This is a genomic window from Dyadobacter sp. BHUBP1 (assembly GCF_050587785.1).
In the GTDB taxonomy this organism is placed as follows: domain Bacteria; phylum Bacteroidota; class Bacteroidia; order Cytophagales; family Spirosomataceae; genus Dyadobacter.
Genome location: NZ_JBOBIH010000001.1, coordinates 1 through 115,343, shown reverse-complemented (window position 1 = coordinate 115,343; position 115,343 = coordinate 1). Strand labels below are relative to the sequence as shown.

The window sequence follows — 115,343 nt, the reverse complement described above, 5'->3', positions numbered from 1 at the left end:
ATGATCCAGCCTTTATAGTTAATGTCTTTGAGCCACTGGGTTACGCCGAGCAGGTCTACCTTACCTTTACCCATCAATGTAAACTCAGGATTGCCGTCCCAATCTTTGTAATGCACGTGGTTGATCAGCGACTGGTATTCCTTCATTTTCGCTAACGGATCCATCCCGCCGTTGATAATGTGACCTACATCGGGCGTCCAGCCGGTTACCGATGCGTCCAGACCTTCGAGTACGATTTTGTAATCCTCCTCGGTGCGGATAATGGAGGTATGTGGGGAATTCGGGTGGTAACTGCAAGGTACGCCTTTGTCGGCAGCGCGACGCGACACGGTGTTGACGATATCCACGAGGCGTTTTTGACGTTCTTCGATATTGTGTCGGCCAGTTGGGATTTGTACCGTATTGAGCACAGCTCCCGGGAAGCGTTGCAGCACCCGAATGGCGTGGTCTGCTACCTCTCGTTCACGTTCGGTTTCTTCGGCTTCGTTCCAGTCCAGTGCGAGCGCCAATGCAGCGAGTTCGATCCCTTGTTCTTTGAGTTTGGCTTCGAGCAGGTCCGGATCCTGAAGATCGCCCATCCAGGTGAAAATCGGTTGGATTCCGGTAAAACCTGCTTTCGCGATGACTTCAATCATGTGTCCTAACCGGCCCTGGTGTGTTTGGCCGCTGTTGCTCATGAACCAGGTGTATACCTCTGATCCAAAGCGAAATGGAAGTTGCTGAGACATTAAAAGTTTATTTTCAATTATTTAAAAATCACTTCGACTTCTTCTTCACTACCTCGCCCGGCATGATCAGCGAATCCCAGCCTGCCAGATCGGAAGGCTTTACATTTGCCTTATACCCATCGAAATTGAATGTGGTTGGCTTGTAGGGACCGACAAACGCAATGTCGTTGTTCGGTTTAATCGCGCTTTCAAGCCCCAAACCCCAGAACATTGCATTCACGACCATTCTTCTGAAACCCTCATTTAACAGATCTTCGGAAGCACCATGTGTAGTGGTGAACGCGCGGCCCTTTTTGCCGCCTTCCATCTGATAATCACGGATCCAGGCAACCGGCAGTAATTCTTTCGTCGGATCAGCTGGCGAATCGGCCGTCATGCCATTCAATACCTGCCCTTTTGCCAGCACCTTTCCTTTCGGAGCAGCCGTATAGCCGCCCGATTGCACCCACATATCCTTCACACCCCGCATAATCGGGTGGCTTTTCTGCGCCTCGTCGATGATGATTTTCGAAGACTGCTTGTGGTTTGTTCCGTAGTGCGATACCCAGGTTTCCCCCAGGATATATTCCCCAAAACCATCTTTCCAGGCTGTTTTAGGGCCGTTGTAGTTCCAGGTATAATGCTCCCATTTCGGATCATTTTTGATTTCAAATGCGTGGGTCGAAGTCCGGAACGCCACGATGGGCCCGCCGCGCTTGAGGTACTTCTCGAAATGCTGCATTTCCTTGTCTTCAAAATGCGCGAAACGCATGAATAGTACCATCAGATCTGCTTTGTCGAGCACGTCCAGGCCTTTTACGTTCGAACTGCCCGGGAGAATGTAGCCGTTTTCATCGAGCGCGTACACGATCGTACACGTGAACCCGTAGCGTTTGGCCATAATGCGTGCGAGAGCAGGTAGCGATTCTTCACCTCGGTACTCGTGGTCTGTTGCAATAAAAACGATATTTTTACCTACACCAGGGCCTTTATCGCCCTTGTACACGACCCGGTGTTTCGCAGGGTCGTCCTGTGCCTTGGAGGCGAAGGTCACCAGTGCAATGCCGAGCGCCAGCATTGATTTCAAAAGATTTTTCATAAACCCGTACTGAAAAGGTGGTTTAATCAGAGCCCGTGTTTCAGGCCCATTTCGCGGATAAATTTGTAGCCGTTTTCAGCAATATCCCACGGTTCGTTGAACTCCCGCCAAACGCCGATGGCATTGGCAAAACCAGGGTCGTTACGCGAAAATGCCTCGATCGTCAGCCAGCCCTCGTATTTAATAGCCGCCAATGCCGCGAATGCATCGTCCCACTTCACCTGGCCCGTTCCCGGCGTGCCGCGATCATTCTCGCTGATGTGCACGTGCGCGAGCACTGGAGCGATGGTCTGCAATGCGCCCAGGTAGCTTTTCTCTTCAATATTGGAATGGTGCGTGTCAAACATCGCACGCACATTCGGATGATCGGCGGCTTTTACGAGTTTGAGCAGTTGCTCCATCGTATTGCACAGGTAACATTCGAAACGGTTAAGTGCTTCCAGGGCAAACGTAATATTCGCCTGCGCGGCATAATCCGCTGCCGCATTCAATACCTCTCCGGCTAGTGCGTATTCACGGTCCTCTGCCGGGCGGTTCACGAAAACCGTGTGCGCTGAATGGAACGGCCCGCAAATGACCTTCGAATTGAGATCATAAGCACGGTCCACAGCCCATTTGATTTTGTCCAGAGCCCTTCCTCGCACTTCGGCAGAATCGTGTACCGGGTTTTCGTCGGCACCCACTGTCATCACCGCCGTGGTTTCGAGGCCAAGATCTTTCACAAAACTGCCCATTCGCTGATAAGCTGCGGCTTCCTGAGGGCCTAAATAGAACTCGACACCGTCGTATCCAATCGTTTTCAGTCTTTCGATGATCGGAAACAAGTCATCCGAAACTGCCGCCGTCCAGGCCAGCACATTAAATCCAATTTTATTCATTGTTAAGGCTTTACGCTTTAAGCCCCAGGCTATAAGCTTGGCATTAAAGATTTTGTATTAAGCCGACGGCCGACAGCCGACAGCCGATGTTAAATTAATACTGTTTGATGCGCAGGTCTTTGTATTCCACTTTCATAGGCGGACCTACGTGTACCTGTACTCCTAAAAGGCCTTTTTTAGCGCCATTTACCGTGTCGTTGTCGGTAACATCGCTCATCAGGACGCCATTGATGTAGTGCTGCAGGTGATTTCCCTTCACAACGAGGTGGAAAGTGTTCCAGTCTTCACTTTTGATCAATGTCTTCAAAGAATCGGAAGAACCGAGCGAGCCTACCACTTCCAAACCCGTCCAGGCGTTCCTGGATACATTCTTGCGGATGGCTTCCGGTGTTTTTTCGCCGGTATATTCTTTAATAACCGTTTTCTGACCGCGGTAGGCCAATGTAGTGCGCTTGCGTTCTTCGTAATTCTGTCCGGTATAGGCATTTTTACCGTCGATATCAGCCTGGTAGCCCTTCAATGCGAAAGGAACGTCGGTGAGTTGCTCGCTACGGTAGTTGATACCCGAATTACCGGCTGTCGCGATCTTGAAGGAACCTTTCAGCTCAAAATCAGCAGGCTCTCCGCCACGCCAGATGATGAAAGAGTTGGTTTTCAAAAGTGTTTCAGGGGTGATTTCGCCAACGAGCGAACCATTTTCAACGCGCCAGTATTTCGGATCGCCATCCCAGCCTTTAAGTGTTTTTCCGTCGAAGATGGATTTGAAGCCCTTTTCACTTTTTTGGGCAAAAGTATCGACCTGGCTGGTGAGGGTCATCACGGCGGCCATGAGCATTCCGGCCTTGATAAATCTGAAACTCATTTTGATCGCATTTATAGGTTTAGTGACTCCTGAACAACTGGTTTCCCTTATTGTAAGGGCTATTTGGATATTAACTCCCTCTTAAAAAAGCAGAAATTAATATCCAAAAATTCCTAAAAATATCTGATGCACTATCCTGTACTAACCTGCTTGGCGCGGTTGACGCGAAGCTATGGCTTCGTGCCAACCATATTGCAGAGCTCATGCTCTGCTCTGCACGATGATCGCCGTTCCGACCGGCCGGAGGCCTGCGAATAGTGGGTACGAAGCCGGAGCTTCGCACCAGCGTTATGGCAACGGGTCGCCAGGAGTTTTCGCTGCGGGATCATATATTGCCACTCCTACGCGTGAATCGGCGCAGCCGTAGTAGAGCAGCCATTTTTTCTTATGGTACACCATTCCTTCGATGAAAACGGTTCCTGCTACATATTGCCCACTCTTTTCAAACGGCTCCATCGGACGGAAGAAAGGCGTATCGAGGCGCGCCAGGACTTTGGTAGGGTCATTTTTATCAAACAAAACCTGGCCGGCACAATAGCTGTTGGGCGTAAAACGCTTGTCGCCGTCTTCGCCTTTATCATTCTTCCCATTGTAAAGTAATACGATGCCGTTGTCGGTCAGGATCGCCGGAGGGCCGCATTCAGTGAGGTCGCTATCGAAATAGCCCTTTCTAGGCGAAATGAGGTTCACGAGATCCCCCTTGCTGTCCACCACGGGCTCCCAGTTAATGAGATCCGTAGAAGTAGCGACATTCACATTGGCTTCGCCGAAATAGAGCCAGTATTTTCCGTTGATTTTAGCGATCACTTGCTTGTCTCCCACGAGTTTGGTCACAATAGAGCCCGATTTCGTCCAGATATTATTGAATCTGCCATGGTATGCTTCCCTGAACACCGGGCCGTATTTTTCCCATCTGAGCAGATCGCGGGAAGTGGCAACTCCCAGGCGTGCTTTGTCTTTGTTCCATTGTGTGTAGACGACCACATAAAGGCCGTCTTCCGTAACTGCCACACGCGGGTCCTCGCAGCCGCCAGGCCATTCATTGGCTTTCTGGCTGTCTTCCGCGGGAAAAAGCACAGGTTCTTTCCTTCGCTTGAAATGGATTCCATCCTCGCTCTCGGCATAGCCCAGGCGCGAGGTCCGCATGCCGATCGCCTTACCGGCTTTGTCTTCGGCGCGGTACAGCACCACGATCTTACCATTTTTTATGGTCGCTGCAGGGTTGAAGGTATCGTTCGATTCCCAATCGACCCGGCGCTTGTTCATCGGGCAGAAAAACCGGGAAGTACTGTCGGGGGAAATGACCGGGTTCACGCCGGCGGGCCGTTTAAAGCCACCGAACGCCCATTCGGGCAGTTTGTTTTCAGTTTGGGCAAATACCTGTCCGGTAAACATCGATGTGCATATAGCGAGGCCCGCGATGAAATTTTTCATAGATTTTCTATCAGTTATCAAATCACATTTGCCAAATATAGATCAAAAAAAATCCGGTCTGATCGCTCAAACCGGATTTTATATCTTCTAAATATTCGCTGATTATTTGTTCGCCACCAGGTTTACATCGAGTGTAAAATCGTTGTCGATCGCCTTGTCGCCAAGGTTTTCGAAGAAGTTGGTCGAACGGAATTTGATGTCGTATTTAGTGCGGTCGATGCTTACTTTCGCATTGGCGGTCACCTTTTTAGCATCTGCCGTTACGGTAGCAGGGAATTTCACATCCTGGGTAATGCCCTTGATCGTCAGCTTGCCGGTTACGTCATAAGCATTACCTCCTTTTGGTGTTACAGAAGAGATCACGAGTTTCGCCTGCGGGTGTTTCTCAACCGAGAAAAAGTCGTCGCTTTTGAGGTGATTGGTCAGTTTACCATTCATTTCCTTATCGGTTACGTCGGTTACCACCAGCGATTTGATGTCGGCTACAAAACTTCCTCCTTTGAGCTTATCATTATCAATCACGAGTGTACCGCTTTCCAGGGGCACGGTTCCCGCGTGTGTTCCTGTCACTTTCTTAGCGCCCCAGTTGATGGTGCTCGCTTTTGTATCTACCTTCAGCGTTTTGTCGGCAGCACTCTTTCCAGGACCGTTGGCAATAGCCGCAACATTGAAAAGCAAACCAGCTGCTGCGAGTACAAACATTCTTTTCATAATAATTTCAATCGTTTAAAGTGTAGAAGAATTGTTTTGAAATATATAAAGAATAAAAAGCACTTAACAAATCATTAACAGGCTTTAACAAACGCATACGCCGTTTCTCAGGAGCGTGTTGCTTCGCCTTCCAGCAATTTCACGCCATCGAATCGTTCTAACAGCTTCTTGCCGTCAATCCAGTCTTCCAGCCCCGATACGGCATTGATATGGCCCTTTTTACCCACATTCACAAAATCACTCCCCCAATTGGCAGCAAACACTTTCGATCGCCCGATCGTGGCGTAAATATCATTCGTACTCGCTACCACGATCGTTTTGAAAGGGATCGTACGCACTGGTATAGGCGTGAAACCGACCACGAAATTCAATCGTTTGGAAAGCTCCGCATCCGCCGGGGCCACCAGCAATGCGCCTTTGATGAGCTCTGAACCATGCTCCTGCGCCCAATGCGCCACGGTAATGCAACCCAGGCTGTGTGCGATAAGAATCGTAGGTTCGGTCAGTTCACTGATCTGCTTTTGCAGCTGAGCCACCCAATCCTGTTTCACGGGCCAGTCCCAGTTGGCCTGCTGTACACGGTCGAAGCGGTCGGGATATTGCTCTTCCCAGATAGTCTGCCAATGCTGCGGGCCTGAGCTCGCGAGCCCCGGTACGGTCAGAAAGCGCACACTCATGATATCATTGGTTTGGTATTCAAATCACTTTTTGTCCATTACACAACGGAAACCGAGGTTGTTGCTTCCGCTGGTTACTTCTCCTTTGCCGCGGCTGCCTGCCTTGTAGCGAATGCAATAGTCGTCGCTGCAAAGGAACGAGCCACCGCGCTGGACTCGCTTTACTGCCCCCGGCTCGTCGGGATCATAGCTATCCGACGGTCCTTTCGGGTTTACAGCAGGGCTTTTCTGGTAGTAATCAGGGCGGTAAAGATCCTCGCACCATTCCCACACATTTCCGTCCATATCATACAAGCCATAAGGATTGGCAGGGAATGACTTGATGGGCGCTGCAGTGAGGTAGCCATCTTCTTTGGTGTTCTTATCGGGGAAACTGCCCTGGTAAATGTTAGCCACCCACTTGCCGCCCGGTTTCAGCTGGTCGCCCCAGTAATAGGTATGGTTCCCTTTGCCGCCTTGCGCTGCAAACTCCCATTCCGCCTCGGTAGGAAGTCTTTTACCTGCCCATTTCGCATAAGCAGCCGCATCTTCGTACGACACATGCACGACCGGGTAATTTTCACGGCCTTTGATCGAGCTGGAAGGCCCTTCCGGATGGGCCCAATTGGCACCCGGCACGTAGTTCCACCATTGCAACGGGTTATCCAGGCTTACTCGTGTAGGCGTAGGCGTGAATACCGCCGAGCCTGGCACCAGCTTATCGGCCGGGACACCGGGATAATCGGCTGGGTTCAATGGACGTTCGGCAACGGTTTTGTAATTGGTTGCTTTCACAAATGCGGCGAATTCGGCATTCGTTACTTCATGCGCATCGATATAATAGCCATTCACAGTCACCTCGTGCATCGGACGGGAGTCGGGGAACTCGTCGGCGCCCATGAGGAATTTGCCACCGGGTATCCACACCATTCCGGTACTGTCACCGGTTCCTTCGGTTACCAGGCTTGCATTACGGATCGCAGACGCGCGCGAAGGCATGCCATCGGCAATGCATGCCGCAAGACTGTCGGCTTTGCGCTTCTCCTCGGCGGTTTGTTTGCTCCCGCAGCTCCACGATGTTACGGCTAGTACGCCTGCCAACCCGCAAAATCCTATTATTGAAAACTTCATATTCCTTGAAAACTCGATTACGCTTTTTTTAACTCCACTTTAAAAACATCCTTCAACGCCTGCCGCGCCGCGTGGTAGCCGCACATCCCATGTACGCCCCCACCCGGAGGCGTGGACGAGGAACAAATGTAAATGCCCTTTGCGGACGTCCGGTAAGGCGAAATACTCAGCACCGGCCGCGAATAGAGCTGCCACACGTCCTGGATACCGCCGTTGATATCCCCTCCGATATAATTCGGGTTATATTGTTCAAATGCGCTGGCATTGGTAATGTGTTTCGCCTTGATCACATCCCTGAAACCCGGCGCATACCGCTCGATCTGGCTTTCCAGGGCATCGGTCATATCACGGTCGTCGCCATTCGGCACATGGCAATAGGCCCATGCTGTATGCTTGCCTTCGGGCGCCCGGGTTTTATCGAAAAGGCTTTGCTGCGCTACCAATGCAAAAGGCTTTTCTCCCCGCTTTCCATTTCCCACATTCCTTTCATACCGCACGATCTCTTCCAATGTATTCCCCAAATGCACCGTCCCCGCTGCCCGGCATTCTTCACGCTGAAAGGGAATGGGCTCGTCCAGTGCCCAATCGACCTTGAAAATCCCCGGCCCCTGCCGATAGGTTTCCAGTCGCCTTTTGTACGAAGAACTCAGCCTCTCTCCTGCAATGCGCACCAGCTGTTTGGGAGTTACATCCATTAGAATCGCTTTGGCGGAAGGCAGCTCATTCACCGAACCAACCATCCACCCCGTTTGGATCTTCCCTCCCAGCGATTGATAATAGGCGGCCAATGCATCCGCGATACACTGGCTACCGCCTACGGGAATTACCCAGCCTTTGATGTGCGCCGCCGCCATGAGCACAATGCCAAAGGCCGATGTTGCGATATTGCTCAGCGGCTGGATCGAATGCGCGGCCATTCCGGCCCACAATGCGCGGCCTTCCGCTGTTTTGAACTTCCCGGCCGCCCAGGTAGCGGGTAGCAACGCCTGTAACCCGAAACCTGCAAGGCGGAAAGGTTCTGCCGGCCATTGCAGCGGTCCGAGCAAATCCGGCAGCAACTTCGTAACGGATTCCAACAGGCCGCCCATCCACCGGCGGTAAGTATCCCCATCCGCACCCAACTGCCGGGCCGTCGACTCCACCGATCGGTCGAGCACCGCCACGCGACCGCCATCCAGCGGGTGCGCCGCGTCGTGCGTGGGCTGAACGAATTCCAATCCGAAATCAGCCAGCGGCAACCTTTCAAAAAACGGCGACATGAGTGCCATCGGATGTACAGCCGAACAAATGTCGTGGCGGTAACCCGGCAGCGTCAGTTCCGCTGTGCGCATACCGCCGCCGATCGTCTCCTTCCCTTCGATGAGCAATACCGAAAGCCCCGATTCTTGCAAGGTAATAGCAGCCGCAAGCCCGTTAGGACCGGAACCGACCACTATCGCATCGTATTCAGGATTTCGGGTATCTGTCACACTGATCAGGGTTTGGCTGTCGCGAGGATTTTCAATGCCTCGTCGTCCTTGTATTCATTCATCAATGCTTTCAGCTTGATTTTAAGATCGGCCGTCAGCTTTTCGGTTCCTTTTGTTCCGTAAATATTGGAAACCTCTTTCGGGTCTTTCTGCAAATCATACAATTCCCATGAGTCGGCTCCCTGATAAAAATAGACCAGCTTGTAGCGGTTTGTTCTCAACCCGAAATGCGGATACACGTGGTGCGGCTGCGGAAACTCGTAATAGTGGTAGTACGCTTCTTTTCTCCAGGGTGCCTGCGCGGTATGCGTGCCTTTCAGCAATGGTAAGAACGATTTGCCCTGCATATCAGCCGGCGTTTTTACACCCGCGATATTCAATACGGTTGGAGCCCAGTCTATATTTACCACGAGGTCATTCACTTTGGTCCCCGGTTTGATCACGCCCGGATAGCGGATCACAAATGGTGTTTTCAATGACTCTTCATAAATAAAGCGCTTATCGAACCAGCCGTGCTCACCGAGATAAAAGCCCTGATCGGAAGCATAAATCACGACGGTGTTTTTGGATAACCCACTTTTATCCAGATAGTCGAGCAGTTTGCCGATGTTGCGGTCCAGGGAATTAGCAGTCGAGAAGTAATCGCGCAGGTAACGCTGGAACTTCCACTCGACCAAGGCCTTTCCAGTCAGGTTTTTATCGGTTACCTCTTTGGATACCTTGTCATAGTATGCTTTGAAAACCTTTTTCTGCTCCGCATTGAGTCGGTTATAGAGGAAATCCTTCTCATAATCGACACCTACTTTCAAGTCGAATTTCATGCGCATCGTTTTGTCGATGGTCATATCCTGGTCCGCAGCGGCTTTTCGGCCTTTGTAATCGTCATAAAATGTCGACGGCAGCGGGAAAGTCACATTATCATAGGCGCCAAGGTCCTGCAAATCGGGCATCCACTCGCGGTGCGTAGCTTTATGGCCAACGATCAGGAAAAAAGGCTTGCTATCGTCGCGTTTTTCGAGCCAGCCGGTTGCGAATTGGGTAATAAGGTCGGAAACGTAGCCGGTGTATTGGGTCGTGTCATTGGGCTGTCCGATGAACTCCGGGTTATAGTAATGCCCCTGATCGGGCAATACATTCCAATAATCGAAGCCCGCCGGCAAGCTGTTCAAATGCATTTTACCAATCCAGGCCGTCTGGTAGCCATTGTTACGGAGCGTTTCCGACAGCAACGTCTGGCTGGTGTCGAACTTCGTCCGGTCATTGCGTTTATAGCCATTCAGGTGGCTGTATTTGCCGGTGAGCAATGTTGCACGGCTCGGGCCGCATATCGAGTTGGTTACCAGGTTATTGGTCAGTAATGCACCTTCACGGGCGATGCGGTCGATATTGGGGGTTTTAACAATTTTATTGCCATAAGCACCGATTCCCTGATAAGCATGGTCGTCGGAAAAAATGAAAATAATGTTCGGGCGCCCGGCTGTTTGGGCGTGGCTCGTCGTGACTGACAAGACCATTGCAATCAGGCCGAAAAAGGCCTTCAAAGTCAACTTCGCAGGGTGGTTAAGAATAGCAAACATGAAATACTCTATATAATAGGTAGACAAAATAAACTTATACGAAATCAATTCGCAAGCGTTTGACCGGAATTACTTTACGAAGCCGGTTTCCGCCGGGTTTAAAATTACAAATTGATGATTTGTTTTCACTATCCTGTGATTTTAAAAGCAAAAAAGCCCGAGACGAATATTTCGCCCCGGGCTCTTCGACTATTTCGTTCAGGTTACTTGGTTTTTTTATCAATGGCTTCGGCCATTTCCAGATGGTGTCTTAAAGTCGGAAGTTTACCTTCCGCCCAGGCCTTCACATCAGGATCTTTGGCTTCTTTCGCAGCCTCCTCAAACTCGCTGATATCTTCCTTATGGTCGTCTACCATAAAGGAAATATAGGCTTTATCAAATTCCTTACCCTGCTTTTTGGCAAGGTCATCGTACTTTTTCTGTTTGTCGTCACTCAGCATTGCGGGAAGGGTGATGTTTTTCTGAGCGGCGAGTGTTTTCAGTTCTTCGCCTGCCTTCGAATGGTCTTTCATCATCATTTCCCCGAATTTCTTCACATCGGCGCTGGCGGCATTTTTCTGTGCCAGCTCCCCGAGTTGTACCTCCATTAATCCGCCATCGGCGGCTGCCACGGCAAACTCAGAGTCATCTTCCAATGCCGTAGTGTCCAGTTTCGCTTCATTCTGCTCTTCTGCAACTTCTTTGCTATCCTCTGTCTTGGTGTTATTACAATTCGTAAACGCCAGCACAGTCGCTGCCATAAGGATACTCCATGCGATCTTTTTCATGATAGGTTTTCATTTTTTGATGATATGAGCCCTAAAAATTAAAAAACTATGCCATCCCGACCGAAAAACGGATATTTTTGTCGCCATCCGTCGACAAAACAACGTCCTTCGGGTTGTTCTGCCGTTTCCAAACCTACCTCTACCCTAGTTAATGAGCCCTTTTACCCCTTTACGGATTATACTGGCCGACGACGACCATGACGACACCTTTCTTTTTCAGGAAGCGCTGGAACAGATTTCACTGGAAACAGACCTTTCCATTGCTGAAAATGGGGCGGAACTTCTCCAAATATTAAAAGAAGCAGACGACAAGCCCGACATCATATTTCTGGATATGAATATGCCCGTCAAAAACGGACTCGAATGCCTGGAAGAAATCCGCAGTACAGAAGGGTATGAGCAAGTACCGATCGTGGTACTTTCGACTTCGGTCTCCCAACATCTGTGGGAATCGGCTTATCGCAATGGCGCCAGCCTGTATATCCAGAAACCCAATAGCTTCAACAGCCTGATAGACGTCCTCAAGAAGTGCTTGCTCGACAGGACCGGTGCGACGATGCCGGAGCGGGTGGAACAATTTTTGATTACTAATTAATCTTACAAGTTTCAATTTGCATTCAGTATGAGTGAAGCAACTGCTTTCGACACAGAGCAAGAATTATTTTTCAAACGATTAAGACAAGAAACGGCGGAAAGCCACCAGAAACTGGAAGGCAACCCGCTTTCCAAGGCGATACTCTCTCCCTTCGTTTCCGTAAAGGATTATCAGACTTACCTGGCTGCCCTTTTCGGAGTGACCATTGCCTGCGAGGATCAGATATTTCCTATTATTTCACACGTTATCACGGATTTGGCCGACCGTTACAAATCAAGGCTGATCATCGACGACCTCCTCGCGACGGGGCTTTCGGAAGCCGAGATCGATGCGTTGCCGGTATACCGTTTCGAATTTTCGACCGTTGCTGAGGCGCTGGGGATTATGTACGTGCTGGAAGGCTCCACATTGGGCGGAAAAGTCTTATACCGGCATATCCATGAAGTGCTCGGCCTCACGCCCGAAAATGGCGCCTCCTATTTCTGGGGATATGGCCCACACACAGGGAATCTGTGGAAAAGTTTCATCTCGGCACTTACCCAATTTGTCGACGAACTTGATGAACGGGACGGCGTGATCGGCAGCGCAAAAAAAACTTTTACCATCATTGACAACTGGCTCGGGCAAACCGACCGGTCGTAACTGGTCAGCAGAAATGAATATCAAGGACATTGTGAACCGCGACATTGTCAATCTGACAAATTGCGAAAGTGAACCCATACACATACCGGGCAGCATTCAGCCCCACGGTTTTTTACTGGGAATACAAAGAGGGGCTTTCAGAATCGAGTTCTGCAGTGCCAACAGCGCCGATTTTATCGGCATCGGCCCGGAGAAGGTATTGGGCAGGCATATTTCCGATGTTTTCCCGGAAGAACAAGCTTCACATTTCGCATTATACGCCGGCGCGGAAGCCATCGACTCCGCGAAGCCATTTGTTTTTACATTAAACGGGGTCTCGTTCAATACCACCGTTCACGGCAGCGGCAATCATGTGATCCTCGAACTCGAACCTTTTCCGGACGGAACTTTGCAGTTGCCAAACTTGTACACGCAGACCCGCAATTTCGTTTCGATCATGGAGAAATCCAGCGGGTTACTCGACCTCTGCCAGGAAATTGCTGACGAAACCCGCAGCATTACCGGCTATGACCGGGTGATGATCTACCGGTTCGATGAACAATACAATGGAGAGGTAATCGCCGAAAGCCGGCGCGAGGACCTCGTTTCTTTTGCGAACCAGAAATACCCGCATACGGACATACCCGCACAGGCGCGAGAGCTGTACATCCGCAACCCGCTCCGCATGATCGCGGATATCAATTACACGCCCGTTCCGCTGCTGACAATCGACGATTCGCCCGTTAAAAACAATCAATCGCTCGATCTAAGCCTTTCGATTCTGCGGAGCGTCTCACCTATGCATATTGAATATTTAAAAAACATGGGTGTGGGCGCCACACTGACCATTTCGCTGCTCCAAAACCAGAAACTTTGGGGCCTCATTGCCTGCCACCATTACACACCCAAGATATTGCCGCACTATACGCGCCTTTCCGCATTATTGCAAGGACATTTTCTTACGTCCCAAATCGCAGTTCGCGAGGTTGCCGAGGAATACAATATTGGTGAAGAAGTAGATAAAGCGCTCGCGGAGGCGCTCACGCTCCTGCACGAGACCGAAAATTTCATGGAAGCCTGCCATCAGTCACCGTGGTTGCTGAAACTCGCGAATGCCACAGGCGTTGCCATTTATCACGAGGGCTTATTGTATACCAACGGCCTGGTCCCCTCGGATGCCGAACTGATTGAACTGTTTGCGTTTTTGTCCGATGCATATCCCAACCAGACATTCGAAACCGATAACCTTTCCGACGTTTATCCAGCCGCGAAAGACATTTCCAAATATGCCGCCGGGGTGATCTACCATTCGATGGTATCGGGTGATGACGGAATACTGTGGTTGAGACAGGAGAAAATTGAAACGATCAGCTGGGCGGGCAATCCTGATAAGGCTGTTTTGAAGAATGAAGACGGCGTCAGGCTTTCCCCACGCAAGTCGTTCGAACTCTGGATGGAGATCGTGAAAGATAAGAGCACGCCCTGGCGGAAGTCGGAGATCAATGCGGCTTCGAGCTTTTCCTATGCGTTACAAAAGCACATTAACTACCGGGTGATCAGGGCGCAGGAGGATCAGAACAGGAGCCTCAATGAAGAGTTACGTCTGGCCAATAAAGAACTCTCCAACCTCAACTGGATTTCGACCCATGATTTAAAGGAACCGCTACGGAAAATTCAGATTTTCGCCTCCAAAGTCCTCGATCGCGAGGATCCGGACTTGTCCGTTCAGGTGAAAGACTCTGTTGAAAGAATGCGTTTTGCCGCCGAAAAAATGCAAATGCTCATCGAAGACATCCTGGCCTACTCGAAGGCAGGCAGCATGGAAAAGGTCTTCGTAATGACTGACCTGAACGAGATCCTGCGGAAGGTTATTTCGGAGTTACGGGATACTATCGAGGAGAAAGAAGCTAGGCTTCATGCCGGAAGCCTGCCCTCCCTGGATATCATCCCTTTCCAGGTGCATCAGCTTTTTATTAACCTGATTGGTAATGCCCTCAAATTCGTCAAACCCGATACACGCCCCGACATCAGCATTACTGCAAGCATTGTGGAGGCCACAGCCATTCCCTCTGAAAAAACCGCAGCAGGCCGCTACCATGCCATTGCCTTTCGCGACAACGGGATTGGTTTTGAAGCCGAATACGAAAGCAGGATATTCGATATTTTCCAACGCCTTCATCCGGCGCATAAGTACCCGGGAACCGGCATTGGCCTGGCTATTTGCAAGAAGATTATGGAGAACCATCGAGGGTTTATCGGTGCAAAGTCGGTGTTCGGGGAAGGCTCGGTATTCACCCTGTATTTTCCCGCTATGTAACGCCCCTGGGCCGTGAGTATATTGTTCCTCAGCTTAGCCGCTTTCCGGGTAGGGCTGGGGATTTTTTATGGGAATTGAACGGCGTAATGCAGCCAGCTGCGCATTTTAACTGCACGCCAAGGGCTGGTATTAAATTGTTATGACCTGCGGGAAAAACCAATGGTAAACCACATGTCAGCAGCCGCAGCTCTTGAAATAACCACCGACGAACCTGTACTCACAGCCCGGCAATTCAAAAAATTAAGAAAGAACCCTGCATTGACTGCGGAAGCGGCCGGGCTTCATTACGTCCAGTCCGCGAATGCACCGGGTTATACCCGCAAGGGAAAAGCACCCAGATTCTACTACACCGACAGCGACGGCCAGCGCTGCAAGGATCCTCAGGCGATCAAACGCATCAAGTCGCTGGTACTTCCGCCCGCCTGGACCAACGTCTGGATCAGTGCCGACCCCGACGCGCATTTGCAAGCCACAGGCATAGACGCGGCCGGTCGGAAACAATATCGTTATCACCCATTCTGGAATCTCATCCGGAACCAGACCAAATATTACAAATTGCTCATGTTCTCGGAAGCCTTACCCGCATTACGCGAGCAAGTGGAGCATGACCTCCGGAAACGTGATTTCGACCTTTCGAAAGCCATTGCGCTGGTGATCAAGCTGATGGACAAAACCTGCATGCGGGTAGGGAATCAGCGCTACAAAATTCTGCACGGATCGTCAGGTATTACCACGCTCGATGCGCGCTGCGCCACGGTTTCCGGCAGCCGCATCCGGTTTGCATTCAAGGGCAAAAAAGGTATCCGGCAAGACATAACCCTGCGCGATAAGCAACTGGCACGGCTGGTCCAACAATGCAAGGAAATGCCCGGAAAAAGGCTTTTTCAATACATCACCGAAACCGGCGGAAGATGTGCCCTGAATGCCCAGCAGGTAAACGACTACATTCGCCGACATACAGGTGCCAATTTTTCAGCGAAGGATTTCCGGACGTGGATGGGCACGGTAACGGCATTCGAATACCTCAGCCACCAGGAACAGCCCGTTTCCCAACGACAACTGACGCGTATCAAAAATACCTGCCTCGATGCGGTAGCCGCACATTTGGGCAATACCCGGGCCGTTTGTAAGAAATATTATGTACATCCAGCCATTTTCAGAGCTTATGAAAACAACCGCATTCAGCGCTTTCTACAAAAAGAGGTGGAAGAAACCGCCCATTTCTCCGAAACTGAGCAGCGCGTACGTGCATTACTGTCGCGCCCTGGCTAAACAGATAAGTTCTGATCAGATGCAACCATTAGTATACAATCCTTGTCACAAACTATGACATTGATTTTCGAGGACATTATAACGCTTATATAAGAAAAATGGGTGAGACCGGAAGGCTCACCCATTGCTGTTTGGTATCATCGGAAATCATCGCAGGTCCACTACTTCCACGCCCGGATATTGTTTGGCATTGAAAGCGAAGAAGTTGTCGGCCACATTGACGTCGGGCACAAACTGATCTACTTTATAAGTTACTTCCTGCCCATTTTTCTGAAAAATCTTCCAGCTGCTGATCGATTTATCGGCCTTATTCACTTCGATCTGCACCTTATTGACCTGGCTGTTTTTATTCGTCGAGGTCAATTCAACAACTTCGAGTGCCTTGCCAGCTTCCTGCTTTTCTTTTACAAAAGCAGATTTAAAGCCTTTTTTATAGGCTGTATAAATTTTCGTCGGGTCGAGATCGCCGCCGGCAGCGGGGTCGAAATCCTGCAAATTCACTTCATTGGTTTCCTTGATGTAAGTAGCCATCAATTTACCATCATTAAAGATCTCCTGACCTGCCATTTTCAACCGAAACTTCGAACCCTTCACAGTCGCTTCTCCTTTCAGCGGCTTTTCACCCTTGGTAATGTAGGTAAAAAGTGCTTTAAAGGATTTGATCTTCTGGTACTTGCTGCTCATGGCGTTCAGAATCTCCGATGACTTTTTGTCGCCCTGCGCATGAGAAGTGAATGGAGCCAAAATGGAAATCGTCAATACTGCAAGCAAACAAGCACTCTTCTTCAAATTTCTCATATTCAATGATTTAATTCCTACTAAGTTTATACAAACGGGGTTTTAAGTGAAATATTTCAATTTTAGACTTTGCAAAATCACAATGGTTTAACAGCGCCCGGACTAATTTACACCCATTACGCGAAGGTGCTCTTCCAGCATATTAAGGTCATGAAACATCACATCGCGTGCTTTGCTGCCTGTGAACGGACCAACCACTCCGAGCACCTCTAATTGATCCATAATACGACCCGCGCGGTTGTAGCCGAGCTTCATTTTACGCTGGATCAGCGACGTGCTGCCCTGCTGGTGCGTCACGATCAGTCGTGCGGCATCGGGCAGCAAACTATCGAAATCGTCCGGATTGAGTTCGGCTTTACCTTCTGCCGCATCCTCGCCTTCGTATTCAGGCAACGCATAGGCCTCATCGTAACCACGCTGCCCTCCGATGTACTCGCAAATATCCTCGATTTCACGGGTGTCGATGAACGGACATTGCAAGCGGATCACTTCCGAGTTAATCGCCAGCAGCATATCCCCCTGCCCTACGAGCTGTTCGGCACCGCCCATATCCAGAATCGTCCGGGAGTCGATGCTCGATGTTACGCGGAACGACAGACGCGCCGGGAAGTTGGCCTTGATCAAACCCGTGATAACCTTCACCGAAGGCCGTTGCGTGGCTACCACCAGGTGAATACCTACCGCACGTGCCAGCTGCGCCAAACGCGCAATCGGCGTTTCGACCTCCTTACCGGCGGTCATCATCAAATCCGCCAACTCGTCGATCACGAGCACGATATAAGGCAGGAAGCGGTGCCCTTTTTCGGGGTTCAGCCTTCTTGCCGCAAACTTCGCATTGTATTCTTTCAAATTCCGTACCGCGGCCTCTTTCAGCAGGTCGTAGCGCGAATCCATTTCGATACACAGGGAATTCAATGTAAAAATCACCTTTTTGGTATCGGTAATGATCGCCTCTTCCGCATTCGGAAGCTTGGCCAGGAAGTGCCTTTCCAATTTGTTGAAAAGGGTCAATTCCACCTTTTTAGGGTCAACCAGTACGAATTTGAGCTCGGCCGGGTGCTTTTTGTAAATCAGCGAGGCCAGGATCACGTTCAGACCCACTGACTTTCCTTGCCCGGTTGCCCCTGCCATGAGCAAGTGGGGCATTTTCGCCAGGTCGGCGATATGGATATCGTTTGAAATGGTTTTACCCAAAACAATCGGCAAATCGTAGGTTGATTTCTGAAAACGGTCGTTCGCAAGTACCGATCGCGCAAAAACCGTCTCCCGGTTCTTGTTCGGCACCTCAATACCGATCGTACCACGGCCTGGCATGGGCGCAATGATACGAATCCCCAGCGCAGCAAGGCTCAATGCGATATCGCCTTCCAGGTTCTTAATTTTGGATATCCGCACCCCTGCTTCCGGGATGATCTCGTAAAGCGTCACCGTTGGCCCGATCGTCGCCTTAATTTTGGATATATTGATACCATAGCTGCCGAGCGTGTCGACAATCTTGGTTTTATTACTTTCCAGCTCTTCCTGGCTTACTTTTTCATGCTGGTTTTCGAATACTTCGTTCAGCAGGTCGATCGTCGGGAAGTGGTATGACGGCAAATCGAGCATCGGATCGTATTGCCCGAATTCGCGCAAAATCGACGCATTCACATCTTCATCCTCGAATTCCTCCTCCGCAGCAACCTTTGCCTGGGTAGTATCCTCCACTTCCAGTTCGAGCAGCGGCTCGGATGGCACGGCCGATACTTCCATCGGCATGACGGGCAAGTCAATGCTGGTCGATGCAGCCGGTACGGCCGGCGCCTGAGGAGTCACCGGCAATATAACCGCAGGATGCGGCACCACGCGGGGCGCCTCTTCTTCGGTATCCAGATCAGAGTCCGGCTGCTCTTCCGGTGCCAGCACCTCGTCGTCATACGTATCATTCACTACCGACACAAATGTGCTTTCGGGAACAGTTTCTTCCTCGGTTTCGACGGGAGCTAGCGAACCGTCACCAGTTTCTTCGGCCGCAACTTCCGGCTTGGCATGCCTCGCCTGCCACGATTCGTACTTATCCCGCACATCATAAAAGAATACCGCGAACACGAACAATGCGAAAAGAATGGGTAATACACTCCCCCATTTCAGCCAATCGAAAAGCGAAACGTTTACCAGGTAGCCGAAACCTCCCGACAGGAAGCTTAGCGTGTTCTCGGTATTACTCATGAGAATGATATAGCCCATCAGCACGCTTACCCAAAGTGTAAAAAAGATCACTTCTTTGGTAGTTCTGCCCAATGGCAATATTTCCCTCCCAAACGCCATTTTCCATCCTGCCACAAAAGGCACGACCGGCAGCAACAATGCGCCCAACCCAAACCAGCGATACACGAAAATGTGTGAAACCACGGCCCCGAGCACCCCCAGAAAATTGCGGGTCTGCCGTCCGGCATCGCGGATAGACTGATGCCCCAAACCGTCCAACACGCTCTGATCCGAAAGACCGGTGACGATGTAGGAAAAAAAAGATGTTTCCAGGATCAATCCCAGTACGATAAAGAATGTGCCCCAGGCCAGCGTATTCTTCGGGCTGGTGAAAATGTGTTCCCAATCGAGGGATACACGAAAGCGGGGAGCTGTGGCCTCCTCCGGTTTCTGGCGCTGTGTGTTACCTCTTGGCTTGTTGACTGACATTTATTTCAATTCCGGGAATGCGTGAAGTGCTGTGTTTTCTGATTTTACTTCCTGACCAATGCTTTGCAGATCCTGCTGACCACACCGGGTCCTTCGTAAATAAAGCCGGTATAAAGCTGAATCAGGCCGGCGCCTGCATTAATTTTCTCCAAAGCGTTTCCGGGAGTAGCGATACCGCCGACTCCGATAACGGGAAATGCATGATTGGATTGTTCACAAAGGTAACGAATTACTTCCGTCGAGCGATGTGTCAACGGCGCACCGCTCAATCCACCCGCACCTATTTGCGCCACTTCGGCCTGATCGGTTACAAGTCCTTCGCGGCTGATCGTCGTGTTGGTAGCGATCACGCCGGCAATGCCGGTTTCCTTTACAATATCGATAATATCGTCCAGCTGGCTTGTCGTCAAGTCCGGCGCTATTTTCAGGAAAATCGGTTTCGGGTTAGCTTTCTCCCTGTTTTTGGTTTGCAGTTCTTTCAAAATCTCGGTTAGCGGCCCTTTCTCCTGCAAATCACGCAAGCCGGGCGTATTCGGCGAGCTTACATTCACTACAAAATAATCCACCACATCGAACAGCTCGCGAAAGCAGATCAGATAATCGTTCAGCGCCTGCTCGTTCGGGGTGTCTTTATTTTTGCCAATATTCCCTCCTACCAGGATTTTAGATTTCCGTTTCGCCAATTTCGCCGCAGCTACCTGCACGCCTTTGTTATTGAAACCCATACGATTGATCAGTGCCTTATCCCTTTTGAGACGGAACAGGCGCGGCTTGTCATTTCCCGGCTGAGGGCGCGGCGTCACCGTCCCGATCTCGATATACCCGAAACCCAATGCTTCCAACTGATCCACCATTTCAGCATTCTTATCGAAACCTGCGGCCAGTCCTACCGGGTTACGGAACCGCAAACCGGCCACTTCCTGCACCAGGTCAGGGTGCTCGTAGGTGTACATCGCACGCATGATCTGCGGCACGAAAGGGATTTTAAAAGCGAAATGCAGCGCTTCGCACACAAAATGGTGAATGCGCTCAGCGTCAAACAGGAAAAGTATAGGGGAGATCAGAATCTTATACATCCTGCAAAAATAGAATGTTTCGCAGGAAGGGGGAGGGAGGTGGGGGAATTTTATTTTAAGTCTTGCAGTAGTTGTTTCAAATGGCCGTCAGTGATCGATACGGTTTCCGACTTGTCGTAAATGCTCATAAGGAAGACACATTTGTCTACAATTTTGACATGCGTTATCAGCCTGCCGCCTCCACTTTTGCCTGCGCCCTTGCTTTTAATCGCGAAACGGATTTTGTAGCAGTTTTTGAAAACCTCCGTCCCCATCCACGGATTTTCTTGCAGCATGTCGCCCAATTTATCTACGTCTTCCTGCAACGAAGGATATTTTTTCAAAAGTCGTTTAAATTCTTTTCTAAAATGTAGTGTGGTAATGATCTCAAAGCTCATTCAGAAACTCTTTTAAAGTTCATTCAGAAACTCCTTTAGTGTCTTAGGTTTGATCTTTCCTTCCTGAATCAATTTCACTTCTGCAAATCCTCTCTTGATACTCTCCGCAATATCCTCCGCGGTTAGCTTTTTCTCAACGCTCTTTTTCTCCTGCTGAGTTTGCTTCGCTTTCTCCTTTACTGTGATCCGAGGTTCCATTTGACTTCTGTTGTTTTGATGCAAAACAAATATAACCAAAAAAAGCACCCCGCCGTGGCGGAATGCTTTTACCAATGTGCAAACTAACAGCCTCACTTCTTCTCCGGCCACACATACTCGAACTTGCCGTTGATAGGCGCGCCGAAGTAGTTGACCCCCAGGAAATCGAGGCGTTTTTTGTGAACTTCCATGCGTTTGTTGAAATCTTCGAAGTTCTTACCCTCTTTCGAAGTCCAGCCTACTTCGGCCAATGCGGTAGCGCGGGGCCATACCATATATTGTACGTAGGCAGGGGTTTTCATGTATTCGGTCCATACGTTGCCTTGCACGCCGAGAATATGCTTGGCTTCGTCGGCTGAAAGTTCCGCGGGGGTGGGCTCATAGGAATAGGACTCGGCGAGGTCGGTGAAGCCGCCAATCGCTATGGGCTGCGTTTTAGCTTCGGCCTGATAATGGTCGAGGTAGCAGAAGTTGCCGGGCGTCATGATGACGTCGTGGCGTTCTTTCGCAGCGGCAATACCGCCTTCAATGCCGCGCCAGCTCATTACCGTTGCATTTGGTGAAAGCCCGCCTTCGAGGATTTCATCCCAGCCGATCATGCGGCGGCCTTTTGCCGTAATAAATTTATCGATCCGTTTGATTACGTAGCTTTGCAGGCCGTGTTCATCTTTCAAGCCTTCCTTTTGAATGATGCCTTGGGCAAAACGGCTTTCCTTCCACTGCACTTTCGGGCACTCGTCACCGCCGATGTGGATGTATTTGCTTGGGAAAAGGTCGATCACCTCGGTGAGCACGTCTTCCAGGAACTTGAAGGTCTCCTCACGTGGCATGAAAACGTCGTCGTAAACGCCCCATCTGGTGCCTACCTCATAAATTTTGTCAGGATTATTACCCAGTTGCGGATAAGCTGCCAATGCCGCCAACGCGTGGCCCGGCATTTCGATTTCCGGAATCACGTTCACAAAGCGGTCCTCGGCATATTTAATTACTTCTTTGATTTCATCCTGCGTGTAGAAACCCTCATAAGGCTTGCCATCGTACTTCTGATCGCCGTAATGGCCCTTCATGGTCTCCTTGCGTTTCGAGCTGATGGTTTTCAGTTCAGGATATTTCTTGATCTCGATGCGCCAGCCCTGGTCGTCGGTGAGGTGCCAGTGAAACTGGTTCTGCTTGTGCAATGCGATCAGGTCGATGTACTTTTTAACAAACTCGATCGGCATGAAATGACGGCAAACGTCGAGCATCAGCCCGCGGTAAGCGTAGCGCGGCACATCTTTGATTGTCACATAGGGAACTACCCATTTTACCCCAGCAACCGGCGTTTCGCTGAATACTTCGGCCGGCAACAGTTGCAGCAGGGTTTGTACTCCATAGAATGCCCCTTTGGCAGTTTGCGCCTGGATCGTTACCCCTTTGGGTGTCGAAAGCAAGCGATAGCCTTCTTCGCCAAGGCTGGCATCCGCTGATACCGCAAGGGTAATATCACCCTTGCCTTTCGCGGTAGAAACAGCTTGTCCGGTGGCTTTGCCTAGTTGTGCGGCCAGCATCTCTGCCACGTGCGACCATTTGGCATCGGCAGGCGCGCCGATCTTCGTTTTGGCTTTGAGCGTCCATGCACCTTTGGCGGTCAGGACCTGGGTTGGTTTGGGGATCACGTTAATCTGCGCCATTGCCGAGTGTACGAGCACGCAACAGATTAGTCCAAAAAGGAAACGTTTCATGAATTAGGAATTCCGGTATTTATTAAAAATATTTAAAAATACTGCAAGTTATCGTATTCCTATTTTAAAATACTGCGAATCTTAAATTTTTTATAATTTTATGTAATTATCTCAAAAAAGGGTACGTTACCATAAATAGATGTAACTTTGTACTCATTAAAGCTTTACAGCTTGGTTTAGTTACATTTCAAAATGTCCGACCAGCATATTTACCCTGCTTGGCTCCTAATAAAATCTAAATCCTATACCCGTGAAAAGAAGTCTGTTGCTGAACAGCATTGCCCTACTTTTACCTGCACATTTACTTCTCGCAAATCCTGGCACCCGCCCGCTCCCTCTGAATGGTACAAAATCACAGCGTGCCCTCGGTGGTAAGCTTGTGGGCAAAATCGTCGAAGGCCCTAACAATGCCGGGGTCGCATTTGCTACCGTAGCCCTGTTGATGCCCAAAGATTCGTCGCTCGTTAACGGCGCGGTGGCGGACGAGAACGGGGCGTTTGTCATCGCAGAGGTGGCGCCGGGGAATTACCTTCTACGGGTGACGAATATGGGTTACCAAACACTCTACCGCCCGAATGTCAAACTGGCGGCCGAAGCCAGTCTGCTCGATCTGGGGAGCATTACGGTGCTACCCGAAGCGCAAAAGCTCGCCGAAGTGGTGGTGAAAGGCGAAAAGACCATGATCGTCGACGATATCGACAAGAAAATCGTCAATATCGGCAAGGATATGCTTGCGACGAGTAATAACGTGAGCGACCTGCTGGAAAAGGTGCCTGCCGTTTCCCTCGATGAAAATGGCAATCCGCAAGTGCGCGGAAAGGGAAATGTGGTGGTACTCATCGACGGGAAGCCGTCCAACCTATATGGGAGCGATCTCCCGACGATTTTGCAATCTTTCCCCGCGAACCTGATCGAGCGGATCGATGTAATGACGACACCTTCCGCAAAATATGAAGGCGAGGGTGCATCAGGGGTGATCGACATCATTACCAAAAAGACGAAGATCCGGGGCATGAACGGTGGTGCCCGGCTGAGCATCGGAAATAGAAACAACAATGCGGCGTCGGGTAACCTGAGTTATAAAGTAGGCAAATTCGGCTTGAATGCGTCGCTGAGCGGACAAACCCGCGCCATGACCTGGGAGAGGACTTTGAGCCGCGACAACTTCGTCACCGAATCGACTTCGCATCTGCAGCAGGACGGTACCGGCGGCAACAAAGGCAAGAATGCATTCGGGCGCGTCGGGGTCAATTATGATTTCAACGACAGAAACTCCATCGAAGCCGGCGTAAACTACTCGCGCGATAACAACCGCAATAACAGCAATATCCTCAACGAGACAACGCTCGCGTCGGGAGTGGTATCGGAAACTTTCCGCCGCCTGAACAATAGCAAGGGCAATGGCAACAACCTCAACTTCAACTTCGATTATCGCCTGAAATTTGCTGAAAAAGACCATCAGCTCAATTTTAATTCGAGCTACTCGCTCGGCGGCTCCGACGGAGAATCGTATTTCTCGCAGGAAAGCACCGTCGACAGCCTGCTGCGCAATCAGCAAAACCTTCGCAATAACGACCGTCATTCTCTTTTCCTGAATGCCGACTATACCTGGCCCATTACCCCGAAAGCGACTCTGGAAGCCGGGGTACGCTCACGCAGCAGCTCAAATGACAATGTGAACGCATTCTATAACCTCGACCGCGAGACCAACAGCTACGTTTTTGATAACAACATCAGCAATGTATTCGGCTACAAGGATGCTACCTATACCGGGTTCATGACATTCTCGCAAAAAACTGATCTCTGGGGTGTGCGGGCCGGATTGCGGGTGACCGACTACAATCAGGATATCAACCAGATCAGCCGCAACCAGGATTTCAGCGTACATTTCCTGACGCTCGTACCGTCGTTCGCGGTAACGCGCAAATTGGGAGAGTCTTCGCAGATGAAGCTGAATTACAGCCGTCGTGTGCAGCGTCCCGAAGCCGACTGGCTGAACCCTTATACCGACGTTTCGGATCCGCGCAACGTCAAAACCGGTAACCCGAACCTTCGTCCGGAGTTTACACACAAGGCTGAAATGGGTTATTCCAACTATGAAGCCAATGGCGGCTGGGGCCCTTCACTTTTCATGGATTACTCCAACAATGCGATCACACAGATCCGCACGATCGACGAGACTGGCGTTTCGCTCACCAGATACGACAATGTTGGTCGCGAATTCTCATATGGCTTTGAAACCGATTTCTCTCAAAAGCTCTTCGGAGACGTGCTGAAAATCAATGGCAGCGGCCGCGTTTTCCGTAGCGAAGTGGTATCGGCTGTCGCTGGGATCGACAACCGGACCTGGAGCTACTCGGGTAACCTCAATGCATTCATTTCGCTCCCGGCCGACTTCCGCGCATCCGCCTACGTGAACTACGAAGGCCCGCGGGCGATCGCACAAGGCACACGTGATGGCGTTTTCATTGCCAATATGGGTATCCGCAAGGATTTATTGGAAAAGAAAGCGACCATTTCGTTCAATGTGCAGGACATCTTCCTCTCCCGGAATTACAGAAGCCAGCTAAATACCGTTACTTATTCGCAGTCGTCGAACTGGCACCAGACCAACCGCCTGGTGAACGTGACATTTCAATACAGATTCGGCAAAATTTCCGCAAGCGGCGACGATGCCTGATCCAAACGGCAATAATTGTTAATATATGTGAAAAGGAAGGGTCGGTTCGGCCCTTCCTTTTCATTTACAAGCAGTTCGCGATAGGCTCAGAAAGCGCCGCTACAATGATTTCTCCTTGGATTCGGCGCCATGGAACGGTTTTTGCAAATAGCTCGCGCAGGAGTCGATTAATTTTGCTTATTTAAACCCCGAACACGTGAAGTGATCTAAAAATCGGAATCCCTGACATTCGGAATTCCGGAAGATCAAAAACTTTAAACAAAATTTTTACACAGATGAAAAAAATCAAAATGCTGGCCGCGCTGCTATTGATAGCGGCTGGTTCTTACGCACAAAAATTGCCCGCTGACTCCATATTTTCACAATTTTACAAGGCAACGGGCGGCAAAGCCTTATGGGATGGCGTAAAATCCTATAACCTGACAAGAAGCTATTCCGCGGCAGCAGCCACTCCATACAATGCTGTGATTACCGCCTCCATTCCCGAGCAGTCGATTTATAAAAACAAAACCATCATGAAACGCAGTTTTGTATACACCGTGAAGGGAGACCAGGGATGGATCAAGGTGCCGATCGGGCAGAGAGTGGATGTGAAAGACCTCAGCCAGGCCGAACAACAGAACATGCGGATGGAATTGTACGATAACCTCGTACCGTTCATCAATTACAAAAATCGCGGACTAATCGCTACCACCGTCGGTACCGAAACGCTCAACGGTGTGCAGGTAAACAATGTCGAATTGCAGGGTAAAGGTGTAAAATACAACCTCTATTTCGATGCTAAATCAGGCCTGCTCGTTCGTCAGAAAATGAACCAGGCGGGCGTGGAAACGACCAGCGATTTATCCGATTATGCCAAATCTGCCTACGGTATTTTGTACCCTACCAAAATCGTGGAACTTAACAGTTCCGATAAGAAGCCTGTGACGATCAAATCGGCGCTGACAGTGAACGAAAATGTAAACGTCGAACTGTTTAAAAGATAACAAAAGACGCATTATGCTGTCCTAACGACCTGCCAGCCGGATGTCACCGGCATCTGGGCTGGCGGGTTTATTGAAAACCAAGATTCTCAACGCCTCGATATGGCGGAAAACAGCCAGGGATGAAGAAAGCACTGAAAGTATTGGCCATAATAATCCTGACAGTTTTGATTCTGGTTGGCGTGTTGATCTGGGGAATCCAGACACCGTTCGGCCAGAATTTTTTAACGTCCCAGGCAAATTCCTTTTTGCGTAAAAAACTCAAAACCAAGGTCAATATCGAAAAAATCCGCTTCGACATCCCCGACTGGGTATTGCTCGAAGGTGTCTATTTCGAAGATTTACACGGCGACACCCTCGTTGCAGGCAAGCGCCTGTACGTAGACCTTGATATGTACAGCCTCATCAACGGCGACATTGGCATTAACAAAGTGGAACTGGAAGACGTGAATGCCCATATCAATCGCGTTTTGCCTGATACAACATTCAATTTCCAGTTTATTGTCGATGCATTTGCAGGTACTGACACGGAAGTCGACACGACACCGTCGAAACCGCTCAAAATGCGCCTGGATCAGATTTCATTGAAAAAGGTCCGATTCTCTTACCGCGACGCAGTGATCGGCACAGATGCCTCGGGGAACATCGATTCAGCCGTTGTCAAGTTCGATAAATTCAACCCGACGATTTCACAGTATCACCTCACCAACACGGCATTGCATAACAGCCAGGTGAAGCTGAGAATGTACCCTGCTGTGAAAGTGGCTGCCGCCGGCCCCGAGCCGAAGCCGAACCCGGCCGATTCGCTGGATATTAAAGCGGGCGATATCGATATCCGGCAGTTCAAATGGGAGTTTGACGATGAAACATCCGGATTGAAAAACGGTATGACCATCGGGAAACTGGCGGGGCATGTGAACAGCGTTTATATGGGTAGCCAGCGTGTGGACGTAAAGAATGTTTCGCTGCAAAACATGTCGCTTTTTGCAGAATTTGCCAAAAAGCCGAAAACAAAAGAGGAAAAGAAGGACACGGCCTCAATTAACACAGAAACTCCCGGTTGGTATGTAAAAGTGGGAGAAATCAAACTGGCGGACAATGATATCCGGTACGACGATTTCAATTCCCCCGCCGTGCCCAAAGGTCTCGACTACGCACACCTCAACATCAGAGACCTGAATGTAGATTTGCGGGATTTCCTTTTCTCGCCGGAAAACATCGCAGGTGCATTAAAATCCGCCTCATTCAAAGAAAAAAGCGGCTTTCGCCTTGATGCGTTCCGTACCGACTTTGCTTATGGCGACCAGGAAACCTACCTCCGCAACCTGTATCTCAAAACTCCTAATACCCTTTTGCGCGACGAGCTGAGCCTGCGTTACAAAAGCCTCGACCAGCTCACTAACGACATTGGCAAGGTAAAACTCAAACTACGTCTCACCGACAGCCGCATTGCATTCGCGGACATTCTGCTTTTGGTGCCGGATCTGGCCAAAACCCCGCCATTCGACAAGGAACCGAACGGCATTGTAAAAGGTACTGGCCAGATCACCGGATCGGTAGACGACATGCTTATCTCCAAGGCGAGATTTACTATGCTCGACGGCACCGTGCTGAGTACGGATGGCCGGCTGAGGGGCCTCCCCGACGCAGAAAAGCTCGCGATGGATTTGAATATTAACGAAATATCCTCTACCAGGGCCGATTTGCTCAAAATGCTGCCCGACAGCACAGTCCCCGCTTCGATCGAACTGCCCGACGCGATTAAGATCTCCGGGAAAGTGCATGGATCAATGGAAAACCTCACCCTGGCAACGACCATAAACTCTTCATTTGGCACGGGAACTTTCTCGGGTAATCTCAAAAACATCACCGATAGCCTTCGGGCGCAATATAACGGCACACTCACGCTCGCGGAATTTGACCTGGGCAAGCTCACTAAGCAACCACCGGCTGAAATGGGCAAACTTACGCTACGTGCCGATGTGGATGGGACAGGGTATGCGCCGAAAACGATGAAGGCAAAGCTGGACGGCAATATTGAAAGCGCAGATATTAAAGGTTATGTCTACCAAAACCTGAAATTGAAAGGTGATATCGACCATGGCCTGGCCAATATTTCGGCGAATATCGACGATCGTAATATTGACCTCGACCTGAATGCACAGGCTGACTTATCCAAAGAATATCCCTCGGTGAAAGCCGATCTCGAAGTGGCGAACCTGGACCTTACAGCCCTGAATCTGTACGCAGATTCATTACAGGTAAAAGGAAGCATTAAGGTAGATATGCCTTCAACTAATCCCGAAAACCCGCTGGGGAGCGTGGATCTCGACAGCCTGACATTGGTGCATCACCGCAAGCCGATCAACATTTCTAATATCCATGTGCAGTTGACCGATTCCAGCGGCGGCAAACAGGCTTATATCGAATCGCCGATTCTGAAAGCCAAAATGACCGGCCAGTATTCTTACACAGAAATTGGCGACGCGATCCTGACCGAGGTAGGAAAGCATTTTAAATCACCCGACCTGACTTATAAGGAAATTACCAAGCCGGTGAATTTCGCACTGGATGCTACGCTGACCAACCACCCGGCCATTCAGATTTTCGTGCCCGAAATACGGGGAATGAAGGCGATCCAGCTGCATGCGCAAATGGATAACCAGAAGGACTCCTCCCTCGTAGCCCGTCTGAATATACCGATGATCAATTATGACAGCACCATCGTAGAGCGAGTGGCGGTGAATTTCAGCACCACGGAAGCCAATGCGGCTTTGAATGCGAATGTAGGCCAGGTCAATACCGGCGGTTTCAGAATGCAGAATGCTTCGCTGGCTAGCCAGATCGTCAACAATGATGTCAAATTCGATTTCGTCGTCCGCGACTCTGTGAATACCGAACGGCACGCTGTAAAAGGCGATCTGGCCGTCAACAACAACCAATATCGCCTCAACCTGCGCGACGACCTGCTCCTGAATTACGACAAATGGGAGGCAGACACAGCGGGCTACGTGCAATACGCGTCCGACAGCGTGTACGTGAAGAACCTGGCCATCACTAACAAAGGGCAGTCGTTGAAGATCAACTCTACTTCCGAAGCACCTAACAGCCCGCTCGACATCGAAATGTCTAACATCTCCATCGGCCCGCTGATCGAGATCGCTACGCTCGATTCGACGCTCGCGACCGGTACATTGAATGGAAAGGTGCTACTCAGCAACTACATGAGCGCGCCGGTGTACACGGGTGAATTGACGATCAATAACCTGGCGGTAACTAAAATACCGGTGGGCGACCTGGCGCTGAAATCGACGAATGAGACCGAAAACCTGATCCGTGTGGCGATGTCGCTCGTGAGCGACCAGAACGACGTAAGCCTCCGGGGAAGCTATAACCTGAAATCCGAAAGTCCGATGGATTTCAAAATGGATTTGAAAAAACTCAGTGCCAAAACGATCGAGGCATTCAGTTTGGGTGAATTAAAACGTGCAGAAGGCAATCTGACCGGCGATATTGCTATTACCGGCGCAACCGACAGCCCCAGGCTCGACGGCGCCGTGAACTTTGACAATGTGGCGTTCAACGCAACACAGTTGGGATCGCGGTATTCGCTCGCGGGGCAGAAGATTCAGTTCAAGGGGCAGAATATCAATTTTAACAACTTCACTGTAACCGACTCGCTGAACCAGGCGATGAAGATTAACGGAAACGTGAACATTGCGAAGCTGCCGGATGTGGGGTATAATCTCAATATTTCTGCTAAAAATTTCAACGTCCTGAATTCGACCCAGAAAGAGAATGAACTGTTTTTCGGGAAAGCCAATATTGACGCTAACCTGACCGTAAAAGGCCAGGGTTCGAATTCCGTGATCGACGGTAACGTGAAAGTAGACCCGGGAAGCAATATCACCGTAGTAATGCCCAGCGACGCTACCGAAGCCGGTGACGCTACCAAAGGTGTGATCGAGTTTGTAGACATGAGCAATGGTGTCGAGGCCGTTAAAAAGGATTCTGTGGAAGCGGCGCAAAACGTGACGGTGGATTTCGCTTCGCAGATTTCGCTGGATATCGATGTAGACGATAAATCGGAATTTAAAGTCGTGATCGATGAGCTGAATGGCGACAACATCCGGCTGAAAGGGAATGCACAGCTGAATACGGGTGTGGCGCCGAACGGGCAGCTCTTCCTTCTCGGCTCTTATGACCTGACGGAAGGCTCCTACGACCTGACGCTGCAAATCCTGAAACGGCAGTTTAAGATCAAAAAGGGAAGTACACTCCTCTGGACCGGTGACCCGATGAGAGCCGATTTAAACATTACCGCTTCGTATCCAGTCATGGTCGATCCGGGCTCCATTGACGCCAAATTCCAGGGCGCGAGCAAGATACCAATAGAAGTGCAAATCGTAATCACGGGAAACCTCACAACGCCCAATATCGCATTCCATATCGCCATACCTGAAAATTCTGTCGACAAGTCGGTTGAAGACGGCATCGCCGCACAGACATTCTGGAAAGATATGCAGAACAATCCGTCCGAGGCGAACAAACAGGCTTTCGCATTGCTTATCACCAACAAATTCATCACCGACCAATCGACGGCCGGCTTCAATATCGGTTCCAGCGCGGAGGCGGTGGCCCGCCAAAGCGTAAGCCAGCTGCTCACCGACCAGCTCAATAACCTGGCCTCCGACCTCGTCAAGGGTGTTGATCTCAACATCGGCCTGAATTCCACGGCCGACCAGAGCACCGGTGCCCGCACCGACCTGAACGTAGGCCTCAGTAAGGCATTCCTGAACAACCGGTTGAAAATTTCGGTAGGCAAGAACTTCGAGCTCGAAAGCAAAGGCAATTCGGGTAATTCAACCGAAGTATTCGACAACATCGCCCTTGACTACTCTATCAGTAAAGACGGCAGGTATATGTTCCGGGGCTATCGCAAAAACCAGTACCAGTCGATTCTGGAAGGTTTCATTATTGAAACCGGGGTGAGTTTTATCATTACTGCGGATTATGACCTGTTCCGCGAAATTTTCCAAAAGCAGCACAATGAAAAATAACATAGGATATATACTGGCGATCTGTATTTTCCTGGGTGGCTGCTCGGTCAACAGATATGTACCCGAGGGCCAGAGCATTTATGTTGGCAACAAGGTCAATGTGCAGCCTGACAGTATTTCCAAACCCAATGTGTCGGGGATAGCCGATCAGTTGGAAGAGCTGATCAAGCCGCCGGTAAACAAAACCATTTTCGGCTTTCCATGGAAGGTATGGTTTTACTACTGGATCGGCGAACCGAAAGATGAAGGCGGGCTGCGGAGCTGGTTCCGGAAAAAGCTAGGAGAACCACCGCGTTATGCGACACAGCGCATTGTAGATATCAATGCAGCCAATATGGTTGCGTTTCTGGACAATGAAGGCTACTACCGTTCCAATGTCAAAGGCAAGGTTATACCTAACAAAAACAAAAGAAAACGCACAGCGATCACGGAATTCGATGCCTATGTGATGCCGCGTTATGTGATCAACGAGGTTAATTACGTCGTGCCCGACAGTTCGCTCTTCAACCGCGACCTGGTTTTGGCCAAACAAAAAACCTTACTGAAAAAAGGCGACCCGATCCGCCTGGAAGTGATCACAACCGAACGTACGCGCATCGACCAGGAGTTGAAAGGCAAGGGATATTACTATTTCAACCCCGATTATCTGATCGTAAAAGTCGACTCCACTATTGGCCGCGCCGATTCCACGTTGGGGCCGCAACAGGTTAACCTTTTTCTCGAAGTTAAGAAGGAAACGGCCCAGACTTCTCTGAAACAATATTATATCAACCGCATTTACGTCAATACCGGTACCGAGGAAAACAAGCAAGCCGACTCCACGGGCCTCGCTGCGCGCGGGCCATTACGCCGGGGCATTACCGTCACGGATCCCGGGCACCGTTACAAACGCAGGATATTCTACGATGCCATTGGTTTCAGGAGGGGAAATTTGTATACCAGCACCATGCACGACGTATCGCTGCAAAGGCTGATCAACCTGCAAAACTTCCGGTTCGTTAAAAACCGTTTCGACCTCGTTCCCCGCTCCGATTCCGCATTGCTGGATGTATACTACGACCTTTCGCCGATGAAGAAAAAGTCGCTGCAGACTATTCTTTCCGCGAGTACCAAATCCAACAACCTGGGCGGATCACAGCTGGACGTGACATGGCGTAACCGTAATTTCTTCCGTGGCGCGGAAATGCTGGCAGTCAACGCGTATTTTGGATTTGACGTACAACTCGGTGGAAGCCGCACCACTTCCAACAATATCGGAAACGAATACATCCGGTATGGTGCCAAAGCCGATTTGTCGTTCCCCAGGTTTATCATCCCGTTCGTAAGAATAAGACCTGAAAAGAGCCAGGCTTTGCCCAAAACCATTCTCTCACTGGCCTATGAAAACCGGATACAGCGCAACTTTTATACCACCCGCTCCATCCGGGGGGACTGGTCGTATATATGGCGCCGCAATTCAGAGGTGGAGCATACACTCACGCCGATATCCATCAACTTTGTAGAACCGAGGAATATCAATACGGAGCTGCTCGGGGAAATCGCAACGGATCCGAATACCAACCCAACGGACATCGACCGCCTTTTCAGGCTTGTGGATACCAAGTTCTTTATCATGGGGTCGAACTACTCGGTATCCTACCGCCCCACCCCAAGGCCATTCAGTAAAAACCAGGTCGCGATGCTTGGTGGCGTCGAATGGGGAGGGAATGTTTTAACTATGCTGACGAAGAAAAACCCGGAAGGCTACCCGAGAGAATTTCTCAAAGTACCCATCCTGCAATATGTGAAGGTAGATGGCGATGTAAGGTACTACCGCACGATCACCCCTTCGATTAAATGGGCGAACCGCATTCTCGTGGGAGCAGCCAAACCCTATGGCAACTCGAAAACGATGCCTATGCCGCAATTCAAACAGTATTTTGCAGGCGGTAGTACGGGGATCAGGGCATTTCGTCCTCGGTCACTGGGACCCGGCGCCGTTGCCCCAGATACATTATCCATTCGCTTGATCGGCTACCAGTCTTTTGCTGATATCCGCATGGAATTTAATTCGGAAGTACGGATGAAACTCACCGATATTATTAACGGCGCCATTTTTGTAGATGCCGGAAATATCTGGTCGTTCGGCGATAGTACCCGCGCCGCCTACCCGGGTACGGCATTAATCAGCAATAAATTTTTGAAACAAGTGGCTGTCGGCGGCGGCATTGGCCTGCGTCTGGATTTCTCTTACCTGATTTTCCGCCTCGACCTCGCAACACCTTTCCGCAAGCCATGGTATGTGAACGAGGTTAAAAATGTGAGCGATGAAGGCGTTGTGGAATACAAAAATCCATGGGTATTCAACGAAATCAATTTCGGAAGCCGGGCTTGGAGGAAGGAGAATCTGATATTAAATATTGCTGTAGGGTTACCATTCTAGACGGATCAGGTATCACCTGATCTCCTGGCAAAGTTCTATCAGAACGCCGTTCGCGCTTTTAGGATGCACGAAGCAAACCAGCTTATTGTCGGCCCCGCGTTTCGGGATTTCGTTCAACAATACAAATCCGGCGTTGCGAAGGCGTTCCATTTCCGCGGCGATGTTTTCCACTTCGAACGCAATGTGATGAATTCCCTCGCCTTTCTTCTCAATGAAGCGGGCGATGGCACTGTCGGGACCGGAAGCTTCCAGTAATTCTATTTTGGTTTGGTTTACCTTAAAAAACGAAGTGGTAACCTGCTCCGATTCGACTGCCTCGCGTTTGTAAGGAACTGTATTGAGCAATGCAGAATACAATGACTCTGCCGCTGAGAGGTCGCCGACAGCAATACCAATATGCTCTACATTCTTCATAGCAGGAAACATTATTCAACTCTTAAACTCTAAACTCAAAACCTATTTCCGGTTGTCGTCCCCTGCCATGATACTCAGGTAACTCTCAAAACGGCTCAGTGCAATCTTCCCTTCCGAGACAGCCTCTTTTACCGCGCACCCAGGTTCATTAATATGCTGGCAATTGTTGAAGCGGCATTGATTAAGCAGATCACGCATTTCAGGGAAGTAGTGGCTGATCTCCTCCTTTTCCATATCGGCCAGCCCAAGTTCTTTGATACCCGGCGAATCGATGATGAATGTATCCTTTTCGAGTTCAAACATTTCAGCAAAAGTGGTGGTATGCACCCCTTTGTTCGCGAATGTGGAAACTTCCTGTGTTTTGATATCCAGATCTGGCGCGATCGCATTCACGAGCGTCGACTTACCTACGCCTGAGTGCCCTGAAAGCAACGAGACTCTTCCCTTGAGCAGGGCCTTGAACTCACTGAGACCAACTTCATGCAATGCCGTTGTGGTCAGGCACCGATAACCCAGGCTTGAGTATAACTGCATAAGCTCGGCCTGAAAAGCCTTCATTTCGTTGTTCAGCAAGTCCTGTTTGTTGAAAACCAGCACACCCGGAATACGGAACGACTCGATCGCTACCAGGAAACGATCGATAAATCCAAGCGAGGTCCGCGGGAATACCAATGTACAGATCAGGATGGCCTGATCCACATTCGCCGCGATAAGGTGTGCGTGGGCCGTTTTGTGAACCGAGCGACGGATCACATAGTTTTCGCGCGGAACAATCTCATGGATGATCCCGAAGTTTTCACCCTCATTCTCCACCTCAAACTTCACATAGTCTCCTACTGCAATCGGGTTGGTCACTTTCAAGCCCAACGCTTTGAATTTACCCTTCAACCGACACTGCCAGATGTGCCCATTCCTGCTATCCCTGACGTCGTACCACGAGCCCGTCGAACGAAGCACCAAACCCCTTATTAAACTCATTTGTCTTTCTTTTGGAATCAGCGAATTTAAAAGGACTTTACCAGAAGTCACTAAAAATTAGCCGGGAAGTCAAAACAAGCCCTAAAACAAGTAGTTTTTCGACCTCTCTGATTTTTTACTTGCATTGCATATAACGATCTCCTTCAAGCTGAAAAAATCCTCGTGTTGTGACTGCTGTATTATTAGGAAACGTTTGGCCTATCGCCCGATTTGCTGAATATTTCACAACAAATAATAATATTTTTTAAAATCACACCCGTTTTTTCTGATTATTTCCTACATTAGTACACCAATAGTTAAAGAAAATTAAAAATATCATCCTATAATTTTTTTCGCTCCGCATAATGGACTTAGTGGCAGAAGAACCGAGTTCGGTTATTGATATTCGTAAAAATCGCATTAGAAGCAGCCTTTTGCTGCATCTATATCAGTCCGGCGACACTTCCATTAACAAAATGGCCAAGTTGTTCCATGCGAGTATACCGTCTGCAACCGGAATTGTGAACGATCTGATGCGGGAGGGTTGGATCACCGAGACAGGCACAGGCCCTGCCAGGGCTGGACGCCCGCCGGTACTTTACGGCTTGAATGCCAAGAAGTACCTTACGCTGATCATGGATATTAACCGCCATGACACCCAACTTTGCATATTCGATTTACACAACCAACTGATCCTTAAAAGAAAAGTTGATATACGCCTCGACGACTCGTCGAATTTCCTGGAAGAGCTTTTTACATCGACCGACGACTTCCTGAAATCCAACAATATCACACGCAGCAAGCTGTGGGGTATCGGTGTTTCAATGCCTGGGTTGATCAACTCTTCACAGGGGATTAACTTAACTTACCTCAACCTGACCCCTCCGGGTGTGCCGCTGGTAACGTACCTCAAAGAGCATTTCGACCTTCCAGTATGCCTTTTCAACGATACGAAGGCTACAACGATCGGCGAGCACCGCTTCGGGTATGCCGTCGATAAGTCCCAGGTGCTGACAATCAATATCGACTGGGGCGTTGGTCTCGGCATTATCATCAATGGAGAGGTTTTCAACGGGGCGTCAGGCTTTGCGGGCGAGTTGGGGCATATTCAGGTGAAACCGGACGGAATGCTTTGCCACTGCGGTAAAGTAGGCTGCCTGGATACGATCACTTCGGCCATTGCATTGATCCGCCAGGCAAAGGACGGCATCAACAGCGGCCGGGCAACGATCCTGAAACAGATCGTCCATGGCAATCTCGATTTACTCGAAACTTCGCATATCATTGAAGCGGTACATGCGGGCGATGAATTTTCGATCGACCTCCTGAGCACCGTGGGTACCGAGTTGGGTAAGGGATTGGCTACGGCCGTTCATTTGTTCAATCCGGAAGTAATTATCGTGGGTGGTTTGCTGGCAGAGGCCGGGCCGTTCATTTCCAACCCAATTGAGCAGGCGATCAACAAATACTGTCTGTCGGATTTCAAAAACCCGCTTTCGATCCACATTTCCAAGCTGGGTTCAAAGGCGCGTTTGCTGGGTACTCAGGCCTACCTGTTCGACAATCTGATTACAAAAGAATTCTCCTGATATTGAGCAGCTGATGGTGCATTCATCTGTACCATCAGCCCATTGCTTCCCTCACCTTCAGCATGATCAGGTCGGTAGCGCCTGTACCTGACTTCACGTATTCAGCACTTACATTACCTGCATTTCTCGCTTCTGCAGGATTACTCGCCCATATTGTGATAATCTCCAAAAGCTGACTCTCATCTGCAACGGCGAATGCACCGCCTTTCTCAATCAAATCCACTGCTTCCTGGAACCGGTGATAACTTTTATTGCCAAACACAACAGGCAAGCCAAATGTCGCGGCTTCGAGGATGTTATGCAGCCCAGCGCCGAAGGAGCCGCCGATATAGGCCATATCACCATACCGGTAAAGCGAGGAGAGCATTCCGATATTGTTGATAATGAGATAGTCAAACCCTTCCGGATCCTGCCCGGCAGCCACGTCAGAATACAAAATGGAACGACCGTTCAATTTGGAACGCCAGCCGGCAATTTCCTCAGCTTTGATCTCGTGCGGGGCGATAATCGCTTTTAATTTGCCGTTTAGCGCATTCAGCGAGGGAATGAGTACCTGCATATCCGCATCCCACACGGAGCCAGCGATCAGGCACTGCTTCGCCCCCTTGAAACGCCCGATCTCAGGGAGCTCTCGTGCGTTCGATGCGATCGCCCGCACACGATCAAAACGCGTGTCACCTGCGACACTTGCGGAGGTAATACCAATGCTGGCCAAAAGCGAAACCGATGCCTGATTCTGGACAAAGAAATGGTCGAAGTAGCCTAGTTTTTTACGAAAAAAGCTTCCGTAGAATTTGAAAAAGATCTGCCCCGGACGAAAGATCGACGAAAACGAAAGGATATAACTTCCGTTTTTCCGCAATTCCCGCAAGTAGTTGAACCAGAATTCATATTTGATAAAAAACGCAATGCGCGGATTGATAACTTCTACAAACTCCCGTGCATTACCGGGTGTGTCGATCGGCAGATAACAAATAAAATCGGCCCCGGCATAATCCTTCCGGATTTCATAACCCGAGGGCGAGAAAAAAGTAAGCAATATAAAATGGCCGGGATACGCATTCCGATACGCTTCCATGACCGGCCTCCCCTGCTCGAATTCGCCCAGCGACGCAGCATGGAACCACGCTACGGGACGGCCTGCCGCCTGTGCCTTAAACGACGCTCGCAGACGGTCGAGAAGGCCTTTTCGTCCCTCCACGCCGAGCTTTAATTTATGATTGAAAGGTGCAACGAACCGGAATAGAAATGCGAAAACCTGAATGGCGACCTGATAAATAATTTCCACCAAAGGAGTCTGATTAAAAGGACATTAGAAAAGCAATAAGACGCCGTCACTTTGATGCGGCAGAGACCGCCGGCGGGCTTTTTTGTTTCTTTTTTTGTTTAAAGAACATAAATGTACAAAAAACCGTTAAAGTGGTGTCGATATACAGCAGCATACGCTATTATTTTGTACTTTCACTGTTCATACGACACATACTCAGTCACAGAGAATTTATACTAAATAATATGATGCGTGTAAAACTTTTACTTTCAGTAGCTATTCTGTTGGCACTATCGACAGAAATATACGCTCAGCGCAGGTCTGTGAAGAATAACGAGGACGCCGAGGAGACCTATAAATCATTTACCTCTGTGGGCATCACTACCAATACCAACTCCGGGATTCTCGGCGGTGCGGTATTTCGCCAATCGTCGGCGACGGGCACAAAAATGTTCGGAAAGAATGCATACCGCTACCTGGCGCTCGAACTGGTGAACGTAAAACATCCTAAAGAACTTTCCACGCAGGACTTTGTGACAGGCGCACGGCTGGTGTATGGCAAACAAAACTACCTGTTTGTACTGCGCCCGGAGTATGGTCGTGAAATAGCGCTGTTCAGCCGGCAGGACGATGAAGGCATTTCGATCAGCGGTATCCTGGCAGCAGGCCCTTCCCTGGGTTTTGAAAAGCCCTACATGGTTCAGTACCAGGGTTCCGACGGCCGCGTAACCACTGCGCCCTTCGATCCGAACCGGGCGGGCGATATAATCGGCGCAGGCAGTTTTTTCCAGGGATTCGGAAAATCCAAAGTGGTGCCGGGGCTTCACATCAAGACTGCTATGAGCTTCGAACTGAGCGCCTTCCGGGATAATGTAACAGGCGTCGAGGTCGGTTTCATAGCCGAAGCCTTTTCAAGAAAAATTACGATCATGGCGGATGCGCAGAATAAGGCCTTTTTTACATCCGGATACCTGACCCTTTATTTTGGAAGTAAGAAAAGATAATTACCATTACAGATTAATATGATTGAATTGCCAGTAATACCATCGGAACGCAGAAAACGTCCCGATTGGCTCCGGGTTAAACTCCCCGCAGGCCCTGAATTCAGGAAAGTAAGACAGCTGGTCGATAATTATAAACTCCATACCATTTGCGAAAGCGGAAGTTGCCCGAATATGGGAGAATGCTGGGGCGCCGGAACGGCGACCTTCATGATCCTCGGAAATGTGTGTACCAGAAGTTGCAGTTTTTGTGCGGTAGCAACCGGCCGGCCTAATGAATACGATACCGATGAACCACGGCGGGTAGCGGAGGCAATCAAGCTGATGCAGGTAAAGCACGCGGTGATTACGTCCGTGAACCGCGATGAATTGAAAGACAAAGGTGCGGAAATCTGGTATCAGACGGTTCGTCAGGTAAAGGAAAACACCCCTGAAACAACCATCGAAACGTTGATCCCTGATGTTAAAAGCAACTGGGATGCGCTCATACACATGATTGAAGCGGGCCAGGAGGTGGTATCCCATAATATGGAGACTGTGGAACGTTTATACCGCGCGGTACGCCCGCAGGCAAAATATGCCCGCAGCCTGGAACAGATCAAGCGTACGAAGGAATTCGGCCAGCGTACCAAATCGGGCATTATGCTCGGCCTTGGTGAAACGCAGGATGAAGTGTACAAAGCAATGGACGACCTGGCCGAAAATGGCCTCGACATCCTTACCTTGGGCCAATACCTTCAACCGACCAAAATGCACCATGAAGTAATCGAATGGATTACGCCTGAAATGTTTGACAATTACCGGGAAGAAGGGTTGAAGCGCGGCTTGAAATACGTCGAGTCGGGGCCACTTGTACGTTCCAGCTATCACGCGGAACGCCATGTGAATGTGCCGATCTGAAGCCGGAAACGCTATTGGCAATAAACAGAAAAAGCCGGTGTACCAAGCTACGTCGGCTTTTTCTCGTTTACCTCTTAATTATTCTTTGCCGCCGTTTGCGAAGAGGTATTTGATTCAGTGGTAGAAATACGTAGGTTTATATTATACTATACCACTCACAATCAATGAATTCTCTAACAAAATTCGTCAGACAGACGATCAAGGATGTGAGCCGTCATGTAAATTTCACACGGTCTGTCACATTCAACAACAAACGCTTTAAAGTCCCGGTAATTCAAAACATCGGTCTAGCCAATTTCGCCATCGACGGTGACGACTGGTTTTTCCAGCTTGTCAAATCCATCCAAATGCCCACAGGAAGCAGTTTTATCGACGTCGGCGTGAATGTCGGACAATCGCTGATAGCCTTCCGAAGTTATCGCGACAATCCTTATTACGGTTTCGAACCCAGTCCGCATTGTGCTTTCTATCTCAACAAGCTTATTAAAATGAACAACCTCCGGGATGTCCATTTGCTCCCGGTAGGTCTTTCTTCCACCGCTGAAATCCTCAAATTCTATTGCAAAACCGGTGCAGATTCTTCCGCTACGATGATCAGCGACCTCCGGCCCGACCATTATCGCCCCGAGGATGTCAGCTACGTACCTGTATTTCCGTTCGACGATCTCGACCTGAACAAGATCGGCGATATCTTCTTTATTAAAATCGACGTAGAAGGCGCCGAGCTGGAAGTGTTGACCGGTTTGCAAAAAACACTCAGAACACACAATCCCGTAATCACCTGCGAAGTACTCGACTGCCACAATGCCGACGCTAATCTCCATGTATTGCAAGAGCGGGCCGGCAAGGTCATAGAACTGGTTAAAAGCCTGAACTACACCATTTACAGGATCAGGACGGAAAGGGGATTGAATTTTGACAAAATCGAGGAAATTATTCTTAAACAATACGATTCACAAAGTCAATATCTAAATGATTACTTATTTTTGCCGTCTAATAGGAAAATAGAAGAGCTTCTTATGAGGTAATTTTATCACACATTTAAACTTTTCTTTAACTTTTATTTCGTTTCCAATGCCATACTTATTCACCTCGGAGTCCGTATCTGAAGGACATCCTGACAAGGTAGCCGATCAAATATCAGATGCACTGATTGACAATTTCTTAGCATGGGATACCGATAGTAAGGTGGCCTGCGAAACACTGGTAACGACCGGACAAGTAGTTTTGGCCGGCGAGGTAAAAACCAATACTTATCTGGACGTTCAGAAGATCACCCGCGAAGTGATCAGACGTATTGGTTACACGAAGAGTGAATACATGTTTGAAGCCAATTCCTGCGGTATCCTCTCGGCGATCCACGACCAGAGTGCGGATATCAATCAGGGTGTAGACCGTGCAGCAGCAGCCGAAGATTTCGAATCTAAAGCAAATGCACAGGGGGCTGGTGACCAGGGTATGATGTTCGGGTATGCTACACGTGAGACAGCGAACTATATGCCGCTTGCACTCGACCTGGCGCATAAGATCCTGCAAGAGATGTCATACATCCGCAACAACGAGCCTTCACTGATCCCTTACCTGCGTCCTGATGCGAAATCACAGGTAACGATCGAATATAGCGACGACAATGTGCCACTGCGTATCGATACCATCGTGGTTTCGACCCAGCACGACGACTTCGACACCGAAGAAGCGATGCTTGCGAAAATCAAAAGCGATATTATCAATATTGTAATCCCTCGCGTGAAGGCAAAATTGACGCCTGAGCTGCAAAAGCTGTTCACAGGCGACATTACGCACCACATCAACCCAACCGGTAAATTTGTGATCGGTGGGCCTCACGGAGACACAGGTCTTACAGGCCGCAAAATCATCGTAGATACTTACGGTGGAAAAGGCGCACACGGTGGTGGTGCATTCTCCGGTAAAGATCCTTCTAAAGTGGACCGTTCCGCGGCATATGCGACACGCCACATAGCGAAAAACATGGTAGCTTCCGGCTTGTGCGACGAAGTACTCGTTCAGGTTTCTTACGCGATTGGTGTTGCTGAACCTTGCGGTTTGTACGTAAATACCTACGGTACTGCGAAAGTTGCTGACAACGACGGTGCTATTGCCGCGAAAATTGGCGAAATCTTCGACATGCGTCCTTACGCAGTGGAGCAACGCCTGAAACTGCGCAACCCGATCTATTCCGAAACAGCGGCATATGGCCACATGGGACGCAAGAACGAAATCGTTAAGAAATCTTTCAAAGGCGCCAACGGCGAAGAAAAAGAAGTCGAAGTGGAACTTTTCACCTGGGAAAAACTTGATTTCGTAGATGCCATCAAAGCGAAATTCGCACTTTAAGCACTTCACTCATAGAAAACGAAAGAGGTCGGCAGCGATGCCGGCCTCTTTTCGTCTTTACAGGGATATTTTTGCCGTAATGCATCCCCGTTTTTCCAAACATGAAATTTAAAGGCACATTTCCTAATAATTACCTCTGATAAGCCGTTCTCAACAGGCCGCCCCACTCATTTAACCCGCGCATTCCGCGCGTCTCAATGCAATCTCACAAAATCAAATTCACGAATCCGGAAAAAAGTACCTTTTTCCCCACCCTCAGACATCGTATCGATCAACATTTCTCTGCCAATGATCTTTGTAAATCGGGCGGAGCGGGTATTATCTACAAAGCCATATTCATGCTAAGCCTCTATCTGGTACCGTATGCATTCATTCTTTCCAATCAATTCAACCTGCTGGTCATGGCAGGTTTGGCGATGGTCATGGGTTTGGGCGTCGCCGGGGTCGGCATGTCGGTCATGCACGATGCTATCCACGGCTCCCTTTCAACCGCCAACCGGCTGAACAAGATTTTTGGTGCTTCTATTTACCTGCTAGGCGGGAACGCCTACAACTGGGAAGTACAGCACAACCGGCTGCATCACACTTATACCAATATCCATGAAGTAGACGAAGACATTACCGGCAAGTTTTTGCTGCGACTTTCATTTCAGGAGAAGCAGAAGTTCATCCACCGTTTTCAGCATATTTACGCATTTGTTCTGTACAGCCTCATGACGCTCTCATTTCTATGGAAAGACTTCAAGGAGATCGGCATCTTCAACCAAATGGCTAAATCGGGGATGACCAAGCCATTTCCAAGAAAAGAATTGATACGACTGGTGGCAACCAAATTGGCTTACATTGCCTTCATTTTCATCATTCCGCTCTGCTTTACCTCACTTTCATTCGGAGAATGGCTCGCAGGCTTTTTGATCATGCATGGCACGGCCGGTATGATATTAAGTACGATATTTCAAATGGCACACGTCGTAGAAGGTGCGGAACAACCTGAGCCGGATTCTTCGGGCTGTATCGAGAATGCCTGGGCTGTTCATCAGCTACAAACCACGTCTAATTTTGCCGGAAAAAACCGTATTCTTTCGTGGTTCATCGGCGGTCTCGATTACCAGATCGAACACCACCTTTTCCCTTCCATTTCGCACATTCATTACCACGCATTATCTCCGATTGTAAAAGCTACCGCATTGGAATTCGGATTGATTTACAATGCAAAACCCAATTTCCGCAACGCATTAAGCTCGCACGTGAGGATGTTAAAAAATATGGGAACGCGGTAGATCCGCGTTCCCATAGGATATAATTCTTCCAAATCCGCCCCTCAGAAATGCGCCGGCTCTTCCAGCTCGCTATCCCTTGCCACACGTTCGATCATTTTCATTTTCTCGAAGTTTTTAGGCCGTGAGAAGAATGTGTAAATGGCGGGGATGACGTAAAGCGTCAGTACGAGCGAGAATAGCAGCCCTCCCATAATCACAATCCCCATGGACATCCGGCTTCGACCGGCCGAACCGAGCGCCATCGCGATGGGTAATGCGCCGAGGACTGTCGCCAAACTGGTCATCAGAATGGGCCTGAAACGCATTGTAGCGGCTTCCAGCGCAGCTTCCTGGATGCTCCGCCCCTGCTCGCGGAGCTGGTTGGCGAATTCGACGATCAGGATACCGTTCTTCGTTACGAGACCAATGAGCATGATCATGCCGATCTGGCTGAAAATGTTAAGCGTTTGGTCGAAAAACCACAGCGAAAATACCGCCCCGCCGATTGCCAGAGGTACGGTGAACATAATGATAAAAGGATCCACGAAACTCTCGAACTGCGCTGCCAGAATGAAATAGATCAATATCAAAGCGAGGAAGAACGAAAACATCGTATTTGATGAACTTTCGGCATAGTCACGGGAAGAACCACTCAATGCGGTCTGGATCGTCTCGTCATTCAATTTATCACGGATACGGTCCATCGCTGCGATACCGTCGCCGATGGTTTTGCCCGGCGCAAGTGCCGCCTGTACCGTGGCACTCATGTATCGATTAAAATGGAAAAGCTGCGGCGGGCTGCTTTCCTCTTCCGCTTTCACAATGTTATCGAGCTGCACGAGCTGGCCTGTATTTGTCTTGACAAACATGCTCTTCAAATCCAGCGGCTCGTCACGATTGGCGCGGTCGTACTGACCGATTACCTGGTACTGGCGGCCATTCATGGTGAAATAGCCAAAGCGCTGCCCGGCAAATGCCAGCTGCATCGTCTGCGCTACGTCCTGCACGGAAACACCGAGCGATTTTGCTTTCTCACGATCGATCCTGATCTGGATTTCAGGCTTGCTGAATTTCAGGTTGACATCCGTAATCGCGAAAGTGGGGTCCTCCGACACCTCTTCCATGAACTTGGGAAGGTACTCCCGCAATTTTTCAAAATCCGGCGCCTGGATTACGTACTGAATCGGCAAACCGCCCCTCGAATCCACCGAAATCGTCTGTTGCTGCACGACAAACGACTTGGCATCGGGCATTTGTTTGAGTTTCTTATTAATATAGTCCGCGATCTCCTGCTGCGATTCCTTCCTCAATTTCTTATCAACCAGTGCAATACGGCCGCTACCGGTATTGGCAGCACCCAGACCCGAGTTTCCGGGCGACGTGATCAGCATCAGCCCTTTTTTGCCCGGCATCGAATCCATCAGCATATTGCCTACTTCCTGCACATAACGGTCCGTAAACTCGAACGAAGAACCTTCCGGCGCCGTCATGTTGATACGGAACCAGTTCCGATCATCCAGCGGGGCCAATTCGGATTGAAGGTCCTTTCCAAAAAACCAGATCATCCCCAGCGTGATCGCTACCAGTGGTACGGCCACCCAGCGCATTTTCAGGAACCTCGCCAATGCATTACCGTAGTCGTTGGTGATCTTTTCGAAAAACGGCTCGGTCTTTTCGTAAAACCAGCTTTTCTTGTGCGTTTTGCGAACAAGGTACGCATTCAGCATTGGCGTGAGCGTCAGTGAAACGAATGCTGAGATCAATACAGCAGCGGAAATAACGATACCGAACTCCCGGAACAGTTTTCCTACAAAACCCTCCATAAAAATCACCGGCAAAAACACGGACGCCAGTGTAATAGAGGTGGATAATACCGCAAATATGATTTCATTCGAGCCTTTAATGGCCGCCTCAATCGGGCTCATTCCTTGCTCTATCTTCTTGAAAATATTCTCCGTAACCACAATCCCGTCATCAACTACGAGCCCGGTCGCGAGTACGATCGCGAGCAGCGTGAGCACATTCACCGAAAAGCCCATAATGTACATAATGAAGAATGTACCAACGAGCGAAACAGGTATGTCAATGAGCGGACGGAAGGCAATAAGCCAGTCGCGGAAGAAGAGGTAAATGATAATTACCACAAGGACGATGGCTATCAGCAACGTTTCGCCAACTTCTTCAATCGAACGCTCCACGAAAATGGTGTTGTCGATCAGCGTATCGAGCTTGTAATCTTTCGGAAGCTCCTTTTTGATGGACTCCATCCGCTTGTTAACTTCCTTGGCGATATTGAGGTAGTTAGCACCCGGCATCGGCGAAATCGCCAGACCGATCATTGGCACATTATCCAGGCGCAGGATCGTTTCCTCATTCTCAGGCCCCAGCGTCGCCGAACCGATATCTTTCAGGTGGATTGTCTGCGTAGCCGAGTTTTTAATGATCATTTCATTAAAATCCTCTTCAGTACGAAAACGGCCGATCGTCTTCACGGTCAGCTCGGTATTATCACCGGCCAGCTTTCCACTCGGCAACTCCACATTTTCCTTATCGAGCGCGGTTTTCACATCCTGGGTGGTAATGCCCAGCGAAGCCATTTTGACCGGATCCATCCATATGCGCATCGCATATCTCTTCTGTCCGAAAATACGGATTTCACTCACGCCTTCAATCGTCTGCAGGCGTTGAGCGATTACGTTTTCGGCATAGTCACTCACCTCCAGGTGCGAGCGCGTATTGCTGGTGAAAGTCAGCACAATAATAGGCTCCGAGTTGGCATCGGCCTTGCTGACCACCGGCGGACCATCGATATCGAGCGGTAATGTCCGGGACGCGGAACCGACCTTGTCGCGCACGTCGTTCGCGGCGCGTTCCATGTCCACACCAATGTCGAATTCAACCGTGATCTGGCTCGTACCCTGGCTGCTGGTAGAGCTGATCGACTTGATGCCCTCGATGCTGTTCAACTGCTTTTCGAGCGGCTCGGTGATCTGCGATTCGATAATATCGGCATTCGCACCGGTGTAACTCGTGCGAATGGAAACCACCGGCGGGTCGATCGACGGAAATTCCCGCATCCCGAGGAACTTGTATCCCAGGAATCCGAACAAAATAATGAGCAGGTTCATCACAATCGCGAGAACCGGCCTTTTGATGGAAAGGGTTGATATGCTCATAGGTTGACCTTCACGGCGGTGTTAGGTTTGATCGCGATGATTCCCGAAGTAATCAGCGAATCACCGGGCTGCAAGCCGTCTATGATCTGGATTTTTTTGTCGGTGCGCAGGCCTGTCGTCACCATCGCCTCCTGGGCTTTGCCGTCTTTTACAACAAACACTTTTTTACCCTTCAAAACCGGCACAATGGCTTCCGTTGGGATCATCATGGCAGAGCGGTTGGCATCGAGGTCGGCCAACACCTTCACGAACATACCCGGTACGAACCGGCCTTCGGGATTGTTCGCGAGCGCACGAACACGCAACGTACGAAGGTTTTCGTCCACTTTCGGGTCGATGGCCAAAATTCTGGCAGTGTAAGTCGACGGGTCGCCGTCGAGGTTGAATTTGACCGGACTCCCCACCCGGATGCTCGGACTGTACTTTTCAGGAACCGTGAAATCGATTTTAACGGGATTGCTCTGGACAATCGTTACGATGGGCGTACCCGGCGCCAGGTATGCGCCTTCGCTAATGAATTTCAATCCGATACGACCGCTGAACGGTGCGCGAACCTCCGTTTTTTCCAGCTGTGCTTCTATTACTTCCTTTTCTGCTTCCAGGACCCGGATATTATTGGAGGTAACATCGTATTCTTCCAGATTAATCGCCTCTACGTTCAGCAACTTCTTCTGCCGTGCTTCTATCTTTTTACTCAGATCCTGGTTATAAGCAACCTTCTGTAATTGCGCCTGTAACTCACGGTCATTAATTTTCGCGATCAGCTGTCCTTTGGTGACGTATGAACCTTCCTTGATGTCGAGTTTCACCAACCTGCCCGATATCTCCGCCATCAGGTTGACCTCCTCGTTGGGCAGCACGGTACCGGAGGCAAAAATCTGGTTTTCAATGGATTCTCTACCCACAATAAAAACATTCACCGGCACGGCCCCGCCGGCGGACTTTGCATTCTTCCCCTCACCCCCTTTTTTCGCATCGGAGCCTTTGCCTTCACCGGGTTTCGAAAAAATAAACAATTTCCCCAAAACCAGTGCGACGATGATTCCCGCCACCAACATGATCGTACGCATAGAGTTTACCTAAAAATAAAATTCGTTCAAGAAGAGCAGTATTAAGTTATATTTCGCAGAAGCACTATTTAAAGATACTTCATATTGCAAAAAGAGGCAATGTAGATATTTTATACTTCTGCAAGGCAAGCCTTTCCCCGGTTGTTTGCTGAATGACGTTTTCCGGCTGCTCAATGCCGCTTTTGGCGCCGCGACGTTTTACTATCTTTATCCTATTCATCACAAACCCAATGATTCGCAAGATGAAAATAGCGTACACCTCCGGTTACTATCTGATCATCACCATTATTATATCATTAACTATGCACACTTACGGACAAGACCCGGTTAAGAATTACAATGCAGAATGGAAAAAGGCCGATGAGCTCATGGGTAAGGGGCTTGATAAGGATGCGCTCCAACAAGTGAAGAAAATATACGGCCTCGCGAAGCAGGAAAAGCAGGACGCACAAGTCATTAAAGCGGCTGTGTATATGACCCAATTGCAGACTGAAAACCGAGAAAACAATTCCATCGCGTCTGTTAAAGAACTGGAACGGGAAATGGCGGCAAGTACCGGTCCCACCCGCTCGATTCTAACAAGTCTCGTCGCATCGGAATATTACACATATTACCAGACTTTCCGCTGGCAATTGTACAACCGGACCACCACCGTGGCCTTCGATAAAAAAGACATTGCCACCTGGGGAACCGAGGATTTTCACCAAAAAATAGGCGCATTGTTTCTTGAATCCATACGGGAAGAAGCGATTTTAAAGAAAACAAGGCTGGACATTTACGACGCGATCATTACCAAAGGCAATATGCGCCAGCTACGCCCGACGTTGTTTGATCTACTCGCATTCCGGGCATTGGCGTACTTCTCTTCAGATGAACGAAACGTCAAAAAGCCGGCATATGCATTTGAAATCAATACGGCGTCCGCATTCGATCCGGCGGCGGATTTTATACACAGGAAATTTGAAACTAAGGACTCCGCTTCGCTGGAACATTACGCATTGCTGCTCTATCAGAAGCTGATTGCATTTCACATCGAAGACAAAGATCCGGGTGCGTTGATCGATGTGGATCTGGCGAGGTTGCAGTATGTCAGACAAAAATCGGTGCATCCCGATAAAGACGACCTCTATTTTATGGCCGTAGGACATATAGCAGATCAGTACCAAACGACACCGGCCGCTGCACAAGCCTGGTATCTCAAAGCGGCCTGGCTCAATGAAAAAGCGGATCAATACAAGCCGGGCAGGGATTCGGCCGGGCAATTCGAGCGGGTAAAGGCATTGGAAATCTGCCGGCAGGTAATGCGCGACAATCCCGATACGGAAGGCGGTGTGAATGCATTCAATCTTTCCAAAACGATTACCCGCCAAAACCTTGCATTGTCGGTAGAAATGGTCAACAGCATTGCCAAGCCATTCCGGGTGCTGGTCAAATACCGGAACTTCAACAAACTGTATTTCCGGGTGATCAAACTCAATGAGTTCTTGCGGAAAAAACTCGAAGATGATCAGCAGAACACAAAATGGGCGACATTAGCCACCGCAAAGTCTGAGAAGTCGTGGGAGCAGCCTCTTTTGGATAAACAAGATTACCAAGAGCATTCTGTGGAAGCGAAGGTCGACGGCCTGCCATCCGGCGAATACATTTTGCTAACCAGTACCGCGCCGGATTTCCGACAGACCAACGCATTAACCGGAGCAGCTATATTTTATGTTTCCGACATCAGTTTCATTCAAAAAGGGGATGATTTCTTTCTTTTGAACCGCGAAACCGGAGAGCCATTGCCCGGCGCCAAAGTGCAGCTCTGGCAGAAGCGTTATGACTACAATACAAGGAGTTATACCAAAAACAAAGGCACCCTTCTTACCGCCGACAAGGACGCTCACTTCAAACGGCACATCCGGCAAGTGAACTACGGGGAGCAGCACATGCTGGATATCACCTATGGAAACGATCGTTTGTTCGTGCAGGAAAATACGAACCGGTATTATTACAATGAAGATGTCGAACCGGCAAGCGACGAAGATAAAGAGCGTATTTACCTGTTCACCGACCGGAGCCTGTACCGCCCGGGCCAAACGGTGTATTACAAAGGCATTGTCGCAGAGGGCGACGATGTACTCCGCAGCCAGCAGGAGGAATTTACGGCAGTACTCTACAATGCAAATGCTGAACACGTTGCCGAAGCGAAACATCACGTGAACGCCTTTGGAAGTTTCTCGGGTTCGTTTGTCATCCCCGGCAATGGGTTGACAGGAAACTTCTACATTCAGGTAAGGGACAATTTTCGCGTTGATTTTCATGTGGAAGAATACAAACGTCCCCGTTTTGCAGTCGAATTCGATACGCTGAAAGCCACCTATAAGGTAAATGACACCATTAAAGTGAGCGGCAAGGCGATCGCTTATGCCGGAAACCCCATCGACGCAGCGGTAGTGAAATATCGGATCGTGCGCGCGCCGCGCTTCCCTTATGCGTGGGCGCGGAAACGCTGGTGGGTATCCGAAGAGCCGATGGAGATCGCGCATGGTGAAGCAGTTACCGACGCGTCGGGGCAGTTCCAAATAGATTTCGAGGCCATTCCGGACCGTAAAGTCGATCCAAAAACAGATCCGCTATTTGAATACACCATTCACGCGGACGTGACGGACAGCAATGGTGAAACACGGAGTGCAGAAACAGTGGTGCCAGTCGGCTATAAATCATACGTACTGAAAGCCGAAATCCCCTCCGTAATGGAAACCGGCCAATTCAAAACGTTGGCCATTCGCACTGAAAACCTTGCAGGCGCATTTGCCCCCGCCGAAGTTACTATCCGGATCTCGCGAATCACGCCTGAAAACCGGCTCATCCGGAACCGCTATTGGGAGCGGCCTGACCTTTTTGTAATGTCCAAGAGTGAATTCATTGCCAGCTTCCCGCACGACGAATACGATCGCGAAACGGAAATGGAGAATTGGGAAAAAGCAGGCTCGCCAGTGGCAAAAACTGTACAATTACAGTCCGGCAGCCCAGTGCCGGTTTCCGAGTTTAATCTTCTGGCAGGTTTCTATCAAATAGAAATCAGTAGCACGAATGCTGCTGGTGAAAAACTAACCGAGGTGAAATACACCGAACTCAAAGATTTCGGAGCGAAGAAACCTGCATACCCTCAGTACGTGGCTGCAACGGCGGCCACCGTCGCCGAGCCGGGCGAAAAAGCGTCTTATGCATTCGGCACTTCTGCTGACAAAGCATTCGTAATCAGCACCAACAGCCGCAAATCGGGCCCCGCTGGTTTTTCATTCCTTACATTCAATCAAGAGCTTAAGACATTCGACTACACGCCAAGGGAAGAAGATCGCGGCGGCTATCAAATAGATTACGCATTTATAAAACACAACCGCATTCATACCCATACAGAAAGCATCGTGGTTCCCTGGACAAACAAGGATCTGAAAATGGAATATGTGACATTCCGCGACAAGACGCTGCCTGGCAGCAAGGAAACGTGGAAAGTTAAAATCAGTGGTTATAAAAAAGAACAAGTTGCCGCCGAAATGCTCGCAAGCATGTACGACGCCTCGCTCGACCAGTTTTACCCCCATCAATGGCGGAAGCCGTACATCTGGCCCGTACACATGGGCCTCGGCAGCTGGACCGGCAGCGGAAATTTCGACGATACGAATGCCGAGGTTATTTATGGCCATACTGAGAACTATAAGTACTTCGAAAAACGGTATGACGAACTGATTTTTAATCCTTACAAAAGAAGACTTTCAAGGAACCGAATGGCTGTAAGAGGTGCAGTTGAATTCAAAAAATCCGAAGCGACGGGCGGTGCCGCAATGCCGCAGGCCGCTCCAATAATCGCAGAAGAAATGGCCGATTCGAGTGTAATGCTCGGCGAACCTGATGCAAATGAAGTGGGGAAAGTCGGGTATGGCTTCAACAAGGGCGGGCAGCAAGCGGCCTCGGAGAAACAGTATTCCCCCGCCATCCGCACCAACTTCAACGAGACCGCATTCTTCCTGCCTGACCTAAAAACCGACAGCGAGGGCAACATTTCCTTCTCGTTCACCATGCCAGAAGCGCTCACGCGGTGGAAGTTCCAGGCGCTCGCGCATACGCAGGAACTGGCATTGGGTTACAGCAGCAAGGAGATCATCACGCAGAAAGACCTGATGGTACAGCCGAATGCACCGCGGTTCTTCCGCGAAGGTGACCGGTTCAGCTTCCCGGTGAAAGTGGTGAACCTGAGCAGCGCAATCGCAAATGGAGAAGTTTCGCTTTTGTTGTTTGACTCTGAAACGAATGAGTCGCTGGATCAGCTGTTCCACAACAACAGGTCATCGAGCCCGTTTTCAGTTGCCGCAGGGCAAAGCAGCACCACATTTTTTACACTCGAAATACCGAAAGGTTTTACCAAAATGGTCACCTGGCGGGCAGTGGCGAAAGCCGGGAACCTGTCGGATGGGGAAGAAAACACGTTGCCCGTCCTGCCAAACCGAATGCTGGTGACGGAGAGCATACCGCTATCGATGAAAGGCAGCGGCGCAAAACACTTTACGTTTGAAAAACTGCTTGCATCATCCAAATCCAAAACGCTTGCGCACCAATCTGTCACTGTCGAATACAGCAGCAACCCGGCCTGGTACGCGGTGCAGTCCCTGCCTTATTTGATGGAATATCCCTACGAATGCGCCGAGCAAACGTGGAACCGCTATTATGCCAACTCGTTGGCTTCACATATTGTAAATGCTTCACCTCGGATTGCAGAGGTATTCAAATCCTGGAAGGGTACTGATGCGCTGCAAAGTAATCTGACTAAAAACCAGGAACTGAAATCGTTATTGATCCAGGAAACTCCTTGGGTATTGGTTTCTAAAAACGAGGAAGAACAAAGACGAAATATCGCATTGTTGTTCGACCTGGCTAAAATGGAGAACGAGCTGAATGCGGCCGTCCGTAAATTACAGGAAATGCAAAGCCCTAACGGCGGTTTTGTGTGGTTCAAAGGTGGGCCCGACGATCGCTATATGACGCAGTATATTGTTACCGGCATCGGCCATTTGCAGAGAATCAATGCATTGCCTGCTTCGCAATCGGAAAACATTCAAGCAATCCTCGAAAAGGCCCTACCTTACCTAGACAAGCGCATTGAGGAGGATTATCACAGACTCGTCAAGTCCAAATCGAACCTGAAACAATATACGCCCGGCCCGGTTGAAATACAATACCTCTACGCGCGGAGCTTTTTCGCAAAACCCATTCCGGCCACGACACAAAAGGCGTACCAATACTATCGCGAACGGGCAAGGCTTACCTGGGTTTCGCAACCCAAGCTGCTGCAAGGCATGATCGCATTGCTATGCCATCGGACGAACGACAATAAAACGGCCGGCCAGATCCTGGAATCGTTGCGGCAAACGGCTGTTAGAAATGACGAACTAGGCATGTATTGGAAGACCAATCAGCGCGGCTGGTGGTGGCATGAGGCGCCTATCGAGCGCCAGGCATTGCTTGTTGAAGCATTTCAGGAAATCAGTAATGACCAACAGACCGTTGGGGAACTGAAAACCTGGCTCCTCAAAAACAAGCAGACAAGCAGCTGGGAAAGTACCAAAGCCACAGCAGAGGCTTGTTATGCATTGCTTTTGAATGGAAGCGATTGGCTCGCTGAATCCCCGCAGGCTACGGTCCGTGTTGGGAATATCGAGGTTAGCTCTAAAGACCAAAAGACAGAGCTTGGTACCGGTTATATGAAACAAACGATCGACACCGGTATCACCCCACAGATGGGCAATATCGACGTGGTGGTCAATGGCAGTTCCGGATCCTCTCTACCCAGTTGGGGCGCCGTTTACTGGCAATATTTCGAAGATCTCGACAAGATCACATTTGCAGAGACGCCGCTAAAACTCTCCAAACAGCTATTTGTAGAAGCCAATACCGACTCTGGCCCCGTCCTCACGCCTGTACGCGAAGGCGACGCGGTGAAGGTGGGTGATAAGATTAAAGTCCGTATTGAATTGCGTGTCGACAGGGATATGGAATATGTGCATATGAAGGATATGCGGGCTTCGGGGCTGGAGCCGGTGAATGTGCTGAGCGGCTACCGCTGGCAGGGTAGCCTCGGGTACTACGAAAGCACGCGCGACGCCAGCACGAATTTCTTCTTCAATGCTTTGCGAAAAGGAACTTATGTGTTCGAATATCCGCTTTTTATTACACACGAGGGCGATTTCAGCAACGGTATCACGACGATCCAATGCATGTACGCGCCGGAGTTCACAGCCCACAGCGAGGGCGTCAGATTAAAAGTATTACCCAACAAGTAACATGCCGATACAACTTATTCAAGCGACCATCAACGATCTGGAAACCGTCAGACAAATTGGAATAGACACTTTTTATGAATCGTTCGCATCGGTCAACACCGAGGAAAACATGGCACATTACCTGAAAACAGGATTCAGTGTCGAAAAGGTCGCCTCCGAGCTGGGCAATGCGGATTCGGAATTCCATCTGGCCTACGATGACGACCAGCTGATCGGCTACCTCAAAGTAAACCACGGCCCCGCCCAAAGTGAACTGAAAGATGATACCGCGTTGGAAATCGAACGGATATATGTGCTTCGGGCATGGCAGGGGTTGAAAGTCGGGCAGTTATTGTATAACAAAGCCATCGACATCGCCCGCGAGCGTGGTTACGCGTATGTGTGGCTGGGCGTGTGGGAAGAGAATGAAAATGCGATCGGCTTTTACAAACGGAATGGCTTCACGGCGTTCGATAAACACCTTTTCACGCTCGGGGACGATATTCAGACCGACATTATGATGCGGAAGGAGCTATAAGCACATGGCACAGAAGGCATTCGAGTTATTTGACTGCCTCCTGAATTTTCAGAATTGCGCTCGCAAACGCTTCCATATCCTCCTTCTCTCCCAACATCGCATGTTGGAGAATCCATACCGCGTCGGTATCACAAGCCTGCTCTGCGACGGGGCAAAAGGTATGGCTGTAATCCGCGCTGTCCGGAATGGCGTAGCATAGGAAGGTTTTGTTCTGAAAAAGAGACTGCTTGTACAGCGGATGCGGGTAACCCTTGAAACTAGGCACACCTTCGGCCGCCAGCATCGCCGCAAATTCGCTTTTAGGCAGCCCTCCGAATTTCGTCGCATCGTATTTGAATATGTAAATATGATAGCCGTGCAGGCTGATGGTATCGTTGCGTTTCAGAGGCGAAATCCCTTCAATTTTTTCCAACAAGTCATTCAAATATAAACCATTGGCATTCCTTCGCCGGGTCTGTTCTTCCAGACGTTTGAGTTGTTCTGTCAGCAGCACAGCCTGCATTTGGGTAATGCGGTAATTGCAGCCCGGATTGTAATGCTCGTACCACTGCCCGCCCTCGATCCGGCCTACGTTGCGCAGCGAATGCATCATTGCATACAATTCATCGTCGTCGGTGATGACAATGCCCCCCTCGCCCGAAGTCAGATTCTTGGACGACTGGAAACTGAAACTCCCCACGTGTCCGATCGAGCCCAGTTTTTTTCCTTTGTACTCAGCCCCATGCCCATGCGCGGCGTCTTCGATCACTTTGAGATTATGCCGTTGCGCTATGTCCATGATTGCATCCATATCGCAAGCTAACCCGCCGAAATGCACGGGAATGATCGCTTTCGTGCGCGGCGTTATCGCTGCCTCGATGGCTGCCGGGCTGATGTTGTAGGTTTCGGGATCGATATCCACAAAAACAGGCACACAGTTGCATTCGATTACCGAGGAGGCGGTGGTGATGAACGTGTAAGGCGGCACGATCACTTCGTCGCCAGGCCTCACGCCGCACGCCATCAGCGCCAGCCGGAGCGATACCGAACCATTGACGCACGTAATCGCATATTTGCTTCCGCAATAATCCGCGAATGCCCGTTCAAAGCGCTCCACCTCGTCCCCGCAGTCGGGGTTACCCCATTTGCCTCCCGCGACAATTGCCGCGACTGCATTCACCTCATTTTCATTATAAATGGGCCAGGGAAATGTCTTGTCGATCGTTTTGGGGCCGCCGTTGATCGCGAGCTGATCTCTTTTGCTGCTCATGGGTCTTATGTTCCGGAAATGTCCTGTCCGTTTTTAGGGAGAATACTATTCCAAAAGCGAATCGGGCTATTTCCTCCTCAAATGGGGTATCATTATAGTCTTTTTAGGCGGCAATCCAGTATTTATCCCACAAACCCTTAGTCGCATTCCGTTCATGAATAACAGACAATTACTTTATGCCCTGCTCGTTGCAGGCATCTCATTAGGCACCGCCTGGGCCATACGCGGCCAGTTTGGACACGAGCAAGGCGCCGCATGGGCCGGCGGCATTGGCGGATTAAGCATCGTTCTCATCGCCAAGCGTAAAGACTGGTACGCTAAGGCATTTCAGCTCGCATTGGCTTCGGCCGCCGGCTGGGGCATCGGGGGCATTATCAGCTACGGAATCGTCGTCGGCTATGCACGTGGGCTCGAATTCGGGAATGTTTATTATGGGTTTCTGATGCTAGGTATTATCGGCGGGCTATTCGGGCTGATAGGCGGCGGGTTATTCGGGCTTACACTCGCTTCCTCGCGTGAAAAGCCGGTACAATGGCCGCAATTGATCATCGAAATGACCGTAGGCGCCATCCTGTTTTACTACCTGCTGATCGAACAGCTCGGCTGGCTCATGACCCCTCCGCGGTCGGAAGCCTGGGCTGCCTGTTTCGGTATGACCATCGCGCTGTTCTGGTATATGATCCGTCACAAGCAGCATTCTGCCGTGAGGCTGGCCGTTTTCGCCGGGCTCGGTGGCGGTTTCGGGTTCGCGTTCGGTAACTTCCTGCAAGTGATGGGTAACGTTTCCGGCATTCATTTCAATTTCTGGAATGTGATGGAATATTCGATCGGCTTTTTCGGCGGCGCAGGAATGGCCTACGGCACATTTACTTCGGAGTGGGAAACCACCGAAACGCAGGCATCCCGCTCGCGGCTGCTCGCACCTATTGTCATCCTGACGCTCATCATTCCGTTCATTGTATGGGATCAATCATTTAAAACACAAAGGCTGGTTGAAACAATCCAGAGTTTTAATCCGCTTGCCGATGCTACCGGTATTACCACTTACGTGCAGTGGGTGGCGTTGCTGCTGGTGCTTGCTTTTGCAGGTTATACCCTATCTAAATATTACGTTCGGGTAAAAACACCGTTTTGGGAGCTCCAATACGAGGATATCCAACGGTTCTTCTTCCTTAACCTCGGTCTATATACGATTTACAGCATCCTCATTACCTGCGCGTTCATGAGCCTGTACCGCATCGAACAATACCTTTACATTCTGAACATGGCCGTTCTGAGCCTTCTCGTCAAAAAAACACAAGCATCGTTCACAGATCGCGGGCTGAATATCAGCCGCTGGGCCGTCAACTTGATATTCATCGTCGCCATTTTCGCCATCCTTACCGTCGTCGCTATCACCACACACGGCGAGTTGAATGGGGCTAACAGGCGGTTTGAATAGCTCCAAAACTCCCTGCCCGGCAGTTGGCTTCATTTTTGTAAAAAAGAGTTAGATTAGTAGGCAAAAAACAAAATGGACGCGCTGCCAGACATCATACAGATATTGAAAGAGCTAAAACCGGAACTTGCGATCAAATACCACGTAAGCTCCATAGGTTTGTTTGGATCGGTTGTGCGCGATGACTTCAGCACAAACAGCGATGTAGACATTATTGTCGATTTCAGTGAGCCTGTTGGTATCGAATTTATTGATTTGGCAAACTTGATTGAAGATAGGATTGGGAAACCCGTAGATTTGGTCTCCAAGAACGGGATAAAACCACGATACTACTCGGAAATCGCCCCTGAAATCGTCTATGTCTAACCGTAAACGTCGTTGCTTATCCAGGACATCCTTGATAGCGGGAACAAAATTCTTTTGTACACGCAGGATCAGTCCTACAATGAATTTATAAATGACGATAAAACGGTTGACGCCGTAATCAGAAACTTCGAGATTATTGGCGAAGCTGCAAGTCGGTTACCTGAGGAATTTAGAGATCACCATTCTACCATCGACTGGCACAAAATTCGAGGGTTCAGAAACCGGATTGTACACGACTATTTTGGAATTGATTACGCAATTGTCTGGGAAATTAAAACTCATTATTTGCCCCAGCTTTTAATGAACTTAAATAGTCTTGATTTGTAGATATCTAATCAAAAAGCCATTTCGCTAACTCCGAAATGGCTTTTTGATTTCTATCTGTGCATTCCTAACTCCCGCAACTCGCGGATCACCTTTTCCGGCTCGTCCGTCTGAATAATGTTAGCACCTTCCTTCGTCAGATTTTTCAGCGCTTCCCTTGCATTACCTTTTCTGATTTCCGCATCCGGCTTGCCTAATGCATTGATCCAAACCCTCGCGCCTTTCTTCCTGATCAGACTGGTAACCTCAGCAGTATAGAAATCCTCATCGATGTGGATCACTTCCGGCTTGAAGCGCGTTAATGCCGAATCTGCCATCGCCAGCGAATGAGCCCGCGGCATAAGCATGAACTTTTTCGAAGCAGCGTCTACTTTGGCGAGGATTTCATAATCGCTGTCGAAGAAGAATACAAAATCCTCTCCGCCTACTTTTTTCACCACCTCAATCACCTTTTCGATTTGGTCGGTTTTAAGGTCCAGATCGACCAAAATGCGGCCTTTTGCAATTTGCAGGGCTTCTTCCAATGTCGGGATCGTCTCTTCCGTGACTTTGCCATTGGAAACAAGGCGTAGCTTCCGGAGCGCTTCGAATGTTTGCGTTTCCAGATCGCCCTTACCGGTGGTGGTACGATCCACTTTGCCGTCGTGCATGAGCATTGGAATACCGTCCTTACTCACTTTCACATCAATTTCTATAATATCAACACCCAGTCTGATCGCCTCTCTGATCGCGGGCAGCGAATTTTCCGGCAGTTCATGATGCACGGCCCGGTGCGATGCTACCAGCACATTTTTAGAGGTTGGACTCAAAAACTCTTTCCTGATGGGACCGACTTGCGCTTGGGTTTTAAAAACAACAGACAATAATAGAATAGCGGGTAGTAAAATGCGGGTCATTATAATTGAAATTGTTGGATACTATTTTGTAATCGTCAGCTCGTCTTTTAACTCGCCCTCGGGATTGTAACATTTATAATGCAGCGTGTTGCCCTTGATCGACACATGCTGGTAAAGCGGGCCGTCTTTGTATCTCACCACAGCATAATCCTCTTTCGGCCAGCGCTTCTGCTTTCCGGGAATGCTGATAGACATCAGGTAAATGGTACCCTTCGCCGGGCTGTCCACTTCCTGGTCATTGAACATCGGTTTCGTACGCAGGTAGTAATGCATGTGCCCACTCATGACCATATCCACATGGTATTTATCGAAAAGCGTGCACCACTCTCGCTTGATCTCGTCATAAGGCTCTTCAAAGTTGTAAGGTGGAAAATGGAACATCGCAAATTTCCATTTGGCTTTCGAATTCCTGAGCTGATTTTCAACCCAGGCGGTCTGCTGCGGCACCGAAAGCGTGGCGTCGATCATCAGAAACAATGCGTCCTGATAATGGAATGCGTAGGTCATTTCGGAGGGCTGGCCAGCAGGGCCATTTTCCGGCAGACTGAACATTTCCTTATACATCCATGCACCAAGACCATCCTGACTATCGTGATTACCAGGCACCGGCATCAATGGCCGCGTGCTGAACGTGGAACCTGCGTGTGCCCATAGCTGATCCCAATCATCGCGGTGCAAACCGGTGGTTACCAGGTCACCGGCTATGGAAAAGAATGCGGTTTCAGGATGCCGCTTGATCGACTTTTGAGCCATATCACCCCAAATAGGCGAATAATGCGTGTCACCGAACCAGATGAACGAGAAGTCTTTCACACGGTCAGAGGCGGTCTGGAAAGACGACGTCGCCGACCATCGCGCTTGCCCGGTACCAATAATCGAATAATGGTACAACGAGCCGGGACTCAGCCCTTTCAGCTGTGCGGTAAACCGGTTTACGAACCGGTCGTTCTGCAAAAGCCTGTCTTCCATGTTAAATGCAGAAGCATCCGTAAAAAGTGTGTCGGATGTTCCCGGCTTCCAGTACTTCACTTTACTTCTCAGCACCTTCGGACTGGTACGCCACTGGATGTTCGCGGTGGTGGCCGGATCGCCGCTCCATGTCATTACTACCTGATCGGGTTTTTCCGACGAAGGTGTGGAGGTTCTCCGGAATGCATTCACTAAGTGCGCTTCACGTGCGCGCCCCCGTACGGTTGTGAAGAGCGTCTGGCCTTTCAGTTCTTCCGGGACTTCGGTTAATACGAGGCTGTCCCAATCATGATAAGTAAATGCTCCTTTCTCTATCGTACTTAATGCATATTGAGCAGGCACCACATTCGAAACCGAGAGCTTTTCGGCCTTATTCAGTGGCGCCACGCTGATGAAATACACCGGCCTGTCTTTATCAAAACCATTGATACCAAGCCCTACGTGTCCTTTTTCGAAATCCTTTTGCCAGACTTCATAGGTATATTCTTCGTTCTTAACGAACATCTGTGTTTTCTTAAAACCGCTCTTTTGAAGCCAGAAAGGCGGCACGGCCTGGCCGGTATGCCGCATCAGCGACACCCTCACAGGAACATTCACTTCGAAAGTCCAGAAACGCGTTGCCAGTGTTTCCTTGTCGCGGTCGCTGAGTACGCTCAGGATATAGTTATCCGAAATCGTGTCCAGCTGCGTCGGTGTGAGGGTTTCATAAAACCGCGTCACGGCGCGGTCAATTACCTCTTTCACCGTTCTCTCGGGCTGTTCTCCGTCTGGCGCGAAAGACATCCAGACCAGGCATAGCAATGCCCACCGGCGCAATCTTTTGTTTTTGATCATGGCTATTCCAAGTTTCCCGTCAGTATAGATACATCTATTTCAGGGATTTACAGAACCGACTTATTATTCGTTAAAAACACCCTGGTACTCTCCGTGTACACACTACCCTGGGGCGTTTTGTATTTCAAATCCACATAAAATGCCCGGAAGCCGCTGGCCGGTAACTCAGCGGTTACCTTCACATTGGATTTCTGGCTAATTTTCAAACTCCGGGCTGTCCAGGTATCATTCCGCAAATCCTGGTCCGGCGAATTGGCCGACCACAGGATCACGTCCACCAAGGCATCCGGCGTGGTCTTAATATCCAGATTTACCTTCCGGTTGGCTACCGACTGGCTCCATTTGCATTCGGTATAAGGCCGTTTGTTAATCGTTGCGCCGAAGAATGCGCTCAGTGCTTCCATCGCCTGCTTGCCGTCGCCGAGGTCGTGGCCTGCATTGGGCACGTAATGCAGCATGTTTTTCCCCGGAATCTTGTCGAGGTAATTTTTGATATTGTCTACCACCCAATATTCATCGTTCGTTCCCATAAAGATCATCTTCGGCATCGTCAGTTTGGCACGGTATGAGTAGGGGTCGATCATGGCCGTAATGGCCTGGCCGTCGGGCGAGCCAGTCGATTGCGGAATACCCAGTTTTACGTAATCCTCGATCTGGACACTGTAATCGCCCCATGATTTGATCTGATAGTCCAGACTTACCGGCATATTCAGCACATCGATCACCATCGGTGCGATCGCCTCCACGCGCTGGTCGCTCGCGCCTGTGAGCCAGGTTGTCCATCCCCGCTTTGAAGCGCCTGTTACTACGAAGCTATTCACGGTGTGCTTCAATTCCTTTTGAGAAAACTGCTGCACCGCATCCATCGCCTTCACCGCACTTTTGACCATCGGAAAGAGCAGCGGCCAGGTATAGTCCTTATCTTTTTTAAAGTTGTGCAGCGTGTAGGAAATCAATGCGTCCTCGGTCAAATCGCCGAAGAACGGCTGGTTGGGCGTCTGTTTCAGCAATGCCACGATGGCCTGGTTGGTTGTAGCCAACGCTCCTAGCGATCCGTACATTTTTTCATCCTTTTTGCTGTTCCAATTGGGCTGTTCGTTGGTATTGGAACCGCCCGTGATAAAGAGCAGCGCGTCGTCGTGCCGGTTTTCTCTCGGTACGATCAACGTCAGCTGATGCGTCCAGGTGAACTCCCGCCATTTCTGAGAGGTGAGCAGGATCTGGTAAAATGTCAGGTCGTCGCGTTTGAATGTCTCTTTCAACTCCCATTTAAAGGTCTTGTCGCCATTGTTGAGGTAACTCTCCAGGGCGTTTTCCGGCGTCACTTTCTGCGCGTTCGCAAAAACGATCGCTACGAGGGTCAGCAACACGGACTTAACGGCTATTTTCAAAAACATGATCACTCGTATTAGGGTTAAAGATCGATTTACTTGCCCGCCGCGGCGGCGGTCTGCACAGACGCAGCGGGGCTGTCTTTTATTAATTTCAATGCCTGTTCCATATAAATTTCACCGGTCATTTCGCCCAGGCTTGTCCGGCTCACGTACTCATACCGTTTAAAACTGTTGAAATCGACTTTGGTGAGCATATAGCCAAAGGCATCGTTTGTCAGTCCAAAGAGAAACGGCTGTTTGGTATTCATATGCCTTTTAACATAGTAGCCGATATTGGGCAATGCCTCTCCCGGGACCGTCAGCACCTGGGCGGTGCCGATATTGAGCAGGTTAAGCTGCGTCGCAATGCGGTTATCGCCGGCCATTTCATTTTTAATGGGTGATTTTTGAAGGATAAAACGCATAATCTCCGAATCCACCGGAAACTCAATCCTTCGGGAAACGCAATAAATGTCAGGGTTTTCCTGCACTGCCGCGTCCTTCACGATCCGCATCGCCTCGTCGGCCAGCAGTTCGCCAATCCTTTTGCATTCATTCCAATCATTGGCTTCCTTCCCGTTTTCGAGGCGGTTGTCGGCGGTTACCATGCCGCCCTGCGCACCGTTCATAAAAATGGCGGTCCCTCCACCTTGCGATTCAATGCGATCGTATAACGGCCCGCAAAGGTCCGGGCTCAGAATTCCCCTTCCCGACCCGATCACTTCGGGATGAATGGCGTAATTCACGAGCGTGGCAATGGGTTTCCCTTTGTTCGCCCCCGCACTGGCAACCGCCTGGATCACGCCGCAACGGGGATCGTAAAGCTGGTCTGCATAATAGTTGTACGCGATCTTGCCTTTCGCATCGGCTACTGCTATTTTCAATGAGGCATCTTCCAGTTTCTCAACGGCCTCGTTTACGGCGTCGGCAATTTGCTGAACACAACGGTCGAGGTAGGCCATATCGGCAAACGACTCCCCTTTCTCATTGGGAAAGCCATAAGCATCAGGCCCGCTATGCGTATGCGTGGCGCCTATGAGCACGTTGTCGGGCGCGATGCCCTTGATCAGTTTCCGCGATTTGTTGCCCAATGCAGCCGGCCAGCCCAGGTTATCCACATTCACAACAGCAATCCTTACCGCCCCTTTCTCCATGACAAATGCCCTCGCATATAACTCCCCGTTCTTTTGCGTGGCTTTTTTAGGAGTACCAATCCCCCCGGAGACCGGCAAAAGCGGATCGGGCGTGATCACCCGCACAGCTGCCGCAGCCCTGAAATGCTGTCCGAATGCGACCTTGCTCAGGCACAGACATAAAAAGCAAATGAGAATGTTCCTCGCTTTCATTTTTGGGAGTGGTTTACCTGTTAAAACTAAACCGGAACTGAGGGATAGCCCCGACAGCCCCGGTTTTAAATACTCACCTTAAAACAAATATGACTACCACGGCTTGCCGGTTCCTTGCAAAAGCCATTGTTTAGACCATGCGCTGTTGCCGTTGTCGGCCTGCGAATAGTTGGTCACTTCCAGCTTGCTTACGGCAGCTTCCGCATTCGTTTTGTTGATACGCAGTTCATCCTGCATGTAATAGAAGCGTACCGGCAACACTTCGCGCTTAGCCGCAGGGCCGGCTTTCAAAGCAGGCAGGCCGGTCCGACGGAAATCGAACCACGCTTCGGTGGCAGCCGTCCAGCTGGCGATCCATTTCTGTTCGAGCACTTGTTTCAATGTATTGTCGAAAGCCACACCCGGTGTCGCAATGTAAGCGGCATACTTATCGCCTACTGTCCAGGTTGTCATCGAAGCCTTTATTCCGGCTTCGTAACGGTCTTTCGCTACACCGGCGGCCCAGCCTTTCAATGCGGCTTCGGCGAGAATGAAGTTCACTTCCGCAGCCGATATCAGCCGTGCGCGGAGCAACGGGCCTTTTGCTGCTTTGTAAATGTTATTCAGAAACGATACGTGCGGATTGAAGGATGTCTGGCCCGGCGTCGGGTTCAGGTTATAAGCTGACGGCAATGCTGAGAAACTCGGCGGCAAGCCAACGTATTCCGGATCCGTATCAACCAGTGTATTCTTCACTTTGTCCGGCGAAAGAATCCGCTTGCCATCCACGATTTTATCGGTTCCGGCTGGCTGTGTCGGATCTACTACCAATGGAATTTCAACCTTGTTGGCCCAGATTCCCAGGCGCGGGTCTTTCAATGTCTGCAATCTTTCTACCAGTGTGGCGCACATTTTAATGCGGCGGTAGTTGCTTCCGCTGGCGTCGGTAACGGTGTTTGCAGGCCACGAATCCGCTTCACTGTTTCCCGGGAAGCCCATGGTAGCATCATCAGCATTAGAAGTGATGATAGGATAATTTGCTGCATTGGCTACGATTTTCTCGATACCTGCCTTGGCAATATCAGGCTGCTTGGCCGAAATCCGCATGTAGTAGCGAAGCAAAAGCGAATTGGCCATCTTACGCCATTTGGCAGGATCTCCGCCATAGTAAACGTCCACATTGTCGACAATACCCTCATACTCGGCTTTTGATTTGGAAAGCAATCCGTTGGCCTTTTCCAGGTCGGCGATAATTCCCGCGTAAATCTTATCCTGGCTATCGAACGACGGTAGAATGTCGGCTGTCGAACCTGCTTCGCCTTTCAGCGCACTTGTGTAAGGTGCGTCGCCCCAGAGATCGGTAATCAGGCCGAACATGAACGATTTCATCACCAATGTAACCCCCTGATGAAACTCGTAATTCGCTGCCACTGACCGTTGATACACGAGATCATTGTTGCGCAGTACATCGTAATAGGCATTCCAGCTCTGGTCCCCGCCCCAGTCGTAGTCGTTATGCCCGCTCGACCATGCGTCTTTCTGCGTATGCTGCACTACGCCCGCGATGTCCTGGTACCCCAGGTTGACGTACAACTTCGCAGCCTCCGTCAAAACGGTCGGCAACACCAGGTTAGGATTTACCGTTTCCGGGGCTACCCCATTCGGGTTTTCATTGAGCTCCGTCAGGTCTTTACAGGAAAAGACCATGCATGCCAGCAGCAGCGGTATGATGACGAATTTGTTATGAAGCTTTTTCATGAGTTTATTTATATTAAATAGACTATATGATTCTATATCAGAAAGTTAAACCAAGCTTAAAACCAACAGGTATCACCCACGGAGTTACGTTGTAACGCTCGATGCCCTGCTTGAACTGGGTACCAGCCTGCGCGCCCGACTCTTGCTGGAATGCCTGCTCGGGGTCAATACCGATTTTAGCTTTGGTCCAAAGAATGATGTTGCGGCTGTAAACGGCGATGTTGGCATTTTGCAAGCCCAGGCGTTTTACAAAAGTGGAGGGCAGGTCATATCCGAGCGACACCTCCCGCAATTTCACAAACGAAGCATCGAATGTAGCGGCACGGGTGAAATCCCAGGGGTAGTTGTCGCCGTAAGGAATGTATTTCGTACCAGGTCCGCCCAGGTTTTCAGTATACCCCGTGATTTCGCCGGCTTCGTTGTACTGCGCGATCACACCCGGGTTGAACACCGCGTAGTCGTAGGTATTGCCTCCGTATTCAAACGGGAAACCGCCATACTCTTTGGTAGGACCACCCACGATATTGAATTTGTTTCCGGTAACTACCACCTTGTTATTGTCCACGAGGTAGTTGCGCAGCTGATCGCCGGTCATGCCGTTCGGGTTGATCAGGTTATCCAGGAAGCGTTGGGATTTCAGGTCGGATTCACCGTAACGGTAAGTTTGCGACACGAAATTCCCGCCCTGACGCCAGTCGAACGACATGTTCAGTGTGAAACCTTTGTAGGACAGGGATGTTTGCAAACCCAACAAGAAGTCCGGATTGAAATTACCGATCTTGTTCCTGGTTTTAGAAGCGGAAATCGACTGCCAGGAACCGTTTTCGTCCAGAATAGGGTAGCCATAATAAGGCGAGCTTTTATCTTTCACAGTAACGAGCTCGGCATCGTAAATATCCCCGATCTGCTCGCCTACGTATGTCCATGCGCCACCTTTGGCATCGGTCCAGAGCGTGTAGAATTCAAGTCCGTCCGACAACGACTTGATCGTCGTGCGGTTTCTCGACCAGTTGGCATTGATATCCCAGCGCCAGCCATTTTTGTCGATCGGTGTGCCTCCTAACGTCAATTCAAGTCCTTTGCTCACGAGCAAACCTGCATTGATGTTTTTGGAACTGAAACCGCTGGATCCCGGAAGCTTGGTCGGGATAATCTGGTTGCGGTTCTCCACCTGGTAGTAAGTGGCAGTCAGCCGGACGCGGTTATGGTAGAGATTCAGGTCGAGCCCGTATTCATACGAAGTCGCGATCTCGGGTTTCAGATCGGGAAGCAATATCGATCCCGATTTCGACAAACGCGTAATGCCGTCCCAGGCACCTGAGTTCCCCAAAGTCGCCAGCAAGTTGTACGGCTGCGTATCGTTACCTACCTGCGCCCAGCTACCTCTTGCTTTGAGCAAGCTGATCTGATTAGGCATCCTGAACATCTCATTCAGCAACACGCTCAACGAAGCCGACGGATAGAAGTACGAACGGTTCGCTTTCGGCAACGTACTCGACCAGTCATTACGCGCGGTCAGATCGAGGTAAATCATGTCTTTAAAACCGATATTCGCCAAGCCGTAGGCGCTGAAAACAGCCCTTTTCGAGAGGTAGCTCGAATATGTGAGGTTCTGCGGTGCGATGTTCGACAGCGTATAAAGCCCCGGGATAACCAGCCCGGTACGATTTCCACTCGCCGTACTCAGATCCATGTTTTTCTGGTAACGTGTATTACCACCACCTGACACCGAGAAGCTGAAATTGTTAATATCGCGCTTGTAGCTCAGGAGGAAGTCTGCGTTGCGCTCAAATCTCGAAAGGTTGATTATCCCGTAACCGCCTCGACTGTCGTTGGTATAGCTATTGCCTATCTTCGTCTCACGCTGTTCTCGATAGGTATCGAGCGCGTAGCGACCCATCAGGCTCAAATGCGGTGTAATCTGCCAGTCAGCCTTAACATTCCCGAAAACACGGTCACGGACGAAGCTGTTGTTGACTTCGTAAGCCAGGAACCATGGGTTATTATAATCGCCCGGGCCTTGCGACAGCTGCTGCAAGCCTTCCTGCCCCGGCACCCAGTAGTTGCGCAGATCGCGGATATCAATGTGAGGAGACACGGCATACGCCCATTGCAGCGGGTTCGTACCGCGGTTGGTCGCCGGGCGGTTGTTGGAGTTGTTGCGGCTGATATCGACATTCGTGCTGAGCGTCAGTTTTTTGGCCAGCTTCACCGCCGAATTGATATTCAACGAATTACGGAACAAATCCGAATTTGGGATAATACCGCGGTTGGTCATATTCGAATAGGATAGGCGGTAAGTCACCAAATCATTACTGTTTGAGATTGCTACGCCGTTGGTAGTGGTAATACCGGTGCGTACAAAGTTCTTCACATTATCCGGGTGTGAAACCAGTTCCGTCGGGATCGGTTTGCCATTTGCATCCTTCGGACTGTTCCACTGAATAGCCTTGTAGCCTTTGTCGAGTTCCGGCCCTACCCCGCCGGCAGACCCTTCGTCGATCATCAGCACACCACCTGGATACGGGTTGTTGTCCGGTGTAAAGGGAAGAATACCCGTTGCAAACTTGTGGTGCATGTTCAGGTATTTGTAAGGCTTGTCGAAGACAGTATTAGAGTTCACGGAAACTGTCATTTTTTTCGACTTACTACCGTTTTTAGTAGTAATGAGCACCACCCCGCGGCCTGCGCGCGAACCGTAAAGAGCCGCAGCATTCGGACCTTTCAGAATGGATACGTTTTCGATATCATCGGGGTTAAGGCTTGAAATGGCATTGCCATAGTCAACCCGGTTGTCGTTACCTACCTGGCTCACGTTGTTCAACGTATTGGCAATGGGCACGCCGTCGACTACGAAAAGCGGCTGGTTATCGCTGCTGAGCGACGTAGCTCCGCGGATGATCATACTTACTGACGAACCTGTGCCACCCGTGGAGCTAATTGTAACGCCCGGAACCCTGCCGGCCAGCGAGTTCAGCACATTTTCCTGTGCCACCCGGCTGATGTCTTTGCCATTCACCTCGGCCACCGAATATCCCAGTGAGCGTTTTTCTCGCGAAAGGCCTAAGGCCGTTACCACGGTTTCGTTGAGCGTTTCAACACCTTCCGCCAGCACCACGTCGATCACCGACTGATTTCCTACGATTACCTCCTGGGTTTCATGCCCGATGTAGGAAAATACAAGAACCGGCTTGGAAGCCTCGTTGACATTGATTGAATAATTACCGCCTGCGTCGGTGGAAGTACCAAGCTGGCTCCCCTTCACGACAATGCTGACGCCGGGCAGCGCCGCACCGTCTATTTTGGAAGTAACTTTTCCCTTGATGGTCTTGTCGAGATTTCTCGCCGCGAATGCCGGGCCGACGAGCAAAACAGCCACGAAAATGCATAAGAGCAGCTTTCGCAGGCTAGCAGTAAAATTTGGATCCATAGTTTTTGTGTTTAAGGTGATGGGCACTGTTCATGATACTGATAAATAGAGCTTTATGTTAAAAAAATAGAAAACGCAACAGACTTATATAATCCGTGTAAGCGGTATTAATAACATGGTATCAGGTGAGTAGCGGATCGCCTTCCGCGAGGTTTGCTCACGGGAAAAAACTTCTTGAAATCCTGCTCACATTACTAGAGATGGTGTCGTTTGGGCTATTCTAACGGATTTGACTTTTTATTTCTGAACAAACTATTGATAGAGGAGAGTGAGTAATTGTAAAATCTGTAATCTGCTATAATTCCTTCGGCCCGGCCTCACCGTTCGGCCGGTTTTCCTTCAATAAACGGTTGAAATAAATTTCGAGGGCGTCGGAGTAAGTTTTACCTCCTTCATCATCAGAAATCCCCGCGAGCAACTCCGCCAGTTCCTCCTCGGATATCTTATTGCTGATAAGCTTGTTAATCAAAATTTCAGCCCGGGAGAATGACATGGTGTTAGTTAGTTTTGGTATGTGACAAGGATACTCGCAAAGCTTGCGAACAGACTACTACCATGCGCGGATTTTTTTCCTCACGCTGCTTCTTTTTTGCGAGGCCCGCAGCCTCCAAATTTTCCTGCTTTTCGCCATGTGTTAACGCACCCTGTTCTGCCCTAAACTCAAACTGGCAAAATAGTGTAAGCTAATCCGCGGCTGAATAAGGAAGCTGGTCTTGGTCATGAAGCAGTAGAAGTTGGCAAAATGCCCGACTTCCACGCTTATTAGTCGCTTGTAGCTTATACCTGCATTCATTCCCAGGAAATCACTGCGGTAGCCTTTATTGACGATGCTCGCGTTAAGACCCAAAAAAGGTCGCACCTTTCCAGGGCCGAAGTAGCGTCCCAATCCCATTTCAAGCGTTCTCAACGTCTTTTTGGACAAAGTCCCGGACGGAAATCCCACGGGGAGGCCGGGCGTAAACAAAACACTGGCTTTCACATACCTGTTACGAAACTTGCGTGGAAAGTCCATCCGCAACCCAAAGCCATAGGTAGCCTTGTTGTGAATAACCATCTCCTCTCGCCAGTTCTCAATACCTCCGATGAGCTCCAAGTTGAAAATTAGCCTGTGGTTTTCTGCCAGGTATCGGATACTGTCTTTGGTAAAAAACGCATTGTACGACTTTATATACGCTTTCAAATACTTTTCCTGATATGGCGGCAGGGGTTCGCGGAACCGCTCTGCATCCGCACATAGCATTGCGAGCTGCTTTTTATATTCGTCGTAAACAACCAGGTAGTTCCGATCGTTGACCGATTTGTAGAACGGATAGTAGAACAGTTCTTTCAGCTGATGCTGCTTTTCAATAAAAAAACGGGAATGCTGCGTCTGATCCAGGAACTCAAACAATGTTGCCACGCCGCCACTCACCACTTCCTGCAAAAACACCGTCGTTGAGTCCCTGGCCTCCAATGACGGTGCAAGCATATACGATTGCATGAGGCTAATATTCAATATCCCGATTTTCCTGCTCTTATAAATTTCCTTTGCCGCAACAAGTCCAAAACCAGCAATACGCTCCGCCGCGCAAGTCGATACCTCGCCATTCAGATTTTTAAACGCAATACGCTCCGGACTCGTCGCCCAACTCTCATCCCGGACAAGTCCCCATATAGTGTCTTTTTCATTAGTAATGATGTACCCATCGACAAACTTGCCCTGAGCGAAGGCTTGTGACAGTGTGATTAATTGAATTATGACGAGGTAAGTGATTATATAATGGAAGTAGTGTGTATAGTTCTTCATAATGTATGTTGAATGTGTTTTTAATAGCTACATGCGCACAGCGCGCGGCACGAGTATGAAAGTGTCTCCCGTTCCGCACTAGTTAAGCTCCGGAGTTCAACTAGTGCTATGCCGGCAAACATATACTGCTGCCGCTTGCTTGAAACTATATAATTATCAAGCAGCCCTTTTCGACCACCAAACGGCCTGATGTTCGGCGGGAACCCCTATTTTTGCTAAAATTTTATCATATTAACAGAAAGTATCGTTTCTATACCGAAACTCGGAACCGTGAAGAATGAACCCTAAGAAGTGCTGTCAGGAGATTTACTTTCTGCTTTTTATCCTGTTTTTTTCCCCTTTCGCCTCCGGCCAGACGGTCGTTGCCGACAGTGCCGGCAATGTGATCGTAGGCGACATTACGGTGGAAGGGAACCATCGTACTCGTACAGGCATCATCATGCGCGAAATGGCGATCCAGCGGGGCGATTCACTTACGACCGAAACGCTCCGGGAAAAGCTCGAAATTGACCGCAGGAAGGTGATTAATACCAACCTGTTCGTCACCGTTGACCTCCTGACCAAACCGAATCCAGACTCGGTTCATACCGACATACGCATTGTGGTGAAGGAACGCTGGTATTTTATTATGCTCCCGGTTTTCCAGCTCGCCGACCGAAATTTCAACGAGTGGTGGTACGAACGCAAGCGGGATCTTTCCCGAACCACTTACGGCGTATACCTTAGTTACGGTAATGTGACAGGACGGGCCGACAAGCTCCGTTTCCTGGCTGAATTCGGCTTCATTCCCAAGTTCGAACTAGCGTATACGTTGCCATACATCGACAAAGCACAGAAGACGGGAATTACCGTCGGAACGTCGTATTCAATTAATAAAAATACCGCGTTCAGAACCTGGCGCGACAAGCTGCAATACCTCAGCAGCGAGGAAATCAACCGGGAACGGTTCTACACCTACGTGAGTCTGACGCGACGTAACAAGTATTATACATTCCATTCGGTGGACCTCCGGTGGAGTTACCTTACTATCTCCGACACGGTAGCAAAGCTCAACCCCAATTACCTTTTGAATGGGGATAAACGGCAACGCTATTTCCAATTGACCTACACGTACAGCTACGACAAGCGTGACAATGCGCAGTATGCATTGCAGGGCCAGACTGCCGGGTTACAAATTTCCAAAACCGGACTCCTGCCTTCCGACGACGTCAACACGCTGTACCTCTACGGATCCTATCGTAAATTCATTCCGCTTGGCAAGAAATGGTTTTTCAACACCAATGTCCGGGGACGAGTATCGTTTCCAAAGCGCCAGCCTTACACCCAAACCGTGGGCCTGGGCTATCGCAACGATCTCGTCCGCGGGTATGAGCTCTATGTGATCGACGGGCAGGACTATGCATTGATCAAGAATGAATTGAAATACAGGCTTTTCTCGATCCAAAAGCATTTTTCATTCATACCTGTGAGACAATTCAACACCATTCCGCTGGCGGCCTATATCAACACTTTTGCGGATGCAGGTTATGTCAAAAACAGCTATCCGGAATTCAGCAATACCAAATTGGGCAACTCGACATTGTATGGTGCCGGGGCGGGCCTGGACGTGGTGACATTCTATAATATCGTCGCACGCTTCAATGTTACCCTGAACGGCTTGGGCGAACGCCGGTTCTTTTTTAACCTCGCAAGAGAGTTTTAACCGGAGTTCCGGAAGTGTTAAATATGTATAAATTGCAATTGACCCACAATCGAACTAGTTACAAGGCACGATAATTTCTCAACTTTAATTAACCGCATGACACAACCTCTACGATTATGAATACGCTGAAAAACGGAATCGCATTGCTGGCGATGGCATTACTCGCTTCGGCTTGCGACACTAAAACAAACGAAAAAACCGAGGCGGCGGCAGACTCGGTAGTCCTGCACGAAGCTGCTCCTGCTGACCTGAACAGCGACCAGTCGGCACTGTTGAAAACGATCCTCGGGCCAGCCGAGCAGAATCCGGCTGGTGTAGTCCTGAGAGGAATTGCATTTGGTGATGCAGTTGCCAAAGTGAAGGCCACCGAAACCTTCGAGATGTTTGAAGAAACACCCGACCATCTGGGATACACTTCGGAAACGGCGCAACTGGAAACCATCGACGTGCAGTATTTTCTGACACCCGAAAAGAAGGTGAACAAGATCACGATCGACGTTTACCTGAACAGTCCGGATGCTACGAAACAGCTCTGGAATGCCAGCAAACAGTATTTTAGTGAGATCTATGCTTCCCCGAAAGAAGAAACCAAAAAGATCACCTGGAACAGCAAGACGATCAGGATGGACATGGAGGATGTTTCGGAAGGGAAAGATTATGGACTGAAATTTCAATTCTTCCCGGCCGACAAAAACGTTCTGGCCGCCAAATAACACCTATGAAGACCAAAAGATCAATTATCCTGGGCGCGTTGTGCCTTATTGCACTGAATGTTTGTGCGCAAAAATCTTCCAAAAAAGACGAGGTGATCACCATCGCTACCGACAAGGGCACGATGCGCTTCATTCTTTTCGACGAAACGCCGAAGCACAAGGCCAATTTCATAAAACTCGCCAAGGACAAATTCTATAACGGGCTCCTTTTCCACCGCGTCATCGACGACTTCATGATCCAGGGCGGCGACCCCAATTCCCGTAATGCAAAGCCCGACGAAATGCTGGGCCGCGGCGACAACGGCTATAAGATACCTGCCGAATTCAATGGAAAACTATTCCATCAAAAGGGTGCATTGGCTGCTGCGCGCGATAACAACCCTCAAAAAGAGTCCAGCGGATGCCAGTTTTATATTGTGGAAGGCCGCAAATGGAGCAAGGCCGACCTCGAAAAGCAATCTGCTCGCGCAGCACGCAAGCTGACGGACGCTCAGAAGAAAGTGTACGAGACCATCGGCGGCACACCGCACCTGGATGGTGCATATACCGTTTTCGGCCAGTTGATTGACGGTATGGACGTAATTGACAAGATCGCCTCAGTGGAGAAAGACGAGCGCGACCGCCCCGAAAAGGACATTTTGATGAAAGTGTCTGTCAAGAAGATGAAAAAGAAAAAGATTACCCGCAAATACGGCTGGAAATACGAAGCTTAAATTGGAAAAGAAAAAAATCCTGATCACTGGCTCCAACGGGTTACTGGGGCAAAAACTGGTGGAACTGCTGGTTTCAAAAGCACACATTGAAACAGTTGCCACGGCCAGGGGCGGAAACAGGTTGCCATTCAGCAAGGGATATCGCTATGTCGAAATGGACATCACCGACCCGGATGCGGTTGATCGGATACTTGACGCAGAGCGCCCCAATGTGCTGATCCACACCGCCGCAATGACGAATGTGGACCAATGCGAAGCGGAAAAAGACGCCTGCTGGAAGCTGAATGTCACCGCAACCGAGACGCTGGTAGCAGCCTGTGCGAAATACCAGATCTTTCTGGAACATGTCTCTACCGACTTCATTTTCGACGGCACTTCGGGGCCTTACCGGGAAGAAGACATTCCGAATCCTATTAGTTTTTACGGATGGAGCAAGTACGCAGCCGAAAAGGCCGTCAAATCTTCGGACATTGAGTGGGCCATTGCCCGCACAGTCCTCGTGTACGGGATCGCGCACGACATGAGCCGGAGCAACATCATCCTTTGGGTAAAAAAATCATTGGAGGAAGGCAAGGCTATCAAAGTGGTAACCGACCAATTCCGCACGCCTACGCTAGCCGAAGACCTGGCCATGGGCTGCTTCCTGATCGCGGACCAGGAGGCGAAAGGCATTTACCACATTTCCGGCAAGGATTTCCTGACTCCCTACGAAATGGCGCTCGCTACTGCCGATTACTTTGGACTCGATGCTTCTTTGATTTCCCCTACGGATGCATCGGCATTCACGCAGCCTGCCCGCAGGCCGCCTAGAACCGGTTTTAATCTAACCAAATCGAGGAATGTGCTGGGGTACGAGCCGCATTCGTTTCGGGAAGGGATCGAGATTTTGGCGGGACAGATTTAAAGTTTTAATGCCACGAAGGCACGAAGAAACACGAATACGCTTCGTGTTTCTTCGTGCCTTCGTGGCATTTTTATTTTTCTATTTCAGCCAGATTCAATACAAAGCCAGGAAAAAGCGGTTCTCCTGAAAGTTGGATTTCAAGACTTGAATATTCGACAATGGCACGTCCAGGTTCGTAAACATACACCTTCTTTCCATACCGGTCGATCAACCAGGCGAGTCGGCAGCCATTGGCCAGATATTCCTGCATTTTGTTTTGCAGATAAATAAGACTATCAGATTTTGAACGGATTTCAATTGCGAAATCGGGGCACATTGGAGAAAATCGCTCTTTATCATTTCTAGATAAAGCATCCCATTTTTCACGGCTCACCCAGGCAACATCCGGGGAACGGACTGCCCCGTTCGGAAGCGTGAAGCCTGCCGATGGGCCGAATGCCTTTCCGGATATCTTATTCTCACGCAACCATGAGCTAAAAAGGCCGAGAATGTCGGCATTGAAACTATCTGAAAAACATCCAGCAGGTGACATAAAGATAATGTTGCCTTCGCTGTCCCGTTCAAAACTGAGCGTATCGTTCATCTGGCAAAAACGGAAGAATTCGTCCTCGCTCATGATATCTCCCACAATGAATGTAACAGGCGTGTCCATAACTTAACGATGTCTTTGGAAGTCTTTCAATAATGCTATTTCAAATATAACGATTTGCTGCCAAGGCTACACGGCGGCCAACAATCAATTTTCACCGGATAGATTCATCGGGATTAACTGCCGGCCGCCACTTTCCTGCGGACTAAAATTTAACTATACAGCAATTCATAATACTCCCGCGCCATTCTGTCGGAATTGAACGGTCCGGAAACGTCGTTCATACTGTTCAAAATCATCCTTTGCCACTTCTTAGGTGCATTGTAGTAAGTCGGGATCACCGTGCTTTGCAGGGTTTTCATCAGATTATCACAATCCTGCTTATTGATATCCTCTCCCTGGGCAACCGGTAGCAGAAATGCGTTGTGCCCGTCCCTTGCGAACTCGCAAATCCAACCATCGAATGTGGACAGGTTCAATGCAGCGTTCATTGCCGCCGTCATACCGCTGGTACCGGAGGCCTCCCGCGTCACGACAGGCGTGTTGAGCCAGATATCGGCACCGTCTTTGAGCAGCTTGGACAATGCCAGTTCGTAGCCGGTCAGCACAGCCATATTGGGAAACAAATGGCTCAAATAGAAGAGATGGTTAAACGTCGCAATCGCTCCTTCATCTTTCGGATATGGTTTACCGGCCCATATCACCTGCACCGGCTGTTTCGCATTCTCCATAATCTTTTTAAACCTTTCGAGGTCCCAGACGAGCATATCCGGCCGCTTGTAGGCTGCAAACCGTCGCGCCCACACGATCGTGAGCACATCCGGGTCGAACAGCTTTCCGCTCTGATCGGCAACGGTCTTGAACAATGTCCTTTTCAACTCCTTTTTACGTGCAACGATCGCGTCGATATCCTTTCCAAGCCTGGCCTTTTCCAAGACGGGGTCAACCCAGTAGGCATTGTTCTGCGCATTGGTAATGTGGCCGATCGGCGCAATTTTGGGATGCGATTTCCACATTTTCCGGGAGACCTCCCCATGCAGTTTCGAAACGCCGTTCGCTTTGCGGCTCAGGCGCAATGCGGCCAATGAGTGGTTGAACACGCTATCCCCTATTCCGCTGATCTTCCCCACCGTTTCGAGGTCGATACCGGAGAAAAAGCCCAGCTGCTCCAGAAAGTGAATGTCATGTTTTTCGTTACCAGCCTCTTCCGGCGTATGCGTCGTAAAAACAACCCGCTTCTGTACCTCGGCGACTTTTTTATATTTCTTATACAAATGGAAAAGGGCTGAAACGGCGTGTGCCTCGTTCAAATGGTATACTTCCGGCTCGTATTGCAGCGCTTCGAGCAGCCGTGCACCACCGATACCGAGCACCATGCATTGCGCCACTTTATAGGTTACGTCGGAATCATACAGCGAATAGCTGATCGCCCGCGTCGACTCGTCGTTGCCGTCGGTATCGGTTGTAAGCAGAAATATTGGCGCCGAACCGAACGTTTCCGGGTCGAGGTAATAGGCGGCCACCCAAACGTTTTTGCCCATGATGGGTATCTGAAAGCGGATCCGGGTATCGACCAGGTAGGAATACATTTTCTCCCGGAACTCCGGCTCCATACTGCCGTCTTTCTTACGGCCCTGGTCGTAGTAGCCATATTTCCACAGCATTCCGATACCGATCAGGTTCTGTTTGAGCGCGTACACGCTGCGCATATGTGAGCCCGCGAGGAAGCCCAAACCGCCCGAGTAAATTTTTAAAGCCTGATCGACAGCAAATTCCATCGAAAAGTAGGCCACCGATTTTTTGTATTGATCATCCGTCGCAAACGGATGACGGTAGGGAAGAGCGAAAGCTTGCTGTGACATTAGAAGCGATTTTGATAGAATAGAAGCATTGCATAAAAAACCCGGCCTATCGAAAAGGGCCGGGTCCAATCATCTTTTAAGGGCCTATTTGCCGAAGAGCCGCGCCCAGAATCCCTTCGCCTTGGTTTTCGTCTCGACGACCTTCTCCGAGGCTTCCTCCTTCAACTCCGCTATTTCCTCCGCTGCCTTCGCTTTCAGTTCAGCAGCCTTGGCCTGCGCTTCGGCCAGCTTCTCGGAAGCGGCCTCTTTTGCATCTTCAAATGCTTCGGCCGCATCCTCCCTGATATCCTCATACTTGTCTGCTGCGGCCACTTTAATATCCTCGAACTTCTCCGAGGCAACTTCCTTAATATCTTCAAACTTATCCGCGGCGGCCTCTTTCAAGTCCCCGAATTTCTCTGCTGCTGCATCTGTCAGTCCCGCGAGTTTCGCTGCGAAACCGGATTGCACCTCCTCGGCTTTTTCCACAACTTCCTCTTTTACAGCATCTACCTTAGCCGCAGCCTCTTCTTTCACGTCCTCTACTGCTTCCCCTGCAGCCGCTGCCTTGGTCTCGGCCTGCGCTTTCAGGTCGTCGATCGTTTCGTAAACTTCGGTCTTAATGCCATCGGCGGCTTCCTCGGCTTTCGTCTCTACTGCAGCCACTTCTTCTTTCACTGCTTCGGTAGCTTCATTCTTCACTTCCTGCGCCTCTTCCACAATTGCATCTTTGGCATCGGCAGCAGTGGTTTTGAGTTCTTCAACTTTATTTTCCAGCGATTCTTTTGCATCTTCTGGTGTAGGTTCGGTATTCTCGGCCATGGGAAATGAGGTTTTAAGGTAAGAACAGTTGATACGATGAATGCGTAAGCTACAAAGGAGTTACCAAGGTTGCAAGCAATACCCGCAGCTTTGTACTAGGTTAACCTTCTAACCATCAAATTTTTAACCAATCCATAAAATGGCTCCGGCTGCAATGTGCGCCAGTTATTGAGGTGCAGCGTACCACCGAAATTGATATAATAATCGAGCCGGTACTTCTTCCACTGCTCTTCCACATGCTCGCGGAAATTAATCGCGACAATCCAGCCGTCCTCCACGTCGTCAAACCATTCTGCATAATAGTCGTCCTCATTGCCTCCGTGAAAATCGAGCACATTTTCGCCCAGTAATATAAACTGGTTAATGCCCTGGTTCGTTAGCGGGTCAATGACCTGCCTTTTGAAAAACATGATGTCGTTATGCAGCGCGTCGTTCCATTCCCCGAACATTTCGATGATCACAAAGTGCTTATTGTAATCTGCAAACAGGATTTTCACATACAGCGTTTCCGACCCGATATCATCCCACAACGGGTGGATGTAGTAGCCGTAGATCGCATTTTCGTAATAATCCAGGTTATAGGTACGGCCATAGAAGGGCGAACGCTCGTCGTGGCTGGCCACATAATGCTTTTCCCAATTATAATAGGGTTCTATCTCCTGCATGGCAACGGTTTTGGGGTGACATTGAAAGCGAATATAAATGAAAACAGAAAAGACCTAATCTATGTTTCCAATCATTTAGGCTTAAAACTAATATGCCGGCATTATGTGCCAGTGACCAGATTTTAATTACGCTGGTGGGTCATAAATTAAAACGGGCTGCCTCTAATTTGAAGCAGCCCGTTTCGGCATTCTATGTCTTTCGAATCCTACAACTCGCGGATCCAGATATTGCGGAAGCTGGTCGTGTTGTTGTGGTCCTGCAACTTGATAGGGCCTTTTCCGTGCGGCTCGATCGTCGGTTGGCCGATGTAAGGAGTAGTCCCCTGGATTGCGGTGTGGTTTTGAACCAATACACCGTTATGGATAACGGTAATGTATGGCGGATGTGTCATCTGGCCGTCTTTGTTGAAATGCGGCTGGGTATAGATCACATCATAGGTCTGCCATTCACCCGGGCCCACCGATGCATTTACAAGCGGCATTGTTTGCTTGTAGATCGAGCCAGCCTGACCGTTGGAATAGGTCGGGTTGTTGTAGCTGTCAAGCACTTGCAGTTCGTAGATTCCCTGCATGAAAATACCACTGTTACCACGGCCTTGTCCGTTTCCATCCACTTTTGCAGGGGTCCTCCATTCGATGTGCAGTTGGTAGTCACCGAATGTTTGCTTGGTTTGGATGTCGCCTGATTTAGGGGCTACGGTCATGGCGCCGTCGGCCACGGTCCAGGGAGCGGCCGATTTACCGTCTTTTCCTGAAACCCACTGGTCGAGGTTCTTACCATCGAACAGGACGATCGCATCGGAAGGGGCTGTGAAGCCTGAAACCGCCGAAGAACCTTTACCGGGCGTCACCACGCGGGGAACAGGATTCCACAATTCGCTGGACTCAGGAGTTTGCTTCGCAGGCTGCAATTGCGCGTGTGCGGCAAAGGCAGCAGCCATGCTGAACGCGGTAAGCATCAATTTTTTCATTTGAAAGGTAACCGTTTTAGTCTAAAAACTCTTTGAAATAGTATCAAAACACAACATTAAGGAAAAAGCAACAACAAAAAGGATTCTCATCTATATAAATGTAATTTTCCCGATTCTTATCACGTAATTTGCAGGGCTAAAGGCATTCGTAGCCTGGATTGCTAATCTAAAACCGACTAAGCTTACTGCAAGTATGTCTAAAACCAACCGTTCACTTTTTCAATTAATCGCCTCTGGGGTAGCGGCTTTTGCCATGCACACCGCCTACGCCCAGCAGCCTATTCCCCTCAACGACCTCAGTGCTTTTACGACCAAGTCCAGTGACTGGAAAATCGTCGGCAATGCATCGGCCGATCTCACCAAGGAAAACGCGCTGCTAACCAGCCCAGGTAAAGGTGTGCTGGCCTGCCTCCACGAAAAAGGCAAGTATGGCAGCGACTATGAACTGATTTCCAACTTCAAACACGGCGATCTCGACCTTGAACTGGATTTCATGATGAGCAAAGGTTCCAACTCGGGAATCTATCTGCAAGGCAACTACGAAGTACAGCTTTTCGACAGCTGGGGTAAAAAAGGCGCTAAATACAACGACTGCGGTGGTATTTACGAGCGCTGGAACGACTCCAAGCCGGAAGGCGAAAAAGGCTACGAAGGATATGCACCGCGTTTCAACGTGGCCAAAGCGCCAGGTTTGTGGCAGCATATCAAAATCTCCTACCAGGCTCCCCGTTTCGACGCCAGCGGTAAGAAAATTGCGAATGCGGTATTCCTTTCAGTGGTACTGAATGGTGTGACAATTCATGAGAACGTAGAAGTTAGCGGCCCTACCCGGGGTTCACTCACGGCTGAGGACGTGCCAATGGGCCCGATCCGCATCCAGGGTGACCACGGTTCACTGGCGATCCGCAATATTGTAGTTAACAATTTTGACAAGAAACCGGCGACTCTTTCCGAACTGACCTATAAAACGTATTACGGTGGTCTATCGGAAACCGAAGACCTTTCAAAACTCACTCCTGCTGAAACCGGCAAATCGGAATCGCTTAACTGGGAGATTTTGAAAGAAAACAACAATTACTCCTTCGTTTACAACGGCCGGCTGAATGCAGCCAGCGAAGGTGAATACACTTTCCGTTTGCAGGCTTCGGGTAATGCTTACCTGAAAATTGACGGTAAGGATGTGATCAAGCCAGAGTGGAAATCGAACAATGAATTCCGTGTGGGCAAAGTGAACCTGACCGCAGGCGACCATAAGCTCGAATTTTTTAACAACAAGAGAGATGGCTGGATGCGTCCGGTATTGGGGCTTTGGGTAAGTGGACCAGGCTTCCGTGAAATCGCTTTCCATTCGAAAAGCTCGGCGATGGGCGGCGGTTCTACCGACCCGATCCTGATCCAGGCATCTACCAACACCATTACCCGCTCTTTCATGGATTTCCGCAAGGATGAAAAAGCGAAAAGAACACGCGTGGTTCACGCGATTTCGGTAGGTAGCCCGGCGAGCCTGCATTATACCTATGACCTCGACAAAGGCGCGATCCTGCAAGTTTGGCGTGGCGAATTCCTCGATGCTACCCCTATGTGGCACGACCGCGGCGACGGTTCTTCGCGCCCGCGCGGCAGCGTGACGTTGCTTGGCGACGATATGTTCCTGGGTAAATCAGGGAAATCTAAATGGGAAGCGGACACAACCGGCAGCGGTTACCGTCCGAAAGGTTACGTACTCGACGATTCGGATGTTCCTACATTCCAGTACCAGGCATTCGGTTCTTCCATCACCGACTACGTTTCTGTCGTGAACAACCAGTACTTCGAGCGCATTGTGAAGGTGAATAACCCTGCCAAAGACCTCGTAGCACGTCTGGCTGATGGTGCATCTATCGAAAAAATCTCGGAAGGACTTTACGCGGTAGACGACAAATCGTACTACATCCAGCTGGCCGACAAGAAACTTAAACCAGAAATCAGAGGTGCCAAAGGCGAGCAGGAACTCATCGTGCCTGTCACCAACGGCGAAGTGAAGTATTCTATCCTGTTCTGATTTAAACCTTATTATTCCTGATTGAACAATGAAAAAACTTGCTCATATAGCATTTGCTCTTTTGGCCTCCCTGTCTACGCTGAAAGCGCAGGAGTCTCCGAAAGAAGAAGATTTTTACAAGATCGTCACCCCACCGATTCCCGAAGGCATTATCCTTGAAGTAGGTGGTTTGACAACGATGCCAAATGGCTCCCTGGCGATTTCAACCCGCCGTGGTGAGGTCTGGATCGTGGATAACCCTACCAGCCGTACGCCGTACTTCCGCAAGTTCGCGACCGGTTTGCACGAAATCCTTGGTCTGGCTTACAAAGAAGGCGCATTGTACTGCGCACAGCGTGGTGAATTGACCAAGCTCGTTGACAAAAACGGCGACGGCAAGGCTGATGTTTACGAAACCGTGTATGCATGGCCGCTTTCAGGTCACTACCACGAATACTCGTTCGGTCCTAAACTGGCTCCGGATGGCAGTTTCTTCGTGAGTGGTAACGTTGCATTCGGTGACGAAGAATGGTGGAGAGGCGAAAGCCGCGTTCCAGGTCGTGGCTGGATTTTCCACATCACCAACGACGGCAAATACGAACCCTACGCAACCGGCGTGCGCTCCCCTGCGGGTATCAGCATGCTGAACGGCGAGCTGTTCTACACCGACAACCAGGGCGACTGGATGGGTACCGGTGCGATTTTCCAGGTAAAAAAAGGTGGCTTCATGGGTCACCCGGCAGGATTGAAATGGGCCGGATTGCCTAACTCTCCTGTAAAACTGACTGAAAAGCAATTCTTCGCAGAGCGCGACAACCGCCAGCACCGCAACGAGCAAGGGCGCGCGATCAAGCCTGAAAATACATTGGGAGAAGAACCACAGTTCCTGTACCAATTGAAACAGAAATACGACATGGTACAGCTTCCGGCTGTATGGTTGCCTTATGGCGTACACGGCGTTTCTACCTCTGAATTGATCCTCGACGATACCAAAGGGAACTTCGGGCCATTTACAGGCCAGGTTTTCGTAGGCGACCAGGGACAAAGCAACATTATGCGTGTTGTTTTGGAAAAAGTAAAAGGAGAATATCAGGGCGCTAGTATCGGTTTCCGTAGCGGATTCCAGTCGGGTGTGTTGCGTATGGCGTTCGATAAGGACGGATCGATGTTCGTAGGCGAAACCAACCGGGGTTGGGGCTCAGCCGGTGATGCCAACCAGGGCTTGCAGCGTTTGGTATGGAATGGCAAAATGCCTTTTGAAATGTACACTGTGAAAGCACAGCCTGACGGTTTCGAAATCGAATTCACTATGCCGGTTGACCGTAAATCGGCGGAAGATCTGGATTCTTACAAAGTGAGCAGCTACCTGTACAAGCATTACCCAGTTTACGGTAGCCCGCAAATCAACCTGGAAGATGTGAAAATTACCGGTGTGAAGGTATCCGATGACAACAAGAAAGTGCGTATCGTGCTCGAAGGAATGCGTCAATATTACGTACACAAAATCTCTTTGGAAGGCGTTCGCTCGGCTTCAAACAGCTGGTCGCTCGTACACCCGGATGCGTATTACACGCTCAACAACATTCCCGACGGCGAAAGATTGAAAGTTTCCGACCTGAAAACTACCCGTTCGGGCAAAGCGCAGGCATCTGTTTCGGCTGAACCTACGAAAGAACACGTTTCTCCGGATGGTAAAGGCAAAGCAACCCCTGCAAAAGCCGGGGCAGCAGCCAAAGCGCCAACCTGGGAAGAAGTGAAGCCATTGCTGGCGAAAAACACCTGCCTTGCTTGCCACGCGCCGGACAAAAAGGTAGTAGGACCTTCTTACGCTGACGTTGCGAAACGCAAATACAGCAACGAGAAGATCGTAGAGCTGATTTACGCGCCGAAGCCTGAAAACTGGCCTGACTACGCTACGCCAATGGCGCCAATGCCCCAGGTTCCTAAGGCCGAAGCGGCTAAAATCGCGGCGTGGATCAATTCACTTGCGAAATAATTGTAATGGTACCGGGCCCGGCCCGGCGTTAGTCCAAAAGGCTGCTTCCAGATCGGAGGCAGCCTTTTTTAGTTGACGATCAGCCTGTTCAGAATACATTTTAATGCATTATCTTCACATTGCGAACCAGACTAATGCAGTACAAATCGCACGTTTTATCCTTGAAAATGCGTTAGTTGTAATTGAATGTAACTAAAACTATGTTTACGCTGCGTGGCCCGTCTTTCTTGAATTCGGTAAAAGGAAAAGTCGTTGTAGGCTTTTTCATTGCCTCTCTCGCCCTGGCTGCATCCTGGGTAACCAGCAAGCTGGCATTCGACAATATGCTCACCACGCTGGATACGCTCTCCACTCCGGATGACAAGATGCGGCTGGTTAATAAGATATTTCAGGACATCCTTACGCTCGATCACCTTCAGAACGAACGAAAGCTGAAAGGGGAAGAACTCAACGACGAGGTACTTGCCCAATCGGTGGAATTGATCGCCACGCTCGATACCCTCAGTTATCTTAGCCTGGAAGACCCGTTGCAGGTAATCCGGATCGATTCCATGAAGAAGATCCTCAAAGAACGCGAGAAGATCTATGGCGACTATGTGAAGGTGCGGTCCAAACTGGTGAGCAACAAAGCACTGGAAGACGAGGTTAAATCAATTTCCGGATTGATTACCACGAAGACAGTCAAACCAGACAGCACGGTGGTGAAAACCGAAAAACGTACGACTACGACCACTGTTTACACCGAAGTACCCGACACCAGCCAGAAAGCCAGCACCAAAAAAGGCTTTCTCAGCAGGGTATTCCGTGGAAATAAAAAGAACCAGGCACCAGCCAAAGAACCGACAAAACTGGTGCAGAAACAGGAAGTGAATGTACAGGTAGACACGATCCGCGTGGCCAAAAAGGACAGCACAATCGAAAAAGTAGGCGAGGCCGTTCACGCCATCGAAAAATCACAGAAAAAACGGGCGGTAACATTCGTCGACAGGGAGCAGGAGCTGGCAACGGCCGGCAACTCCCTTGTAAAGCAACTGCTGGGTGTTATGCAGGATGTTCAACGGGACGTAATGCAGGATTCCAATAAAAACAACACCAAGGCGAAGAGCATGGTGGAGGGTAGCGTGAATTATCTTGAATGGATCATGCTGGGTTTCTTTTTCCTGACAGCAGTAATGGCCTACTTCATTTTCACAGACATTACCAAAAGCAACGATTACCGCCAGCAGCTCGAAGAAGCCAAAGAAGAAGCCGAATACCACAGCATGGCCAAACAACGGTTCCTGGCTAACATGAGCCATGAGATCCGCACCCCCCTGCAATCGATCATCGGCTATGCGGAAGCATTGAAAAACGAAGAGAAACCGCGGAAGCAAGACCTCGAAACGCTGCATTCGGCCTCGGAGCACTTGCTATACCTTGTTAACGAAGTGCTCGATTACAGCCGCATCATTTCCGACCGCTTTACATTCGAGGACAGGGTATTTTCTATTAATTCACTCCTGAATGAGGTAGTACAGGTACTCAGGCCGAATGCCATATCCAAAGGTTTGGTATTGAGGCTCGAAAACTCCCTGAAACCCAACCTGTACCTGCACGGCGACCCTTTCCGACTGCGGCAGGTACTGTACAATTTGCTGACTAATGCAATAAAGTTCACCGAGAACGGCGAAGTAGTCCTCAAAGTAGCTGGTCATGAAAGCGGTAATCTTGTTAAAATCGAATACCAGATTTCCGATACAGGTATCGGACTGTCGAAAGAGCAAACAGAACGCATTTTTAACCAATTCGAGCAGGCCGATCCCTCCATTCAGCGTCGTTATGGCGGTACAGGACTCGGCCTCAGCATTGTAAAGGCGTTGGTAGAAGGCATGTCGGGTAGTATCCATGTCACCAGTAAGCCGGGAGAAGGCACGACTTTTTTTGTCACCACCAGTATGAAAAAGGCAGACACACTGGAATTGACAGAAGAAGCGCCGGAACGGAACTATCGGATTAATGGTAAAGTCTGGCTCGTAGACGACGATGCCTTTATTCTCAAATGGTGCTCTTCGGTACTCGAAATGAACGGCATTCAGCATGCTGCATTCTCCTCGGCTGAGGAGGTGCTGAGCCGGCCATGGAATGATGAGGTCAAATTCGTGCTCACGGATATGCGCATGTCGGGCATGAATGGGGCCGAGCTTGTGAAGCGCCTCCGCAAATCGGCACCAGAGGATGTAAAATTCTTCGTTCTCACTGCTCAGGCATTGCCGGAGGAACGCAAAAAACTACTGAGTATGGGTTTCGACGGTTACCTGATGAAACCTTTCCATTCCAGAGATCTGCTGGAATTACTCGAATCGTCCTCGGCACCGGAAAGAGATTCTCCCGCGGTTATACCCGCAGAGGCGAAGCCGGAAAACGGCTGCACAGCTCACAACCTGGATTTTGATTTCACGATGCTCACCGAAATGACTTTCGGCGACGAAAGCCTGTTGCGTGAAATCCTCGACCAGTTTGTGAAAGATTCCCGCGCCGATATTGAGTCGCTCCGGCAGCATATTACTGCCAACGAGCCCGATTATACACAAGAACTGATGCACCGCATGGCCGGCCGCACCGGGCAAATCGGCGCCCGTGACCTGTCGGCAAGGTTCAGGAACCTGGAAATCGCATTGCGTGAGAACGCTGCGGAAGTCTCGGAAAAAGAAATGACGCAGGTCGTGAATGACGCTGCGTCAGTGATTGAGCAAGTAGAGGAAAAAGCGCTCTCTTACTCGATATGATATTTTTCGATTTTATAATACAAAGTCTTGCGATCGATATTCAATAATTTGGCCGCTTTGCTTTTGTTGTAGCGCACTTCCTGCAATACCTTTTCGATCATTTCTTTCTCATGCGTCTCCTGCAATGCCTTCAAGTCAGAACCGGGAGCAGGTTTCTGCTGGTCTTCCATAGCGGTAATCATTTCCGACGGCAATGCACTTAATGTAGCCACTTCTTCTTTGGACAATAGCACCAGGCGCTTGATCACATTGTTCAGCTCACGGAGGTTACCGGGCCAGTCGTACTTCTGAAAAACATCCATGACCTCTTTCGAAAGCTCCCGCACATTGCGGTCGAGCTCTTCATTGGCTTTATCCACAAAATGCTGGACAAAAATCGGCAGGTCTTCGCCGCGCTTGCGCAATGCAGGCACTTCGATTTTAAATTCATTCAAACGGTGATAAAGGTCTTCGCGGAAATCACCTGCTGCTGCGCTGGAAATCAGGTCCTCATTTGTCGCTGCAATGAGGCGCACATCTACTTTCACCTGCTGAGTACTGCCAATCGGAACGATAATACGCTCTTGTAATGCGCGGAGCAGCTTGATCTGCACATCGTAGCTCAGGTTTCCGATCTCATCGAGGAATAGCGTACCGCCATCTGCCGCTTCGAACTGCCCAATCTTATCCTGCAATGCACCGGTAAATGCCCCTTTTTTATGACCGAAAAGTTCACTGGCTGCCAGGTCTTTCGACAACGAACCACAGTCGATCGCTACGAACGGCCCGTCGGCGCGCTTGCTGAGGCGGTGAATCGACTTCGCCACATGCTCCTTGCCGGTACCGCTTTCTCCCTGGATAATCACCGACATATCTGTTGGTGCCACCAGGCGCACATATTCGAAAAGTTGTTTGGCAACTTTGCTTTTACCTTCGATATAATCAAGTGATTGTTTCTCCGTCTTGGAACTATTTTTGGCTTTCGGCGCAGTCTTCACGCTCGTCACCTCTCCTTTGTTCAGCGCTTCCCTGAGTACCATAAGCAGTTCTTCCGGATTCACCGGCTTGGTGATATAATCGAAAGCCCCGATTTGCATGGCGGTTACAGCAGTCCTCACATCGTGAAAACTGGTCATGATAAAGGCCGGGGTACGGTTTCCTTCGCTTCTGAGCGTTTTGAGAAAATCTACGGAATTACCATCCGGCAGACGGTAATCGAGCATCAGCACTTCAAACGGCCCGTCGGAATTACTCTTTCCGAGTGCTTCTCTCGCCTCTTTTATGTTTGTACAAACTTTTACCTGATGACCATGCTTGCCGAGGAAATTGGTGAGCAACTTTGAAAATGTAGAATCGTCTTCAACGAGGAGCAGATGAGCCATGGGTGATACTATTTCTAAGAAAAATAAATACTATTAAACGAGTGGGTATTATGTAAAAGTACAAAAAACAAACACCAAAAAGCCGGAGAAGTCTCCGGCTTTTCATTATGAGCCTGTCAGACGCCGGGAATGGCCTTTTACTAGTCGATTTTCTTCCCGTACTTGTCCAGATTAAGTGTAGATGTTTCTTCCGCTCGTTTGATATTTACTTCGTAATACTGTGAGTTATCGTCCCGCGTGACCAGGTATGCGCTGGTTACTTTCCATTCGGCATAGGAGCCGGACAAGGTACTTTTAACAGCCTCCGGAAGGTCTTCCGGGCGCACGGCAACCTTGCTATGTTCGGCAATAACGGCCACATCCGCAAGAGATTGTACGACTGCCTCAGCATCCGGGGTCACTACTGCTAGCAAGAGGGCAAAGGTTGTCGGGATTATTCGCATGATGGATCGGGCATTTAATTTTTAACGTAAACTGAAAGAGATATTCGTGCCAATGGAAATATGCTACAAAAAAAGTTGATAATCAGATATTAACCAATTTTACCTCGCAACTATGTAGCCAGACGGAACGGGAGCTATGCCTCAGGTTGTGGAATTTCACATCAGTTATGTGAAATTTAATAATCACTTTGACCACATACACGGATCTTATTACCCAAACTAAAAAAAATTCAAATTTTTTTACCCATTATTGTTTTGTTCGGAACATATTGTCTTATATTTGCGTAGTAATTATTTATCTGCAATAAGTAGCATAACTACTACACACCACCAGAGACTTAACGCTATACATTCATATATTGAATTATATCTCAGGCATTATTTACTCAACGTTATTTAAGAATTCCATCGGTTAGTCTGAAACATCAAGAGTCCCCACCCGGGACTCTTTTTGCGTTTTTAAACCCACCCCATTTCAACTTCCTCCTTCCTCCTTTTTCTCAAAGCCCGATCTAAAGCGATCCATCCCACGTAGGTCTGTCAAAACTCTTCCGACATACGGGGAGTGGCTCAATAACCTTTTATTGCTATGAACAAACACACGAAAACGAAGAACACCTCCCGCAATGGAGAAGGGGAAATTACCTCACTTGTTAACAGGCGACTCTTTCTGCGCTCGGCAGGATTAGCCACATCGTTGGGTACCATCGTGATCGCTGCGGGTTGCAACGACGATGATGACGACCCGATGATTCCCGGCGCTGGCGACACCGTCGATCTCGGCTCGGGTGACATTGGTGTGCTCAATTACGCATATGCGCTGGAACAACTCGAAGCCGCGTTTTACACACAAGTGGTACAAACGCCTTACAATGGTATCACCGACGCAGAAAAAGCCATCCTGACCGACATCCGCGACCACGAGATCATTCATCGGGACTTCTTCAAGGCTGCATTGGGTGACAAGGCTATCAAGGGACTAACCCCTAACTTCGCCGCCATCGACTTCACCAAAAAAGAGGCCGTTCTTGGGGCTGCCAAATTATTCGAAGACACCGGCGTAGCCGCCTACAATGGCGCCGGAAAGCTCATCAAAGATCCGAATTACCTTTTGCTTGCAGGCAAGATCGTCTCCGTGGAGGCCCGTCACGCGGCCGTTATCCGTGACCTGATCAACCCGAAATCCGCCGATTTTGCCGGAGACGACATCATCGACGCCAACGGAATGGATAAGGCCATCGCGCCTGCCGACATTCTCGCGGCAGTTAAGGGCTACGTGAAGGATACCATCACCGGTGCCAACGTAGGTAAATAATCATTCACACTAACAGGATCAGAGACAATGGATATTTTCAAAATCATACATCAGTTTCAGCAAATTGACGGTGATGCAGTCGGGAGACTCGAATACGCGTCGCGCCGCCACTTTATGAACAAAATAGGAAGCAAGTTGGCCTCGGCGGCAATCCCTACCACATTCGCGGCAATCGTCAACAAGGCATTCGCACAGTCGGCAGCCGCCGTGGACGTGCTGAATTATGCCCTGACGCTGGAATACCTCGAAGACGAGTTTTACAAAGCCGGCAATGCGGCTGCAAACCTCATTCCGGCATCCGACAAGGCCATTTTCATGCAAATCGGTAAACACGAAACGCAGCACGTGGCATTTCTGGTGAAAGCGCTCGGGAGCAAAGCCATTGCAAAGCCAACTTTCGATTTCCAGTACGGCGGTGCATTCGGCGATGTATTTACCAACTACAAAACGTTTGTAACCGTGTCGAGTGCGCTTGAAGATACGGGCGTACGTGCCTACAAGGGCCAGGCGGGTGCGTTAATCGCCGACCCGCAGATTCTCGAATACGCATTGCAAGTGCATTCCATCGAGGCGCGGCACGCAGCTGTGGCGAGGCGGCTTGCTGCCACCTTGTTGGGCAACACAGCGATGAAAGGATGGATCACAGGCAAGGAAGGCGCAGTAGCCGCCATCTACGCCGGCGAAGATAACATGACGCAAGGCGGAGTAAACCTCAAAGGACTCGCTTCCAAGAGCGATGCCGCCATTACCGAGGCGTTTGATGAGCCGCTGACCAAGGAGGCGGTACTCGCAATTGCCGGGCCATTCATCAAAAAATAATCGCACCGATAACGTAAACTTTCCCTGTTAGGCTTATACATGCACTTTTCAAAGAGCTATGGCTCAGAGTGCCCTACTACACACTATTATGAATCAGGAGGTTACCGGCAACGGTAGCCTCTTTTTTATAGGTAAACAACCCGATTTGGCCCGAAATAATGGTTTAAGCCGCTCGGTTTATGTAAATTTGGAAATAATGTTTTACAAGTTTTCCTGAACCAGTTAATGAATTCCGAATTAAACAGAAGAGATTTTCTCAGAAAAGGGAGCCTCACGGCACTAGTTACAGCAATGGGCAGCCAGATCGTTTTTGCTAACCGGATGCCCGCCGGGTACCGTCCTATTTTCCTCGATGAGAAAGATGCGTTGAAAGGCAAGAATGCGGAAATGATCGTGCAGGGCGATAGACCCTGGAACGTGGAAACGCCGGTACATTTACTCGACGACCGTATAACACCGGTCGAAAATATGTTCATCCGTAACAACGGTCTTGTTCCGGAAAAAATAGATGCAGCCAACTGGACGCTGACAATCGACGGCGAGTCGGTGAAAGCACCTAAGACCTACACATTGGCCGACCTCAAAAAGAAATTCAAACAATATACTTATCAGCTGGTGCTGGAATGCGGCGGAAACGGTCGTTCGGGCTATCAGCCGCAGGCATCGGGTAATCAATGGGGCCAGGGTGCAGTGCATTGCGCACAATGGACGGGCGTACGGCTGAAAGACATTTTGAATGACGTAGGCATTCAAAGCGATGCCGTATATATAGGTTACCACGGCAAAGACCTCCACCTGAGCCGCGATCCAAAAAAAGAAGCGATCTCACGCGGCGTGCCCATTGCGAAAGCCATGGAAGACGAGACGCTTATTGCATGGCAGATGAATGGAAAAGATATTCCCGAGTTCCACGGTTACCCGCTCCGGCTCGTGATCGGTGGCTGGCCTGCTTCGGTTTCCGGGAAGTGGCTGAGCGGCATTTCGGTACGGAACAAGGTACACGACGGCCCTAAAATGGAAGGCCACAGCTACAAACTGCCCCGCAACCCGGTAGCGCCTGGTACTGAAATTCCAGCTACCGATGAATATTACAAAATCATCGAATCCATGCCGGTGAAATCGTTGATCACCTATCCCAAGACCGGTGCGATGATCGACCCGGGGAAGGAGCTCGCATTGCGCGGACACGCGTGGGCGGGAGACCATTCCGTTAAAAAAGTAGAGGTTTCGATTGATTTCGGGGCTACCTGGAAAGAATGTAAACTCGAAGCGCCGGTGAACCGCCTGGCGTGGCAGCATTGGAATACCCATATTAAATTTCCGACTAACGGATATTATGAAATATGGGTGAAAGCCACCGACGAAACCGGCGTTGCGCAACCAATGCTGGCACCGGCCTGGAACCCTGGTGGGTATCTGAACAATGCTTGTGAAAGAATTGCCGTGAAAGTAGGATAATGTACCACAATGCTCCCGGGCAAATACGATAGTTTATGAAAGTCTTTTTAATTGCCATGCTCGGCGCGGGTATTGTTTTTCAAACCCTCCCCGAAATACCGGCCAAACGTCACAATGCGGGCGCGGCAGTGGCCGATACCACTAAAAAAGATCCCGAAACGGGACTCATCGTGGACGAAAACCTGTACATGGTGAAAGCGCAATGTACCAATTGCCATTCAACCAAGCTGATCACGGCTAACCGTTTTACACGCGACGGCTGGAAGCAGAAGATCCGCTGGATGCAAGCCAACCACAACCTATGGGAGCTGGGCGATGCCGAGAAACCGGTACTCGATTATCTCGAAAAAAATTATTCGCCAACTGCCTCAGTGGCAAGGAGAGCGCCTTTGAAGGACATCAAATGGTACAAACTGGAACAACACTGATCGGAAACAATAGCTATCTTTGGCACTCAAACTTTATGAATATTACGCGTGCCTGATTTCCGTTTTCTCGTTTCCCGATTTGCATTTTCCAGCCTGCTGTTCCTCGTTCTCACAAGCACCCCGACCATGCTCGCGTCGTGCGCGCTCGCATCTGAAGAAGGCCGGCAACTAACCAGTAACAGCGATTTACCTAATCCACTCAAAGCGGAAGTGATCGGGATCCAGGATGGTGATACGATCGAGCTCAAATATATTTATTCCGGCAAAAGGGCGGGGCGCAGAATGGGCAGGAATGTGCGGATACGTCTGCAGCATATCAACTGCCCGGAACGCAATATGCCTTTTTACAACAATGCGAAGCAGTTTACGAGCGAAAAATGCTTCCGGAAGGTGGTTAGTATCCGTCACAAAGGTGAATTCGATAAATATGGCCGCTTGTTAGGTGAAGTGGTACTACCGGATGGTAAGGTGCTAAATAAGGAATTGGTCAAGAAAGGCCTGGCCGTGCATTTCAAAAAGTATTCGCACGATCAGGAATATGCCAAACTTGAAATAGCCGCTAACAAACAAAAAATAGGCATCTGGACCCAGCCTGGAATGGAACTGGGGCATTTGTAATAATATGGAGCATTCGTCGGTAGCACTTTTTCAGATCCTTTATCAGAATGAAACTTTGTTTCAGCTGGAAGATCGTGTGCCGACCGAACATTCCATACCTGCCGCGGCAGAATTACAGTCCGCATCACAGGTACCCGGACCTGCCCATGTACAGGCGCCCGTGTCCTCATTGCCGGCGACACCTGCGGTTCCGACGCAGCCTCCCATCTCATTGCAGGCAGCAACGCCGGCAGTACCGACCAACACCCCTGCATTACCTCTGACACCAGCAGTACCGGCCCCAACGCCTGTAAATACGCCCGTTCCTGCGCCTGCCGCTACGTTCCCCGCATTGAAGCACAAGGTACTTGTCCTCACCGATGAGCCGAAGCAGGAGGAAATGCTCATGTCCGAGGCATTATTCCTTGATAATATCCTCAAAGCCGTCGGCCATTCGCTCGAAACGAGCGATGTCTTGAATTTCAGTTTCATGCCCGGCCAGGATGCGCGTAAGGTGCTTTCGGGTAAAAAGACCCACTTTTTCATATCGTTTGGCGTACCGCTGATCAAGCTCAATCTCGACCTCTTGCTGGTGCCTTATACGCCTAAGAATCTGGAAGGTATATGGTTCCTGCTCGTCGATCCGCTCGTGGTGATCGAGGCCGACCGGAACCTCAAGAAGAAACTCTGGCAAGCGTTACAGAAGATGTTCGAAATGTCCTAATTCCCAGGCGCTTACCTATTTTAATAGCCGGTCATCACAATATTATAGCGAATTTGTTTGTTTTCATGGATAATCGCAGGCTAACCCATGAAAAACTATGGCCAAACTGACTGAATTAATTGCCGGCTGGTTTCGTCCGAGAGAGTCCGACGAAAACGAATTTTACGATGATGAGCCTGTTCAGGCGAACGACACCCCTACTCGATCAGTGGAACAAAATCCGATCAATCAACCAACCGTTACCCACAACAGGCAACCGGTAATGGCTGCTGCGCCGCAGTCTCAGCAACCAGCCTTTCAGGCACCTATGCAGGCCGCATCTCAGCCGGCCGCACAGCCCGTACCTCAACCATTTGTAACGCAGTCGACAGCGGCCCAGCCCATTCCGCAAAATCCGGAGCCACAAAGCGTGGAGGTTCCTATTCCGTACTGGCTCGAAGACGAGGACACATTGCGTGATGAGGGCGTGCTTTTCGGCCTTTCGGAGTCCGACCCGCACGAGAAAACCGACATTATTCACAAATATTTCTCAAACCTGGCCGCGTGGCATATTGCGGATATCGAGCAGCATAACGAGCGCATTCAGGAGCTGAATCTTTTCATTGGTCAGAAACAAAACCGGATCGATGAATTGCAGGAACGACTGAAAACACCGGGCGCCCGTACGGAAGGCGAACATCATCTCCCGCGCACGCTCATTGGCATTACACTATGCGCGGCCATGTGCGTGGGTAACTTCTTCCTGATCCGCGAGTCGCTCAAACCCGCGTTTGCGGATAATTCGTGGATCGCGCTGGGTGTATTTCTGGCGGGGATGTTCAGCTTGTTCGGCCGCATTTCGCTTTTCCACGATACCGATTCGAAAGTGACCTGGAAATCGCTGCTGGAAGAAATAGGATTGCCGTTCGCATCTGCCTTGTTCGTGTTTGCGAATGTAATTACGTACCAGCCTTGGTGGCAGGCGTTTGCACTGTTCGTTTTCGTATTTTTCCTCTTCCTTTTTGCTGGAAAACTCCTGCTCAGCAACATTACCGTGCTGCGTAATGACCTGCAAGTTTGGTTAAATATTCGTCGCGATCGCCAGGATTTTGTTGAAAATAACTACAACTGGGAGTCGGAATGCCAAACATTACAGGAGGAGATCGATAATCTGCGGGTAAATAAATGGCAGGTACTCCGCGAGCAGAGCCACGCCGAGACCGAGCGCGACCGCCTTTTTGCCAAGCGGGACATGCTAATCAAGCTTTTTGAGAGCGAATTTTACCTTGCGCGCCGCATGAAAAACGAGCTGACCACCCGGCAGCTTAACCTGATCCAGAAGGGTAAATAGTGGCGGAAAGATGATCAGGCAGCACGCCGATGGCGCGGTTTTTTACCTTAACTCACATTCGATCAACCCTAAATAGGATCATGAACGAGCAAAATCTAAATGAAAACGGAGATTACCAACACGGTTACACACGTGGAATGGAAGGTATCGACCGTGAAGTATATGAGAATTATTTGTCCAGTAATGTAAATCATGGCTGGATCCAGGACCGGCTCAATGAGAAGAGACAAGAGCTCACGGAAACGCGGTCACGGAATCAGCAGGCGCTGACAGAACACAAAGCTGCATATGGAAGACTGCAAAACGAGGTAATGGGCCTCAACAATGCAGCCACGCAAATGAAGGACATGGAACGCTCGATCAACGAAATCGACACGCAGACGGAGGAGTTGAAAGAGAAACGTGCCGAGAAAGCGCCTTCCTATTCGCTTATCGCCGGCTTGATCTTCCTCGCCGCCGGTATTTCATTCATCGCCGGTGACCTGATTATCTCGCATGAAATCGTAGCGTATGCATTAAATATCCGGAACTCCAACGAGGCCTGGGCATTTGCGATCGGTTTGGCGATGCTTTCGGTATTGTTGAAACCGGCCTATGACCGACTGGTGGAAGAACCTTACCACAAGGATGAATCGCCGAAAGCGAAATCGCGGTACGCGGGTTTCAAGCTGGTATTATCCATTTTCGCGATCGTTACGCTGATCGTGCTCGGCTGGTTCCGGTACGAAGCCTACCGCACGGATAAGCTGAAAGAGGCGATCAACAAATCGGTTAAAAACCTGCAATTGAATGCGGTGGACCCATTGACCGGTGCGCCGGTAGATAGTCCAGCCCTGACCAAAAAAATCGAGCAGGCATTGCAAAATTCCGATCAGCTTAACCTCGACCTCGTAAACAGTCCGTGGGCATTGCTGTCGTTCGTGTTGAGCGGCGTGCTATTCGCGATCGCGGGTGCGGTGTCGCTGGGCATGGCGTTGCCGGTGTTGCAAGGCTTCTGGTACCGCTGGTTGCAGGTCGACCCGAAACTATGGCGACTCCGCAGAAGAAGAAAGCGGATCCTGAAACAAATGGAGCCTTTGCAGCAGACTGTTACGCAGCACATGACTCAGAAAACCGTTCTAGAAAACGAAATCGAGCTTTTGCCTAAACTGGAAGAGCTGAAAGCGGAGGAAGCGAAAATCAGGGCCGAAATAGAGGCGCTGGAAAATGAACGCAAGCAGGCATTGACCGACAGCCGTATTCAATCGTTCGGCGACGGTTATGCACACGGACAGGTAACCCGCGATGTGATGAACGAGGAAGAATACGATGCCTGGCGCAACAGCCATTTGACGGTTTCGAACCTCGCATTACGTGCCAAATCGAATGCCTCCGCCGATCGCGCCGTGCCGCGTACCCGCAGCACGGGAATGCGTCCGCACCAGGCCATCCGCAAGGCAATCACCGACCGCTTTGACGAAAACAATTTATAGTTTCTTAAATTGGGGGGCTCATTTCCTTTATTATGATTTTGACCCCCCATTTAAGAATTATCTCCTGCGACGATACGCTTTATGATGCTATCCGCATGGGAAACAATACATTAGCCCGCGTCATGGGCGTAAACGTCCCTAAAAAGTGGACGGATTTCCGCGATACTTTCACACCATCTTATCACCGTTGGAAAGCCCACCCGCCATTGCGCGACTGGTGGGTTTATCTCATTATACACGTTCCTGACAATATGCTGATCGGCTCCTGTGGCTACAAGGGCGAACCCGATTCGAATGGCGCAGTAGAGATTGGCTATGAAATCATTCCGTCGTACCGGGAGAAAGGGTTAGGCACGGAAACGGCCAAAGGCCTGACGGATCACGCGTTTCAGCACCCATCCGTACGTAAGGTGATCGCTCACACGCTGGCAGAAGAGAATGCTTCCGGGCACATTCTGGAAAAGTTGGGTTTTGCCCAGATCGAGGATGTCAACGACCCCGACGAAGGGTTGCTCTGGCGCTGGGAAATTAACCGCCGATAATCGGAATGTCCGCGATCTAACTCAAATTCGCGGGTTTTCAAGGTCAAAAATAAATTGGATTGGTTCGATATTTTTTTGGCTTAATTGATTATCTTAATTCACAAATAGTCATTCTTACCCTTTGCTCTGAAATTATGGTCTCGATCTCGAAGGATACCTATCCATGGCTTAAAAACTACCCGGAAGGCATTCCCTATGAAATAAATCCCGATGCGTACTCGTCCTTACTCGAACTGATGGAGTCGAGTTTCCGGGAAAATGCTGATAAGGCTGCTTTTACGAATATGGATAAAAAGCTGACTTTCGGGCAATTGGATGAACTTTCAAAGAATTTTGCCGCCTACCTCCAAAGCATCGGCCTGAAACAGGGTGACCGCATTGCCTTACAAATGCCTAATCTGCTGCAATACCCCGTCGTGATGATGGGCTCGCTGCGCGCAGGGCTGACAATCGTGAATACAAACCCCTTGTATACGCCGCGTGAAATGCAGCACCAGTTCAAGGATTCGGGAGCGAAGGCGATTGTCATACTGGCCAATTTTGCGTCAAACCTGGAAAAGGTCATTGCCAACACCAATATCGAGCACGTAATCATTTCCGAGATCGGCGATATGCTGGGCTTTCCTAAAAAGCTGATCGTGAATGCCGTGGTGAAATACGTGAAGAAGATGGTGCCTGCTTACCACCTTAAAAACACAGTGACACTCGCCCAGGCCCTATTGGCCGGCTCCGGCGTCACTTATCAGAGACCGAACGTTTCCGGTCTCGATATCGCATTTATCCAATATACCGGGGGTACCACTGGTGTATCTAAAGGCGCCATGCTTACGCACAGGAACCTGATCGCCAATGTGGAGGGCATTAATGAATGGCTGATGTCCAAAATGCGCAACTCGGAAACAACCGGACAGTTGACGCTCATCGCCGCGTTACCGCTGTATCACGTCTTTGCTATGACAATCAACGGGTTGTGCGGTATCAAATGGGGGGCATTGAATGTGCTGATCACCAACCCGAAAGATATTCCTGCATTTATTAAAGAACTCAAAAAATACACTTTCCATATTTTCCCGGGCTTGAATACCCTCTTTAATGGCTTGCTGAACAACCCGGAATTTGCTTCGGTCGATTTCTCGAACCTTAAAATAACGATCGCGGGCGGCATGGCGCTGCAAAAGATCGTCGCGGAGCGCTGGGAAAAAGCGACCGGCTGCCCGCTGGTGGAAGGCTATGGACTTTCCGAAACCTCGCCGGTACTCTCGGTGAACCCCTTGAACGGCAAACACAAGCAAGGTACCATCGGCCTGCCCTTCCCGAGTACCGAAATGCGTATACTTGGTGAGGACGACAAATGGCTGCCGGTAGGAGAACGCGGCGAAATCTGCGCGAAAGGCCCGCAGATTATGTTGGGCTACTACAACCGCCCCGATGAAACCGCCAAAGTAATCCTCGAAGACGAATCTGGCCGCTGGTTCAAAACGGGAGACATCGGTATCGAGGACCCTGACGGTTTCTTCAAGATCGTAGACCGGAAAAAGGATATGATCCTCGTTTCGGGTTTCAACGTTTATCCCAATGAAATAGAAGATGTGGTAGCCCAATGCCCCGGCGTTGCGGAGGTGGCCTGTGTGGGCATCCCGGACGAAAAATCAGGGGAAATGGTGAAAATTTTCGTAGTCAAAAAAGACCCCGAACTGACTGAGGAAAAGGTAAAAGCATATTGCAAGGAAAACCTCACGGGCTACAAGAATCCCCGGCAGATCGAGTTCCGGAAAGAGCTTCCCAAAACCAATGTAGGCAAGATCCTCCGCCGTGCGCTGCGCGAGGAAGAAATGGCGAAAGTTAGCCATTAGGGCCGCAAACGGGCGAAGGTTTAGTATATTTAGGCAAACAAGTTCTCAACCTTGAATGCAAATCTATATGAATCTACACCGGAAAACTTTGGTATTACTACATGGTCATGGCATAGATGACACGATTTGGGACAGCCTCGACGCTGCGATCAATGACTCTTACACGGTAGTAAGACCGAACATTTCGCTACTCACTTCCTGCCATTCGGTGGAGGAATATGCGGACGAACTGCATCGCTTCCTGACCAACGCCAACATTCAGAAATGTACATTGATCGGCCATTCGATGGGAGGCTATATTTCTCTTGCATTTGCTGAAAAATACCCCGATATGCTTGAAGGTTTCGGGCTTTTCCATTCCACAGCGTACGCCGATGATGACGCAAAAAAACATCAGCGCGACCAGATGATCGACCTGCTAAGGACCTATGGTACGGAGTCGTTCGTCAAAAGTACTGCCTCAAACCTTTTCGGCGAGCGTTATAAGGAGCTCTATCCGGAGCGCATCAAGGAACATATCGCATATTTCGGAAAACTTCCTGCCGAAGCGCTCATCGCCGGTATCACAGCCATGCGCAACCGCCCCGACCGCACCGCGGTGCTATCCGGCCTGCCCTTCCCTGTTTTGTTCATCATCGGAATGCAGGACAAGCTAATCCCCTTCGAGAGCGTCATCGAACTCGCCGAATATCCGAAAAAGAGCTATCCGCTGATCTTCGCCGAAGCAGGTCATATGGGCATGGTGGAACGTCCGGATGCCACGGCCAGGATGATCAATTGGTATATGAGTAAAATTTAACAGAAGAAAAAGGAGAATTTCTCATCAAAAACAGGCCATTATGCGTTACCACTGATATACTAATGGCCTGTTTATCTTTTAGCTATGCAAAAATCTATCCCTTCCCTTTCATTTCGACACCTTGGCTTCCTGCTCATTTGGAGCCTGCTAATCCTCAACTCATGTAAGGATGATGATACCAAACTGGTACCGCCTACCGAGGAGAATGTCTATTTGAAGGAAAGTACTTCGATTACGACGTTAACCAAAGAACAAATCATTCAAAAAGCCGGAACATTAGGCGGGTTGGCGAGTGCGTATGTAAAAAATGGGGTTAGGGTTTATAAAATCACCTACAAAACCAAAAACACCGATGGCGCTGAAATAACTGCTTCCGGAGCGCTGGTATTGCCCGTGGTTACGGGCCCGGTATCAATGATCAGCGTGCAGCATGGAACCATCACCAACAAGAATGAAGCACCATCCCTCTTCCAGGATGGTACTGAGGGGGCATCGTTCGGGTCTCTTTTTGGCTCAATGGGGTATATTATAGCATATCCCGACTACATTGGCTATGGCGCTTCCGACAATCTCCCGCACCCGTACGAGCATGCTGCGAGCCTCGCATCGGCATCCCTGGATATGATCCGCGCCTGCAAAGAATTTCTAAGAGGCCAAACAGAAGTCAAATGGGATGAGAAATTATACATTGCAGGCTACTCGGAAGGCGGATACGCGACGATGGCACTGCAGAAGAAGATCGAAGAAGAGGCTGCGTCGGAATTCAATCTTCGGGCGTCGAGTTGCGGGGCAGGTGCATACGATAAAACCGCGTTCATGAAATACATCATCAATTCTCCCACGCAAGGCATTTCATCTTACAACTCCCTGTACCTGTGGGTGCTATTGACGTATGACAGAATATATAAGCTGAATAAACCATCCACATACTATTTCACCGATAAGTACGCGTCCCAAATCGCAAAAAACGGCGTTAATGTGGCAATCAACGAAAGTTTCAGCAACATCCTCAACGATTCTTTCAAAAGACAACTCAACGACGGTACCGATAAGGGATTCATCGATGCCATTGCTGATAACGATGTTTACAATTGGAAGCCGAAAACGCCGACAAGGCTCTATCATGGCGATGCGGATCAGCTGGTTTTCTTTTTCAATTCCCAGAATGCCTACAATGCAATGCAAAAACTGGGCGCTACCAACGTGGAGCTGTTCAAGTATCCGACAGGCACTCATAGCAGCACAGTTCTTTTCTTTCTCACCGGCACTCAGGATTTTTTCGCCAATATTCAGTAAATATTCAGATATATTTGCATCCCACTAGTTTCATAGGGTAAATATGCTTTTTGCAACCAAGTTTTCTACATTTTCTTTCCGGCGGGCATTCTTTCAGTCCGTTCGATGTTGTTGATTTACGCTTTCCGAAAGTCGCCGGACCGCCGGTAACTTTGTATACGTACCTTTTTTGAATCACAACATCACGAATACACCATGTCATCATTACTGGATCTGGTAGGCAATACACCCCTGGTTGAATTACGAAGAGTTAATCCCAATCCCAACGTCCGCATATTCGGCAAGCTGGAAGGCAACAATCCCGGCGGCAGCGTGAAAGACCGCGCGGCGTACAGCATGATCAAAGGCGCGCTCGAACGCGGCGAAATAAAGCCCGGCATGAAGCTCGTAGAAGCTACCAGTGGCAATACCGGCATTGCACTGGCCATGATCGCCCGGCTTTTCGACCTCGAAATAGAGCTACTGATGCCGCAGAGCTCCACCCGCGAACGCGTGCTCACGATGGAGGCATTCGGAGCAAAGGTGATCCTCACGGAAACGATGGAAAGCGCCCGCGACCTGGCCGAAGAAAAAGCGGCCGCCGGCGATTATTTCATGCTCAACCAATTTGCCAATCCCGATAACTGGAAAGCGCATTACCGGACCACAGGGCCGGAAATTTACCGCGATACCGATCAGCAGATCACCCACTTCGTATCTTCAATGGGGACGACCGGCACCATTATGGGGGTATCGCGCTATTTGAAAGAGCAAAACAGCAACATCCAGATCGTAGGCTGCCAGCCCAACGACGGGTCGAATATTCCTGGCATCCGCAAATGGCCGGTGGAATATCTCCCAAAAATATTTGAAAAAGAGCGCGTAGACCGCGTGATCGAAGTGTCGCAGGACGATGCCACACTCACTACCCGCCGACTGGCCAACGAAGAGGCAATTTTTGCCGGAATGAGCAGCGGAGGCGCTGCCTGGGCCGCCATAGAGCTGGCGAAGGAATTGAAAGAAGGCGTGATCGTCTTCATCATCTGCGACCGCGGCGACCGATACTTGTCGAGCGAGCTGTTTGGGTAGAACTTCGGCTATCGGCTGTCGGCTATCAAACTAAAAAAGCCGACCGCCGATAGCCGACGGCCGAAGTACCTTAAAACCATCCCGATCCCAGATTCCGGAAAGGCCAGGGAATAGCTACCAGGATAATGATCAGGGCCAATGCGTAGAAGTACAATACCGTCCGGTGCTTGTCGGCACCTGTGAGCTTCTTCGAGCGCACCCTTCCCACAGTAATGAGCACAATGGCGATCAGCATCATGAATACGTGTTCTATCGAATAAAACCGAAATACTTTCTCGCTGATCAGATCGAAGTTAACTTTGGGGCTCATGAAATACAGCACCAGTCCGATCAACAACTGAGTGTGGGTTGCGATGAGGGTAAAGAGGTACAGCTTGCTGTCGTCCTGGCTGCCCTTCTGCCAGTTGGAGTACGCCGTAAAAATCGCTGCAATCAAAAGTCCTAACACCACATAACGGAGCCCCGAATGGGCGTGTAGAAGAATATTCATGATAATACTGGTTACGGTGAATAAGTATATGCATGCAAATGTAACTCGCAAACATAAATTTTTATAAAATGATCGTCTATAACATCACAGTCAATATCAGTTACCAGGCCGAAAAAGATTGGCTGCATTATATGAAATCGGTGTATATCCCGGAAATCAATGCTACGGAGCTACCGCTGGAATGCAAGCTGCTGCGGCTTCTCACCGAGATCGAGAACGAAGGTTCGACCTACACTACCCAGTTTAAATTCAGGACGATGGAAGATTTTCTGGCATATCAAACCCATTTTCAACCGGCCATGCAGGAGCGCCATCACGAGCTTTTCAACGGGCAATATGTCTCTTTCAGGACACTTTTGGAAGAGGCGTAAGACCCGTATACGTGGTTTTTACAGGCAAATAAATGTACTTTAAAAACCACGGTTATTACTTGACATTAACTTAATATTTCCTTTTATTTAATCTACCGTTAAGGCAGATTCAACCAGGAGATCAGCCCGGATAGTACGCGTTTTTTATAACTATCCGAAGATGAATAAACCTCCGGTCCCGAAATCTGGAAAACGGTTGGAAATATGTTTTACTTTAAAATGATGTGTGCTTATGAGACTGCAGATGCAAGCAATTCACTTTGATGCCGATCCCAAATTGCTGACATTTATTCAGCAAAAATTGGATAAACTGGATACGTTCTATGACCGGATCACCAGTGGAGAGGTATTCCTTAAGCTCGACAGGAATGAAAACACCAAGTTGCATACCAAACTCCTCGAAGTGAAGCTCTATGTGCCCGGCGGGACGATGTTTGTGAGGGAGCAGGGAACCACTTTTGAAGAAGCAACCGACTTAGCAATAGATACCCTGAAAATGCAGGTTAAAAAATTCAAAAATAAAAGGAACAATGCCAGGGCTCCGAAAGCCCTTGACGGACTATCCGAAGACAATGGGGTAGTCGTGCTGGCCGAAGATATAGAAGAATAGACCAGCGTTCAATTTGAAGCAGGAAGCCGCCTACCGTCAGGCGGCTTCCTGCGTTTTAGATGTATTTTTGAAATTCCAATCCAAGTAAATGACCCATTTATGCAAATAGAACCTGTTGTCGACTCGACATTCGACCATCTTTTCAAATTCACGCAAGAGCAAGTGCGGGCATTCGCTGATCTGACTGGTGATAACAACCCGGTCCATCTCGATGCTGAATACGCTGCCACCACGCAGTTCAAAAAACCGATTATCCACGGAATGCTGGGTATCACGGTTTTCACGAAAGTACTCGGCACGCAGTTCCCCGGTTTCGGCTCCATTTATCTGAAGCAAACCGTGGAGTTTTTGCGACCCATGTATGTCGAAACGGAGTATCGCGCCGTTTTCAAGATCGTATCCATCAATCCAGCCAAGCATATCGCGGAAATATCCACCGAGATTTACGACGCCACTACCAAAAAGATCGCCGTCCGTGGTATTGCCACGATGGTGAACGAAGCAAAATTCTGAAAAAAGGAAAAGCCCCGGCGATCATCGTCGGGGCTTTTAAAGTCTTCCGTGTGCTTGCTGATTATTCGCCTGCGTTCTTTTTGTTCTGAACTTCCGCGCGAATATCCTGAGCCAACGTTTTCAGGTCCTGCATGCCCTTACGTACACGGGTTCCGGCAGCCTGGTTACCTTTGTTATAGAACTTATCGAAATCGCCCTCCAGTGAAAGAACCAGTTCTTTTACTTCATCGAATCTTGCCATGTTTTCTTTGTTTTTTAGTTTTAAAAAATGCCTCTCACACGCTAAAAACGCATGTTTTGACCGAAATTTAGTAATTAAAACCATTTAAGCAACCCAAAAAACAAAAAAAAACACTTCTAAAATACAATTAAATACCCAATTAAAGATAATACGCTCATTAACAAGTAATTATGATTAGCAGGTTTTATTGTCCGATAGTAAATAAAAAAGAGAGCTTTTTCAAAAAAAGCCCTCTGTACGCAAAAAAAGCGGTTTTATAACTATTCCACGACTTCTTGTACTGCGTCGCTCTGGTAAACTCTGTTTTTGAGTTTTTCGGCGAGCGTCGTGAAAGCGTTCAGCGTATATTCAACATCTTCGAGCGTATGCGAAGCAGTCGGAATGATGCGGAGCATGATCTGGCCCTTCGGTACTACCGGGTAAACCACGATCGAACAGAAGACACCCATGTTCTCGCGCAGGTCGCGTACCATGCGGGTAACCTCAGGCACACCGCCCTCGCTGTGAAGGAAAACCGGTGTTACAGGCGACTCAGTTTCACCGATATTGAAGCCACGGGCACGCAAACCGTCCTGCATAGCCCTGACGTTTTCCCAAAGCTTCGCACGCAGTTCCGGCATTTGCTTGATCATCTCAAGACGTTTGCGGCCGCCTTCTACGTAGGGCATCGGAAGCGCCTTCGCGTAGGTTTGCGAACGCATATTGTATTTGAGGAACATGATGATTTCCGGATCGTTCGAAGCGATGAACGCTCCAATAGCCGCCATCGACTTCGCGAATGTAGAAAAGTAGAGGTCAATTTCGTCTTGCACACCCAGCAACTCGCCTACACCGGCACCGGTTTCGCCCATTGTGCCGAAGCCGTGTGCGTCGTCTACGAGCAAACGGAAGCTGTATTTCTTTTTCAGTTCGGCAATGGCTTTCAGATCGCCTACTTTACCTGACATTCCAAAAACGCCTTCGGTAATCACCAACACGCCGCCGCCTTTCTCCTCTGCGAGTTTGGTCGCACGGATCAGATTCTTTTCAAGGCTCACCATGTCGTTATGGTTGAACTTGTAATATTCACCCAGTTTCGCTTTGTGCAGGCGGATACCATCGATCAGACATGCGTGCGATTCGGCGTCGTATACGATCACGTCGCGGTGGTCGCAAAGACATTCGATCGCGGACATGACGCCCTGGTAACCGTAGTTGAGGAGGAATGCATCTGTTTTACCGACAAACTGCGCCAGTTCCTTTTCAAAAATCTCATGCAGGGTAGAGTTTCCCGACATCATCCTTGCGCCCATCGGGTACGCGAGGCCCCATTTGGCAGCGGCTTCGGCATCCGCTTTACGAACCTCCGGATGGTTCGCCAGACCCAGGTAATTATTGAGACTCCAGTTCAGCACTTCCCGTCCCATAAATCTCATGCGCGGCCCAAGCTCTCCTTCCAGCATCGGAAACGAAAAATAATGGTGGCTGTTCAGCATTTTGGCTGGCGTTCCGATCGGACCTGAGTTGTTGCGCAATTTCTCGAAAATATCCACTCTCTCTTTTTTTATGTGGGTAACTGATGATTTAAATGTTAGATAAATGCAAAAATAAAAAATTTACATTTAACTAAAAAAAGACCTTCGTCATTGCAACCTACGGTAAGTTAGTAAATTAATGGGAAGAGTGCCTTTATTCGGCACTCGGTATTCCAAACCTTACCACCATTTTTATGCCCCAAATCCGAAAAATTCTAATCGCCAATCGGGGCGAAATTGCTTTGAGAATCATGCGTACAGCACGGGAAATGGACATCGCGACAGTCGCCGTGTTCAGCGAGGCGGATCGTGCGTCCCCGCACGTACGCTACGCCGACGAAGCCGTGTGCATAGGCGCGGCCCCATCTTCTGAGTCCTATCTGAATATTGATAAAATCCTGGAAATCTGCGAAGAACTGGGCGTCGACGCGATCCATCCAGGCTATGGGTTTCTCTCCGAAAATGCAGGTTTTGCGAAACGGGTAAAGGAGGCCGGGCTGATCTTTATAGGTCCTTCGCCGGAATCAATCGAGATCATGGGAAGTAAGCTCGCTGCGAAGCGAGCGGCTTCGAAATACAATATCCCGATGGTACCCGGCACACCGGACGCAATCGACGACCGCAACGAGGCCAAACGCATTGCCGACAGCATTGGTTACCCGATTCTCATCAAAGCCAGCGCCGGTGGCGGAGGCAAAGGCATGCGCGTCGTAGAAAACGAAGCAGAATTCGACGAGCAAATGGACCGGGCAGTGAGCGAGGCACAGGCGGCATTCGGAGACGGGTCCGTTTTCATTGAAAAATACATTACCTCGCCGAAGCATATCGAAATACAGGTCCTGGGCGACCATTATGGCAACATTATCCATCTTTTCGAAAGGGAGTGCTCTATCCAGCGGCGACACCAAAAGGTGGTAGAAGAAGCTCCTTCGATTTCCCTTACTCCCGAAATCCGCGAGGAAATGGGACGCTGCGCGGTGGACGTCGCACGCTCCTGCAACTATTATGGTGCGGGAACAGTGGAGTTTATCATGGATGAGAACCGGAATTTCTACTTCCTCGAAATGAATACCCGCTTGCAGGTAGAGCATCCGGTAACGGAAATGATCACCGGCGTGGACCTGGTAAAAGAGATGATCAGAATCGCGGAAGGACACCCCCTGGCCATCGCACAGGAAGATTTACAGATCCGCGGTCATGCCATTGAAATCAGGGTTTACGCCGAGGACGCGTCCAATCATTTCCTACCCGACATCGGCACTTTGCATACGTACGTGAAGCCTGACGGCAATGGCGTGCGGGTGGACGATGGTTTTGAACAGGGCATGGAAATCCCGATCTACTACGATCCGATGATCGCCAAGCTGATTACTTATGGCGAAAACCGGGAAACGGCGATTCGGAAAATGATGAGAGCCATTGACGAATACCAGATTACGGGTGTGCAGACCACGCTTCCATTCTGCCGGTTTGTGATGCAGCACGAAGTATTCGTGAACGGCAGCTTCGATACCAATTTTGTGAGCCGGCATTTCAATCCGGATGTGTTAAGTACAAAAAACGATGAAGAGGTCGCAGGCCTTGCAGCGCTGATCTCCGCCCTTCTTAGCGATACTTTGCATGAAAGCAAACCTGTTCAGAATGAGGAAGTGAATGCAAATGCATCCAAATGGAGAGCTCGCCGCTTCACGGCACATTAAAACCGTCGTATTTCTTGAAATTTTTTAAAAAAATTCCTACTTTTGCGGTCTTATTTTAGATAAGGGCTGATTATACAAATTTTTTGGGCAATTTGAAACGCCTGCAAGTATTCCCGCTATGAAATTTTCTTTGAAAGGTGAATGCTTATCTAGTTAATAATTGCTATAATTCAGTTGTAATAAGTGCCGGAATCCGCCAGAAATCGGGATTTACCCTTTTTTCCTGACATTATCTACGACCAAAGAAATTCACAGAATATCCAGCTATGAAGCTATCCGAATTTAAGTTTGATCTTCCCCAGAGTTTAATCGCACTTCATCCTTCCGACCGCGGAGAGTCCCGCCTGATGGTCGTTCACCGGAAAACAGGAGAAATTGAACATAAAACATTCGCCGATGTGATCAATTATTTTGACGACGGCGATGTAATGGCTATCAACGATACGAAGGTATTCCCTGCCCGCCTTTACGGCCAAAAGGAGAAAACCGGCGCGAAAATCGAAGTTTTCCTGTTGCGCGAATTGAACCGTGAAATGCGCCTTTGGGATGTTCTGGTTGATCCAGCACGTAAAATCCGTGTGGGTAACAAGCTGTATTTCGGCGACAGCGACCTGGTAGCTGAGGTAATCGATAATACCACTTCCCGCGGCCGTACGATCCGTTTCCTTTATGACGGCGACAACGACGCGTTTATGAAGCTGGTCGACGAGCTGGGCGAAACTCCGCTTCCTCCCGAAATTATCTCCCGCCGCAAGGTGGAAAGCGCCGATCGCGAGCGTTTCCAAACCATTTTTGCGGAGCACGTAGGTGCCGTAGCCGCCCCTACTGCCGGTATGCACTTCACCAAAGCCATCATGAAGCGCCTGGAAATCAAAGGGGTTAGCTTCGCTCCTGTTACTTTGCACGTAGGTTTAGGCACATTCCGCACCGTAGACGTGGAAGATCTGACCAAACACAAAACCGACTCCGAAAACTACCGCATTACACAAAGTACCGCCGACGTTGTGAATAAGGCAATCGATGGTAAAAAGCGTATTTGCGCGGTGGGTACCACGTCTTTGAGAGCCATCGAGTCGTCGGTGTCAGCGAGCGGCCATTTGAAACCGGTGGAAGGCTGGACGGACAAGTTCGTGTTTCCTCCGTACGATTTCAAGATTGCCAATGCATTGCTATCGAATTTCCAGCTGCCCGAATCGATCCTTTTGATGGCCGCTTGCGCCTTCGGAGGTTTTGATCTGGTGATGAAAGCTTATGATATCGCCATCAAGGAGAAATACAAATTCTTCACGTACGGCGATGCGATGCTGATCATTTAACATACAACCCTGAAATCCAATGGTCATTTATGATCAGCGACGCCCGTCCTGAGCCGTAAATGACCATTTTTTATGAGTCCTGAATCCAATGCAAGAATACGTCATCATCGTGGCCGGCGGAACCGGAAGCCGCATGAAAAGTGATATCCCGAAACAGTTTCTCTCCGTAAACGGCGTGCCGGTGCTGATGCACACGATCCGTGCATTTGCCGGTTATTCGCCCAACCTGCGCATTATCGTAGTGCTACCATCAGAGCAGTTCGGTTTTTGGGAAGAATTGTGTAAAAAACATAGCTTCGCTATCGCCCATCAGCTGGTAGCGGGCGGCAAAACCCGTTTTCACTCGGTCAAAAACGGATTGAATTGCATTGTCGAGCAGGACGAATTCCTCGTGGCGGTTCACGACGGCGTTAGGCCGGTTATTTCGCGGGAAATTATCGCCGAGAGTTTTACAAAAGCCGCATTGCACGGCGCCGCGGTGGTGAGTGTGCCATTGAAGGATTCCATTCGCATTGTAGGCCAGAATGAAGGTAATAAAGCCATGGACCGCACGCTGTTCAGGCTTATCCAGACTCCGCAAACCTTCCGGTCGTCGTGGATGAAGGCTGCGTTCGCTGCCGATTACCACGAATCGTTCACGGATTGCGCGAGCGTGCTCGAAGCCTGGGGTTACCACATCCAGCTTATCGATGGCGCTTACGAGAATATTAAAATCACAACACCGGAAGACCTTCGCTGGGCGGAAATTTACCTCACAGCCACTTCTTAAACCATTCGAAGGCCTCCTTCTGCATATCTGCGTCAAATTTGTGCGGCCCGTCGTAAAAACTGGCTTTATATTTGTCGGAGGCCCCCGCTTTTTTGAAAACTTCTGTCAGGATAGCATCCGCAGCCTTCATTTCTGGAAGTGTGTACAGTTCGTCCTGGTTATTGTTTAAAACTAATGTAGGTAATGGCACCCTCAGGCCCAGAATCTCGGGAAAATCAAGGTACTTGGGCAGCAACGGCGTGTAGGTCATCCAGGTATGATTGAATGATTTATTCAAGATCAAATCCTTCCAGGTCGTCATAAAACCGACGCAAACGGCGCATTTAATGCGGGGATCGAGGCCGGCCAGGTACACCGTGCGTAAACCACCTCCCGAAAGCCCGCCGCAGCCAAGGCGGTTGGCATCTACTTCTTTCCGGTCTGCCAGAATATCGAGCGCAACTTGATCTTCTGCCAGAAACACACCCGGCCAGGTGGTACCGGCCGAAAACAGCGATTTGGACATCACATGCTCGTGCTCTGACGACCATGCGTTGTAAGTCTGGATATTCTCAGGTTTTTCGGGATCGGCATCCGACTTGCCTTCAGTACTCACCGCGCCCCAGTTCAGTCCTTTTGTGTCTTCATAATAGACCCGGCGGCTACCGAACGCAAAAGTATCATGCACCAACACCACGTGACCTTGCTTTGCAACCTCATTCGCCCAAGCCTTACCACCGTAATCCGTTTCCTGATGCTCTTTCAATATCGGATGCTGGTCACCGGAAGTTTTGACAATCTTTCTTAATCCGAAATACTTCATTCCCGCATGATCATGAAGTCCCAGAATGCCCGGCAAAGGTTTGGTAACGCCTGCCGGTCTGAGCAAAACCGCTTCGGTAGACCGCCCGTAAGGTAATTGCCACGATAGTTCTTCTATTTCCAGTCCATCGTAGGTATACTTTTTCTTGACAGTAACCTTTGGCAATGCCGGTTTCGCAGGAGCAGACACCAACTCTATCGTTTTTGCCAAAGCTTCTTTCCGCCAGGCATCGATATTATCCCATTTTTTATTACGAAAAGAAAGCGGAGGCTGCGCCGGAAGCAATGAGGCGGCCCAGGGACCATAAGCGCCGATAAGGCTTTTATCTGATGCCATAGAAAGCGGATTATTACTGTGTGTATTAAAAATCGGAGCTGCTGCGGTTACCGGAGCGCCACCCGCCATCGACAGCGCTACCGAACCGGCAGTGTTTTTTAAAAACGATCTTCGGGATATTTCACCAGCATTGCGGTCCGTGTCGACGGTTTTCATAAGCTATACTTTAACAAATATTTTCTGACGATACAAGAAGTAGAGGAACAGCCATACCAGCACAAAACCGCCCAGCGTGTTGTACACCTCGTGCCAGTTCTCCGGCGCATGTTTATAGATGCCCGCAAAAAGCAGTCGCGATGATTCGTTGAAATCCACAAACCGCACGGCCAGGTAAATAACCAATGAATTCAGCCCTATTACGCGGAAGAAGAACGCCCATCTGTGGTACCCCTGCACATCGATGATCCAGTAAAACAATGCAAGCATCACAAACGCCATTCCCGAAGTAAGCATAATAAACGAGCTCGACCAGAGGTGTTTGTTGATAGGAAACACGAAATTCCAAACCAGTCCGATAACGATTCCCGCAAAACCGAATAGGAATAGTTTTCTGAGTTTGGGATTTGCATTGCCTTGTCCCAGCAAAATGTCACCCGCCACCGTTCCAAAAAGTGTGAGACATATCGCCGGAAATTGGGTAAGTAATGCGAGCTCGTCGTAAGTACCCTGCTTCAATATGCCCGGCATGAAATTACGATCAATCCATCCCACCAGGTTTCCCTCAAAGGATAGGTCGCCGCTGCCAAAGCCCGGCACAGGCACTACTAGCAATGTCAAATAATAAGCGACCAGGATGCCCGCAGCAATATACAACCGTTGATTTGCCCCACATTTCATATACAAAATAGCGGAAATAAACGTCGCGAGCCCGATGCGCCCGAGCACGCTTCCGTAGCGTATATGTGCGGGGTCGAAAATATCCATCGGCGCATTCTTGTCAAGAATACCCAATGCGATCAGGATCAGCATCCGCTTGAACACTTTATTTCTGATCACTGAAGGTGAAATACCCTTCGCCAAGCCGCCTGTGACGCTGAATGCGAGCGAGGTACCGGCCAGGAAAAGAAACAACGGGAAGATAAAATCGTAAAATGTAAAGCCATTCCACGCCGGGTGCTCGAACTGCGCAGCGACAGCGTCGATGAACGGAATGCCCGTCTTCCCGCCCAACGTGGCTATAAACTGCCCGCCACCTGCGATCATCAGCATATCGAATCCCCGCAATGCGTCGATCGACGCCAGCCGGCCCGGTGTATTGGATTGCTTTACTTCTTTTGGAACAACAATAGACGGTGCTTCCATAGGTTTAGGGATAACGGTTTGGAATAGAAGCTACTGTACCACTACTTTTTACCCGTAAGGGCGCTGCTATTTCGGCATTTCGATATTTTTGTCGGCAGTTTCGATGGCCGACAGCAAGCTGGCCGATTCTTTGTCCAGGAAAAACGTACAATTCGGATGAAGCTGCAAAATACTCGCCGGGAATGCATTGCTAACCTCGTTTTCCAGGCTATTCTTAACTGCTACCGCTTTTCTTTCATCGGGAACCGAGCAAATGATGTGCGTCGATTTCATGATCTGCCGCACCGACATACTGATTGCCTGCAACGGCACTTCTTCCAATGATCCAAACCACCCCTCACCCATTTGCTGACGGCGGCAAGGCTCGTCGAGGTTTACTACTAAATACGGCGAATCTGTCTCAAAATCAGCCGGAGGATCGTTGAAAGCCAAATGTCCATTCTCGCCAATGCCTACCAGCGCTACGTCTATCGGGCGCTCACCAATTTCCCGGGCCAGGTATTCCAGTTCCTTTTCCAGATTTCCTTCTCCATTAATAAGATACGAAGCGCGCAAAGAAGGCACTCTCGACAAAAACCGCTCGGCCAGATATTTCCGGAAACTCGCCGGATGTGTCACGGATAGGCCAATATATTCATCCAAATGAAACATCGTGACTTTCGACCAGTCAATATCCTTCTCTTCGATCAGCTGGTTCAATGTTTCAAACTGGCTTGTTCCCGTTGCCAGAATTACATTGGCATACCCCTGCCGGGTAATCGTGTCCCGGATAATCATGGCGGCATATGCCCCTGCACTTTGCCCCAGCTCCTCCTTTGTCTCCGAAATAATAACTTTCATACGCTTTTATGATTTTACTTCTGTATTACCGCCCTCCTTCAATGCAATGTCCACGGGCTTGTTTTTCTTCCACGAACCATTGGTAAAGTCCGGCACATTGATTGAATTCGATCTGTTCGCCACCGACCATTCCGTTAAAGGCGATATCACACTCCATGACGCTGCATCGTATACGTCCTGGTCCAATGGCAGCCCGTTGCGGAGGCAGTCAATCAATCGCCAGTCCATCAGGAAGTCCATTCCCCCGTGACCACCTACCTTTTTCGCCAATGCACCTACGCGCTTCACGATTTCGGGCTGATATTGCTGTTCAAGCGCTTTGAATTCCTCAGGTTTAATCCACTCGTGCCCGTGCGAAATGCGGCCCTGCGTGCCATCTTCGGGCAGCGGATATTTTTGAGCGGCACCTTTCGTACCGCTGATCAGGTGTAGGCGTGAATAGGGCCGGGGAGAAGAGACATCGTGTTGTAACATGATAGTCTTTCCCTTATTCGTTTTGATAACGGAAGTATTCATATTGCCACGGAACGATTTTCCTGCAAATTGCTTGAAATCGGGGTTTTTGGCAGCCAGTTCGTTGGCCCTCGCCTGCAACATATAGTCGTTGCTGCTCATCGAGACCAGATAATCCATTTTATCGCCACGATTGATATCCAATACCTGGGCAATCGGGCCGAGTCCATGCATCGGGTACAAATTCCCATTCCGCCGGTTCTCCTTCAAGCGCCAGAGTTCGAAACGTTTGTCCTTTTGGAAAAGTGATTCGAAAATGTCGTGGATATAGGCGCCTTCAACGTGTACGATTTCTCCGAAATAGCCTTGCCGGGCCATATTTAATGTAAGTAATTCAAAAAAATCGTAGCAACAGTTTTCCAGCATCATGCAATGCTTTTTGGTTCGCTCGGAAGTTTCAACCAGCTTCCAACAGTCTTCAACCGTGGTAGCTGCCGGGATTTCCGTCGCGACATGTTTGCCGTGCTCCATCGCGTACAGCGCCATGGGTGTATGCAGGTTCCATGGCGTGCAAATGTAGATTAAATCGATGTCGTCACGCTCGCACATTTTCTTCCAGGCGTCGGGTGACCCGGAATAGGCATCCGGTGTGTGTCCGGCATCCGTCAGGAACTTCTTTGCATTGTTGGCCTTTTCAGGCACAATATCAGCCACACCCTTCACATGCACACTCGCAAGGTGCACAATACGCTTAATGGCCCCGCCCCCACGGTTTCCCATACCGATATAGCCTATACGCACCGTATCCATTTTGGGCGCTGCATAACCGCTCATGTTGAAGAGCTGCTTTTTGTCGGTTGGAACGATGATCCCCGGTTCACCAGTAACTTTCGCATTGGCTCCCGCTATGCCAAGCGTGCCCAAACCGGCTATTTTCAAAAATTCCCGCTTTTTCATTTGCTTTGAGTCGTTGTACAATCCAAAAAAACGTTTGCAATCGTACAATTTTACAATGATTTATAGCGGCATTCCAGATATTTGCTTTAAATAGTAGCGAGAACGTTATCGAAACCAGAATTTCATTCCATGCCATGAAGCGGTTAGTTCAATGACAAGAAGATTAACTACGATCAAAGACATAGCGAAAGCACTCGGAATATCGGTAGCAACGGTCTCGCGGGCGATGAGGGATACTTACGATGTAAGTGCAGAAACGAGGCAACTGGTGCTCGATACGGCTGCCAAAATGAATTATCGCCCCAATTTTAATGCGACCGGGCTGGTCAAAAGCGGGACACATAAGATTGCCGTGATCATTCCGGCTATTACCAATTACTACTTCTCTACTGTCATCACGGGTATTCAGGAATATGCTTTGGAACAAAATTATCAGGTAATGCTGTACCTGACGAATGATTCGGCTTATTGGGAAACGAAAGTTGTTCGTGAACTATCCCTGAGCAGCGTCGACGGCCTGCTTGCCTGCATTACCTATGAAACAACCGATTTCAGCCATTTTGAGGAGCTGATCGAAGCCGACGTGCCTTTGGTATTCTTCGACCGCGTCCCTGAGGCTGTCAGAACATCTGCTATCGTTCAGGACGATTACACCGGCGCCTGCATGGCCACCGAGCATCTGATTGCCCAAGGTTATTCCAAAATCGCCCACCTCGCCGGCCCCCCAGGCCTAAATCTAACCCAACAAAGGCTTCGAGGCTATCTCGATACATTGAAAAAGCACAATCTCGAATCATACGGAGTAATCCACTCCGGTTTCAGCGATGAGAACGGGCGCCAGGACATGGAAATATTGTCTAACAGCACATCACCGCCGGACGCAATCTTCTCCGTGAACGACCGTAAGGCATTCGGCGTGATCTTATGGCTGCGGGAGCACGGTATTTTGGTAGGTGAAGAAGTGGGGGTTATAGGTTTCACCAACGACCCAACGTCCAAAATCATATCACCATCTCTTTCTACAATTGCTGAGCCTGCCTATGAAATTGGCCGCAAAAGCTGCGAGGTACTGATCAGGCATATTCAAAAGCAGAGTTATCCAACACAGGAAATTTCACTGCCTACGGAGCTAATTGTGCGGGAATCTACAAGGAGGGGTAGGTAATGGAACCGAACAAAGCCCCCAAACGCAAAAAAGCATCCTTTGTGGGGATGCTTTTGTTGCTTTTAATAATTGTGGCGGCTACCTACTTTACCGGGTTTGAT

91 protein-coding genes (1 of these 91 running past the window's edge) are annotated in these 115,343 nt (G+C 49.6%); 46 read left to right on the top strand and 45 right to left on the bottom strand.

The features are described 5' to 3' along the window. From ACQ4MZ_RS00455 to ACQ4MZ_RS00405, 11 genes are all read right to left on the bottom strand, one after another. Positions 1-728, bottom strand: the 5' portion of a protein-coding gene (locus ACQ4MZ_RS00455; RefSeq protein WP_430841866.1) for a sugar phosphate isomerase/epimerase family protein. 100 nt of this gene lie to the left of the window's left edge; 728 of the gene's 828 nt are visible here — the first part of the coding sequence; the start codon lies at positions 726-728; its stop codon lies beyond the left edge, outside the window. A gap of 28 nt (positions 729-756) precedes the next feature. After that, positions 757-1,806, bottom strand: a complete 1,050-nt coding sequence (locus ACQ4MZ_RS00450; protein WP_430841864.1) for a ThuA domain-containing protein — start codon at positions 1,804-1,806, stop codon at positions 757-759. A gap of 26 nt (positions 1,807-1,832) precedes the next feature. Then, positions 1,833-2,684 carry a sugar phosphate isomerase/epimerase family protein gene (locus tag ACQ4MZ_RS00445; protein ID WP_430841862.1) on the bottom strand — a complete coding sequence of 284 codons (852 nt, stop codon included), beginning with the start codon at positions 2,682-2,684 and terminating at the stop codon, positions 1,833-1,835. A gap of 94 nt (positions 2,685-2,778) precedes the next feature. Next, positions 2,779-3,519, bottom strand: a complete 741-nt coding sequence (locus ACQ4MZ_RS00440) for a 3-keto-disaccharide hydrolase (protein ID WP_430843790.1) — start codon at positions 3,517-3,519, stop codon at positions 2,779-2,781. 315 nt (positions 3,520-3,834) lie between these two features. Continuing rightward, positions 3,835-4,980, bottom strand: coding sequence for a glycoside hydrolase family 130 protein (locus tag ACQ4MZ_RS00435; protein ID WP_430841860.1), 1,146 nt, complete (start codon positions 4,978-4,980; stop codon positions 3,835-3,837). Positions 4,981-5,082: 102 nt separating this feature from the next. After that, on the bottom strand, positions 5,083-5,682 hold the full coding sequence (locus ACQ4MZ_RS00430) for a YceI family protein (RefSeq protein ID WP_430843789.1): 600 nt from the start codon (positions 5,680-5,682) through the stop codon (positions 5,083-5,085). Positions 5,683-5,798: 116 nt separating this feature from the next. Next, a complete protein-coding gene (locus tag ACQ4MZ_RS00425; protein ID WP_430841858.1) occupies positions 5,799-6,368 on the bottom strand; it encodes an RBBP9/YdeN family alpha/beta hydrolase in 570 nt (189 codons plus the stop codon). A gap of 24 nt (positions 6,369-6,392) precedes the next feature. After that, positions 6,393-7,478, bottom strand: a complete 1,086-nt coding sequence (locus ACQ4MZ_RS00420) for a formylglycine-generating enzyme family protein (RefSeq protein ID WP_430841856.1) — start codon at positions 7,476-7,478, stop codon at positions 6,393-6,395. A gap of 17 nt (positions 7,479-7,495) precedes the next feature. Continuing rightward, positions 7,496-8,947, bottom strand: coding sequence for a phytoene desaturase family protein (locus ACQ4MZ_RS00415; protein ID WP_430841854.1), 1,452 nt, complete (start codon positions 8,945-8,947; stop codon positions 7,496-7,498). A 5-nt stretch (positions 8,948-8,952) separates the two neighbouring features. Further along, positions 8,953-10,524: a sulfatase family protein gene (locus ACQ4MZ_RS00410; RefSeq protein WP_430841852.1), complete on the bottom strand. Its 1,572-nt coding sequence runs from the start codon at positions 10,522-10,524 to the stop codon at positions 8,953-8,955. A gap of 203 nt (positions 10,525-10,727) precedes the next feature. Continuing rightward, a complete protein-coding gene (locus ACQ4MZ_RS00405; RefSeq protein ID WP_430841850.1) occupies positions 10,728-11,291 on the bottom strand; it encodes a DUF4142 domain-containing protein in 564 nt (187 codons plus the stop codon). Between the two features lie 151 nt (positions 11,292-11,442). Between ACQ4MZ_RS00405 and ACQ4MZ_RS00400 the strand changes: the two genes are divergently transcribed. The 4 genes from ACQ4MZ_RS00400 to ACQ4MZ_RS00385 all read left to right on the top strand — a co-directional run bounded on the left by ACQ4MZ_RS00400 (position 11,443) and on the right by ACQ4MZ_RS00385 (position 16,096). Then, positions 11,443-11,886 (top strand): response regulator, encoded by a 444-nt coding sequence (locus ACQ4MZ_RS00400; protein WP_430841848.1) that lies wholly within the window; start codon positions 11,443-11,445, stop codon positions 11,884-11,886. A gap of 27 nt (positions 11,887-11,913) precedes the next feature. Then, positions 11,914-12,528, top strand: a complete 615-nt coding sequence (locus ACQ4MZ_RS00395; protein WP_430841846.1) for a biliverdin-producing heme oxygenase — start codon at positions 11,914-11,916, stop codon at positions 12,526-12,528. Between the two features lie 13 nt (positions 12,529-12,541). Next, the gene (locus ACQ4MZ_RS00390; protein WP_430841844.1) at positions 12,542-14,824 is read left to right on the top strand and encodes an ATP-binding protein; all 2,283 of its coding nucleotides are present in this window, start codon (positions 12,542-12,544) and stop codon (positions 14,822-14,824) included. A gap of 171 nt (positions 14,825-14,995) precedes the next feature. Further along, positions 14,996-16,096 (top strand): DNA topoisomerase IB, encoded by a 1,101-nt coding sequence (locus ACQ4MZ_RS00385; RefSeq protein WP_430841842.1) that lies wholly within the window; start codon positions 14,996-14,998, stop codon positions 16,094-16,096. Positions 16,097-16,243: 147 nt separating this feature from the next. Here the strand turns inward: ACQ4MZ_RS00385 and ACQ4MZ_RS00380 are convergent, their stop codons facing one another. The 6 genes from ACQ4MZ_RS00380 to ACQ4MZ_RS00355 all read right to left on the bottom strand — a co-directional run bounded on the left by ACQ4MZ_RS00380 (position 16,244) and on the right by ACQ4MZ_RS00355 (position 22,939). Next, positions 16,244-16,894 carry a LolA family protein gene (locus ACQ4MZ_RS00380; RefSeq protein ID WP_430841840.1) on the bottom strand — a complete coding sequence of 217 codons (651 nt, stop codon included), beginning with the start codon at positions 16,892-16,894 and terminating at the stop codon, positions 16,244-16,246. A 102-nt stretch (positions 16,895-16,996) separates the two neighbouring features. After that, positions 16,997-19,567, bottom strand: coding sequence for a DNA translocase FtsK 4TM domain-containing protein (locus ACQ4MZ_RS00375; RefSeq protein WP_430841838.1), 2,571 nt, complete (start codon positions 19,565-19,567; stop codon positions 16,997-16,999). A gap of 44 nt (positions 19,568-19,611) precedes the next feature. Then, complete coding sequence (locus ACQ4MZ_RS00370; protein WP_430841836.1) at positions 19,612-20,643, bottom strand: quinone-dependent dihydroorotate dehydrogenase; 1,032 nt, start codon at positions 20,641-20,643, stop codon at positions 19,612-19,614. 50 nt (positions 20,644-20,693) lie between these two features. After that, positions 20,694-21,020 (bottom strand): hypothetical protein, encoded by a 327-nt coding sequence (locus ACQ4MZ_RS00365; RefSeq protein ID WP_430841834.1) that lies wholly within the window; start codon positions 21,018-21,020, stop codon positions 20,694-20,696. Positions 21,021-21,032: 12 nt separating this feature from the next. Beyond that, positions 21,033-21,218, bottom strand: a complete 186-nt coding sequence (locus ACQ4MZ_RS00360) for a hypothetical protein (protein ID WP_430841832.1) — start codon at positions 21,216-21,218, stop codon at positions 21,033-21,035. 92 nt (positions 21,219-21,310) lie between these two features. Next, positions 21,311-22,939, bottom strand: a complete 1,629-nt coding sequence (locus ACQ4MZ_RS00355) for a beta-N-acetylhexosaminidase (protein ID WP_430841830.1) — start codon at positions 22,937-22,939, stop codon at positions 21,311-21,313. 250 nt (positions 22,940-23,189) lie between these two features. Here ACQ4MZ_RS00355 and ACQ4MZ_RS00350 point away from each other — a divergent pair, with 250 nt between their 5' ends. The 4 genes from ACQ4MZ_RS00350 to ACQ4MZ_RS00335 all read left to right on the top strand — a co-directional run bounded on the left by ACQ4MZ_RS00350 (position 23,190) and on the right by ACQ4MZ_RS00335 (position 34,084). Then, positions 23,190-25,619, top strand: coding sequence for a TonB-dependent receptor domain-containing protein (locus tag ACQ4MZ_RS00350; protein ID WP_430841828.1), 2,430 nt, complete (start codon positions 23,190-23,192; stop codon positions 25,617-25,619). A gap of 275 nt (positions 25,620-25,894) precedes the next feature. Next, entirely contained in the window at positions 25,895-26,605 is a 711-nt protein-coding gene (locus ACQ4MZ_RS00345; RefSeq protein WP_430841826.1) for a hypothetical protein, read from the top strand. Between the two features lie 119 nt (positions 26,606-26,724). Continuing rightward, complete coding sequence (locus ACQ4MZ_RS00340; RefSeq protein ID WP_430841824.1) at positions 26,725-31,662, top strand: translocation/assembly module TamB domain-containing protein; 4,938 nt, start codon at positions 26,725-26,727, stop codon at positions 31,660-31,662. Further along, positions 31,652-34,084: a BamA/TamA family outer membrane protein gene (locus ACQ4MZ_RS00335; RefSeq protein WP_430841822.1), complete on the top strand. Its 2,433-nt coding sequence runs from the start codon at positions 31,652-31,654 to the stop codon at positions 34,082-34,084. The genes ACQ4MZ_RS00340 and ACQ4MZ_RS00335 overlap by 11 nt, the downstream gene beginning before the upstream one ends. Positions 34,085-34,096: 12 nt before the next feature. On the opposite strand, the gene mce is transcribed toward ACQ4MZ_RS00335, so the two are convergent. Together mce and rsgA are read right to left on the bottom strand one after the other, a co-directional pair. Beyond that, complete coding sequence (gene mce / locus ACQ4MZ_RS00330) at positions 34,097-34,498, bottom strand: methylmalonyl-CoA epimerase (protein ID WP_430841820.1); 402 nt, start codon at positions 34,496-34,498, stop codon at positions 34,097-34,099. 42 nt (positions 34,499-34,540) lie between these two features. Next, positions 34,541-35,476 (bottom strand): ribosome small subunit-dependent GTPase A, encoded by a 936-nt coding sequence (gene rsgA / locus ACQ4MZ_RS00325; RefSeq protein ID WP_430841818.1) that lies wholly within the window; start codon positions 35,474-35,476, stop codon positions 34,541-34,543. A 455-nt stretch (positions 35,477-35,931) separates the two neighbouring features. On the opposite strand from rsgA, the gene ACQ4MZ_RS00320 reads away from it, so the two are divergent. After that, the gene (locus tag ACQ4MZ_RS00320) at positions 35,932-37,044 is read left to right on the top strand and encodes an ROK family protein (protein ID WP_430841816.1); all 1,113 of its coding nucleotides are present in this window, start codon (positions 35,932-35,934) and stop codon (positions 37,042-37,044) included. 34 nt (positions 37,045-37,078) lie between these two features. Here the strand turns inward: ACQ4MZ_RS00320 and ACQ4MZ_RS00315 are convergent, their stop codons facing one another. Beyond that, on the bottom strand, positions 37,079-38,335 hold the full coding sequence (locus ACQ4MZ_RS00315; protein ID WP_430841814.1) for a 3-deoxy-D-manno-octulosonic acid transferase: 1,257 nt from the start codon (positions 38,333-38,335) through the stop codon (positions 37,079-37,081). A 221-nt stretch (positions 38,336-38,556) separates the two neighbouring features. On the opposite strand from ACQ4MZ_RS00315, the gene ACQ4MZ_RS00310 reads away from it, so the two are divergent. From ACQ4MZ_RS00310 to ACQ4MZ_RS00290, 5 genes are all read left to right on the top strand, one after another. After that, positions 38,557-39,315, top strand: coding sequence for a hypothetical protein (locus ACQ4MZ_RS00310; RefSeq protein WP_430841812.1), 759 nt, complete (start codon positions 38,557-38,559; stop codon positions 39,313-39,315). A gap of 18 nt (positions 39,316-39,333) precedes the next feature. After that, positions 39,334-40,212 carry a lipoyl synthase gene (gene lipA / locus ACQ4MZ_RS00305; protein WP_430841810.1) on the top strand — a complete coding sequence of 293 codons (879 nt, stop codon included), beginning with the start codon at positions 39,334-39,336 and terminating at the stop codon, positions 40,210-40,212. Positions 40,213-40,376: 164 nt separating this feature from the next. Further along, positions 40,377-41,240, top strand: coding sequence for an FkbM family methyltransferase (locus ACQ4MZ_RS00300; RefSeq protein WP_430841808.1), 864 nt, complete (start codon positions 40,377-40,379; stop codon positions 41,238-41,240). A 46-nt stretch (positions 41,241-41,286) separates the two neighbouring features. Next, the gene (gene metK / locus ACQ4MZ_RS00295; protein WP_430841806.1) at positions 41,287-42,567 is read left to right on the top strand and encodes a methionine adenosyltransferase; all 1,281 of its coding nucleotides are present in this window, start codon (positions 41,287-41,289) and stop codon (positions 42,565-42,567) included. Between the two features lie 197 nt (positions 42,568-42,764). Continuing rightward, complete coding sequence (locus ACQ4MZ_RS00290; RefSeq protein WP_430841804.1) at positions 42,765-43,847, top strand: fatty acid desaturase family protein; 1,083 nt, start codon at positions 42,765-42,767, stop codon at positions 43,845-43,847. Positions 43,848-43,888: 41 nt separating this feature from the next. Here the strand turns inward: ACQ4MZ_RS00290 and ACQ4MZ_RS00285 are convergent, their stop codons facing one another. Together ACQ4MZ_RS00285 and ACQ4MZ_RS00280 are read right to left on the bottom strand one after the other, a co-directional pair. Then, on the bottom strand, positions 43,889-47,002 hold the full coding sequence (locus ACQ4MZ_RS00285; protein ID WP_430841802.1) for an efflux RND transporter permease subunit: 3,114 nt from the start codon (positions 47,000-47,002) through the stop codon (positions 43,889-43,891). After that, positions 46,999-48,072 carry an efflux RND transporter periplasmic adaptor subunit gene (locus tag ACQ4MZ_RS00280; protein WP_430841800.1) on the bottom strand — a complete coding sequence of 358 codons (1,074 nt, stop codon included), beginning with the start codon at positions 48,070-48,072 and terminating at the stop codon, positions 46,999-47,001. Before ACQ4MZ_RS00280 ends, ACQ4MZ_RS00285 begins: the two co-directional genes overlap by 4 nt. 242 nt (positions 48,073-48,314) lie before the next feature. Here ACQ4MZ_RS00280 and ACQ4MZ_RS00275 point away from each other — a divergent pair, with 242 nt between their 5' ends. Together ACQ4MZ_RS00275 and ACQ4MZ_RS00270 are read left to right on the top strand one after the other, a co-directional pair. Next, positions 48,315-54,392: an alpha-2-macroglobulin family protein gene (locus ACQ4MZ_RS00275; RefSeq protein WP_430841798.1), complete on the top strand. Its 6,078-nt coding sequence runs from the start codon at positions 48,315-48,317 to the stop codon at positions 54,390-54,392. Between the two features lies 1 nt (position 54,393). Further along, positions 54,394-54,909, top strand: coding sequence for a GNAT family N-acetyltransferase (locus tag ACQ4MZ_RS00270; RefSeq protein ID WP_430841796.1), 516 nt, complete (start codon positions 54,394-54,396; stop codon positions 54,907-54,909). A 25-nt stretch (positions 54,910-54,934) separates the two neighbouring features. On the opposite strand, the gene ACQ4MZ_RS00265 is transcribed toward ACQ4MZ_RS00270, so the two are convergent. Further along, positions 54,935-56,158 (bottom strand): DegT/DnrJ/EryC1/StrS family aminotransferase, encoded by a 1,224-nt coding sequence (locus ACQ4MZ_RS00265; RefSeq protein WP_430841794.1) that lies wholly within the window; start codon positions 56,156-56,158, stop codon positions 54,935-54,937. Positions 56,159-56,312: 154 nt separating this feature from the next. Here ACQ4MZ_RS00265 and ACQ4MZ_RS00260 point away from each other — a divergent pair, with 154 nt between their 5' ends. The 3 genes from ACQ4MZ_RS00260 to ACQ4MZ_RS00250 all read left to right on the top strand — a co-directional run bounded on the left by ACQ4MZ_RS00260 (position 56,313) and on the right by ACQ4MZ_RS00250 (position 58,289). Next, complete coding sequence (locus ACQ4MZ_RS00260; RefSeq protein WP_430841792.1) at positions 56,313-57,599, top strand: hypothetical protein; 1,287 nt, start codon at positions 56,313-56,315, stop codon at positions 57,597-57,599. Positions 57,600-57,671: 72 nt separating this feature from the next. After that, positions 57,672-57,962: a nucleotidyltransferase family protein gene (locus ACQ4MZ_RS00255; RefSeq protein ID WP_430841790.1), complete on the top strand. Its 291-nt coding sequence runs from the start codon at positions 57,672-57,674 to the stop codon at positions 57,960-57,962. Positions 57,963-57,974: 12 nt separating this feature from the next. Next, positions 57,975-58,289, top strand: coding sequence for a HepT-like ribonuclease domain-containing protein (locus ACQ4MZ_RS00250; protein ID WP_430841788.1), 315 nt, complete (start codon positions 57,975-57,977; stop codon positions 58,287-58,289). A gap of 50 nt (positions 58,290-58,339) precedes the next feature. Here ACQ4MZ_RS00250 and ACQ4MZ_RS00245 read toward each other — a convergent pair whose 3' ends face one another. The 8 genes from ACQ4MZ_RS00245 to ACQ4MZ_RS00210 form a co-directional block, all read right to left on the bottom strand. Further along, a complete protein-coding gene (locus ACQ4MZ_RS00245; protein WP_430841786.1) occupies positions 58,340-59,182 on the bottom strand; it encodes a glycerophosphodiester phosphodiesterase family protein in 843 nt (280 codons plus the stop codon). 21 nt (positions 59,183-59,203) lie between these two features. After that, entirely contained in the window at positions 59,204-60,985 is a 1,782-nt protein-coding gene (locus ACQ4MZ_RS00240) for a fibronectin type III domain-containing protein (protein WP_430841784.1), read from the bottom strand. Positions 60,986-61,032: 47 nt separating this feature from the next. Beyond that, on the bottom strand, positions 61,033-62,382 hold the full coding sequence (locus ACQ4MZ_RS00235; protein WP_430841782.1) for a PhoPQ-activated pathogenicity-related family protein: 1,350 nt from the start codon (positions 62,380-62,382) through the stop codon (positions 61,033-61,035). A gap of 29 nt (positions 62,383-62,411) precedes the next feature. Further along, positions 62,412-63,704 (bottom strand): hypothetical protein, encoded by a 1,293-nt coding sequence (locus ACQ4MZ_RS00230; protein ID WP_430841780.1) that lies wholly within the window; start codon positions 63,702-63,704, stop codon positions 62,412-62,414. A gap of 93 nt (positions 63,705-63,797) precedes the next feature. After that, complete coding sequence (locus tag ACQ4MZ_RS00225; protein ID WP_430841778.1) at positions 63,798-65,441, bottom strand: SusD/RagB family nutrient-binding outer membrane lipoprotein; 1,644 nt, start codon at positions 65,439-65,441, stop codon at positions 63,798-63,800. Between the two features lie 37 nt (positions 65,442-65,478). After that, entirely contained in the window at positions 65,479-68,871 is a 3,393-nt protein-coding gene (locus ACQ4MZ_RS00220) for a SusC/RagA family TonB-linked outer membrane protein (RefSeq protein WP_430841776.1), read from the bottom strand. Positions 68,872-69,166: 295 nt separating this feature from the next. Beyond that, entirely contained in the window at positions 69,167-69,364 is a 198-nt protein-coding gene (locus tag ACQ4MZ_RS00215; protein ID WP_430841775.1) for a hypothetical protein, read from the bottom strand. Between the two features lie 141 nt (positions 69,365-69,505). Further along, positions 69,506-70,657 (bottom strand): hypothetical protein, encoded by a 1,152-nt coding sequence (locus ACQ4MZ_RS00210; RefSeq protein ID WP_430841773.1) that lies wholly within the window; start codon positions 70,655-70,657, stop codon positions 69,506-69,508. A gap of 277 nt (positions 70,658-70,934) precedes the next feature. On the opposite strand from ACQ4MZ_RS00210, the gene ACQ4MZ_RS00205 reads away from it, so the two are divergent. The 4 genes from ACQ4MZ_RS00205 to rfbD all read left to right on the top strand — a co-directional run bounded on the left by ACQ4MZ_RS00205 (position 70,935) and on the right by rfbD (position 74,689). Then, positions 70,935-72,359 carry a BamA/TamA family outer membrane protein gene (locus ACQ4MZ_RS00205; RefSeq protein WP_430841771.1) on the top strand — a complete coding sequence of 475 codons (1,425 nt, stop codon included), beginning with the start codon at positions 70,935-70,937 and terminating at the stop codon, positions 72,357-72,359. A 116-nt stretch (positions 72,360-72,475) separates the two neighbouring features. Next, positions 72,476-73,072, top strand: coding sequence for a hypothetical protein (locus ACQ4MZ_RS00200; RefSeq protein ID WP_430841769.1), 597 nt, complete (start codon positions 72,476-72,478; stop codon positions 73,070-73,072). A 5-nt stretch (positions 73,073-73,077) separates the two neighbouring features. Then, on the top strand, positions 73,078-73,785 hold the full coding sequence (locus ACQ4MZ_RS00195) for a peptidylprolyl isomerase (protein WP_430841767.1): 708 nt from the start codon (positions 73,078-73,080) through the stop codon (positions 73,783-73,785). Between the two features lies 1 nt (position 73,786). Then, on the top strand, positions 73,787-74,689 hold the full coding sequence (rfbD, locus tag ACQ4MZ_RS00190; RefSeq protein WP_430841765.1) for a dTDP-4-dehydrorhamnose reductase: 903 nt from the start codon (positions 73,787-73,789) through the stop codon (positions 74,687-74,689). 70 nt (positions 74,690-74,759) lie between these two features. Here the strand turns inward: rfbD and ACQ4MZ_RS00185 are convergent, their stop codons facing one another. The 5 genes from ACQ4MZ_RS00185 to ACQ4MZ_RS00165 form a co-directional block, all read right to left on the bottom strand. Continuing rightward, on the bottom strand, positions 74,760-75,305 hold the full coding sequence (locus tag ACQ4MZ_RS00185) for a Uma2 family endonuclease (RefSeq protein ID WP_430841763.1): 546 nt from the start codon (positions 75,303-75,305) through the stop codon (positions 74,760-74,762). A gap of 185 nt (positions 75,306-75,490) precedes the next feature. Next, a complete protein-coding gene (gene glgP / locus ACQ4MZ_RS00180; protein ID WP_430841761.1) occupies positions 75,491-77,140 on the bottom strand; it encodes an alpha-glucan family phosphorylase in 1,650 nt (549 codons plus the stop codon). Positions 77,141-77,224: 84 nt separating this feature from the next. After that, positions 77,225-77,941 carry a hypothetical protein gene (locus tag ACQ4MZ_RS00175; protein ID WP_430841759.1) on the bottom strand — a complete coding sequence of 239 codons (717 nt, stop codon included), beginning with the start codon at positions 77,939-77,941 and terminating at the stop codon, positions 77,225-77,227. 95 nt (positions 77,942-78,036) lie between these two features. Continuing rightward, positions 78,037-78,606, bottom strand: coding sequence for a hypothetical protein (locus ACQ4MZ_RS00170; RefSeq protein ID WP_430841757.1), 570 nt, complete (start codon positions 78,604-78,606; stop codon positions 78,037-78,039). Positions 78,607-78,812: 206 nt separating this feature from the next. Next, positions 78,813-79,577 (bottom strand): 3-keto-disaccharide hydrolase, encoded by a 765-nt coding sequence (locus tag ACQ4MZ_RS00165; protein ID WP_430841755.1) that lies wholly within the window; start codon positions 79,575-79,577, stop codon positions 78,813-78,815. A gap of 193 nt (positions 79,578-79,770) precedes the next feature. On the opposite strand from ACQ4MZ_RS00165, the gene ACQ4MZ_RS00160 reads away from it, so the two are divergent. The 3 genes from ACQ4MZ_RS00160 (at position 79,771) to ACQ4MZ_RS00150 (ending at position 86,358) form a co-directional block, all read left to right on the top strand. Then, positions 79,771-81,618 (top strand): family 16 glycoside hydrolase, encoded by a 1,848-nt coding sequence (locus ACQ4MZ_RS00160; RefSeq protein WP_430841753.1) that lies wholly within the window; start codon positions 79,771-79,773, stop codon positions 81,616-81,618. 28 nt (positions 81,619-81,646) lie between these two features. Beyond that, positions 81,647-83,593, top strand: a complete 1,947-nt coding sequence (locus tag ACQ4MZ_RS00155) for a c-type cytochrome (RefSeq protein ID WP_430841751.1) — start codon at positions 81,647-81,649, stop codon at positions 83,591-83,593. A 200-nt stretch (positions 83,594-83,793) separates the two neighbouring features. Beyond that, positions 83,794-86,358: an ATP-binding response regulator gene (locus tag ACQ4MZ_RS00150; protein ID WP_430841749.1), complete on the top strand. Its 2,565-nt coding sequence runs from the start codon at positions 83,794-83,796 to the stop codon at positions 86,356-86,358. Here ACQ4MZ_RS00150 and ACQ4MZ_RS00145 read toward each other — a convergent pair. After that, positions 86,346-87,719, bottom strand: a complete 1,374-nt coding sequence (locus tag ACQ4MZ_RS00145) for a sigma-54-dependent transcriptional regulator (RefSeq protein WP_430841747.1) — start codon at positions 87,717-87,719, stop codon at positions 86,346-86,348. The genes ACQ4MZ_RS00150 and ACQ4MZ_RS00145 overlap by 13 nt on opposite strands. A 140-nt stretch (positions 87,720-87,859) precedes the next feature. Then, positions 87,860-88,162 carry a hypothetical protein gene (locus tag ACQ4MZ_RS00140; protein ID WP_430841745.1) on the bottom strand — a complete coding sequence of 101 codons (303 nt, stop codon included), beginning with the start codon at positions 88,160-88,162 and terminating at the stop codon, positions 87,860-87,862. Between the two features lie 589 nt (positions 88,163-88,751). Between ACQ4MZ_RS00140 and ACQ4MZ_RS00135 the strand changes: the two genes are divergently transcribed. The 13 genes from ACQ4MZ_RS00135 (at position 88,752) to cysM (ending at position 101,863) form a co-directional block, all read left to right on the top strand. Then, on the top strand, positions 88,752-89,477 hold the full coding sequence (locus tag ACQ4MZ_RS00135; protein WP_430841743.1) for a ferritin-like domain-containing protein: 726 nt from the start codon (positions 88,752-88,754) through the stop codon (positions 89,475-89,477). A gap of 27 nt (positions 89,478-89,504) precedes the next feature. After that, a complete protein-coding gene (locus ACQ4MZ_RS00130; protein WP_430841741.1) occupies positions 89,505-90,296 on the top strand; it encodes a ferritin-like domain-containing protein in 792 nt (263 codons plus the stop codon). 225 nt (positions 90,297-90,521) lie between these two features. Beyond that, positions 90,522-91,754 (top strand): sulfite oxidase, encoded by a 1,233-nt coding sequence (locus tag ACQ4MZ_RS00125; RefSeq protein WP_430841739.1) that lies wholly within the window; start codon positions 90,522-90,524, stop codon positions 91,752-91,754. A 35-nt stretch (positions 91,755-91,789) separates the two neighbouring features. After that, on the top strand, positions 91,790-92,182 hold the full coding sequence (locus ACQ4MZ_RS00120) for a hypothetical protein (protein ID WP_430841737.1): 393 nt from the start codon (positions 91,790-91,792) through the stop codon (positions 92,180-92,182). Positions 92,183-92,230: 48 nt separating this feature from the next. Next, on the top strand, positions 92,231-92,800 hold the full coding sequence (locus ACQ4MZ_RS00115) for a thermonuclease family protein (protein WP_430841735.1): 570 nt from the start codon (positions 92,231-92,233) through the stop codon (positions 92,798-92,800). 4 nt (positions 92,801-92,804) lie between these two features. Further along, a complete protein-coding gene (locus ACQ4MZ_RS00110; RefSeq protein ID WP_430841733.1) occupies positions 92,805-93,503 on the top strand; it encodes a hypothetical protein in 699 nt (232 codons plus the stop codon). 97 nt (positions 93,504-93,600) lie between these two features. After that, entirely contained in the window at positions 93,601-94,833 is a 1,233-nt protein-coding gene (locus ACQ4MZ_RS00105; RefSeq protein ID WP_430841731.1) for a hypothetical protein, read from the top strand. An 80-nt stretch (positions 94,834-94,913) separates the two neighbouring features. Next, complete coding sequence (locus tag ACQ4MZ_RS00100; protein WP_430841729.1) at positions 94,914-96,305, top strand: hypothetical protein; 1,392 nt, start codon at positions 94,914-94,916, stop codon at positions 96,303-96,305. 32 nt (positions 96,306-96,337) lie between these two features. Beyond that, positions 96,338-96,847: a GNAT family N-acetyltransferase gene (locus ACQ4MZ_RS00095; protein ID WP_430841727.1), complete on the top strand. Its 510-nt coding sequence runs from the start codon at positions 96,338-96,340 to the stop codon at positions 96,845-96,847. Positions 96,848-96,981: 134 nt separating this feature from the next. Beyond that, the gene (locus ACQ4MZ_RS00090) at positions 96,982-98,700 is read left to right on the top strand and encodes an AMP-binding protein (protein ID WP_430841725.1); all 1,719 of its coding nucleotides are present in this window, start codon (positions 96,982-96,984) and stop codon (positions 98,698-98,700) included. Positions 98,701-98,767: 67 nt separating this feature from the next. Continuing rightward, on the top strand, positions 98,768-99,499 hold the full coding sequence (locus ACQ4MZ_RS00085) for an alpha/beta fold hydrolase (protein ID WP_430841723.1): 732 nt from the start codon (positions 98,768-98,770) through the stop codon (positions 99,497-99,499). A gap of 84 nt (positions 99,500-99,583) precedes the next feature. After that, positions 99,584-100,795 (top strand): alpha/beta hydrolase family protein, encoded by a 1,212-nt coding sequence (locus ACQ4MZ_RS00080; protein ID WP_430841721.1) that lies wholly within the window; start codon positions 99,584-99,586, stop codon positions 100,793-100,795. 195 nt (positions 100,796-100,990) lie between these two features. Next, entirely contained in the window at positions 100,991-101,863 is an 873-nt protein-coding gene (cysM, locus tag ACQ4MZ_RS00075) for a cysteine synthase CysM (protein WP_430841719.1), read from the top strand. Positions 101,864-101,933: 70 nt separating this feature from the next. Here cysM and ACQ4MZ_RS00070 read toward each other — a convergent pair whose 3' ends face one another. Continuing rightward, the gene (locus tag ACQ4MZ_RS00070) at positions 101,934-102,353 is read right to left on the bottom strand and encodes a cytochrome B (RefSeq protein WP_430841717.1); all 420 of its coding nucleotides are present in this window, start codon (positions 102,351-102,353) and stop codon (positions 101,934-101,936) included. 68 nt (positions 102,354-102,421) lie between these two features. On the opposite strand from ACQ4MZ_RS00070, the gene ACQ4MZ_RS00065 reads away from it, so the two are divergent. From ACQ4MZ_RS00065 to ACQ4MZ_RS00055, 3 genes are all read left to right on the top strand, one after another. Next, positions 102,422-102,724, top strand: a complete 303-nt coding sequence (locus tag ACQ4MZ_RS00065) for a DUF4286 family protein (RefSeq protein ID WP_430841715.1) — start codon at positions 102,422-102,424, stop codon at positions 102,722-102,724. Between the two features lie 232 nt (positions 102,725-102,956). Beyond that, positions 102,957-103,334 carry a ribosome hibernation-promoting factor, HPF/YfiA family gene (hpf, locus tag ACQ4MZ_RS00060; protein WP_430841713.1) on the top strand — a complete coding sequence of 126 codons (378 nt, stop codon included), beginning with the start codon at positions 102,957-102,959 and terminating at the stop codon, positions 103,332-103,334. A 99-nt stretch (positions 103,335-103,433) separates the two neighbouring features. Next, positions 103,434-103,847, top strand: coding sequence for a MaoC family dehydratase (locus ACQ4MZ_RS00055; protein ID WP_430841711.1), 414 nt, complete (start codon positions 103,434-103,436; stop codon positions 103,845-103,847). Between the two features lie 61 nt (positions 103,848-103,908). On the opposite strand, the gene ACQ4MZ_RS00050 is transcribed toward ACQ4MZ_RS00055, so the two are convergent. Further along, positions 103,909-104,088, bottom strand: coding sequence for a histone H1 (locus tag ACQ4MZ_RS00050; protein WP_430841709.1), 180 nt, complete (start codon positions 104,086-104,088; stop codon positions 103,909-103,911). A 260-nt stretch (positions 104,089-104,348) separates the two neighbouring features. Then, a complete protein-coding gene (locus ACQ4MZ_RS00045; protein ID WP_430841707.1) occupies positions 104,349-105,620 on the bottom strand; it encodes an aminotransferase class I/II-fold pyridoxal phosphate-dependent enzyme in 1,272 nt (423 codons plus the stop codon). A 176-nt stretch (positions 105,621-105,796) separates the two neighbouring features. On the opposite strand from ACQ4MZ_RS00045, the gene accC reads away from it, so the two are divergent. The 3 genes from accC (at position 105,797) to ACQ4MZ_RS00030 (ending at position 109,387) form a co-directional block, all read left to right on the top strand. Further along, the gene (accC, locus tag ACQ4MZ_RS00040; protein WP_430841705.1) at positions 105,797-107,302 is read left to right on the top strand and encodes an acetyl-CoA carboxylase biotin carboxylase subunit; all 1,506 of its coding nucleotides are present in this window, start codon (positions 105,797-105,799) and stop codon (positions 107,300-107,302) included. A 266-nt stretch (positions 107,303-107,568) separates the two neighbouring features. Continuing rightward, a complete protein-coding gene (gene queA, locus ACQ4MZ_RS00035; protein ID WP_430841703.1) occupies positions 107,569-108,618 on the top strand; it encodes a tRNA preQ1(34) S-adenosylmethionine ribosyltransferase-isomerase QueA in 1,050 nt (349 codons plus the stop codon). A gap of 88 nt (positions 108,619-108,706) precedes the next feature. Continuing rightward, entirely contained in the window at positions 108,707-109,387 is a 681-nt protein-coding gene (locus tag ACQ4MZ_RS00030; protein ID WP_430841701.1) for a 2-C-methyl-D-erythritol 4-phosphate cytidylyltransferase, read from the top strand. Here the strand turns inward: ACQ4MZ_RS00030 and ACQ4MZ_RS00025 are convergent. The 4 genes from ACQ4MZ_RS00025 to ACQ4MZ_RS00010 all read right to left on the bottom strand — a co-directional run bounded on the left by ACQ4MZ_RS00025 (position 109,371) and on the right by ACQ4MZ_RS00010 (position 114,077). Further along, positions 109,371-110,681 (bottom strand): hypothetical protein, encoded by a 1,311-nt coding sequence (locus ACQ4MZ_RS00025; RefSeq protein ID WP_430841699.1) that lies wholly within the window; start codon positions 110,679-110,681, stop codon positions 109,371-109,373. The genes ACQ4MZ_RS00030 and ACQ4MZ_RS00025 overlap by 17 nt on opposite strands. 3 nt (positions 110,682-110,684) lie before the next feature. Next, positions 110,685-111,827, bottom strand: coding sequence for an acyltransferase family protein (locus tag ACQ4MZ_RS00020; protein ID WP_430841697.1), 1,143 nt, complete (start codon positions 111,825-111,827; stop codon positions 110,685-110,687). Positions 111,828-111,893: 66 nt separating this feature from the next. Continuing rightward, complete coding sequence (locus ACQ4MZ_RS00015) at positions 111,894-112,667, bottom strand: glucosamine-6-phosphate deaminase (protein ID WP_430841695.1); 774 nt, start codon at positions 112,665-112,667, stop codon at positions 111,894-111,896. A gap of 6 nt (positions 112,668-112,673) precedes the next feature. Then, positions 112,674-114,077, bottom strand: a complete 1,404-nt coding sequence (locus tag ACQ4MZ_RS00010) for a Gfo/Idh/MocA family protein (RefSeq protein ID WP_430841693.1) — start codon at positions 114,075-114,077, stop codon at positions 112,674-112,676. A 151-nt stretch (positions 114,078-114,228) separates the two neighbouring features. On the opposite strand from ACQ4MZ_RS00010, the gene ACQ4MZ_RS00005 reads away from it, so the two are divergent. Continuing rightward, positions 114,229-115,242 (top strand): LacI family DNA-binding transcriptional regulator, encoded by a 1,014-nt coding sequence (locus ACQ4MZ_RS00005; protein WP_430841691.1) that lies wholly within the window; start codon positions 114,229-114,231, stop codon positions 115,240-115,242. Positions 115,243-115,343: the final 101 nt, after the last annotated feature.

Bases quoted from the DNA above. Each gene is read 5' to 3' on its own strand.
- ACQ4MZ_RS00320 (WP_430841816.1), top strand. From the start codon at position 35,932: ATGGCCAAGTTGTTCCATGCGAGTATACCGTCTGCAACCGGAATTGTG.
- ACQ4MZ_RS00025 (WP_430841699.1), bottom strand. From the start codon at position 110,681: ATGAAAACCGTCGACACGGACCGCAATGCTGGTGAAATATCCCGAAGA.
- ACQ4MZ_RS00285 (WP_430841802.1), bottom strand. From the start codon at position 47,002: ATGAGCATATCAACCCTTTCCATCAAAAGGCCGGTTCTCGCGATTGTG.
- ACQ4MZ_RS00310 (WP_430841812.1), top strand. From the start codon at position 38,557: ATGATGCGTGTAAAACTTTTACTTTCAGTAGCTATTCTGTTGGCACTA.
- ACQ4MZ_RS00145 (WP_430841747.1), bottom strand. From the start codon at position 87,719: ATGGCTCATCTGCTCCTCGTTGAAGACGATTCTACATTTTCAAAGTTG.
- ACQ4MZ_RS00405 (WP_430841850.1), bottom strand. From the start codon at position 11,291: ATGAAAAAGATCGCATGGAGTATCCTTATGGCAGCGACTGTGCTGGCG.
- cysM (WP_430841719.1), top strand. From the start codon at position 100,991: ATGTCATCATTACTGGATCTGGTAGGCAATACACCCCTGGTTGAATTA.
- ACQ4MZ_RS00005 (WP_430841691.1), top strand. From the start codon at position 114,229: ATGACAAGAAGATTAACTACGATCAAAGACATAGCGAAAGCACTCGGA.
- ACQ4MZ_RS00210 (WP_430841773.1), bottom strand. From the start codon at position 70,657: ATGAAGAACTATACACACTACTTCCATTATATAATCACTTACCTCGTC.
- ACQ4MZ_RS00445 (WP_430841862.1), bottom strand. From the start codon at position 2,684: ATGAATAAAATTGGATTTAATGTGCTGGCCTGGACGGCGGCAGTTTCG.
- ACQ4MZ_RS00125 (WP_430841739.1), top strand. From the start codon at position 90,522: ATGAATTCCGAATTAAACAGAAGAGATTTTCTCAGAAAAGGGAGCCTC.
- ACQ4MZ_RS00220 (WP_430841776.1), bottom strand. From the start codon at position 68,871: ATGGATCCAAATTTTACTGCTAGCCTGCGAAAGCTGCTCTTATGCATT.
- ACQ4MZ_RS00265 (WP_430841794.1), bottom strand. From the start codon at position 56,158: ATGAGCAGCAAAAGAGATCAGCTCGCGATCAACGGCGGCCCCAAAACG.
- ACQ4MZ_RS00205 (WP_430841771.1), top strand. From the start codon at position 70,935: ATGAACCCTAAGAAGTGCTGTCAGGAGATTTACTTTCTGCTTTTTATC.
- ACQ4MZ_RS00230 (WP_430841780.1), bottom strand. From the start codon at position 63,704: ATGAAAGCGAGGAACATTCTCATTTGCTTTTTATGTCTGTGCCTGAGC.
- ACQ4MZ_RS00095 (WP_430841727.1), top strand. From the start codon at position 96,338: ATGATTTTGACCCCCCATTTAAGAATTATCTCCTGCGACGATACGCTT.
- ACQ4MZ_RS00435 (WP_430841860.1), bottom strand. From the start codon at position 4,980: ATGAAAAATTTCATCGCGGGCCTCGCTATATGCACATCGATGTTTACC.
- ACQ4MZ_RS00100 (WP_430841729.1), top strand. From the start codon at position 94,914: ATGAACGAGCAAAATCTAAATGAAAACGGAGATTACCAACACGGTTAC.
- ACQ4MZ_RS00430 (WP_430843789.1), bottom strand. From the start codon at position 5,682: ATGTTTGTACTCGCAGCAGCTGGTTTGCTTTTCAATGTTGCGGCTATT.
- ACQ4MZ_RS00275 (WP_430841798.1), top strand. From the start codon at position 48,315: ATGAAAATAGCGTACACCTCCGGTTACTATCTGATCATCACCATTATT.
- ACQ4MZ_RS00375 (WP_430841838.1), bottom strand. From the start codon at position 19,567: ATGTCAGTCAACAAGCCAAGAGGTAACACACAGCGCCAGAAACCGGAG.
- ACQ4MZ_RS00010 (WP_430841693.1), bottom strand. From the start codon at position 114,077: ATGAAAAAGCGGGAATTTTTGAAAATAGCCGGTTTGGGCACGCTTGGC.
- metK (WP_430841806.1), top strand. From the start codon at position 41,287: ATGCCATACTTATTCACCTCGGAGTCCGTATCTGAAGGACATCCTGAC.
- ACQ4MZ_RS00160 (WP_430841753.1), top strand. From the start codon at position 79,771: ATGTCTAAAACCAACCGTTCACTTTTTCAATTAATCGCCTCTGGGGTA.
- ACQ4MZ_RS00020 (WP_430841697.1), bottom strand. From the start codon at position 111,827: ATGGAAGCACCGTCTATTGTTGTTCCAAAAGAAGTAAAGCAATCCAAT.
- ACQ4MZ_RS00140 (WP_430841745.1), bottom strand. From the start codon at position 88,162: ATGCGAATAATCCCGACAACCTTTGCCCTCTTGCTAGCAGTAGTGACC.
- ACQ4MZ_RS00135 (WP_430841743.1), top strand. From the start codon at position 88,752: ATGAACAAACACACGAAAACGAAGAACACCTCCCGCAATGGAGAAGGG.
- ACQ4MZ_RS00270 (WP_430841796.1), top strand. From the start codon at position 54,394: ATGCCGATACAACTTATTCAAGCGACCATCAACGATCTGGAAACCGTC.
- ACQ4MZ_RS00245 (WP_430841786.1), bottom strand. From the start codon at position 59,182: ATGACCCGCATTTTACTACCCGCTATTCTATTATTGTCTGTTGTTTTT.
- ACQ4MZ_RS00385 (WP_430841842.1), top strand. From the start codon at position 14,996: ATGTCAGCAGCCGCAGCTCTTGAAATAACCACCGACGAACCTGTACTC.
- ACQ4MZ_RS00340 (WP_430841824.1), top strand. From the start codon at position 26,725: ATGAAGAAAGCACTGAAAGTATTGGCCATAATAATCCTGACAGTTTTG.
- ACQ4MZ_RS00255 (WP_430841790.1), top strand. From the start codon at position 57,672: ATGGACGCGCTGCCAGACATCATACAGATATTGAAAGAGCTAAAACCG.
- ACQ4MZ_RS00365 (WP_430841834.1), bottom strand. From the start codon at position 21,020: ATGAGCTTTGAGATCATTACCACACTACATTTTAGAAAAGAATTTAAA.
- ACQ4MZ_RS00185 (WP_430841763.1), bottom strand. From the start codon at position 75,305: ATGAGCGAGGACGAATTCTTCCGTTTTTGCCAGATGAACGATACGCTC.
- ACQ4MZ_RS00200 (WP_430841769.1), top strand. From the start codon at position 72,476: ATGAATACGCTGAAAAACGGAATCGCATTGCTGGCGATGGCATTACTC.
- ACQ4MZ_RS00030 (WP_430841701.1), top strand. From the start codon at position 108,707: ATGCAAGAATACGTCATCATCGTGGCCGGCGGAACCGGAAGCCGCATG.
- ACQ4MZ_RS00080 (WP_430841721.1), top strand. From the start codon at position 99,584: ATGCAAAAATCTATCCCTTCCCTTTCATTTCGACACCTTGGCTTCCTG.
- ACQ4MZ_RS00290 (WP_430841804.1), top strand. From the start codon at position 42,765: ATGCAATCTCACAAAATCAAATTCACGAATCCGGAAAAAAGTACCTTT.
- lipA (WP_430841810.1), top strand. From the start codon at position 39,334: ATGATTGAATTGCCAGTAATACCATCGGAACGCAGAAAACGTCCCGAT.
- ACQ4MZ_RS00280 (WP_430841800.1), bottom strand. From the start codon at position 48,072: ATGCGTACGATCATGTTGGTGGCGGGAATCATCGTCGCACTGGTTTTG.
- ACQ4MZ_RS00105 (WP_430841731.1), top strand. From the start codon at position 93,601: ATGGCCAAACTGACTGAATTAATTGCCGGCTGGTTTCGTCCGAGAGAG.
- hpf (WP_430841713.1), top strand. From the start codon at position 102,957: ATGAGACTGCAGATGCAAGCAATTCACTTTGATGCCGATCCCAAATTG.
- ACQ4MZ_RS00425 (WP_430841858.1), bottom strand. From the start codon at position 6,368: ATGAGTGTGCGCTTTCTGACCGTACCGGGGCTCGCGAGCTCAGGCCCG.
- ACQ4MZ_RS00400 (WP_430841848.1), top strand. From the start codon at position 11,443: ATGAGCCCTTTTACCCCTTTACGGATTATACTGGCCGACGACGACCAT.
- ACQ4MZ_RS00225 (WP_430841778.1), bottom strand. From the start codon at position 65,441: ATGAAAAAGCTTCATAACAAATTCGTCATCATACCGCTGCTGCTGGCA.
- ACQ4MZ_RS00380 (WP_430841840.1), bottom strand. From the start codon at position 16,894: ATGAGAAATTTGAAGAAGAGTGCTTGTTTGCTTGCAGTATTGACGATT.
- rsgA (WP_430841818.1), bottom strand. From the start codon at position 35,476: ATGAGTTTAATAAGGGGTTTGGTGCTTCGTTCGACGGGCTCGTGGTAC.
- ACQ4MZ_RS00235 (WP_430841782.1), bottom strand. From the start codon at position 62,382: ATGTTTTTGAAAATAGCCGTTAAGTCCGTGTTGCTGACCCTCGTAGCG.
- accC (WP_430841705.1), top strand. From the start codon at position 105,797: ATGCCCCAAATCCGAAAAATTCTAATCGCCAATCGGGGCGAAATTGCT.
- ACQ4MZ_RS00370 (WP_430841836.1), bottom strand. From the start codon at position 20,643: ATGTATAAGATTCTGATCTCCCCTATACTTTTCCTGTTTGACGCTGAG.
- ACQ4MZ_RS00360 (WP_430841832.1), bottom strand. From the start codon at position 21,218: ATGGAACCTCGGATCACAGTAAAGGAGAAAGCGAAGCAAACTCAGCAG.
- ACQ4MZ_RS00050 (WP_430841709.1), bottom strand. From the start codon at position 104,088: ATGGCAAGATTCGATGAAGTAAAAGAACTGGTTCTTTCACTGGAGGGC.
- ACQ4MZ_RS00065 (WP_430841715.1), top strand. From the start codon at position 102,422: ATGATCGTCTATAACATCACAGTCAATATCAGTTACCAGGCCGAAAAA.
- ACQ4MZ_RS00085 (WP_430841723.1), top strand. From the start codon at position 98,768: ATGAATCTACACCGGAAAACTTTGGTATTACTACATGGTCATGGCATA.
- ACQ4MZ_RS00090 (WP_430841725.1), top strand. From the start codon at position 96,982: ATGGTCTCGATCTCGAAGGATACCTATCCATGGCTTAAAAACTACCCG.
- ACQ4MZ_RS00150 (WP_430841749.1), top strand. From the start codon at position 83,794: ATGTTTACGCTGCGTGGCCCGTCTTTCTTGAATTCGGTAAAAGGAAAA.
- glgP (WP_430841761.1), bottom strand. From the start codon at position 77,140: ATGTCACAGCAAGCTTTCGCTCTTCCCTACCGTCATCCGTTTGCGACG.
- ACQ4MZ_RS00260 (WP_430841792.1), top strand. From the start codon at position 56,313: ATGAATAACAGACAATTACTTTATGCCCTGCTCGTTGCAGGCATCTCA.
- ACQ4MZ_RS00390 (WP_430841844.1), top strand. From the start codon at position 12,542: ATGAATATCAAGGACATTGTGAACCGCGACATTGTCAATCTGACAAAT.
- ACQ4MZ_RS00355 (WP_430841830.1), bottom strand. From the start codon at position 22,939: ATGAAACGTTTCCTTTTTGGACTAATCTGTTGCGTGCTCGTACACTCG.
- mce (WP_430841820.1), bottom strand. From the start codon at position 34,498: ATGAAGAATGTAGAGCATATTGGTATTGCTGTCGGCGACCTCTCAGCG.
- ACQ4MZ_RS00440 (WP_430843790.1), bottom strand. From the start codon at position 3,519: ATGCTCATGGCCGCCGTGATGACCCTCACCAGCCAGGTCGATACTTTT.
- ACQ4MZ_RS00165 (WP_430841755.1), bottom strand. From the start codon at position 79,577: ATGAAAAAATTGATGCTTACCGCGTTCAGCATGGCTGCTGCCTTTGCC.
- ACQ4MZ_RS00240 (WP_430841784.1), bottom strand. From the start codon at position 60,985: ATGATCAAAAACAAAAGATTGCGCCGGTGGGCATTGCTATGCCTGGTC.
- ACQ4MZ_RS00410 (WP_430841852.1), bottom strand. From the start codon at position 10,524: ATGTTTGCTATTCTTAACCACCCTGCGAAGTTGACTTTGAAGGCCTTT.
- ACQ4MZ_RS00170 (WP_430841757.1), bottom strand. From the start codon at position 78,606: ATGCAGGAGATAGAACCCTATTATAATTGGGAAAAGCATTATGTGGCC.
- ACQ4MZ_RS00395 (WP_430841846.1), top strand. From the start codon at position 11,914: ATGAGTGAAGCAACTGCTTTCGACACAGAGCAAGAATTATTTTTCAAA.
- queA (WP_430841703.1), top strand. From the start codon at position 107,569: ATGAAGCTATCCGAATTTAAGTTTGATCTTCCCCAGAGTTTAATCGCA.
- ACQ4MZ_RS00110 (WP_430841733.1), top strand. From the start codon at position 92,805: ATGGAGCATTCGTCGGTAGCACTTTTTCAGATCCTTTATCAGAATGAA.
- ACQ4MZ_RS00070 (WP_430841717.1), bottom strand. From the start codon at position 102,353: ATGAATATTCTTCTACACGCCCATTCGGGGCTCCGTTATGTGGTGTTA.
- ACQ4MZ_RS00335 (WP_430841822.1), top strand. From the start codon at position 31,652: ATGAAAAATAACATAGGATATATACTGGCGATCTGTATTTTCCTGGGT.
- ACQ4MZ_RS00450 (WP_430841864.1), bottom strand. From the start codon at position 1,806: ATGAAAAATCTTTTGAAATCAATGCTGGCGCTCGGCATTGCACTGGTG.
- ACQ4MZ_RS00155 (WP_430841751.1), top strand. From the start codon at position 81,647: ATGAAAAAACTTGCTCATATAGCATTTGCTCTTTTGGCCTCCCTGTCT.
- ACQ4MZ_RS00055 (WP_430841711.1), top strand. From the start codon at position 103,434: ATGCAAATAGAACCTGTTGTCGACTCGACATTCGACCATCTTTTCAAA.
- ACQ4MZ_RS00015 (WP_430841695.1), bottom strand. From the start codon at position 112,667: ATGAAAGTTATTATTTCGGAGACAAAGGAGGAGCTGGGGCAAAGTGCA.
- ACQ4MZ_RS00345 (WP_430841826.1), top strand. From the start codon at position 25,895: ATGAAAAAAATCAAAATGCTGGCCGCGCTGCTATTGATAGCGGCTGGT.
- ACQ4MZ_RS00195 (WP_430841767.1), top strand. From the start codon at position 73,078: ATGAAGACCAAAAGATCAATTATCCTGGGCGCGTTGTGCCTTATTGCA.
- ACQ4MZ_RS00215 (WP_430841775.1), bottom strand. From the start codon at position 69,364: ATGTCATTCTCCCGGGCTGAAATTTTGATTAACAAGCTTATCAGCAAT.
- ACQ4MZ_RS00420 (WP_430841856.1), bottom strand. From the start codon at position 7,478: ATGAAGTTTTCAATAATAGGATTTTGCGGGTTGGCAGGCGTACTAGCC.
- ACQ4MZ_RS00175 (WP_430841759.1), bottom strand. From the start codon at position 77,941: ATGGCCGAGAATACCGAACCTACACCAGAAGATGCAAAAGAATCGCTG.
- ACQ4MZ_RS00130 (WP_430841741.1), top strand. From the start codon at position 89,505: ATGGATATTTTCAAAATCATACATCAGTTTCAGCAAATTGACGGTGAT.
- ACQ4MZ_RS00120 (WP_430841737.1), top strand. From the start codon at position 91,790: ATGAAAGTCTTTTTAATTGCCATGCTCGGCGCGGGTATTGTTTTTCAA.
- ACQ4MZ_RS00300 (WP_430841808.1), top strand. From the start codon at position 40,377: ATGAATTCTCTAACAAAATTCGTCAGACAGACGATCAAGGATGTGAGC.